We start from the raw sequence: 115,343 nt of genomic DNA on the forward strand, positions 1-115,343 counted from the left end.
CCGGCGCCAGGCGCGGATCGAGCGCCATGAACGAGACGGGGTTGTAGCCCCAGGCGTTGCGCAGCCCCAGGGGCGGCAGATGGCGCTCGTCCATCGTCGCCGTGATCGGCATGAGCTCGACCGCCGACACACCGATTTTGACGAGATGCGCGATAACGGCAGGATGCGCCAGCGCCGCGATTGTCCCACGCAGCGCCTCCGGCACGTCGGGATGGCGCATGGTGAAGCCGCGCGCCGGCACTTCATAGACCAAGCCGCCAGCCCGCAGCAGCGGCGGTGCGACTTGCGCCGGCTCACCCGATACCACGACCGCTTTCGGCATCAGCCCGGCCGTGTCGTGCCCCTCGCCGCGCCGTCCGCCAAGCCGTGCGTCATAGACGTAAGGGCGGTCGATCTCCAGCGCATAGGGATCGATCAGGAGTTTGTCGGGGTCGAACCACAATTCCTGCTCGGGCCGATAAGGCCCGTCGGCGCGAAACCCGTAGCGGGTACCCGGCCGCAGGCCCGGAACCTCCGTCGAGAAGAGCCCCTTGCCGTCCGTCGCCAGCTCGTAGGTGCCGATCTCGGTCTCGCCCTCCCTGTCGAAAACCGAAACCCAGATGCGCTCGGCATGCGCCGACCGCACCGAAAAGCAAACCCCTTTTTCAAGGGCAACCGCGCCGAGTCGCATATGCGCCCCCCGTCAGGTGATCACTGTTGGCTTTTCGCGTCCCGTGTGAACGCGAATGCCGGCAAGCTCCTCCGCCGCGGCAATCAGCTCGGCCAAAGCCGCCTGGGTGGGAATGTCATGCTTGGACGTGTCGGGCTCGTAGCGCTCGATGTAGACCCGCAGTGTCGCGCCCGACGTGCCGGTGCCCGACAGGCGGAAGACGACGCGCGAGCCGCCTTCGAACAGAACGCGCACGCCCTGCTGCTCGCTGACCGAGCCGTCGACCGGATCGTGATAGGCGAAGTCGTCGGCGCTCACCACCTTCATGCCGTTCACGCTGGAGCCGGGCAGCGAGGCCAGCTTGCCGCGCAGTTCCGACATCAGCGCGTTGGCGCGTTCGCTCTCGACCTCCTCATAGTCGTGGCGCGAATAGTAGTTCCGGCCATAGGTCGCCCAATGGTCGGTGACGATCTCTTTGACCGACTGGCCGCGCGCGGCGATCACGTTGAGCCAGAACAGGACTGCCCACAACCCGTCCTTCTCGCGCACATGGTTCGAGCCGGTGCCGAAGCTTTCCTCGCCGCATAGCGTGGCCATGCCGGCATCGAGCAGGTTGCCGAAAAACTTCCAGCCGGTCGGCGTCTCATACATGCCGATGCCGAGCTTTTCGGCCACGCGGTCGGCCGCGCCGCTCGTCGGCATGGAGCGCGCGATGCCGGCCAGCCCCCCGGCATAACCCGGCGCCAACGTCGCGTTGGCGGCCAGAACGGCTAGGCTGTCGGACGGGGTGACGAACAGGCCGTGGCCGACGATCATGTTGCGGTCGCCATCGCCATCGGAAGCCGCACCGAAGTCCGGCCCGCCTTCGGCCATGACGTCTTCATAGAGCTCATGGGCGTGGACGAGGTTCGGATCGGGATGATGCCCGCCGAAATCCTCCAGCGGCACGAAGTTCCTGGCGGTGCCGTCCGGTGCGCCCAGCCGCTTCTCCAATATGTCCTTGCCATAGGGACCGGTGACGGCATGCATGGCATCGAACGACATGCGGAAGCCGCTGGCAAACAGCTTGCGGATCGCTGCGAAGTCGAACAGGCTTTCCATCAGTTCGGCATAGTCGGCAACGGGATCGACGACCTCGATGGTCATGCCGGCCTTTTCGACAGAGCCTATCGTGTCGATGTCGATGTCGCCGACATCGGCGACCAGATAGCGGTCGATGACCTTGCTGCGCGCATAGATGGCATCCGTCATCTTCTCGGGCGCCGGACCGCCATTCGAGGCGTTGTACTTGATGCCGAAATCTTCCTTGGGTCCGCCGGCATTGTGGCTTGCGGACAGGATCAGGCCGCCGAAGGCCTGGCGCTTGCGGATCAGGTTGGACGCCGCCGGCGTCGACAGGATGCCGCCCTGGCCGACGATGACGCCGCCAAAGCCGTTGCCGGCCGCAATCGCTATCGCCTTCTGGATCACCTCGCGGTTGTAGTAGCGGCCGTCGCCGCCGATCACCAGCGTCTTGCCTTCAAAGCCCTCAAGGCTGTCGAAGACGGACTGAATGAAGTTTTCGGCATAGTTTTCCTGCTGGAAAACCGGCACCTTCTTGCGCAGGCCGGAGGTTCCCGGCTTCTGGTCGCCATAGGGTTTCGTCGGGATTGTTCTTGTCGTCATTTCCTCAGGCAACCTTCCTCGAAGCAAGCGAGCGATAGAGCGCGGCATATTTGGCCGCGCTGTTGTTCCAGGACACATCCGCCTTCATGCCCTGGCGTTGCAGCGATGCCCATTTCGGAGAATCGGCATGCAGCATATTGGCCTTTTGTATCGCATACATGAAAGCATCGGCGCTTTCAGCAGCGAAGTGGAAGCCGGTGGCGACGCCTGCCGTCACCGCCGCCTCGTTCGCGTCGATGACGGTGTCGGCAAGCCCGCCGGTGCGCGCCACCAAGGGCACGCAACCGTAGCGCAGGCCATAGAGCTGGGTCAGTCCACACGGCTCGAAACGCGAGGGAATGACGATGGCGTCGCATCCGCCCTGCATGAGATGCGACAGCCCCTCGTCATAGCCGATCACCACGCCGATCCTGCCGCGATGCCGAGAGGCGGCAGCCAGCAGCGCGCCTTCGAGCCCCGCATCGCCGGAACCGAGCACGGCAAGCCGCGCGCCCGTCGCCACGATCCGGTCGACGATGGACGACAACAGGTCCATACCCTTCTGCCAGGTCAGCCGGCTGATGACGCAATAGATCGGACCGTCGTCCTTATCGAGGCCGAAACGGTCCTCCACGGCGCGCTTGTTGACCAGCCGCCCCTTGAGCGACTTCGCCGAATAGCGGGCTGCGAGGCGGTCGTCGGTCTCGGGGTTCCACACGTCGGTATCGATACCGTTGACGATGCCGTGCAGGTCGGTCGCCCGCATGTTGATCAGACCGTCCAGCCCCATGCCGAACAGCGGCGTGCGTATCTCCTGCGCATAGGTCGGACTGACCGTGGTCAGCGCCCAGGCAGCCTGGACGCCGGCCTTGAGGAAACCGACGCCGCCATAATATTCGACGCCGTCCAGGGCCATGGCGCGCGGCGGCAGGCCGAGGCCGGCAAAGACGGCAGCGCCGAACTGCCCCTGGAAGGCGAGGTTGTGGACCGTCAGCACGGACGGAACGCCGACAGCCTCGCCAAAGCGCATATAGGCGAGCGTCATCGCCGCCTGCCAGTCATGCGCATGCACCACGTCGGGCCGGTAGTTTTCGATGGCGCCGGCGGCAAGATCGGCGCCGACCTTCCCGAGCGCTGCGAAGCGCCGCCAATTGTCGGCCCAGTCGACGCCGCCGGCGTCGCCATAGGGGCCGCCGACGCGGTCGAAGAGATGCGGGGCCTCCAGCACCAAAAGGTCGAGGCCGGCGATTGTCGCAGCGTGGACCGCGGCCTTGCCGCCCTGCAATTCGGCGTAGCTGTGGGCGGGCTTTCGCTTGCGGAACGCTTTCATGATCACGGGATAGCCGGGGACCAGCGTTTTGACCTCGATACCCTGCGGCTTGAGCGCGGGCGGCAGCGCTCCCACCACATCGGCAAGACCGCCGGTCTTGACCAGCGGATAGATCTCCGAAGCGACCGCCAGAACCTGCATCAAACCTCCAGCCGGTCGATCATCGGCTGCGTGATCAGGCGAATGCCGCCTTCCGACATGCGGAAGCGCTTGGCGTCCAAAACAGGGTCCTCGCCCACGACCAGCCCCTCGGGGATTTTCACCCCGCGGTCGATGACCACCTTGCTCAGCCGCGCATTGCGACCCACCCAGCAATCGGGCAGCACCACCGCTTCGTCCAATGACGAGAACGAGTTGACGCGCGCGCCGGTGAAAATGAGGCTTCGTTTGAGCGCGGCGCCCGAGATGATGCAATCGCCCGCGACCAGCGACGACACGGCGGAGCCCCGCCGGCCTTCCTCGTCATGCACGAACTTCGCCGGCGGCTTGATCTCGGCATAGGTCCAGATCGGCCATTCGCGGTCGTAGATGTCGAGTTCGGGCGTGATGTCGGTCAGGTCGATATTGGCTTCCCAGTATGCGTCGATGGTGCCCACGTCGCGCCAGTAGGCCTCGCGCTCGAAGGACGAGCGCACGCAGGACTTGGCGAAGCGATGCGCCACCGCCTTCCCGTGCTGGACGATATAGGGAATGATATCCTTGCCGAAATCCCGGCTGGATGCCGGGTCCGCCGCATCCCGGCGCAGTTGTTCCATCAGGAAGGCCGTGCGGAACACATAGATGCCCATCGACGCCAAAGCGAATTCCGGATTGCCGGGAATGCCGGGCGGATCTGCCGGCTTCTCGATGAAGGAGCTGATATTGTCGTTTTCGTCGACATGCATGACGCCGAAGCCGGTCGCCTCCATGCGCGGCACTTCGAGACAGCCCACGGTCACGTCGGCATTGGTGTCGACATGCTCGCGGAGCATGAGTTCGTAGTCCATCTTGTAAATGTGGTCGCCCGCCAGGATGACCATGAACTCAGGCCCATAGGATTCGATGATGTCGATGTTCTGGAACACCGCGTCGGCGGTGCCTTCATACCATTGCGTTTCGGAAACGCGCTGGCTGGCCGGCAGGATGTCGAAGCTCTCGTTGCGTTCCTGGCGGAAGAAGTTCCAGCCTTTCGTCAGGTGCCTGATCAGCGAATGCGCCTTGTATTGCGTCGCCACGCCAATGCGGCGGATGCCGGAATTCAGCGCGTTGGAGAGCGCGAAATCGATGATGCGCACTTTGCCGCCGAAATAGACCGCCGGCTTGGCGCGAAAATCGGTCATTTCCTTGAGCCGGCTGCCCCGACCGCCGGCAAGTACATAGGCCATCGCGTCGCGTGCCAGGGGTTGACTTCTTTTAGTGCTCTCCAATTTTTCCTCCCGAACCCGTTACCCGATAAATTCCAGCATGATCGTCGCCAGCGGCGGCAAGGTGAGGCTTGCCAGCGCCCCCTCGCCGTCAGCGAAATCCGCAACCACCATGCCACCGTTCCCCAGTCCCGAACCGCCATAGACCTCAGCGTCGGTGTTTATTATTTCGCGCCATTTTCCTTGCCGAGGCAATGGCACTTTGTAGTCGTATCGCGGCACCGGCGTGAAATTCGTGATCACCGCAATCGGGTTGCCGTCCAGTGTCTTGCGCAGCCAGGCGAAGACGGAGTTTTCGCTGTCGTCGGCGATCAGCCAGTCAAAGCCGTCCGGCTCGCAATCGCGCTCATGCAGCGCCGACCGCGAGCGGTAGAGATGGTTGAGGTCGCGCACCACCTGCCTGACGCCGGCGTGCGGGGCGGAGTCGAGCAGGTGCCAGTCGAGCGCGCGTTCCTCGCTCCATTCCGCCCGCTGGGCGAATTCCTGCCCCATGAACAGCAGCTTCTTGCCGGGATAGCCCCACATGAAGCCGTAATAGGCACGCAGCGTCGCGAATTTCTGCCAGTCGTCGCCGGCCATCTTGGTCAGCAGCGTGCCTTTGCCGTGCACGACCTCGTCATGCGACAGCGGCAGCACGAAATTTTCGCTGAAGGCGTAGACGAGACCGAAGGTGATCTCGTTGTGATGGTGCTTGCGATAGATCGGCTCGCGCGCCAGATAGGCGAGCGTGTCGTGCATGAACCCCATGTTCCACTTGAAGCCGAATCCCAGGCCGCCCTCATGCACCGGCTGGGATACTTTCGGCCAGGACGTCGATTCCTCGGCGATGGTGATGACGCCGGGATGGGTGCCGTAGACGGCTGTATTCATCTGCTGCAGGAAGCTGACGGCTTCCAGGTTTTCACGGCCGCCGCGCTCGTTGGGGATCCACTCGCCTTCCTTGCGCGAGTAGTCGAGATAGAGCATCGATGCGACCGCATCGACGCGCAGCCCGTCGACATGGAATTTCTCAGCCCAGTAGAGCGCGTTGTTGACCAGGAACGACACCACCTCGCGCCGGCCGAAATTGTAGATCGCGGTGTTCCAGTCGGGGTGAAAACCCTTGCGCGGGTCGGCATGCTCGTAAAGGGCGGTGCCGTCGAACTTCGCCAGCCCATGCTCGTCGACCGGAAAATGCGCAGGCACCCAATCGAGGATCACGCCGAGACCGGCGCGATGCGCGCCCTCGACGAAGCGCGCGAAACCCTCCGGATCGCCAAACCGCGCGGTCGGCGCATACAGCCCCGTGGTCTGGTAGCCCCAGGACGGGTCATAGGGATGCTCGGAGATCGGCAGGAATTCGATATGGGTAAAGCCGGTGTCGACGGTGTATGGGATCAGCCTTTCGGCAAGCTCGTCCCAGCTCAGGAACGTGCCGTCGTCGCGGCGCTGCCATGAACCGGGGTGAACCTCGTAGATGCTGATCGCCTCGCGCCGCTGGTCGGCCTTGCGCCAGTAGCTGCGGTGGGCATCGTCGCCCCATTCATGCTCAAGCGGACCGGCAACGATGGAAGCGGTCGCAGGGCGCAGTTCCGAGCGGAACGCGAAAGGATCGGCCTTGAGCGGCAGCTTGACCCCATCCGGTCCGATCAGCTCGTATTTGTAGGGCTGGCCCTCGCCGACATCGGGCAGGAAGATTTCCCAAATGCCGGTGTCATGGCGGCTGCGCATGGGATGGCGCCGGCCGTCCCAATCGTTGAAGGGGCCGACGACCGAAACGCGCTCGGCATTGGGAGCCCAGACGGCGAAATGCACGCCATCGGCGCCTTCATGCGACAGGACATGTGCGCCCAGCTTGTCGAACAGCCTGAGGTGCGAGCCTTCGGCGATGTAATAGTCGTCCATCGGGCCAAGCACCGGACCGAAGGAATAGGGGTCGGTCAGCCACCACTCACCGGAGGCATTGCTCGCCTTCAGGCGAATCGGCTGGCGTTTGCGGATGGAAAGCCGGCCTTCGAAGAAGCCGGCATCGTCGCGGCGGGTGAGATCGCCGCAGGCCTTGCCCTGAAGGGTGTAGGCAGTGACGGATTCGGCGTGGGGCACGAAGCAGCGGGCGACGAAGACCGCACCGATCTTCTGTACCCCCAGGACGGCAAAGGGATCGCCATGGCGTCCGGCCACGATAGCGCGGACATCACCCTCTGCCGCTCGTTCAGTTTCGCCCAATCGGGCGGTGACGCGCCGCTTTTCTTCCGTCAGGACTTCCTCCCCTTGTATGCTTGTATGGATACGTCTCGGATCGGCGGGTTCCTCACACGGGAACGTTCCAGATCTCCTCTGCATACTGACGGATGGTGCGGTCGGACGAGAACCAGCTCATCCGGGCGACGTTGTGGATCGCCTTGGCGTACCAGAGCGGGCTGTCGCGCCACACCTCGTCGATCTTCCTCTGCGTGTCGGCGTAGGAGTCGAAATCGGCGGCGACCATGAACCAGTCGTGCTGGTAAAGCCCATCGGTGAGTTCGCGGTAGCGATCTGGATCGTCCGGCGAGAACACGCCCGACGAAATGGCCGAAAGCGCCTGCGACAGCTCGGGCGAACCGGCGATGACATCGCGCGGATTGTAGCCATTCGCGCGTCGCTGGGCGACCTCCTCCGTGGTCAGGCCGAAAATGAAGATGTTGTCGTCGCCGACATGCTCTTTCATTTCGACATTGGCGCCGTCGAGCGTGCCGATGGTCAGCGCGCCGTTGAGCGCGAACTTCATGTTGCCGGTGCCCGACGCCTCCATGCCGGCCGTCGAAATCTGTTCCGACAGGTCCGCTGCCGGCATCATGATCTCGGCGAGGCTGACATTGTAGTTCGGGACGAACACGACCTTCAAAAGGCCGCGCACGGACGGGTCGCTGTTGACGACCCGCGCGACATCGTTGGCGAGTTTGATGATCAGCTTGGCGTTGTGGTAGCTGGGTGCCGCCTTGCCGCCGAAGAACTTCACGCGCGGCATCCAGTCCCGTTCGGGATGCGAGCGGATCTGATCGTAGAGTGCGACGGCCTCGATGATGTTGAGCAGCTGCCGCTTGTATTCGTGGATGCGCTTGATCTGGATGTCGAACATCGCCGACGGATCGACACGGATGCCGAGCCGTTCGGAGACCAGCGAAGCCAGCCTCTGCTTGTTGGCGCGCTTGACGGCTGCGAACTTCTCGCGGAAGGCCGCATCGGAAGCCAGCGCATCCAGATCGCTGATCGCGTCGATATCGTCGAGGAAGCGGTCGCCGATGGCTTCGCGGGCAAGGGCGGTCAGGCCGGGATTGCACTGGATCAGCCAGCGGCGTGGCGTGATCCCGTTGGTCTTGTTGTTGATGCGAGTGGGGTAGAGCTTATGCAGGTCGGCAAACACCGTCTCCTTCATCAGCTCGGTATGCAGCGCCGAAACGCCATTGATGCTGTGGGAACCGGCGAAAGCGAGATTGCCCATGCGCACGCGCCGCTCGCCGCCTTCATTGATCAGCGAAATGCTGGAAATCTGCTCGCCCGAGAAATCCCCCTTGGCGCGCGCTTCGATCAGGATCTGCGCATTGATGGCGTAGACGATCTGCATGTGGCGCGGCAAAAGCCGCTCGAACAGCGGCACCGGCCAGCTTTCCAGCGCTTCGGGAAGCAGCGTGTGGTTGGTATAGGCGAAGGTGCGCTTGGTGATGTCCCAGGCATCGTCGAAATCCAGGCCGTGAACATCGAGCAAAAGCCGCATCAGTTCGGCGACCGCCACCGAAGGGTGGGTGTCGTTGAGATGGATGGCCGCTTTGTCGGGCAGCGAATGCAGGTCGCCATACTGGCTGAGATGGCGCTGCAGAATGTCCTGCAGCGAGGCGGTGGAGAAGAAATACTCCTGCCGCAGGCGCAGTTCCTGACCGGCCGGAGTCGCATCGGCGGGATACAAAACGCGCGACAGGGCGTCGGCCTTGTTGCTCTCGCGCAGGGCCCCGATATGGTCGCCGGCGTTGAAGGCGGCGAGCAGGATGGGATCGAGCGACATGCCCGCCCATAGGCGCAGCGTGTTGACGCGCTTGCCGCGCCAGCCGACCACAGGCGTATCGTAGGCCACGGCCAGCACGCGCTCGGTCGGTTTCCAGATATGCCGTTCCAGCCTGCCCTGCGCGTCGGTGACCGATTCCACCGAGCCGCCGAATCCGACTTCGAAGGCGCGCTCGCGGCGCTCGAACTCCCAGGGGTTGCCGTGGTCGAGCCAGTTCTCGGGCAGTTCGACCTGCCATCCGTCGCGGATTTCCTGCCGGAACATGCCGTTCACATAGCGAATGCCGTAGCCATGGACAGGCACGTCGACGGTCGCCATGCTCTCCATGAAGCAGGCCGCCAAGCGGCCGAGACCGCCATTGCCGAGCGCAGCGTCAGGCTCAAGCGCTGCGATCACGTCGAAATCGACACCGAGCGAGGACAGCGCCTCGCGCATCGCATCCATCATGCCGAGATTGGAAAAAGCGTCGCGCATCAGCCTGCCGATGAGGAACTCGAGCGACAGGTAGTAAACGCGCTTGGCGCTCTGGTCGTAGGCTTCCTTGGTGGACGACACCCACCGGTCGATGATGCGGTCGCGCACAACCTTGATCGACGCCGTCAGCCAGTCATGCGGCGTGGCGACGGTGGCGTCCTTGCCGCCCCGATATTTCAGGACGCGCAGAATCTCGTCCGCCAATTCCTTGGGGTCGATATTCTCTGAGGGAAGAAAGGAGGTCTCGGAAATCACAGCGCTCGTCATATGGCCTCTCATTGGGCTCCGGCGCGTGTCCTTAGACCGCCGGCGCAACTTGCACTACTCCTCCCGAGAGCCATGCTAGACGATCCGCAGATATTCACAATACGATCCGCAGATATTCACAAAATGCCCGGAAGCCGTCGGAGCGCTTTTTTCTTCAAGCGCCCCGTACGGAATTCAAGCGGCTATCAGCTCTTCCGGTGGCGTCTTCGCGCCGGTCATGAAGGCCACTGCATCCGACATGGTGTATTGCTTGGGATCGATGACGCACAAGCGACGGCCAAGCCGGTGGATATGGATGCGGTCGGCCACCTCGAAGACATGCGGCATGTTGTGCGAGATCAGCACGATCGGCAGCCCGCGCCGCTTCACATCGAGGATGAGTTCGAGAACGCGGCGCGATTCCTTGACGCCGAGCGCGGCTGTCGGCTCGTCGAGAATGATCATCTTGGAGCCGAAGGCCGCAGCGCGCGCCACCGCCACGCCCTGGCGCTGGCCGCCGGACAGCGTTTCCACTGCCTGGCCGATGTTCTGGATGGTCATCAGGCCGAGTTCGCTCAGCTTGTCGCGAGCGCGCTTTTCCATGGCGGCGCGGTCGAGCATGCGCAGCCACTTTCCCATGAAGCCGGGTTTGCGGATTTCCCGACCCAGAAACATATTGTCGGCGATGGAGAGCGCCGGCGATAGCGCCAGGTTCTGGTAAACGGTCTCGATGCCGGCGGCGCGCGCCTCGATCGGCGAGCGGAACTGCACGGGCTTGCCGTCCAGCCTTATCTCGCCCTCGTCCGGCGTGACGGCACCCGAAATCGCCTTGATGAGCGAGGATTTGCCGGCGCCGTTGTCGCCGATGACGGCGAGGATTTCCCCGGGATAGAGGTCGAAGTCGGCCTGGTTGAGAGCGGTCACGCGACCATAGCGCTTGACCAGTCCGCGGGCGGTGAGCAGCGGTTCGATAGACATCAGCCTGCAACCTTTCTGATCCATTGGTCGACGGCGACCGCGACGATGATGAGGGTGCCGATCAAGAGATAGGTCCACTGCGGGTCTGTGCCGATCAGGCGCAGGCCGAGCGAGAAGACGCCGACGATGAGTGCGCCGAACAGCATGCCGAGGATCGAACCGCGTCCGCCGAAGAGCGAGATGCCGCCGATCACCACGGCAGTGATGGATTCGATGTTGGCGAACTGGCCCGCGGTGGGCGAAACGGAGCCGATGCGGCCGATCAGCAGCCAGCCGCCGAGCGAGCAGATCAGGCCGGCGATGACATAGACCGAAACCAGCGTGTGCTTGACCCGGACGCCGGCGAGTTCCGCCGCGGCGGGGTCATCGCCGATGGCATAGACATGGCGGCCCCAGGCGGTGTGGTTGAGCACGTACCAGAGCAGCAGCACGAGCAGAACCATGGCGATGACGCCATAGGTGAAGACGGCATTGCCCACTTTGAACGTATCGCCGAACAGTTGCAGGATCGGCGCCTGCGCCTCGATATCCTGCGAGCGGATGGTTTCATTGGCGGAATAGAGGAAGTTGGTGGCCAGAATGATCTGCCACATGCCGAGCGTCACGATGAAGGGCGGCAGCTTGACCCGTGCAACCAGCGTACCGTTGATCCAGCCGCACAGCGCTCCGACGCCGAAGCCGCAGAGGATCGAGAGCACCGGCGGCAGGCCGTAGCGGAAGGTGAATTGCCCCATCACCACCGATGACAGCACCATGATGGCACCGACCGACAAGTCGATGCCGGCAGTCAGCACGACCAGCGTCTGGGCGGCTCCGATCACACCGACGATCGCCACCTGCTGGAGGATCAGCGTCATGGAAAAGGCTGAAAAGAATTTGCCGCCGACCAGCACCGCGAACACGACGAGCGAGGCGATCAGCACGATCAGTGGTACGGCAGCCGGGTTGGAATGCAGGAAATGCTGAACTTTTTCGACCGGCGTTCGCGTCTGCGTGTCGAAATTGGCTACCGTCTTGTCGCTGCCCGAGAGAACCGTCTCGAACTCCTGCGGCCGCGCGGCATTGGCCGGTGCGTCTGTCATCGCGATTTCCTCCTGGTTGCTGCTTTTGGAGAAGGCGGCTCAAGCCGCCTTCCCGTATCCCAAAAGTTCGGTCAGCTGCGCTGAAGCGTCAGCCCCAGCACTTTTCCAGACCGGTCTTCACGTCGATGGAGTCGACGCCCTTGGCGGGCTTGTCGGTGACCAGCGAAACGCCGGTGTCGAAGAAGTCCTTGCCTTCTGTCGGCTTCGGCATTTCGCCGGTCTCGCCGAACTTCTTGATCGCCTCGACGCCGAGTGCGGCCATCATCAGCGGATATTGCTGGGAGGTCGCGCCGATCACGCCGCCTTCGACGTTCTTGACGCCGGGACAGCCACCGTCGACCGAGACGATGAGCACGTTCTTTTCCATGCCGACCGCCTTGAGCGCTTCATAGGCGCCAGCCGCGGCCGGCTCGTTGATGGTGTGGACGACGTTGATGCCGGGATCCTTCTGGAGAAGGTTTTCCATGGCCGTGCGGCCGCCCTCTTCATTGCCGTTGGTCACGTCGTGGCCGACGATGCGCGCATCGTCCTCGTCGCCGATGCGGTTGGGGTCCTTCACGTCGATGCCGAAGCCCATCATGAAGCCCTGGTCGCGCAGAACGTCGACGGTGGGCTGAGATGGCGTGAGGTCAAGGAAGGCGATCTTGGCATTTTTAGCTTCGTCGCCCAGCGTAGCGGCTGCCCACTGCCCGATCAGCTTGCCGGCCAGCAGATTGTCGGTGGCGAAGGTCGCGTCGGCCGCATCGGCGGGCTCGAGCGGCGTGTCGAGCGCAATCACCAGAATGCCCGCATCGCGCGCCTTCTTGACCGCGGGAACGATGCCCTTGGTGTCGGAGGCGGTGATCATGATGCCCTTGGCGCCGTCGGCGATGCAGCTTTCGATGGCCGCGACCTGGCTTTCACTGTCGCCGTCTACCTTGCCGGCATAGCTTTTCAGGTTGACGCCGATCTCTTTTGCCTTGGCGGTGGCGCCCTCTTTCATCTTGACGAAGAAGGGGTTGGTGTCGGTCTTGGTGATCAGGCAGGCGCCCACATCGGCCGCCATGGATGGCGCGGCGAACAAGCAAAGCGAAACCGCGGCGCCCGCATAGACGGCCGACTTCAGAAACTTAGAATTCATCAGGTTTTCCTCCCAGAACAAACGACCCGGACGATCCGAAGCCGGTGATGCAGATGTGTCGGCACTCCTCAGCGACGACATCCATGACCAGACACAAATACGATCTCGTCGCCGCTGTCAATAATTAAATCACTCTTATTTATTATTGACAGCATTGCATGGCGGCAGCATTCTTGCCAGAAACACCGCAGTGACGGTGGGGAGGATAATGTGGAGGTAAGCGCTCCGAGATCAGGTGTGACCGAAGCGCCGGAGACGATCGTGCGTCGTGGCACGAACCAGAGCGGCATGCGCGATCTCAACGAGCGGCTCGTGCTGTCGCTGGTGCGCCAGCATGGCAGCCTGGCGAAATCCGACATTGCCCGCATGACCGGTCTTTCCGTACAGACCGTCTCCGTCATCATGCGCGAACTCGAAAGCGAAGGCCTGTTGCTGCGACGGGAGCCGGTGCGCGGCAAGGTCGGCCAACCGCTCGTTCCCATGGCCCTCAACCCGGATGGCGCCTACTTCATCGGCCTCAAGATCGGACGCCGCAGCGCCGAACTGGTGCTGATCGACTTCCTCGGCAATCTCCGCCTGAGCCTGCAGGATTCCTATGCCTATCCCGCGCCGAACGAGACGATCGAGTTCGTCACCGAAGGCATCAGGACAATCCGCAAGCATCTCAAGCCGGCCGAGGCGAAGCGGATCGCCGGACTGGGCATTGCAATGCCCTTCGAGCTGTGGAACTGGGCGGACACGGTCGGTGCGCCGCGCGACGTGATGGACGGCTGGCGGCAGCGCGATCTGCGTGCCGAGATCCAGGCAGAATTCACCTTTCCCGTCTACCTGCAGAACGATGCCACCGCCGCCTGCGGGGCGGAGCTGGTGTTCGGCAAGGTCAGCGGCATCAGCGATTTCCTGTATTTCTACATCGGCGCATTCGCCGGCGGGGGCATTGTGCTCAACGGCAGCGTCTATACCGGCCCCGGCGGAAACGCGGGCGCGCTCGGCTCGATGCCGGTCCCCGGCCCCGATGGCAAGCCACGCCAGCTCATCGATATCGCTTCCATCGCCATTCTCGAAAAAGCGCTTGCCGCACAAGGGGTTGACGCATCGCATCTATGGACCGCGCCTGAGGACTGGGGCGATCTGGGCGGCGAACTCGATGTCTGGATCGAGAACGCCGCCAACGCGCTGGCTTATGCGATCGCCTCCGCTTCGTCCGTCATCGATTTCGAAGCTGTCATTCTCGACGGCTGGATGCCCTATCCGATACGCGCAAGGCTGGTCGCGGCCATCGACCGCGCCCTTTCCGACATAGACGCCGAAGGCCTGGTGCTGCCGACCGTTCGCGAAGGCACCGTCGGCATTCATGCGCGGGCGCTGGGTGCTGCCAGCCTGCCGCTTTCCGAACGCTTCCTGATCGGAGCCACCCATGGCTGAAGGATCTGCTCCATGTTGATCGGCATTCCCGCGATCCTCGGACCGGAGCTTCTTTTCACGCTGCGCTCGATGGGCCATGGCGATGAGATTGCCCTCGTGGACGGGAATTATCCCGCCCACGAGCACGGGCGACGGCTCATCCGCGCGGACGGCATTGAGCTCATTGAAATGCTGGACGCGATCCTGCAGGTCATGCCGGTGGACGATTTCGTTGAGCAAGCCCTGTTTCGCTACGTGGTAAAGGGCGATCCGGCCCATCTGGAGCCGGTTCACCACGAGATGACAGAGGTCTGCGCACGCCGGGTGCCGGGCTTCGACATCGCAGCGCTGGACACAACAGCCTTCTACACCCGCGTTCGCAACGCCCATACCGTTGTTGCCACCAGCGAGCCACGACTTTACGCCAACATCGTCATCCGCAAGGGTGTCGTCCGCCCCAAGGAACAGGAAAGATCATGATCGTCTGCTGCGGAGAGGCCCTCATCGACATGCTGCCGCGCGAAAGCGTCGCCGGCGAACCCGCCTTCGCACCCTATGCAGGCGGCGCGATCTTCAATTCGGCGATTGCGCTGGGACGGCTCGGCGCGCCCGTCGAGTTTTTCTCAGGCCTGTCGTCTGACCTGTTCGGCCAGCAAATCCGCGACGTTCTTGCCGAGAGCAAGGTCGGTTCGCGCTTCGCCGACGTTTCCGCGCGTCCCACCACGCTTGCCTTCGTGCGGCTGCAGGACGGCCATGCGACCTACACCTTCTATGACGAGAACACCGCCGGCCGGATGCTCAACGAAGACGACCTGCCGTCCTTCGAGGAGGATGTCGGCGCGATGCTCTTCGGCGGCATCAGCCTGATCGCCGAACCCTGCGGGTCGACCTACGAGGCACTGATGCGGCGCGAGCATCAGGACCGGTTGATCATGCTGGATCCCAACATTCGCCCCGGCTTCATCACCGACCGCGACAAGCATGCCGAGCGCATCCTGCGCATGATGGCGATGTCGGACATCGTCAAGCTGTCGGACGAGGACCTGGCATGGTTCGGCGAGACCGGCAGCGTCGACGACATCGCAGCCAAGTGGCTGAGGACCGGCCCGAAACTGATCATCGTCACGCAAGGCAGCAAGAGCGTGATCGCCTATTCGGACAGCCAGAAGGTGACCGTGGACCCGCGCAGCGTCGAGGTGGTCGACACCGTTGGTGCGGGCGACACCTTCAACGCCGGCGTTCTGGCCGCGCTGCACGACAAGTCGGCCCTGACGAAAGCCAAGGTGGCGGCGCTCAGCGCCGATGAGCTGCGCGGCGCGCTTGAGCTTGGCGTGAAAGCCGCGGCAGTCACCGTTTCGCGTGCCGGGGCAAACCCGCCCTGGCGGCATGAGCTCGATTGAAACGGGCCTTCGACGCGCTGCGAGGCCGATCACTTTATATTTCACCTGACCGCCTCGCGCCCCCCTGCCCAGGAGCTCGGCTGAATATTCTCGGATTTTCAGCCGACTACCGAAACCAATCGGCCGGCTTCGATTGTAACGCGTACGGATTGTTGGCCCTGACAAGAGTCGGCGCTCCAACCTTTCTCGCCTCCGGCAACTCTGCTATGCGGGCGAAGAAGATTATTGTTTGAGGCAAGCATGCAGTTCATCGATCTCGGCGCACAGCGCGAACGCATTCGTGACAAGCTCAAGGCAGCCATCGACGCCGTCGTCGAAGACGGCCGATACATTCTCGGACCGCAAGTCGCCGAATTCGAGAAAAAGCTGGCCGACTATGTCGGCGTCAAGCACGTCATCGCCTGCGCCAACGGCACCGACGCCCTGCTGCTGCCGCTGCTGGCCGCCGGCGTCGGACCCGGCGATGCCGTGTTCGTGCCGAGCTTCACTTTCGCAGCGACGGCAGAAGTGGTTGCCTTGGCCAAGGCCGAGCCCGTCTTCGTCGACATCGAGCCCGACACCTACAATATCGATGTGAAGAGCCTCGAAGCAGCGATTGCGATGATCAAGGCCGAAGGACGCTTGAAGCCGAAGGCGATCATCCCCGTCGACCTGTTCGGCATCGGCGCCGACTATGCCGAGATCGACGCAATCGCCAAGCGCGAAAACCTCATGGTCATCGAGGATGCCGCGCAATCCATCGGCGGTTCGGCAGGCGGCAAGATGCTGGGTTCCTTCGGATTCGTCGCCTCCACGAGCTTTTACCCGGCCAAGCCGCTGGGCTGCTACGGCGATGGCGGCGCGATGTTCACCAATGACGATGCCTTCGCCGAAAAGCTTCGCTCCTATGCGTTCCACGGCAAGGGCGAGACACAATACGACAACGTCTATGTCGGCCTGAACTCGCGCCTCGACACGATCCAGGCGGCGATCCTATTGGAAAAGCTTGCCATTCTGGAAGACGAGATGGAGGCCCGCGCCCGCGTGGCCCAGCGCTATGCCGATGGTCTTGGCGATGTGATCAAGGCGGCGAAGGCGCCCGCAGGCGATCGTTCGGCCTGGGCTCAATACGCCATCGAGACGGAAAAACGCGATGCGCTGAAAGCCAGGCTGCAGGAAGAAAAAATCCCGTCGGTGATCTACTACGTCAAGCCGTTGCACGAGCAGGTGGCCTATAGGGACTTCCCGCGCGCGCCGGGCGGCCTGCCCGTCTCGGAAACGCTGCCCAAGACCATTCTGTGCCTGCCGATGCATCCCTATCTCAGCGAAGCCGACCAGGACCACGTGATCAGCACGATCCGCAATTTCGTCGGCAAGAACTCCGCGCTTGACGCGGCAGAGTAAGCTCAGGCCGCTGTTTCGACCGGTCGCCCGCGGGAAATGAAGGAGGGGTTGGCGAAGTCCGCCTCCCCGGTCTGGTTGCGCTTACCATAGAGCAATGGCGCACCGTCGACGGTCGTGGTCGAGCCGCCGGCCGCACGCAATACGGCATCGCCGGCTGCGGTGTCCCATTCCATGGTGCGACCGAAGCGCGGGTAAAGGTCGGCCTCGCCCGATGCCACCAGGCAGAATTTCAGCGACGAGCCGACCGACACGATCTCGGCAGCCTGGACCGTGCGGATGAAGGCATCCGTTTCCTCGGTGCGGTGCGAACGGCTGGCGACGATCGTCAGCGGCTCGTAGCCCAGCCGCGCCGTAATATGCTTGCGCGAGGCGATCTGCTTGTCGTCGGTGAGATGCAGCATCTCGGCATAGCCCGGCCGGCCGGCAAAGAACCGCCCGCTGCAGGGCGCATAGACCACGCCGATTTCGGGAATGCCGTTGCGTATCAATGCGATGTTGACGGTGAAATCGGTGTGCTTGTTGACGAATTCCTTGGTGCCGTCGAGCGGATCGATCAGGAAGAAGGTGTCGCCCAGTTCAGCCGGGTAAATCCCCTCTGACGCCTCCTCCTCCGCGACACAGGGAATGTGCGGGAATTCCGCTCGCAGGCCGGCAAGAATGACCCTTTCGCTGGCACGATCGGCTTCCGTAACCGGCGATGCGTCGGCCTTGGCGTCCACCGCGTGATCGGAATGAAAGACCTTCATGACCTCCCGCCCCGCATCGAGCGCCAGAGCTTCCAGTATCTCAAGGATCAAGCGATCGTCAGATACCGCCGCCATCGTCATATTGCCGCTCTGCGATTTCGTCATTGGTTAGCCAGTCCTCAATCGCATCTACCATCTCCTCAGGGGTTTTGCCCACTGTATGGAGGTGAATTTCGGCGTTTTCGGGGGCCTCATATGGCGAATCGAGACCAGTGAAGTTCCGGATCTGGCCTGCGAGCGCGCGGGCATAGAGGCCCTTCGGGTCGCGGCGCACGCATTCCTCGAGCGGCGTGTCGACGAAGACCTCGACGAATTCGTCCTTCGCCATCAGTTCGCGCGCCATCTGCCGTTCGGCGCGGAAGGGCGAGATGAAGGAGACGATGACGATCAGGCCGGCATCGGCCATCAGCTTGGCGACTTCGGCGACGCGGCGGATGTTCTCGACCCGGTCCTGGTCGGTGAAGCCGAGATCCCTGTTCAGCGCATGGCGGATGTTGTCGCCATCCAGCACATAGGTGTGTCGGCCCGCCGCATGCAGCTTGCGCTCCAGCAAATTGGCGATGGTCGACTTGCCCGAGCCGGAGAGGCCGGTGAACCACAGCACGGCGGGCTTCTGATTCTTGAGGTCGGCCCGCGCCTTCTTGCCGATATCGAGCGACTGCCAATGAATGTTGTCGGCCCGCCGCAACGGGTGGATGATCATGCCCGCACCGACCGTATTGTTGCTGATGCGGTCGATCAGGATGAAGGCCCCGGTGGTACGGTTGTCGGCAAAGCTGTCGAAGGCCAACGGCGCCTGCGTCGACAGATTGCAGACCGCCACCTCGTTCATGTCGAGCGAACGTGCCGGCTCCTTGCCGAAATCGTTGATGTCGATCTTGTGTTTCAGCTCGGTGACCGTGGCACTGACCTGGTCGGTTTCGGTGCGAAGGATGTAGGTGCGGCCCGGCAGCAGCGCCTTTTCGTCGAACCAGACGATGTTGGCGGAGAACTGGTCAGCGACATGCGGGCGCGAATCCGGTGTGACGAGCATGTTGCCGCGCGACACCTCGATCTCGTCTTCCAGCACCAGCGTCACCGCCTCGCCGGCGACGGCCTCCGCAAGATCGCCGCCTTGCGCCACGATGCGGCGAATGCGCGAGGGCTTGCCCGACTTGGCCGCCACAACGGCATCGCCCTGCCGGATCGAACCGGAGGCGACGGTGCCCGCAAAGCCCCGGAAATCGAGATTCGGCCGGTTCACATATTGCACCGGGAAGCGGAACGGCTTGTCTGTCTCGGTATCGTCGACGACGACGTTTTCCAGGTGCTCAAGAAGCGTCGGGCCGGAATACCATGCGGTGTTTTCCGACCGCTTGGTGACGTTGTCGCCATAGCGTGCGGACATCGGGATGAAGGCCGTGCTGCGGAAGCCCAATTCGCCGGCAAAGGCTGCGTACTCTGCCGAGATGCGGTCGAACACGGCCTGGTCGAAGCCGACCAGATCGATCTTGTTGATCGCCACGACAATGTGGCGAATGCCGAGCAGCGAGGCAATGATGGAATGGCGGCGCGTCTGGCGCAGGACCCCCTGTCGGGCATCGACCAGCACAATGGCGAGATCGGAGGTCGAGGCGCCCGTCGCCATGTTGCGGGTGTACTGCTCATGGCCGGGCGTGTCGGCAACGATGAACTTGCGCTTGGCCGTCGAAAAGAACCGGTAGGCGACGTCGATGGTGATGCCCTGCTCTCGCTCGGCCTCGAGCCCGTCGACCAGCAGCGCGTAGTCGATCTCGTCACCGGTGGTGCCGTGCTTGCGGGAATCGCTTTCCAGCGCTGCGATCTGGTCTTCGAATATCTGCCTGGTGTCCGACAGCAGCCGGCCGATCAGCGTCGACTTGCCGTCGTCGACCGAACCGCAGGTGAGGAAACGCAGGAACGACTTGCGCTCCTGCTGGGCCAGATAGTCCTGAACCGTTTCGGCTTCATGGTTTGGGTCGAACACGGGTGTTTCAATTCGGGCAAGGCGCATGATTAGAAATATCCCTCGCGCTTCTTCTTCTCCATCGATCCGGCTTCGTCGCGATCGATGAGGCGGCCCTGGCGTTCGGAGGTGCGGGCGGTGAGCATTTCGCCGACGATCTTTTCCAGCGTGTCCGCATCGGAATCGATCGCTCCCGTCAGCGGATAGCAGCCGAGCGTGCGGAACCGTACAAGACGGTTTTCGACGACTTCGCCCGGCCGCAGTTTCATGCGGTCGTCGTCGCGCAGGATCAGCATGCCGTCCCGTTCGACCACAGGGCGGCGCTTGGCAAAATAGAGCGGCACGATGGGGATGTCCTCACGCAAGATATATTGCCAGATGTCCAGCTCGGTCCAGTTGGACAGCGGGAAGACACGGATGGACTCTCCCGGATTGACGCGGGTGTTGAAGATCTTCCACATCTCAGGCCGCTGGTTCTTGGGGTCCCAGCCATGCTGCGCATTGCGGAAGGAGAAGATGCGTTCCTTGGCACGGGATTTTTCCTCGTCGCGCCGCGCGCCGCCAAAGGCAGCGTCGAAGCCATATTTGTCGAGCGCCTGGCGCAGGCCAAGCGTCTTCATGACATGAGTGTGGGTGTTCGAGCCGTGGTCGAACGGATTGATGTTGTCGCGGACGCCGTCCTGGTTGACGTGAACCAGAAGGTCGAAGCCCAGCTTGCGCGCCATGAGGTCGCGGAACTCGATCATCTCCCTGAATTTCCAGGTGGTGTCGACATGCAGGATCGGGAACGGCGGCTTAGCCGGATAAAACGCCTTCATCGCCAGATGCAGGAGGACAGCGGAATCCTTGCCGACGGAATACAGCATCACCGGCTTGGTGAACGTAGCGGCAACCTCACGAAAAATATGGACCGCCTCAGCCTCGAGGCGATCCAGATGAGACAGTCTTGCAAGCATTAGAACACGCCTTCAAAAGCCGCCGGGATGCGTCGAAATACGCGCGCCGGGCTTATGGCGTAAAGCATCGCAGACCACGGGGTATTCTCAAGGAGCGGCGGTTCAAATTTGCCGGTGGCCTTGGTCTGGATTTCTTGAGAGAGCGCAAAGCTAAGAATAAAATTCCGATGTCGGCCGCAGGAGGCCCTCGCGAGACAATTCGTCTGACATCGCGTTGTCTGCAGAGCGTTATGGCGCGCCTTGTGTTTACAGGCTCGACCGGTGAGCTGCGACGGCGCTGCGGAAACCCCGACGTGGCCAGATGGCCAACATTTTCGGGTCAGGTGCTGCCCAGAGAAGCATGCCGGCATAGATGCCGAACTGCAGGCTGGTGACTCCATGGGAGAAGAATGCCTGTGTCAAACCATAAATTCCGTAGGAGACCGGCACCCAGATCATGATCAGCCCGCGCTCGCGGTGCGGCGTGCGACGCAGGGTGTAGATACCGGCGGCCATAGGGACGATCAGCATACCGAGGAAAAGGATCAGCCCCACAAGACCGGTTTCCACGAGGAAGTTGAGAAACTGGTTATGCGCCTGATTGAACACATACAGCTTTTCCGCTTCCGGCGGCGGCGGCTCCATTTGGCGCAGGGACTCCTGGAACATGCCTTGGCCCCTGCCGAGCAGCAAGTTGTCCCCGGATAATTCGATAGAAGCAGTCCAAAGGCGGAAGCGCATGCGCGACGACAAAGACATCGCGGAGCCGCCGTCCTCATTGCCGACCAAGCCCGTGATATCCGTCACGGTTTCAAGACTGCGCTTCTGAATGTTCGGCGACACGACCATCGCAAATCCGGCAACCAATACAAAAGCGGCAATGCTGAGAGGTACCGCATGCCTGATCCGGAGTGCCAGCGCGGCAAGGACAAGAAGCGGCGGCAAGGCGAACAGCGTACCTCGGGTTCCAGTCATCAGGACCGCGAACACCCCGACCAAAAAGAAGGCTGCAAGCACCAAAAGCCGGCGCCACTCCAGCTTTCTGCCGATGCGGCCCGCGAAATAAATGACGCAAATGCCAAATGAGGTCGCAAGCAGTTCGGAATAGGCAATTGCGTTGCCCGACCCGCCGACACGACCTCGAATGCTTTCAAGCGCGTTTCCGGACAGCCCATCGAAGAGCGCAAAAGCGGACAACAGAGCTGTGTTCAGCAGCGCCAGAAGAATGACGAAGCCAAAGAGCGGCGCGCGCCGATAGCGAAACACCGCGAAAAAGAACAAGCCGTTGAGAAGCCCCGCACCGACCCGAATGATGGTGTCGAAATTGCTGAGCTTGCCGTTGCCCAAAAAAAGATGGCCGGCATAAAGCCCAATCATCGCAAGGAAGCAGGCCGCGAAAATCAGCACATTGCGGCCGACCCGCATTCTGCTCCAATCCACCTCGAGCAGCAGGATCGGGATGCCGAGGACCATTGCCAGCATGTAGAACACGCCCGACAGCTTGGTGACGCCCATCAGCATGACGCCGGTGGCGAATGACAGGATGCAGAGATATCCGCATACCGCATTGAAGCGCCAACGCGGCTCCCCGACCAGCAGGAACGACTTCAACCACGGCCAAAGGCTGCCAGGGTTCGAGTTCGTATTGGTTGCAGCCAGCGTGTTAGGCGACATCGATTCTCTTTGTTTCGGTCAAACCGCCTCATTGAGCGGTCGAACACGGTCAGAAGGGTAAGGTCTTCCACAAAATGCGAAGATCAAGGCCGAAAGAGCGGTCACGCACATAGTGCGCGTCGATGGCCGCAAGTCTCTCGGGGTCAGACATATCCACGTTCTGTACCTGCGCCAAGCCTGTGATTCCAGGCCGAACCGATAAAGCGCCCTGTTCGCGGCGCAAACGCACGAGAAGGTCCTGCTCGGGCAGGCAAGGACGCGGACCGACGAGGCTCATCTCGCCCTTGAGAACATTCCACAACTGGGGAAGCTCATCGACCTTGCTGGCGCGAAGATAGCGGCCGACCGTCGTTATCGACGCCACCCCGACCTCGTGGGTTGGGCGAGACGGCGTGCCGACATGCATGCTTCTCAGCTTTCGGCATTTGAAAAGGCGTCCATCGCGCCCGACCCGCACCTGCGCAAAGACCACGGGACCAGGCGAGTTGAGCTTCACGGCAAGGCCGGCGATCCCAAGGATCGGCAAGGCGACCAGCCCGCCCAAAAGGCATGCAGCGATATCGATGACGCGCTTCCAGCGATCATAGGACCGCGCCCCTGTTGCCAAGGCACCGGACTCCGCCGAGCGGCCCTCGGTCATGCTTATTGAATCCGCTCAAAAATTAGCTGCCGCATCTTTTCGGGGCTGCCATCCTTCAAAGCCTCGTCCAGTTCGGACAGCATGCCGGTGATATCCCAGTTATCAAGGCTTTGCCGGCGAGCCTTCTTGATCCGCGGATGATCGGTGAGCGTCACCCCCGACGGATCGTAGAACAGCTCTTCGTTCAGCTTCTCACCCTCGCTGGCGCCGACGATCTCGATCTCGATCTCGCCTTCGGGATTTTTGTCCGACCGCACCGACTGTCCGGCCAGCAGAATCATGTTCTCGGCAAGGTCGCGGATGCGTACCGGCTCGCCCATTTCAAGAACGAGGATATCGCCGCTTTCCGCAAGCGCACTGCCTTGAATGATGAGTTCGGCCGCTTCGCGAATCGACATAAAATAGCGCGTCATATTCTCGTCGGTCAGCGTGACCGGACCGCCATTGGCAATCTGCTCCTTGAACAGGGGGACGACGGAGCCGCTCGATCCGAGAACATTGCCGAAGCGAACGGAAGCGAAGCGGTTGGTCCCGCCGGTCTTTTGTGCATGGATGTCGCCGTAATGCCGAACAATGAGTTCGGACCAGCGCTTGGTCGCGCCCATGATGTTGGTCGGGCGGACCGCCTTATCGGAAGAAATCAGCACGACGTCGGACACTCCGGTCTCAAGCGCCGCCTCCGCGATGGTGCGGGTGCCCAGAATGTTGTTGCGGACCGCCTCCACGATGTTGGCTTCGACCAGGCTGACATGCTTATAGGCTGCGCAATGGTAGACTGTGTCGATGCCATAGTCCTGCATCACGCTCTTGAGCAACCGGAAGTCGCAAACCGACCCAAGAACTGGCACCACCTCACAGAGGTTCAGACGCCTGAGTTCGCGCGAAATCTGGTACATGCCGTGTTCGTTGAGATCGAACAGCACCAGCCGGTTGGGTTTGAAGGCAGCCGCGATCCGCGCGACCTCCGAGCCGATGGAGCCCGCGGCACCGGCGATGAAGATGTTCTTGCCTTCGATTGCGGCATGCAGGAGTTCAGGATTCGGCGGAACGGTCGAGCGGCCCAGAATATCCTCGATCTGGATATCGCGGACCATGTTGACCAGATATTTTCCCGAAGCGAGATCGGTGATCGGCGGGAGCACGCGGATCTTGACCGGGAGGCCGCTGCATTGCTCGATGACGTGGCGCCGGTTTTCGTTGGGCTCCGGCATGGTGATGATGATTTCGCGGATGCCCAGATCGCGCACCAACTTGTCGATATTATCTGGCGGATAGACGCGCGCGCCCATGATATCGAGGCCATGCAGATTGCGGTCGGCGGTCAAGAACCCCGCCACAACATGGTCGGTGGTGCTCAACAGAGCGCTGGCGAGTTGGGTCCCGGCATCGCCTGCGCCATAGATCAGCGTCGGGGTCATCCGCTTCCGGCGATCCGGCCCGGAAGAATACCATTTCAGGCCAAAGCGGCTGCCAACAATGACCACGAAGGCCAGCATCCAGTAGATAACGGCGACCGAGCGCGGCATGCCCTCCAGACCGGTCATGCGGGTCAGGAAGGCCAGGGCCACCCAACCCAGCGCTGCAACCGTCACGGCTTTCCAGATGGTCCAGATCGCCCGATCCGGCAGATACCGAAGGACCGCGCGATACAGCCCGAGCCGCATGAAGATGGGAAAGGCGATGACTGGGGCCGCTACGATCAGCCCGATCTGCTCGGTGTTGGGTACGAAGAAAGTGTTCAGGCGAATGGAAAAGCTGAGCCAGGCAATCGCGATCAATGCCAGAAAATCGAAACTGACGAGAATGGCTTTTTTCACATCGCGAGACAGCATCAGCATACTGTCCCGTACCCTATGACCCACCATCCCTAACGTATCCGCGCAAACCCATCCGAAGCCACACGCACGTTTTCACCAGACGAGCTCGAAAACAAGCTATATCCGGTCACAATTCGTGCCTGAACCGCGGCAGTGCGATACACAGTGGTCATCAGGGGTGATTCTGGAGCATTTCAAGATACTGTGCATAGCGCCTTAGATGGTCCGAGAACAGGACATTCTCTTTTCTGTTGCTCCAGCTAAGCCGTTTGTTTTTGTCGCATAAATGAAATATTGCGAAAATCGACCGAGGAAACCGAACTGGTAACATTCCATTGGAACGGCGACGGAGGGTTAAAGATTGGCAGTTCTCGTGACGGGCGGCGCCGGCTACATCGGCAGCCACATGGTTTGGAAGCTTCTCGACGAGGGTGAGGAGGTTGTCGTCGTCGACAGGCTCAGCACGGGATTCGATTGGGCTTTGCCCGCTGAAGTCGAGCTGGTCGTTGCCGATATCGCCGACCAGGAGGTGATCGAGGAGGTCATCCGCCGCCGCAAGGTCGATGCGATCGTGCATTTCGCCGGCTCGATCATCGTGCCCGAATCCGTTGCCGACCCGCTGTCCTACTATCTCAACAACACCGTCAAATCGCGCAGCCTGATCGAATCGGCGGTGCGCGGCGGCGTGGAAAACTTCATCTTCTCCTCGACCGCCGCCGTCTATGGCAGCGCCGAGCAGAACCCGGTGCCCGAGACCGCACCGCTGCTGCCGGAATCGCCCTACGGCACGTCGAAGCTGATGACCGAACTGATGCTGCGCGACACAGCGGCGGCGCATGATTTCCATTTCACCGCGCTGCGCTACTTCAACGTGTCGGGCGCCGACCCGAAAATGCGGACCGGCCAATCGACGAAGGGAGCAACCCATCTGATCAAGGTCGCCTCCGAGACGGCCACCGGCAAGCGGCCCTATATGGAGGTCTATGGGACGGACTATCCGACGCCGGACGGCACCTGCGTGCGCGACTACATCCATGTCTGGGATCTGGCCGGAGCCCATCATTTGGCGCTGAAACGCCTGCGGCAGGGTGGTGAAAACCTCATTGCCAATTGCGGCTATGGAATAGGATACTCCGTCAACGAGGTGATCGAGGCTGTGAAACGCGTGGTCGGCCACGACTTCGAAGTGAGGGTTGGCGGGCGCCGTGCCGGCGATGCCGTGTCGATCGTCGCCAATTCCGACCGTGCAAAAAGTGAACTTGGCTGGGTCCCGGAACTGGACAATCTGGACAAGATCGTTTCCCATGCCCTGGAATGGGAAGAAATTCTCAAGCGGAAGAACAACTGAGTACTGTCTTCTCGACGCAATAGAGGGCCGCGACCCCCCAAAAGGCAGCGGATACGTGACCATTTTTCGAACCAACACAAGCTCGAAAACTTCGTTGGACGCCGGTGTCTGGCAGACCGCCGGAACAGGCAACATGAAGATCGCCTCGGCCTCGAACGACCCAGACGCCGCCCAGCATGCACCGACCGACACGGTCGCAATCATGCTGGGCACGTTCGATGGCGGCCGGTTTCTCGAGAAGCAGTTGCGGACCTTGGCGGAACAAAGCCATCGTTCCATCGACCTGTGGGTCTCCGATGACGGTTCGACGGACGGTTCGATCGAAATCCTGAGCCGATTCGAAAAGCACTGGGACCGAGGCGTTTTTCATCTGCTGAACGGTCCCGCTCTGGGGTTCGCGGAAAACTATCGCTTTCTCATTACGAATCCCGACATCGACGCGACCTATTACGCGTTCTGCGATCAGGACGACATCTGGGACCCGGACAAGCTCGAAGTGGCAGTAGCCTGGCTGTCCTCGCAGGATCCCGCCGTGCCGGCGCTTTATTGCTCCCGCACCCGCACGATCGACGAAGAAGACCACGACATCGGCTATTCCTCGTTGTTCGAGAACAATCCAAATTTTCGCAACGCCATCGTGCAGAGCATCGCCGGCGGCAACACCATGGTTATGAACCGCGCCGCACGCGATATTGTCGCTGAAGCTTCCCGGCGCACGAGCTTCGTCAGCCATGACTGGTGGAGCTACATGATCGTCAGCGGCGTCGGCGGCACCGTGCATTACTCGGCCACGCCGCATATCGGCTATCGCCAGCATCAGGACAATATCGCCGGCGCCAACACCTCGCTCAGCGCGCGGCTGCAGCGATATTCCTTTCTGATCCAAGGCGGCTTCTCCCAATGGACGGAAACCAATCTCGCCGGGCTGAACCTGTGCCGGGATTTGCTGACGCCGGATGCCCGCGACGTGCTCCGGGAGGTGGAACTGGCGCGTAGCCGCAGCATCCTCACCCGCCTGACCCATCTTCGGCGCTCGGGCGCCTACCGGCAATCCGCCGGCGGCCATCTCGGCCTGTATCTTGCCTGCCTTCTCGGCAAGCTCTAGGACCAATCGACATCAGGGATCGGGCAGGAGTCGGCGCAATCGGGTGCCTGAGAAGGGATGGAACGGATGGACTTCAACATGACTTTCGAGCCCGAATACGGACGCCCTGTAAAGGTTGCCGAAGGCGTGCACCGCATCACCGCCAACAACCCGAGCCCGTTCACCTTCCACGGCACGAATTCCTATCTGATCGGCCAGGATACGGTCGCAATCCTCGATCCGGGACCGGAGAATGACGAGCATCTCGATGCCTTGCTGAAAGCCATCGATGGCAGGCCGGTCAGCCACATCTTCGTCAGCCATACCCATCGCGATCACTCTCCGCTGTCGCGGCGGCTGAAACACGCCACCGGCGCTCCGCTGCTGGCGCAGGGACCCGACCGGCCGCGCTTTGGCGGTGTCGACATGCCGGGCGCTCTCGATGCGAGCGGCGATCCGGACTTCGTCCCCGACGTCGTTCTGGCTGACGGCGAGGTGGTCGACGGCGATGGCTGGTCGATCCGTACCGTGTTGACGCCCGGCCACGCCTCCAATCATGCCGCCTTTGCCCTTGAAGGAACCGGCGCGCTGTTTTCGGCCGATCATGTGATGGCCTGGTCGACATCGGTCGTCGCCCCTCCGGACGGGTCGATGACCGATTACATGGCATCGCTGGACAAGCTGATCGAGCGCGACGACACGCTGCTGCTGCCAGGGCATGGCGGCGCGGTGGCCAATCCGCGCGCCTTCATGCGCGGGCTGAAGTCGCACCGCAAGATGCGCGAACGGGCAATCATCGAGCGGCTGCGCACGGGGGATCGGCTTATCCCCGAGATCGTCAAGGCGATTTATCGCGAGACCGACCCGAAGCTGCATGGCGCAGCGGCGCTCTCAGTGCTGGCGCATATCGAGGATCTGGTGAATCGAGGCATCGTCGTCCATGAGGGCAGACTCTGGCTCGACGGCGTTTTCTCGCTGGCCTGAGCCGCGGGCAAAGGCAGTCAGAGGCCTGGCAGCATGGACTTGAAACTCAATCCTGAGGATCGGCGGTCCCGGTTTTAACCGCGACATCCTGGTCAAGGTCAGCCAGAAACGACGCGATGCGCGCCGCATTGTCGCCGAGGTCGTGACGGCCGTAGCGCGAGGCGGAGCGCATATCGACATAAGTCGCCTCGCCGTCATCTGTGACGCGGACGGAAACATCGGCAAGCAGCGCCAGAATCAGGGTTCTGGCCGTGGCTTCGAGCGTGACCGGCTGGCCGGGCACCGCCGCAGGCACACGCGACCTCGCCCTCCAACCCTTCTTCCTGATCAGTCCGTCGACCAGTTCCAGCGTCTTTTCCATCGGCAGTTCATAACGCCTTCCCGTCATGTCGGGATAGGCATTGAGTTGAAGCAGCGCCGTGCCAAGCGTCGGCTCCGTGACGCGGCTCATCGCGCCGGTTCGGTCACCAGCCGCCAACGGCATCAGCGGCGGGCTTTCAAGGTCGGTCGTCACATTGGTCAGCATCGGCAAGGTCAGGAAATAGTAGCCGGCCATGCCATAGGGCGTCAGCACGATTGCGCCGAGCAGGAGTGCGGCGAGCACGGACCGTCCGCCCTCCCCGCCCAGCCGCCATATCAGCGAAAAGGCGAGGCCTGCCAGCAGGATAGCGAGCGCGGCCAAGAGCGGCACCAAGCCCAGGACCCACAGGAACGCTTCCGTCTCAAGCGAAAACCAGCGATGCGCGACGACAGCCGTGATGCCGAGCACGAGAGCGAAAAACGCGGTCGCACGCGCCAGCGCTGCCGAAAAAGGCGGCTTGGGTTCCACAAAGGTGCGCTGTGCAACTGCCATTCAGTCCGGCTTCTCCAGCACGGTTTTCGGATCCGCGACCTTCGGGAACGTCCGATGTCCACGATGCCACCGTTAAACCGGATTCGACGGCGGGAAGAAAGAGCGCGATGCGTCTTCGTCCCGCCGAAACAGATGCCGGAGGCGGATATGGCTAATGACATGCGAACGGCCTTGGCCGCGGGAACATTCACCCCGCAGCCAAGGCCCGCCAAGCGGGGACGCACATCAGACCACGATGAAGTCCTGGTAGGTCACGGCGGCCTTGTTATCGAGAACGGCAAACAACACCGGCGCATAGGTCGAGCCCGAGCCGTCGCGGTCGAAATACAGTTCGCCCGTGTCCGTCTCGTAAATGATGCGGTCCGACGCATCGCCGGCCAGGCCGGTCGTGTTCGACCGGAACGCTGCCGAGGACAGCCCGCCCGTCGAAAGGCCGATGAAAACTGCGTTTTCCAGACGGATCGTATCGTCCACCGCGGAAAAATCGCTGATATGATCGACATTCGACGCGCCCAGCAACTGGTCGAACACGAAGGTGTCCGCGCCGCCCTTGCCCGCCAGCGTATCGTTGCCGAGCATGCCGTTCAGGACGTTGTTGCCATTGTTGCCGTCGAGCAGGTTGGCTGTCTTGTTGCCGGTGGCGTTGGTGTTGTCGGTTCCGACCAGATCGAGCGTTTCGACATAACGACCGGCGAGCGTGTAGCTGACGGTCGATATGACCTTGTCGGTGCCTTCGCCGTTCGCTTCCACGACATTATCGCCGGCATTGTCGACATAGTAGGTGTCGTTGCCGGCATGGCCGGCCAGCGTATCCGCGCCGGCCTTGCCGTCCAAGGTGTTGTTGCCCGCATTGCCGTTGATGACGTTGACCAGCGCGTTGCCGGTGCCCTTGAGGCTGGACGAACCGGTCAGTGTCAGGTTCTCGTGGTAGCCACCGAGCACATAAGAAACCGAGGCGCGGACAAGGTCGACGCCGTCGTCGTAATAGTCCCACTGAAAGCTGTCGCCCACGCCGAAGACATAGGTGTCGTTGCCGCCGCTGGAACAGCGGTAGATTTCGGCACCTGAGCCGCCATCGAACAGGTCGTCGCCTTCGCCGCCGAACAGGAAGTCATCGCCGGTGCCACCATAGAGACGGTCGTTGCCGACATAACCGGTCAGCTTGTCATTGCCGCCCTCGCCGTAGAGGACATCGTCGCCGTCCCCCTCGGCGGTGGCATAATAACCGCCGCCGTCCATGGTGTCGTCACCGTCGCCACCTTTCAGGACGTCGCTGCCATTGCCACCGTCCATATCGTCGGCACCGCCGCCGCCGAAAAGCTGGTCTGCGTCCTCGCCTCCGTCCAGCGTATCGGCACCGTTGCTGCCATAGAGGCGGTCGTCGCCGGCGCCGCCGAACAGCGTGTTCCCGGTGGTCTCGGCCAGGGTGTTGTTCTCCAGGCCGGCCCAGAGCACATCCTTGCCGGTGCCGCCGCGCAACGTGTCGGAGCCGATGCCGCCGACGAGAAGATCGTCGTCCGACCCGCCGTCGAGAATGTCGTTGCCGGCCTGTCCGTAGAGGCGGTCGTTGCCGGCCTCGCCATACAGCGTATCGGAGCCGCCGTCCCCGCTGGTTTCCCAGTTCGGATCGTCGGTCCCGGCATCGCCATAGATGAAGTCGTTGCCGGCGCCGCCATAGGCCTGGTCGCCCTCGGCGTAATCGACGCCATCATAATAGATGTCGCCGAAAATGATGTCGTTTCCGCCATGTCCGCGCAGCGCGCCCTGAAAATTCGCCGTATCGACATCCGCTGAATTGTCGTAGCTGCCGTCACCGAGCACGATCGCCGTGCCCCATAGCGTATCGTTACCGGAACCGCCGGTTATATTGCCATTGGGATTTCTCGCCATCTTTCCTCATCCTCGCGAAGAAGGTCGTTCGGCCCAACGATCATTCGGCACAGCCAAAAGCTGTCCCGGCCCTGAAGGCACGGCACGGTACATCAACGCCCGATCCGAAGTCCAGACGGGCGCCAGCCTATGCGAACCAGGGGCGCCGGGATGTCAGGCCCGCCCCTCCGTCGGCAGGCGATAATCCTCGAACTGCTTTCTCAAAGCGGTCTTCAGGATTTTTCCGGTCGCGGTGTGGGGAATTTCCTCAACGAAAACGACATCGTCTGGCATCCACCATTTCGCGACCTTGCCGGTCATGAAGCCCAGAACGTCGGCTTTCTCCACCGTGCGGTCCGGCTTCCTGACCACGACCAGAAGCGGCCGTTCGTCCCATTTTTCGTGGTGAACGCCGATGACAGCGGCTTCCTGAACATCCGGGTGGCCGACAGCGAGGTTTTCGAGCTCGATGGTCGATATCCATTCGCCGCCGGACTTGATCACATCCTTGGAACGGTCGGTGACCTGCATGTAGCCCTGCTCGTCGATATGGGCGACATCGCCGGTGTCGAACCATCCCTCGGCGTCGAACTGTTCGCTGCCGGCGCCGCCGTAATAGCTGCTGGCAACGGCAGGCCCGCGCACCTTGAGCCGGCCGAAGGTCTTGCCGTCCCAAGGCAGCTCCCGCTCATTGTCGTCGGCGATCTTCATCTCGACGCCGAAAGGCGTAAAGCCTTGCTTCTGGCGGACGTCCAGGCGCGTTTCGTCGTCCAGGCCGTCATGTTCCGGCTTGAGTGTGCACAATGTGCCGAGCGGCGACATCTCTGTCATGCCCCAGGCATGGATGACGTCGACCTCGTAGTTCCGCTCGAATTTCTCGATCACCGCACGCGGACACGCCGCGCCGCCGATCACCACCTTTTTGAGATAGGGCAACTTCTTGCCGGTCTCTTCCAGATATTGCAACAGCATCAGCCAGACCGTCGGCACGGCTGCGCTAAAGGTGACCTTTTCGGTATCGAGCAGTTCGTAGATGGAGGCCCCATCCATTTTCGGGCCGGGCATCACCAGTTTTGCGCCGATCATCGGCGCGCTCTGGGCAAGGCCCCAGGCATTGGCGTGGAACATCGGAACCACCGGCAGGATGGTGTCGCGCACCGAAAGCCCCATCGAATCGGGCATCACCGCAATCATCGCATGCAGCACATTGGAGCGGTGGCTGTAGAGAACGCCCTTCGGGTCGCCCGTCGTACCGGAGGTGTAGCACATGCCGGCAGCGTCATCCTCGGACATGTCCAGCCAGGTGAAATCGCCATCGGCCTCAGAGATCCAGTCCTCATAGGCGACGACGCCCGGCAGCGACATCTGCGGCAGATGCGCTGCGTCGGTCAGAACGACAATGCGCTTGAGGCTGGGAACCAGAGGCGCAAGCTTTTCGACAAGCGGCAGGAAGGTCAGGTCGGTGAACAGCAGCCGGTCCTCGGCGTGGTTCATGATCCAGGCGATCTGATCGGGGAACAGGCGCGGGTTGAGGGTGTGATAGACGCCGCCCATGCCCATGATGCCGTACCAGCATTCCATGTGCCTGGCGCTGTTCCAGGCGAGCGTCGCGATCCTGTCCCCCGGCTTGAAACCGTCGCGCTGAAGCTTTTGGGCGACCTTGCGGGCGCGAAGATGGATGTCGGCATAAGTGGTGCGGACGATCGGCCCTTCGACCGAGCGCGAGACGATCTCGCGGTGGGGATGCTGGGTTTTGGCGTGGTCCAGAATTTTATGGCACAGCAGCGGCCATTTCTGCATCAGTCCGAGCATCGCGTTTCCTCCCTTAAACGTTTCTGTCTCCTGGAGTTTTGGGTTTCGCAACGGGATTGTCCAGTGCCGCCATAAGCCCGTCCACCTTTACGCTGGGGAATGGAAGCCATAATGCAGCCATTGTCGCCGTTAACCATTGTTAACGGCGCAGGCGACGCCGAGAGAGGCTCACATGCAGAACGACGATATTGAGACGAGCATGGACGAGAAGCGGACAGACGAGACCGCAGAGGCATCGGACGACCTGCTTTTGGTGGAAGACCTGGCTTTGTCGGTCGAGGAAGCCATTGCGGCGCAGGACGAGGCCAGCGCCCGCCTTGTCGACGAGGAGGAATTCAAGGCGCTGGTAAACGAAGCGCTGGAAGGCGTGGGCGGACGTTTTCTGTTCAAGATGAAGCTCGAGCAGGACGATGAGACGTGTCACGTCGCGGCTGGTGTCGTCGGCAATGGCGAGAACAGCCAGTTCCTGCTGCTGACCTTGCCGGAAACCGGCGGCAAGCTGAAGGTCGAAACCGCGACCGCCAGCAAAAACCCGATCGCCCGCATCACCGAGGCCTATGCCGGCGTCATGGAGGCCTTCAAGGCCGCCGCCTGACGGATCGGGTTGCCGTCAATGTTTCAGTCCTGTCAGCGCTTTGCGCTGCCCGGTGTGCCCGCCTGAGGGTGGAAGGCAGGCACTTGTTTCTGTGAACTGGAAGGGATTTCAGGCCCCCTTACCCGGCCTCCGCTCCGCTCGGCCACCCTCTCCCCGCTGGGGAGAGGAGAGCGTTCGGTGCAGCGCCAGTCCCTTCTCCCCAACGGGGAGAAGGTGGCCCGAAGGGCCGGATGAGGGGGCTTGAAATCAAATACGACTGCCCTGCCAGTTACAGGAGAACAGGGCGAATGCGATGCCCGCGGTAAGCTTGCAACGCAGCGTTGGAGCAAGCCGGCTCCCGCTTCATGCTCCCGCTGAAATCGCGGCCTGGGCGGCGGCAAGGCGCGCAATCGGCACGCGGAAGGGCGAGCAGGACACATAGTCCAGGCCGATGCTTTCGCAGAAGGCGATGGAAGCGGGATCGCCGCCATGCTCGCCGCAGATGCCGAGCTTGATGTCGGGGCGGGTCGCCCTGCCCTTTTCAGCGCCGATGCGGACGAGTTCGCCGACACCGTCGATATCCAGCGAAACGAACGGGTCCTGCTCGATGATGCCTTTCTGGCGGTAGGTTTCCAAAAAGCTCGCCGCATCGTCGCGCGAAATGCCAAAGGTCGTCTGGGTCAGGTCGTTGGTGCCGAAGGAGAAGAATTCGGCGGATTCGGCGATGACATGCGCGCGGATCGCTGCACGCGGCAGTTCGATCATCGTGCCGGTCAAATAGTCGATGGTGACGCCGCTTTCGGTCATGACCTGCTTGGCCACCGCATCGATGCGAGCCTTGACGAAGTCGAGTTCCTTCTTGAGGCCGACCAGCGGCACCATGATCTCGGGCACCACCGGGCTTCCGGTCTTCTTGCCGGCTTCGACGGCGGCCTCGAAGATGGCGCGAGCCTGCATCTCGGCAATTTCGGGATAGGACACGGCCAGGCGGCAACCGCGATGGCCCAGCATGGGGTTGAACTCATGCAGCGCCTCGGTGCGGTGGCGCAGCTTTTCCTCCGGTACGTTCATGGCAGCGGCGACTTCGGCCACTTCCTCATCCGTCTTGGGCAGGAATTCGTGCAGCGGCGGATCGAGCAAGCGGATCGTCACCGGCAGGCCGGCCATGATCTCGAACAGTTCGACGAAATCGGAACGCTGCATCGGCAGAAGCTTGTCGAGGGCCGCGCGGCGATCCTTTTCGGTGTCGGCGAGAATCATCTCGCGCATGGCGACGATGCGGGCACCGTCGAAGAACATATGCTCGGTGCGGCAGAGCCCGATGCCTTCGGCGCCGAAGGAACGCGCCATGCGGGCATCCGTCGGAGTCTCGGCATTGGTGCGCACCTTCAGCCGGCGCGAACCGTCGGCCCATTCCATGATCGCGGCGAAATCGCCGGACAGTTCGGGCTGCAGCATGGGAACCGCCCCCTTGAGCACCTGGCCGTTGGCGCCGTCGATGGTGATGATATCGCCCTTCTTAAAGGTCTGGCCCATGGCGGTCATCGTACCCGCGCGGTAATCGACGCGGAGCTGACCCGCACCCGAAACGCAGGGCTTGCCCATTCCGCGCGCCACCACCGCCGCATGGCTGGTCATGCCGCCTCGGGTGGTCAGGATGCCTTCGGAGGCATGCATGCCGTGGATGTCCTCGGGGCTGGTCTCGACACGGACGAGGATGACCTTGCGGCCGGCTGATCTCATCTCCTCAGCCTCGTCGGAGGAGAAGACGATCTCGCCGGTCGCCGCACCGGGCGATGCAGGCAACCCCATAGCGACGACGTTGCGCTCGGCCTTGGGATCGATGGTGGGGTGCAGCAACTGGTCGAGCGAGGTCGGATCGATGCGCTTGACCGCTTCGTTCCTGGTGATCAGGCCTTCGGCGGCCATTTCGACGGCAATCTTCAGCGCAGCCTTGGCGGTGCGCTTGCCCGAGCGGGTCTGCAGCATCCAGAGCTTGCCGCGCTCGATGGTGAATTCGAGATCCTGCATGTCGCGGTAGTGTTTTTCGAGCTGGTTCGAAATCTCGACGAAAGACTGGAACGCCTCCGGCATCAGCTTCTGCAGCGACGGCTTGTCGGAGCCAGCCGCGATGCGGGCGGCTTCGGTGATGTTTTGCGGGGTGCGGATGCCGGCCACGACATCCTCGCCCTGGGCGTTCACGAGGAATTCGCCATAGAGCAGTTTTTCGCCGGTCGACGGGTTGCGCGTGAAGGCAACGCCGGTGGCCGAGGTCTCGCCCATATTGCCGAACACCATTGCCTGGACATTGACCGCCGTGCCCCAGCTTTCGGGGATGTCGTGCAGGCGGCGATAGGTGATGGCGCGGTGGTTCATCCAGCTGGAGAAGACAGCGCCGATGGCGCCCCAGAGCTGTTCCTGCGGGTCCTGCGGGAACGGCTTGCCAAGCTCCTCCTCGATCTTCTGCTTGTAGAGCGCGATGACGCCTTGCCACTGCGAAGCCGTGAACTCGGTGTCGAGTTCGTAGCCCTGACGGGCCTTTTCCTCTTCGAGAATCTCCTCGAAAACATCATGATCGAGATCGAGCACGACGTTGGAATACATCTGGATGAAGCGGCGATAGCTGTCATAGGCAAAACGCGCATCGCCCGAGGCATCCGCCAAGGCCTTCACGGTCACGTCGTTGAGGCCGAGATTGAGCACCGTGTCCATCATGCCGGGCATGGAAGCGCGGGCACCGGAGCGAACGGAGACGAGCAGCAGCCTGGACGGGTCGCCGAAGCGGCCGCCGGTGATCGCGCCGATATGATCGAGCGCTGACTTGACGTCGTTTTCGAGCCCGTCCGGATAGGTCTGGCCGTTGGCGTAGTACCAGTTGCAGGCAGCGGTGGTGATGGTGAAGCCGGGCGGGACCGGCAGCCCTAGGCTGCACATCTCAGCAAGGTTGGCCCCCTTGCCACCGAGAAGATTGCGATCGCCCGCGCGCCCTTCGGCAGCGCCGTCACCGAAGGTGTACACCCACTTGGTCATTCCCGCTCCTCGCCAATCGAGTTCCCAATCGTGCTTCCTGAACGGAAGCTTAGAAACGCGATATGATGCTGCGCTGCGAAAGGCAATATGCCGAGACCGACCGGTCAAAACTACAATCGATTAAGCTGGATTCGGGGCGCATCGTGGCGTCGGAGACGCTGCGGCAAGGCTGCGCACTCGTTGGCAAAACTGGACGGGCAGCGGTCGCCAAGCGAGCGTACGCCTGAAGAAAACACTTTTTATTTCAAAATGATAGCTATTGCCAGGAGCGCTGCCCGGACATTTTGTCGGTGCGGTTTCCCAACACCTTCGGTCACGCCCGTATCATCGGATCGAGCGCGACCCAAGGAGACCGAGATGGCTGCCACCCCGAACCTGAAAATGCCCTATATCCTGCCTTCGCAGGCGCAGAAACACGTTACCCATAACGAAGCGCTGCAGGCCCTCGATGCGGTGGTGCAGCTGACCGTCACCGCCAAAACAGCGACGCCGCCCGGCGCGCCGGAGCATGGCGAGCGTCATCTGGTCGACACCGGGGCGACCGGGCCGTTCGCCGGCAGGGACGGTCAGATCGCGGCGTGGCAGGATGGCGTCTGGGTCTTCTACCAGCCCCTGCAAGGCTGGCTGGCCTTCGTCATCGAGACGTTGACCCTGCTGTTTTTCGACGGCTCAGCCTGGCAGCCTTTGGCCCAGACGCTGAATGCGCTGCAGAATCTCACCTTTTTCGGCGTGGGGACGGCAGCAGATACGGCAAATCCTTTCTCGGCCAAGCTCAATAAGGCGCTGTGGACGGCAAAGACAACAGCCGAAGGCGGCGACGGCGACCTGCGCTATACGCTGAACAAGGAAAATGCGGCGCGGACGCTGTCGCTTCTGATGCAGTCGAACTGGTCGGGCCGGGCCGAAGTCGGGCTGAGTGGCAGCGACGATCTGTCGGTGAAAGTGTCGCCCAACGGCAGCACCTGGAACACCGCTCTGCAGATCGACCGGACGAATGCCACGATCAAACTCGTCCAGGGTTCGGCAGCCGCACCCGCCATAAAGCTCGGCGACGACGACACGGGGCTTTTTTCCAACGGCGCCGACAGCATCGGGTTTTCCACAGGTGGGACGGCGCAGGCCTATTTCGATGCGGCGGGGCGCTATCTCATCGGCCATTCGGCAGCGCAGTCCACCATGGCGGGCGGCGGCGACAACACCACCGTGACGCCGAAAAGCCAGGTGATTTCTACCGGATCTGACGCGTCGTTTTTGATGGCACGCGTGGACAGCGGCACCAATGGCGCGCGCATCTTTTTCACGAAATCCCGCGGCAGCTATGGCGCTCCGGCTTCGGTGGGAGCGAGCGACGAGCTTGGTACCTTCCATTTCGCCGGCCATACCGGCACGCGCATGGGGGCGGCGGCCTATATCTCCGCTTACGCGGCCGGCGCGCCCGGAACCAACTACACGCCCGGGCGGCTGCGGTTTTTCACCTCGGATGGGACGGCCTCGCCGGCCGAAAGGCTGCGGATAGAGTCCGACGGCTCGCTAGCCATGGGCGGCGGGAACACCGTCATCAATGCCGCGCGGCATCCCGTACTGCGGTCCTACACCATCGCAACATTACCCGCAGCTTCGCCCGCGGCTCAATTGATTTATGTATCCGATGGCAGCGCCAACCGACGCATCGCCGTGTCCGACGGCACGAATTGGCGCTTTGCCGATGGCAACATCGCGACATAGAGCGTGAACAACAACAGTATCGGCGATAGCTTGCTTTCTGCGAGGTCTATGATACGAGCCGCTTTCGATAGCAAAGGACTGAAATGATCAAGGCCATCGGAGACGCATTTTCCGATATCCGTTCGGGCTTTCGGTTGCGAAGAGTGTGGCTTGCACTCGCGCGCGAGGATATTGACGACCAGCACCGGCGTACCCGGCTCGGCCCGCTATGGCTGCTGGTCAACTATCTCGCATTCGCCTCCATCTTCATCTTCCTGTTTCACCGTGGGGACAGCAGCCAGGAAAGCTACGCCGCTTATGCTGCAACGGGGCTGCTCGTCTGGCTGTTCATCAGCGAAATCCTGACCCAGGCGAATACGCTTTTCCTTCGGGAAGAGAACTTCATCAAGGGCACCACGCTGCCGATTTCCGTCTATGTGTTGCGCCTGACCATGCAGTCCGTGATCCGCGCCGCCTATGCGGTGGCTGGATGCGCGGTAATCCTGCTTCTTAGCGGTGCCGTACCCACCCCCGTCTGGCTGTTTTCAGCACTTGCCCTTTTGCTGATCCTGGTGGCCGCGCCAGCGACCATCATCATCTTCGCGTTCCTGGGGGCTTATTTTCCCGACAGCCAATTCATCGTCACCAATGTGATGCGGCTGGGCATGTTCCTGACGCCAGTGTTCTGGGTGTATAGCGGACAGGGCGGCTTCCGCATGGCTTTTTACCACTGGAATCCCTTCACCTATTTCCTGGAGATCTTCAGGATTCCCATCACAGACAATACGGTTCCAACGCAGTCGTTCCTGATCTGCGGCACCGTGGTCCTGACGCTTTGGCTTCTGGCTCTGGTGCTTTTGGGCCGCTATCGCAAGCAAGTGGTGTTCGTGCTCTGATGGTCAGCATCAACGTTGAAAACGTCGGACTGGTCTACAGGCTTCGCCAGAAAATCTCGCTGGCGCGCAAGACGCCCGCCGTGCAGCATACCGGCGGCCGCGTTTCGGAGGCAGGCGGGCGGAAAACGGTGATCGCGCTGGAAGACCTCAGCTTCTCGCTCGAAGCCGGCGACCGACTCGGACTGGTCGGCTCGAACGGCGCCGGCAAGACGACGCTGCTGAAAGTGCTCTACGGCATCTATGAGCCGACCATGGGCAAGGTGGAAATGAAGGGACGCGTCGACGCCCTGTTCAACATCAGCCTGGGTTTCCGCAAAGAAGCGACGGGCCGCCGCAACATCGTGCTGCGCGGGCTGATCAACGGCTGGAGCCTCGATCAGATCAACGACCGGATGGACGCGATCATCGAGTTCAGCGAACTCGGCGATTTCATAGACCTGCCATTCAAGACCTATAGTCAGGGCATGGCGGCGCGTCTGGCTTTTTCCGTCGCCACCAGCCTGGAGCCGGAAATCCTGCTGATGGACGAATGGATCGGGGCGGGGGATGCCCGGTTTCAAGAAAAAGCCAAGAGGCGGATGGAGGAAATTGCGGAGAAGGCCGGTATCATTGTATTGGCAAGCCACAATCATGGACTTCTAAAGCGGACCTGCAATAAAATACTGGAGCTGGACAAGGGTAGACTTAAGGCATTCCTGCCCGTGGACAGCTGGGAGGAAACAGGTTGAAAGCGTAGGGTCATTAAAAAAACCCTCAGGCGGCACAGAGCCGTTTCACTGAATCACTATGCAATCACGCTGACTTGTTTTCAAAGAAGGGACTAATAGGTGCGAGTTACGATTTTCGGAACAGGCTATGTAGGGCTTGTGCAGGCAGCCGTGCTTGCGGATGTCGGCTATGACGTCGTTTGTGTCGATGTCGACCCGACGAAAGTGGAACGCCTGAAGCGCGGCGAAGTACCGATCTATGAGCCCGGCCTGGAACGCCTGGTTCAGGAAAACTACGCCGCCAAGCGCCTGCATTTCACCACCGACGCCAAGCATGGCGTCGACCATGGCGACGTCCAGTTCATCGCGGTCGGCACACCGCCGGATGAAGACGGCTCGGCCGATCTCAAATATGTTCTGGCTGTTGCCGATACCATTGCCGAACATATGGAAGAACACCGCGTCGTCATCGTGAAGTCGACCGTTCCGGTCGGCACGAGCGACAAGGTCCGCGCGCAGCTGGAAAAACGGCTGAAGACGCGCGAGCGGAAGGACCTCACCTTCGACGTCGCGTCCAACCCGGAATTCCTCAAGGAAGGATCGGCGGTCGCCGACTGCACCAAGCCGGACCGCATCATCATCGGCGTCGCATCGCCGGAGACCGAACAGGTGCTGCGCGAGCTTTATGCGCCGTTCAACCGCAACCACGAAAAAATCATCGCGATGGACATCCGCAGCGCCGAGCTGACCAAATATGCGGCGAACTGCATGCTGGCGACCAAGATCAGCTTCATGAACGAGATCGCCAACCTGGCCGACATTCTGGGCGCCGACATCGAGCGCGTCCGCCACGGCATCGGCTCGGACCCGCGCATCGGCTACCAGTTCATCTATCCCGGCGTCGGCTATGGCGGTTCGTGCTTCCCCAAGGACGTGCAGGCGCTGATCCGTACCGCCGACGAGATCAAGTTCGACGCCACGGTCCTGAAGTCGGTGGAAAAGCGCAACAACGAGCAGAAGCGCTTCCTCGTCGACAAGGTGATGAAGCACTTCAACGGCGACATCTCGGGCAAGACCTTCGCCGTCTGGGGCCTGGCATTCAAGCCGAACACCGACGACATGCGCGAAGCCCCTGCCCGCGTGGTGATGGAAGCGCTGTGGAAAGCGGGCGCCAAGGTGCGCGCCTTCGATCCGAAGGCGATGGAAGAATGCCACCGCATCTATGGCGACCGCGACGACCTGGTCTTGTGCGAAGAGCAGGATGACACGCTGGAAGGCGCCGACGCGCTGATCGTCATCACCGAGTGGAAGAACTTCCAGGCGCCGGATTATCGGGACCTGAAGGCAAAGCTGAAAGAGCCGGTGATCTTCGACGGCCGCAACATCTACGACCCCAAGGTCGTACAGCGCTACGGCATGACGGTGTATGGCGTCGGCCGCCGCTCCGCAGCCTGATCGCCCCGCATAGAAAACGCCGCGCCGAACGATCGGCGCGGCGTTTTTGCTGGGATAGACGGTTTAGCTCGCGGCCTTGACCTTCTTTTCAAGGTCCTTCCACTGCTTGGAAATCTTGTTCCAGGAGCCCCGCGCTGCGATGTATGCCGGCTTAAGCTGGCTGAGCTCCTTGCTCAAAGTGTCGGCCTTGAGCGTATCGTTAGCCGCCTTGGCAGCATCGCGCTCCTTGACCTTGGCGCGGTAGGGATCGCGGACCGCAATCCAGGCGGCGCGCTGCCGGTCGTATTCCGGCTTCAACTCGGTCTGCTGTTTTTTCAGATCGCCCAACTGGTTCGCCGGAATCGATGCGACCTGATCCGGTGCGGAGGCTGGCGTTTCGACGGAAGGCGTTGCCTTGGATTCCGTAACCTGCTTGGGTGATTCCTCGCTGCAGGCCGCGACGAGCACGCTCAACGACAGAGCCAGAATGGATGGCAAAAGCTTCATATGAACCCCTTTCACGATTTCGGATTTCCGTGTTGTCGGCGACGAGCGTGACGAAACTGTGAAGTCTATCGGGCGCAAACAGAAAGTTTATCGCACTGCACACAAAATAAGCATGTTCGCCTTCCTTACAGCCTATAAAAGGAACGCGAATTTTCTTCTTATGGTCCGCCCGGCAAAATTTTGTTACAATCGGGCTGTAGAAGTGACCGCTCGCAGCGATCGAAGATGGCCTTGCAAATGGCATGAGCCTTGCAACGTAGGCCTTAGCTAAGGTATGGGACGGGCCGGCACTGCCGCTCTCCCAATATCCGGAAGGAAAATATGCTTAACAAGCTCAAGACTTTCGTCAAGCAGCTGCTTGCCATCGTTTGGGTGCGACGCCTCTATGAAGGCGTGGTCCGTTTTCTCCTGGAGATTCTGGCGGCCAATCGCATCACGTCGCTGGTCTACAGCATTCTCAGCATTCCGACCTTCAATCGGGAACAGTTCGCCGTCTTGCGCGGTCGCCGCGATTACTATCGAAATCTTTCGAAGGAGCGAGCGACACGCACCGAGTTGCGCCGCAACATCCACCGGCTCGAAAAGGGCATCATCATGCAGCCGCGCCGCAAGGTGTTTGCGCTGGATTACCTGATCGAGACGATCGAATATTACGAGAAGGCGATCAAGGACTATGCCGCAGGTTGCGCAGCCGACGAAGGCGAGCTGATCTGGGCGCATGGCGTGCTGAACGACTACTTCTCCATCGTCGACCCGGAAAACGTCGTCGTTGCCGGCGCGCGCAACCGCTTTTCGGCCACGACGTCCTCGTTCAATCCCGAAGACATCCGCCGCATTCCCTACAAGCGCTCCGACACCAAGATGAGCAACGTCGCCTATGAAGACCTGCTCGCCCTGTCGCAGCAGCGCCGTTCGGTTCGCTGGTTCCAGCAGAAGCCGGTGCCGCGCGACCTCATCGACAAGGCCTTGCTGGTCGGGCGTCAATCGCCCACCGCCTGCAACCGCATGCCGTATGAATTCCGCATCTTCGACGATCCGATGATGGTCAAGAAGGTCGCCGGCATTCCGTTCGGCGCGGGCGGCTATGGCCACCAGATCCCAACGGTCGCCGTGGTCATCGGCCGGCTCAACCACTATTTCAGCCCGCGCGACCGCCATGTCATCTATGTCGACGCGTCGCTGGCGGCGATGCCGTTCATGCTGGGCCTGGAGACGCTGGGGCTGTCTTCGAGCGTCATCAACTGGCCGGACTTCGAGCCGCTGGAAGGCAAGATGCAGAAGGCGCTGAACCTCGACTATGACGAGCGCGTCATCATGCTGATCGCCATCGGCTATGCCGATCCGGACGGGCTGATCCCGTTCTCGGAGAAGAAGTCGCTCGACGTCATCCGCCGCTACAACGATCTGGGCGTGAGGGCAGCAGCCCCCGCCGAGGTTCCGGCGGCGCAAGGGGAACCGAAGCTGGCGTAACGCCGACGGCATTGAGCCGACGAGATGGAAGAGCCCTCCCCGCGCGGAGGGCTTTTTTGTGGGCGGCAAGTGGGCTTGCCTGATGTTCGAGAAAACAAACGCCCAGTACCGCCGCCCTGGAGGGTGCAGAGAACAAGCGCAACGCCACCGGTTCGTCTTGCGGGCTGGAGTGCCGGCCGCATCTGTCGATCGAGGCCAGCCATGAGCAGTGCAACTAACGAAGCCCTGTAGAACGCGTCAGCGGTCGCGCTTGCAACCGTACGTGTCGGGACAACAGCAAACAAAAACGGCGGCCCGTAAGGCCGCCGTCTGGTCGAAGTAGGTGCTGCAAGTGAAACGTCAGATGACTTCGCTGGCTTCCGCTTCCTGAACCACCTGCGCGGCCTGTGCATCGGGCCGCTCCCAGAACAGGCAAGGGGCGACGAGGATCAGTTCCGCGACGAAGTAGAGGACGCGGTTGATCGAAGCGAGCAGGATCGCGACCTCGCTGGGAATGAACGGCACCAGCGCGAAGGTGAGGATGACCTCACGCACGCCAAGGCCGGCCGGCGCGAAGGGCACCAGAAAACCCGCGACATATGCCAGGCAGTAGACCCCCACGGCATAATACCAGGGGATGGGCGCCGACGAGAACGGCGCCAGGGTGACCCAATAGGACATGCCCATCAGCACCCAGGTCAGAGCGAGCACCACAAGAGCGGGACCGGACGGCTTGAGCTTCCACAGCCAAGGCAGGAGCCGATTGCGGAAGACGGCCGCGACGCCGAGGATGACGACGGCGACAAGACCGAGCAAGGCCCAGAGCCAATGCGCTTCGGAGAAGCCGACATTGTTGCTGAGTTCGAGGAAGAACATCGGCTTGGCGATGAAGATCAACGCCACCGCCATGATGCTCGCGGTAGAGACCACCCAGGCATGCTCGGACAGGATCGCGTCGCGAATGGCGGAAACGGCAGCGCCCCGCCTTTTGAGAATGACCACGCGCCCGACGAGCTGCCAGATCGAACCCGGCACATATTTCGCCAGCTGGGTCATGTTGTAGATCCAGTAAGCTTCCTTGAATGTCAGCGGCACCCCTGCCCCAACGGCTGCGGTGCGCATAGTCATGGTCAGGCCGAGCTTTGCCAGAATGATGCAGATCGTCGCCAAAACCAGCATCTCGATGCTGAGCAACGACATCGTCTTGACGATCATCTCCCATCGCGTGACGCAGAACCAGACGACGATCGCCAGGATGGCAAGGGTCCATCCCCATTTGGCGATGGTCTTGAGACGGTCGATCATGCGCGGCGTCCCTTGACCAGCTTCGCGGAATATTCGATCTGGCGCATGGACAGCGCCTGCACGGCGGGGAACGACGCCGTGATGGTCGCCTTGCGGCTGGCCTTTTCGGCAACGAGCTGCTCGATGCGGCCGACGACGACACCGATCTCGCCACGCTTATAGTCGAGCACCATGTCCTCCTGCTGGAAGCGCTGCATGACTTCGAGATATTTGTGGCTCCAGCCGATAACCATCACCGGAGTGCCTGCCGCCAGCGCACCGACCATGGCATGGAAACGCGACACAGCCACGACATCCGACGCCTCGATGATCTGGTGGATCTGGGCGATGTTCAGCGAGCCGGAGAAGGAGACGCAGTATTTCCTGGTCTCCGCGTCGAGGCCTTCATAGATCTCCAGCAACAGCGGCAGGTCGTTGTTGTGGGTCTTGTCCATATCCTCGCCGCGCGTGGCGTTGGGGAACAGGGCGACCGCATAGCCCTTGGCAACCAGACCGGACAGCAGATCGCGCATCAGCGCGGCATAATCCCAGCCAGAAGCCTTGGCGCGCAGCGCGACCACGATGCTGGGGCACACGCCGACGATGGTGCGGCCCGCAGCCCGATGCTGATCGAGCGTCGCAAGACCATCGAGGCCACCCGGCGCAGGCGCGCTGATGCAGAAGCTCTTTTCGAACAGGAAGGCGCAATCGTCCGCCCGCTCGTAGAAGGTCTTGTTCGGGAAAACCTCCTTCATGTGCGCTTGCGTCTTCTCGCCGCGCGTGAAGACATGGTTGCACCACGGCAGGAAAATCTTGGCAGCGAGACGGTTGAGCGGCTCGTTGAACGGCCCCAACGCCTGGGCGAACTTCACCACCGGCACGCCCAGCACCATCGCCGGTAGGATGGTGGCGATGTTGAAGGGGATGAACTTGGTACGTCCGCCGACGAAGGACACGCCGGCAAGGCAGACAAGCATGCTGGAGGCGGCAAGAGCCTGAACCGATTTAGGCAGCATGCGCTGCAGCGGCCGCAGGCGGAAGAAGCCGAGAAAGCGGTAAAGCAGCGCAAAAGGGAACAGGACAGCAACCAGATAGGCCGGCGTCGAAGAGTACATCGACACGCGCTGATCGGCGACCAGTTCGCGGTCACGCTCGGGATAATAAGTGAAGACGTTGAAGGTTAGGTCCTCGCCGGCGTGGCGGCGCAACATGCCTATGGTGGTGCTCAACATCCCTTCGGCGCCGCGATTGCCATAAAAGGTCGCGGCGATGATCGACACTGACGTCATGAGGAAACGGTTCCTGAATTGAGGCGTAAAGAAAACGGCTGCCTATTCGGCAGCCAGTGTCTCAGCGGTTGTCGACGGAGGCGCAGCCGATATGTCCTTGCGGGTGCTGTAACGGATTTCCTCGAGCAGTTTGCGGTTCGCCGCCAGAAGGTCGGCCACGAAAGCGATGAGGAAGGTCTGGAAGCCCATGGTCAGGAGCAGGCTGGCCAGGATGAGCGACTGGATGCGGCCCGCGCCCTCGCCCATGAAGTAATATACCAGGAACCGCAGGCCGACGAGCAGGCCGAGAACGAACAGCGTCAAGCCGATCGATGCGAAGAAACGGAACGGCCGGTAGATGATGAAGATGCGGATGATCGTGATGACCGACCGCTGGATGTAGGACGGGATGCTCTTGAAAAGACGCGACGGACGCAGGTCGCCGTTGACGCGGATCGGCACCGAGGTCATGGCCATGTTCTTCTGGCCAGCCTGGATGATGGTTTCCAGCGTATAGGTGTAGTCGCTGAAGACCATCATGTGCTGGGCAGCGTTGCGCGACCAGGCGCGGAAGCCGCTCGGCGCATCGGGAATGTCGGACTTCGAGGCGACGCGCACGACCCAGCTGCCGAGTTTCTGCAGCGCCTTCTTGAGCGGCGAGAAATGCTCGATGGTGGCAATCGGCCGCGCGCCGATGACGATATCGGCCTCGCCCTTGACGATTGGGTTCGTCAGGGCCGGGATATCGCCGGCGTTGTACTGGTTGTCAGCGTCGGTGTTGACAATGACGTCGGCGCCAGCCGCCAAGCTGGCTTCGAGACCGGTCATGAAGGCCTTTGCAAGGCCCTGGTTGCGCGTGTGACGGACGATATGGTCGACGCCATTGGCCTTGGCCACGCCGACGGTATCGTCCACGCTGCCATCGTCGATGATCAGCCATTCGACGGTATCGAAGCCCGGCACCTGACGTGGCAACTCGGCCAAGGTGATGGCAAGCGTACCCGCCTCGTTGTAGCAGGGAATTTGGATTATCAACTTCATGAGATCAGCGTCTTTCGAATTTAAATCGTTTCAATGGGTCACAATCAGCCAGCACGTTCAAGCACATCGATGTAGGTATCCACGTGATGCCGTACGCTGTATTTCTCACGAACCATCTCGAAAGCATTTTGCCTCAGCTTTTCGCGAAGCTCAGAATTCTCGATCAGTTCCGTCAATGCGGCAGTCCATTCCGCAGTCGAATTGTTGACCACCAAGGAGTTGACGCCATTTCTCGCAACATCGCGGTAGGTGTAGACATTCGAAACGATGTTCGGCAAACGAAGCGCTGCATACTCCAGAAATTTGAGATTGCTTTTGCATCGATTGAAATCATCGTCAACGAGCGGAGTGATACCGATATCCCAATCCACCACTTTGAACAACCAGTCCACAAACGGTGCATAATTGTTATTTCTCGGCAAGCCGATGCGTTTCCCAAAAAATGGAGTCTGAGTCTGGAAGGCACCGACCACCTCGACCTCAACGCGCTTCCCGTACTTTGCCTGTATTTTCGAGATCGCGTCACTGACAACGTGCATGTCCACGCTATGTGACGGCGTGCCGATGTAGCCGATTTTGATTACATCGCTCGTCTTCGGCTTAGTCGGCGATGTATCTTCGCCCAGCTTCCACATCTGGTAGTTGAGATAGTTCGGAATAACCCGCACATTTTTGTTCAAAAGGTCGAACCGCTCTTTCAACGGTTGGGTCGATACGGTGATAAGATCAGCGCTCTTGGCGAGGCTCGTCACCCTCTCCTTCAATTTGCCGATGTCCTTGTTATAGCCTCTGGATTTCAGCCCTTCGGCATTCAACAGGTCATCATCGATCTCATAGACAATGCGCTTAGCTTGAGAACGCATCCTGTCAGCCCACGCAGAGATCTCGTCTGCCGTCAAAGTTGGGAGATCTCGCTCCACGATGATGGTCGAGGCCTCAGTTTCATGTGGAAGAGTCTGACTGTCACCGACACTGACGTCCCACTGTTTTCTCACCCCGGCCTGCATATACGGATGGATCAACCGTACGTAGGCGCTACCGGTGGGCGAACCATCCTTCTGACCGGACGGAATGATGAGCGCCTTTGGCCTGACGCCCTTTCGAACGCTTTTAGCGCGTAAACGCAGCGCTTCATGAAACACCGTCAATTCGCTGACTGACGCCAGATGAACGCTGTAGCGAGCCGCGGTCCTGATCGCCGCCTGCTTGCATTCGATCAGAGCGTCCGGATCATCAAGAAGTTTACAGACGCGATCAAAAACAGCATCTTCGTCCTTGGTGTCGACGACGATGGAATTGTAACCGTCGACAGCATACTCGTCCGCTCCGCCGACGACCGGCAGTACTGGCACGCAGCCGCAAGCCATTCCCTCCAGTCCGGTCCTGCCAAACGCCTGATAATCGGAAAGGTCAAGAAACACGTCCGAGGTACCAAGAATCTCGGCCACCTGCTGCCGCTTTATGATGTCGTGGTTTATGTACGGGAACCCACGCTCAAGTTCCTCGAAGATCGGATCGAACTCCTCGCAGCCAAAGATATGAATCTTGATCTTCTCGCCAAATCTCTGATGCAGGCGTGAGAGAACCCGCATGGTTCTGGCAGCGCCGCGTCGCGGCGTACGCGGACGGATCATTGCCGAGACGATCAACTCATCGCCACGAGGTTCGGTCGACGGCTTATAAACCTCATGGTCGATGCTAGGTTCTACCTTACGCACTTCCACATTGTGCTCGGCAAACACCTTTTCCGTAAGCCACCGGGTCTTGGCGAAGCAGAGTGCCTGAGGCACGAGTTCGTAAGATTCCTTTGCTTGTATCCATTGAGGTTTTGTCGGCTTCCAGAAAAGCGGCTCATAATCCTGAATATAATAGGCTGGAAGAACCTCTGGATTTTTATCGCTGATCTTCTTGAGGAGAACAACAGAGGTGAAGATCGTTGATACAACCACGTCATACGACGCCGCTATATCAGCGAGATCGTCACCGTCGAACCCCAAGAACAACTGCCGGACGTCGGCTATGTCGTTGTATTGCGACCAATAATACTCGATATCCTCGTTTCTGACAGCGACAGCTGCATTGGCGCCAATACGGCGCATGCCCATGACTTCCTGCACGACGGAATGAACACCACCGCCGCCGCCGCGAACCGGAAGCAGAAACAGCACGGACAGATCATTGGCATTTCGGAGCCGCTGACGCTGCTGTTTCCGAACCGCCAATGCATCCACAACGCGCTTTCGGATCGAATCCATAAGGTCGGTGACTTTGACCGATTCGATCAAGGCTTCGACGCGTTCGACACCGTGTTTGGCGCGCAAGGCAGCGGCGCCGTCCCGCCCGAGTTTTTTGCGTTTGCCGTGGCCGAAGCTTTTCGATTTGGCATGGAAAACATAGGCGTCATCGGCGTAGGCAAGTTGGAAGCCCGCATCCGCAGCGCGTATACAATAGTCGTTTTCTTCGCCGTAACCGATGGGAAAGCTGATTGGGTCCATGAAACCCACCGCATCCACCACCGAACGCCTGATCATGTAGCAAAAACCGTTGACGAATGGCGTTCGCGGATAGATGCGAGCGCTCGCCTGCGCGACCAACGCAGCCATCTCGTCCGCATTCAGACCATCAGGGATGTCGTTGATGGCGAAACTTCCGTCGTCGGCGTAGAGATGCGGCACGTTTTGCCACGTCGCAGCATTGGAAAGCGGCCCACATATGCCGATACGTTCATCTGAAAGCATGCAGCGGATCATGCCGGCAAGCCATCCATTGGTGACGACCGTGTCGCTGTTGAGTGTGATGACGTACTCTGCAGTCGAAGCCATCAAGCCTGTATTGACGGCATTCGTATAACCCTTGTTGACTTCATGCTCTTTCAGCACGAAGTCGGGTTTGTCGGCACAGAATTCGCGCAGCCACTGTGTGGTTTCGGCATCCGACCCGTCATTGACCACGAAGCTTCGAACCCGCAGGCCATCGTTATGGCGCTGGATGGATGCCAGGCAATCCTTGGTGAAATCCAAGGCGTTGTAGACTGGAATGACGACATCGACGTCGTACTGGACGATATCCACGTTACGCCCGTCGAGCGAAATATTACCTGCTGAGGCGCCCGCCACACCTGGAATGTGCGCATGGTTGCGAGCCTCGATATCGGCATATGCAGCGGCATAATCCTCTGCCATGGCGGCACAGTCGCGAGAAGCGCCGAGGCCTTTCTGCCAGCGGTCCACAGCACCAATGGCCTCGATCAGCATCGTCGGCGTGCTGCGAATCGCATCGAGCGTCTTAAGCACCGCGTCAGCCGTCATCTCTGGAATCGCCCAGCCTGCTTGGCTGTCCTTGATGCGTTGGCCGACAGCCCCAATATCGAAGCCGATGACCGGCAGGCCGCACGACCACAATTCGGTCAGCGTATGGCAGAAAGTTTCCGGCCAGATCGACAAAACCGCGCCGATATGCGGCTTGATGCGGGCGACCAGCATTCCGAACGCATCGCGCTCGTAAGGTCCGTGCAGCACAACGCCTTCAAGGGTTTCTCCACCAGGTCCGGCCTGAACGAGGCTGCCTTGCGCCGAGCCAATGATGTGAAACTCGAAGCCGTGTTGGCGGGCGAATGCCGACAGCGCAAAGACAATCTCAGAGCCCTTGGGGGCATCGATGTTACCCGGGAGGAGAATGCGTAGTTTCTCGCCAGGCTCCAGAGGCGCAGCGAGAAGGCTGAATTTGTCAAAGTCGCGCCCATGCGGGATGATTTCAAACGGCTTGTCGGCAAGATTGGGGTAATTTTCGAGGACGATCTCCCTCGCGGAGCTGTCAGTGGTGATGAAGCCGTCGCATTGTGACAGCATCTCGCCAAACATCGCCTTCCAATGGTCAATGCCGTCTTCGGGAAGCGCGAGGAAATCCCTGACGTCCCAAAGCTCCTTCTTGCATTCGGCATGCGAGGGACTGCACTTGCCCGCATTGTACCGGTTATCGTTTTCGAGCAGCTTTACACTTGGGCAGACCGAGTAAAAATCATGGAAGGAGAAAATGACCGGGATGTTCAGCGTCTTGGCCTCTTTTACGAGTCCGAGTCCGTGCCAGGCAATATGGCGGATGTGGACCAGATCGATGGCATAGCGCGTCATCCATAGTGAGACGATGTCGTCATATTCTCTGCTGGTGTGAGGAAACGCATGGATACTCGCGCCAAGCATCGCGCGCTCGATCTCGGTGTATACGCCATTCTGGAACAGGAAGAGTTTGATCGTGCTTGAGTTACAGCGCAGGACAAACGTCTCATACCGCCCATCTATCGCGCCCATGAGGTCCTGGTTTGTTTGGGGGGTACCGCCGGTTTTCGTCGACAGCACATACATGATACGCGGCTTAACCGCGGCCTGACGGCTTTCCAGCGCCTTCAGCGTCTCGGACACTCTTTCACGAACGAGCTTCAGCGGTTCTGCGCGGACGAACTCGCGCACCTGGCTCGTGTATTCGGGATAGCGCGCATCGACGACGCTGCGCCCCTGCTGCATCAGTCCGTCCTTTTCAGAGCCGAAACTCGCGGAACGAACGTGATAGATGAACGTCGCGTCATCGATGATATGGCGCCAGCCCTTGCGGCCGGCGCGCATGCAGAAATCGTTTTCCTCGCCATAGCCGCGCGGGAAGGCCGCGGCATCGAGCGTGCCGACCTCATCGATGCAATCTCGCCGGACATAGAGGCAAAAACCGTTGCCGGTGGGTGCTGTCGGATAAAGCCTCAGCGAGGTCTGTGCGATGGCGCGCGCATAGTCATCCAGCGACAAATGAGCCGGCATCTCGTTGGTGCCGCTTTGCGGGACGGAAAACGCGCCCGCATTGTTGGAAACGGCCGTGACGGTTCCCGTCTTCTCCGTGGAGTAGGCTGCGAACCGCAGCTTGTCCAACCAGTTGGGCGTTACGAGCGTATCGGAATTCAGGAAGACGACATCGGAACGGCCGGCCAGTTCGATGCCGCGATTGATGGTGCCGGAGAAGCCGAGATTCTTCTCGTTGCGATGAATCTCGACCTGGTCGATGCCACGATATTTTGCCAGCGTGGTCTGAACGCTCGCATCGGGGCTGCAGTCGTCGACGACGATCAAACGATAGTTAAGCCTCGTATTGCGAAGAATGGATTGAATACAGGCGTCGGTTTCCTCCGCAGCGTTGTAGACCGGGACGATGATGGCCGGCATTTCCGTAGCTTGGCGGAGACGCTCATTGACCCCGGAGAGATTGGCATAACCATCAGCTTGCAAACGGCTTCCCGACAGCGCTCTGTCGCGCAAGGGCTGCCGAAAAGCGCGCCACCACACGTCGAAGTCGACGCTAGGATAAGGATCATGTCCATTCTGATAGCCATGGCGAAGATAGTTGATCAGCGGATTATCGTGGATCATCTCGTCGCGATAGCGGGAGAGATACCATTTGGTGTTGAAGGCGGGACCTGGATCCCGGCCTTCGCGAGCGCCATGTCGCAGGAAATGCCGCACGGGATCGCCACCGCCACGGGCAACATCAGGGTATTCCGACCGGTACCATTCCGGATCGAACAACCCCGCCCTCACGATCAATTTGTGATCGTCCAAGTTGGACAGTTTCGAAAAGGAAGCTGCGATGGCCCCTTCCGCCACACCATTCGCGACATGGCTTTTGTGCTGAGACGCGATATCTTTTTTCGGCTCCTGAAAGGCAACGATGATGGGTTTTTCCGCAGGCGCCGATCCATTGACGGCGACCGGCTTTTGTCCTGCTTTTTCTCCCAGCGAAAGGAAATGAAAAAGCGGATTGATCCCGGTACGTGCGATATCGGGATTGGTTTCGAGGTACTGCCTGGTATTGAACCCTGGGTTGGGATTTCGTCGCAGAAGCGCGCCAAACGTCAGGAAATGCTCCAAAGGGTCCATGCCCAATGCGGCAACGTCCGGATATTGCGCCAAGTACCAGTTGCGGTCGAAGAGGCCCGATGCCTCGATAACGCCGCGTTCGCGATCCACATTCTTCATGACACGCCTTTGTCCCATCACCGCGAGTATCGGTGGTAGCCGCGGCCCCTCCGCACGCGCCACCGTTACCGGTCAAGATTTTCAAGTCTACATCAGAGTTCGGTCGCCTCATCCGCCTTGCGAATTCAGATGCCTAGACAATTACTCCGGATCCAGGTCCCCGCTTCGGGAGCAGCTTACAGGAACCGGTAAAAGTCCGACGCCGCATACTCTAAGACCGCACTATACTATACCTCAGCTTCGGCAGAGCGTTATCCGCCCGCTTCTTCATTTGCGTATACCTTGCGGCATTTCTTCCCGATTATTGGTCGCCTCTGGCTTTTGCCAGTATCGAGTTGGGCTCTCGCCCTTCCTTGGCGCCGAATACCACATAATGCAGCAGTGGATCTATCCCCGCCCGCGCCACGTCTTCATAGTGACTGAGATACCACTCCGCATCAAACAACCCGGATTTTCGGACCAGTTCCATTTGCCGCTTGAGGCGCATTCTACCTGGCATGAAACGCCACTGTCCGCCATTGAGAAGTGACGCGACAGCATTTCCCATCTCTTTTGCTGCAACGACCTGCAAATGTTTCAGCTTTGCTGCGCTCTGGCGGGTTTGGGCCTCCAGCCGCGCGACCGTACGGCGGCTCTCGGACTGGTTGTCCGAAATCATTCGTGTCAGCGTCGCAATCTCTTCGAAACGTTCCTTGAGCTTGGCCTCCAGCCGATCATTCTCGGCTGCCGCCTTTTCCTTCGCCTCGCGAAGTCCCGAAGCAACCGACCGCGTTTCCTCAATCTCGCCCTTCAACGCATCTATCTGATCGAGTTGCGCCTGGAGTTTCATCGCCATGTCTTTGTGGGCTGCTTCGTCAGCCGCAGTTTTTGCCTGCTTGCTTTTCAGATCGGCAAAGAGGACCTCGACATGTTCTTTCAAACCGTCGGCCACTTTCCTGCTCTCGTCCTGCAGGGCAGTCATCCGCTTGATTTCATTCCGCGCTTCCGATAACTCGGCCGCGGTCTGTTCGGTCTCGAGCTGGCGTTGGGCGAGAGCACTTTCGGTGTGCGACAGCTTATCCCGCAAGAGGACAAGTTCCCTCGAGCTGACGCCGAGACGCTGATTTTCCTCTTCCAGCCGGGCAATGTCCTGCCGTAACGCCTGCGCCTCATCCTGCAACTTGCGGAACGCCTGCTCGTGGTCGGCAAGTTTGACTTCGATTGCCTGTCGCTCATCGCGCGCCGCTTCGAGCTCGTTGGACAGCCGCTCGACGCTGATCTGCTCATGATGCAGCAGCGTTTCCAGTTCGCCGCGTCGCCATTCCGCATTCGAACGTTCCTGACGGGCCATCATCAGCTCTTGCCGGATGGATTCGACATACTCCCGTTCTTGTCCGAGAAGCGATTCCAGTTCTCCCCGGCGCCACTCGGTATCGGCATATGTTTTATGAAGCTTGCCGAGCTCTTCCTGCTTTCGGGCGATTTTTTCCTGGTGCTCCGCCGAGACGGCTTCGAGCTCTGCCTGAACCTTCGTCAGCTTGTCTTGAATCGCCTTCCTCTGACGTTGAACCTCGGTAAGCTCGTGGGTCAGCCTGGAGAGATCGGCTTCTCTCTCGCCGAGCTGAAACTTGGTCTGTTCTAGTTCAAGCGTGCGCTTTTCCAACGCGTCCGAACGCTCCATCAGTTCAGCAGATCGGGCCGTATTGTCGCTGAGCGATTGCTGAAGTTCGCCCTCAACCTTGGTCAGCTTGTCCTGGATCGCCTTCCTCAAGCGACGAACCTCTTGATGTTCCTCGCTCAGCCTGGAGAGGCTGGCATCTCTTTCTTCAAGCGCCGATTTGGTCTTCTGGAGCTCGGCATTTCGCTCGTCCAGTTCGCGCAGACGTTCGGCAAGCTCGGCTGACTGGCTTGTGACGTTGTTCTGCGCCGCCAGCAACTCGCCCTCGACCTTGGTCAGCTTGTCCTGGATCGCCGTCTTGCGGCGCCGAACCTCGTTATATTCGCCGTTCAGTTTGGAGAAGGCGGCGTCTTTCTCTGTCAGAGAGGATTTGGCCTGCGCGAGTTCGGCAGACTGGGCCGCAAAATTGCTCTGTAACGACAACAGGTCGGTTTCGACCTCTTTCAGCTTTTCCCTGATTTCCGTCTTCTGCCGGGAGACCTCTTTGTACTCCTCGTTCAGCTTGGACAGACGTTCGTCACGCTCCAAGACCTCGTCGCGGGCGCTTTGCAGCTCGGCTTCGCGCAGGCGCCCCTCATTCAGCCGCTCCAGGCGTTCAGCCTTATACTGAACTTCGCCGGCCGCTGCCTTGCGCAATTCAGCCTCGGCCTTGGTCAACTGCTCCTGAAGGGAAGCATTCTGCCTGCGGTTTTCGTCATATTCTTCGCTCAATTTTGCCAGTTGGGCATCGCGTTGATCGAGCTTGAGCTTGACGTCTTCAAGCTCCACGGAGCCAGCGGACCGCACGGCTTCAAGTTCAGCCTCTAGCGTCGCAAGGCGATCCTGAATGGCCGCTTTCTTCTGCAGAGTGGCCTGATGTTCGGCGTTCAGCAGTTGAAACGATGACTCTTTTTCTTGAAGCGAGAAGTTCAAATCGTTGATTTGGTGCGTCCGCTCGTCAATGAGAGCCTGAAGGTCAGCGGCCTCGTCGCGGATAACGGCTTTGTCTTTCCGCTCAGCCGCTAAGTCGTCATCCAAATTTTTCAAAGCTTCATCGCGTTGCGCGATCTCTTTTTTCAGCTCATCCAGTCTTTTTTCTGAATTTTCCGCTTCAAAAGCATCGGCGCAGGATCGGCCCAGACGCACAAAAATATCGCGGACCATTCGCCGGTCGGCATCGTTGGCCCCGATGGTGAAGAGTTCTCTCAAACGAGCCGTCTGGTTTGTGCCGACACCGAGCACCCCCAGCCCATGACCGTGGACGAATTCGAAATTCGGATATTTGGTCCGCAACTGCTCGAAAAGACGGAAAACGCCAAAATCCTTCTCGCGAACATTCGTGTCATGCATCATCACGACGGCGCGTTTGGAGAGTTTCGGAAGCCAGGCTTCAAAGTCGTGCTCCACCGCCTCGAAGGTGTGCAGCCCGTCAATATGGAGAAGATCAATCATTCCATCAGAAAAGTGCTTGAGCGCGTCGTCGAATGTGCTTTTCACCAGCCGCGAGAATCCGGAATAATATTTGTCGTTGTGGCTTCGAACCTGCTCAAAGACATCTTCGTCATAGAAGCCCGCGTGGACGTCACCCTTCCAGGTATCGACGCCAAAGCAGCGCGCATCGATTTCGAGACGCTCAACCGCCTGGCACATGGAAAAATAGGACACGCCTGTGTGGACGCCCAATTCCACGACGACATCGGGCTGAAGGGCCTCAATCATCCAAAATGCAAATGGTACATGCTCTTGCCAGGCCGAGCGAGCCATATAGCGCGGCCGCATGAAGGCGATACGCGACATCACATTTGCAAGGACTGCATCATGGGCGGCGCGGGAAGCAGCCATCCCATCCTGGTCTGCTGGGGGTGTATTCAGTGAGGATCTCGTTGCCATCAGTTTGCTACCATCGCCACAGGCCCACCAACTCTTATACGGCCCAGCGATACATCAAAGCAAAATTTGCTGCACTGCGGCAAGACCCTCAACCCTTTTAAAACCGCGGAAATGTTTTTAATCCACCCCGGGCGGCCAGTTCGCCAAAGCTCTGGCGCAAAATTCTTCAATACCGGCGTCAGCGTGGCGCTTTTCCGACAAAAATTAGCTAGTCGATACAGGAAACCGAATTGTGTCATCTCAATAAATCTTTGTAACTTTGGAGAAACAATTAATATCAGGGAAGCAATTGCGGCGGCAAAACAGCGGTCGCCGCGTTGACCAGTGTAAATCCTCCATCTGGCGAACTCACCGTGAGTTGCGGGTTGGATTGCACGTCATAGGAGAGTCTATCCAATGGGATCGAAATCAAAAGGCCGCTGTCATTTTCAACGCTGGGAAATTGTCTGGAGACGTCACCGCGTGAAAAACGTTCTACGAGAAAGCCCTCGATCGAGTTCCCGCCAAGAGCTACGGCAAAGGACTGCGGGGCTTCGCCACGCGGCTTGAGCGCCCATCCTCTCAACTTCAACATGCCGTCCTCGATCGCGATGCTCTCCAGCCGCCCCTGCCCCTCTCCCTTCTTTAAGACAGGACGTAGAGGGGCAAGAGGTTCCAAGTTCTCATCGAGATGGACCAGCCGCTTAGGACAGCCGGCTTCCAGCAGCCTGCTGCGTAGGCCGCTCATCTCCTGTCGTGTCGCTTTAACCAGCCACGAAGGCGCAGGATCGTAGACATCGTTGAGGTCGTGTGCTGAATAAAAACGATCATCGCGCACGGCTTTGGACGTCGTGGCCCGTCCCCTCGGTTGTTTTTTGTGGTCGAACTCCGCCTTGGATTTCACCACATAATGATTCAGCCGCAACTGGGACCAGTGAACGGTCTGGCTAAGCCCGGCGCCGTGGCGGGGATGGCTGAGAACCGGTGCGCCATTCCCATGACGCATGTCGAAGTCCTGCTTCAATCTAAAGACGTGCGGATTGTCTCCGGTGTCCAACACTGCCGTTGTCCTGACGATACTCTTATAGTGATGATTGATCGCGTGGCGTTCTTTCGCACGACGAACAAACCGCTCAATAACCATTCCCGTTCCGGGGACATCTCGAAATGAGGAGCCATAGGTAGCCCAGTTGAGTGCGATCGCACCAATATGCTCATCGACGATGCCGAGAAAATCCGGAATAGAATTGCAATCCGCAGATGGAAAGATAAACTCATCCGCGTCGATGAAGGCCAGCCAATCCGCCGACTCTTTGTATCGTCCAAGTATCTCGGAATAGGCGGAAAGTTGGGGCGGGCTCCCCGCTGTTCCTTGATAAGGCATAAACGTCACGATGCCCAGATTTTGCAACGCCGAAAGAAGTTCCAGCGACCCGTCGGAACTTCCATTTTCTGCGATAATGAAATTCTCGACACCCATCGCCCGATGGAAGGCCAGCCATTCGAGAATGTATGGACCTTCATTCTTGAAGATGGCGGCAATGGCAATTTTCGATTTCTTCGGTGAACCGATCATGAAAGCGACCTGTTCTTTCGTATGCGGAAAAACGCGCCTTGTTCACCACAAGACGTTGATCGAGAACATCTTTCAGGCAGTACTCGGACCGATGCCATATCGATCATCGACCAGCGTCCATAGTCGTGGGCCAGACCCGCTTTCTCACTGCTGACAATGAAAAATCCTCGCGGTCCAGCGTCAAGCTTGGGGAGTAGTACGGATCGTTGGCCAGAGACCATCGGCCAAGCATAAAGTCGGCTTCGGCGTTGAACCGGTCTTGCTTCTCGAAATTGTCTTCCGCGCCGCGACTTTCGCTTTCCAGATGATAAAGCTCGGCAAAAGGCGTCCAGACGTTGAGATATCCCGCTTCCCTCACCTTCAGGCAGAAATCGACATCGTTGAAGGCAATGGCGAGCCTGGCTTCCTCCAGCCCGCCGACCTGCTCATAAATCGCCTTGCGGACGACAAGGCAGGCGCCGGTTACCGCAGACAGGTTCTGCACCATACGAAGGCGGGAAAAATAGCCTTCGTGGTAGCGCGGGAAGGATTTGTGCGAATGGCCTGCGACACCGCCGATGCCAAGGATCACCCCCGCATGCTGGATGGTATCATTGGCGTAATAGAGCTTCGCACCCACACAACCGATATCGGGTTGTTGCGCCCACGACACCATTTCGGTGAGCCAATCCGGCGAAATGACCTCGATGTCGTTATTGACAAGCGCCACGATGGAGCCGTTCGCCTGTGACACGGCGGAGTTGTTGATCGCCGAAAAGTTGAACGCACCGCGATAGGGAAGCACACGCACTTTGGGATCAGTGACGACCGCGCCCAAATAGGCCTTCGTCTCCGGCTCCACGGAATCATTATCGACGATCAGAATTTCATAGCGGGAGTAGCTCGTCTTCTGCTGGATCGAGTCCACGCAGTTCCGCAAGAGCTCCCACCGGTCCCGCGTCGGGATGATGATGCTGACCAGCGGCGGCGGTTCTGAAACGGCATGCAGGGTCCGGTAGACGGCCGCGCCCGGAACGGCTTCGACCTTTGCATCGATCTTCAATCGGGCGAGATGTTCTTCCAAAGCCCGCTTGCCCGCTTCACGCGCATAGCTTTTCTCCGCCCCATCCAGCGCCGTCGACCCGTCAAGGGCGCGCCAATGGTAGAGGATTTTCGGGATGTGATGGATGTTTGCGGGATCGACGCGCTCGAAGATGCGGAGGTTTAAGTCGAAATCCTGGCTGCCTTCGAACCCTGGGCGCCACGCACCAACGGCCCGCAGCGTTTCTGTGCGATAGACAGTGAGATGGTTGAAATAATTCTGCGACCGCAGCATTTCGCGGGAGAATTCCGGCTTGAAATAGGGCTCGTAGCGCACGCCGTTGCCGGCGATCTTGTCCTCGTCGGAATAAATGATCTCGGCATCCGGATGCTGCCCGACGAGCAAGGCCACCTCGGCAAGCGCGGTGGGCGCCAACAGATCGTCATGGTCAAACAGTGCCGTCCATTCGCCCGAGACGAGTTCCAGTGCGGAGTTGCTGGCCTTGGCAATACGACCGTTTTCAGCCCGAAGAGCCAGCTTGATGCGCGGTTCGCCGCCCGCCAGTTCCGCCAGAAGCGGCCGCACATGCGGCATGCTGGAGCAGTCGTCGGCGATGCAGAGTTCCCAGTTTTCGTAAGCCTGGGCGACCACGCTGTCCACGGCGGCGCGCAACACGTCCTCCGGCGTGTTGTAGACCGGCATGACGATGGAGATCAGCGGCTTGCTTGCCAGTCCCGCGAGACGGCGCTTCATCAATTCCTGCTCGGCCGGCCCGAAGGTGTCGTTGCGCTCGATCCAACGCTGATAGTCGACGGCAGCGAATTGCCCTCCCTGATCTATCCGGCGCAGATCGGCGGCGAGTTTGCGCAATCCACCATGTCGCAAGGTTCTCACTACCAGCGAAAGGCTGCTCGCGATCGGCTGATTGCCGGTTTGGCGTGCAACCAACGCGCCGAGCGCCAGCCGCATGTAATATTCCGGCCGCGTCAACCTGCGCAGAGCAGCGGAGCGGTAGGAGAAAACCGCATCCTTGCTACCGGGATCGAGCAGAACACGTCGCGCGCCGGAAGTCAGCAGCAGGTTCACAGCGGCGGTCGTTGTGCTGAAAGCGGACCGGCGCAGGGCTGAAACGCCGGAACTGCGCACTCCGGTATCGACCCAGGCGGAAGGTGCGGTGCTGTCGCGCAGCCCTTTGAGCCCGCGTAGCTTAAGGCGGTAATGGCCAGACCGCAGCCAGGACTGCGCCGTCCACGACACTTCGAAATAGGCGTCTTCATCGACCACGCGCCAGGAGCGCGCTTCCTGGCCGACCTGTTCAAGCCCGGCCATCGGCTTGAGCACACAGGTGTAGCCGACATAACTCCGCAGCCGCGATGCAAAGCGCGCCATACCCGACCGCTGCGGTGTTGCAGCGGATGTCGCTCGGTCACGCGGCTGCGCCCTGTTCGGTTCAAGAGGTTTAATCTGCGCATCCGGTGGGAAGGACATTATCTTCCCCTCTGAAGTTTCTAACATCACCTGCCTCGACAAGTGCAGGCAGTTTCAAGCTCAGACCCTCACCAAGCGCTCGACAACATAGTCCGCAGATATCCGCCAGTCGGGAGCGCGCCAGCCATAGGTGTCGAACAATTTGTCGGTCGAAAGGCAGGAATTGGCCGGCCGCTGCGCCTTGGTCGGGTAATCCGACGTCGCAATGTCGCGAACATCGGCCGTCGGGCCGCCCAACCGGCCGCTGGTTTCCAGAACGTGGCGGGCAAATCCGCTCCAGTTGGTCTTTCCGGTTCCAACGAGATGGAACACGCCAAAACCGTCCGTTCCTTTGGTCAAGCGATCTGATCTGGCAATGTGAAGGACGGCATCGGCGATGTCCAAGGCAGAGGTCGGGTTGCCCCACTGGTCGCCGACGACCGTCAGTTCGTCGCGATCCGCCGCAAGACGCAGCATGGTCTTGACGAAGTTCTTGCCAAACGGGCTGTAGACCCAGGCCGTGCGCAGGATGACATGGCGCGCATTGGCTTCAGCAACGGCTCTCTCACCTTCAAGCTTGGTGCGCCCATAGACGCCGATCGGGCCTGTCGGGTCGCTTTCGAGATACTCACCGTCCTTGTTGCCGGCAAAGACATAATCGGTGGACAGATGGATGATGGGGATATCCGCTTTTGCTGCCGCGCGCGCAACGGCGCCTGCCCCTTCGGCATTCACCGCATGGGCGAGATCGCGCTCATCCTCCGCAAGGTCGACGGCGGTGTAAGCCGCAGCCGACACGACGATGTCGGGACTGATGTCAGCGATAACCCGTTCGACGCTCGCCGGATCGGCAAGGTCGAACTCTGGACGGCCGACGGTGACCACCTCGACGCCGTCGAGTGTTCCTGCACGCTCGATCAGGCTGGTGACGACCTGTCCTTCACGGCCGGTGACCAGGATTTTCATGCGACGTCCTTCGTCACGGTGCCAAGGCGCTCGCCGGAATATTTTTCACGGCGCAGCGGACCCCACCACCATTCGTTGGCGAGATACCAGTCGATGGTCCGTTCCAGGCCGGTCTCGAATGTCTCCTGCGGCTTCCAGCCGAGTTCGCGCTCGATCTTGGAGGCGTCGATGGCATAACGCCGGTCATGGCCTGGACGATCGTTCACATAGGTGATGAGATCAGCGTAGCTGCCGGTTCGAAGAGGACGCTTCTTGTCGAGAATGGCGCAGATGCTGCGCACCACATCGAGATTGGTACGCTCGGAACGGCCGCCGACATTGTAGCTCTCGCCGTTCTTGCCGGTGGTAGCGATGAGGGCAAGCGCGCGGGCGTGATCTTCGACAAACAGCCAGTCGCGCACATTCGCCCCCTTGCCGTAGATCGGCAGCGATTTGCCATCCAGGGCATTGAGGATGACCAACGGGATGAGCTTTTCGGGGAAATGGAACGGCCCGTAATTGTTCGAGCAATTCGAAATCACGACGGGCAGTCCATAAGTCTCGTGCCAGGCGCGAACGAGATGGTCGGATGCCGCCTTCGACGCCGAATAGGGCGAGGACGGCGCGTAAGGCGTCTCCTCGGTGAAGATGCCGCTGTCGAAGGGCAGGTCGCCAAAAACCTCGTCGGTTGAGATGTGATGAAAGCGGAAGCGCGATTTCGCGGGCTCAGCCAGAGCGCGCCAATAGGTCAGCGCTGCATCGAGCAGGCGGAAGGTTCCCACCACATTGGTCTCGATGAATTCGCCCGGGCCGTCGATGGAACGGTCGACATGGCTTTCGGCGGCCAGGTGCATGACCACGTCGATCTCGTTGTTCCGCAGCGTCTCGAGAATCGTCGGGGTGTCGCCGATATCCGCCTGGACGAACCGGTAGTTCGGATAATTCTCGATCTGGCGCAGCGAAGCCGGGTTGCCGGCATAGGTCAGCTTGTCGACATTGACGACGGTGTTTGCGGGATCGGAACAAAGATGGCGGCATACTGCCGATCCGATAAATCCTGCACCGCCGGTAACAAGAAAATTCATGTGCATCCGTCCTTGCGATCACTCAAAGGTTTCGGCGGCGGCAAGGAACGGCGCGGCGCTGTCCTTTGCCGACAATTGCAGTTCCGAAGCAGGCAGCGGCCATTCGATGCCGATCTGAGGATCGTCGAACCTAATCGACCTGTCATGCGCAGGCGAATAAAGTTCTGTTACCTTGTAGATCACTTCGGTATCCGGCACGAGCGTGACGAAGCCATGGGCAAAGCCCTTGGGGACCAGAATCTGGTTCCATTTCTCCGCCGAGACCTCAAGCGAAATCCATTGTCCATAGGTCGGCGAACTCTTGCGGATGTCGACCGCGACATCGAGGATCGCACCCTTAATGACGCGAACGAGCTTGTCCTGCGCCATATCCGGCAATTGATAGTGCAGACCGCGCAACACGCCCTTAGCGGCTGAATAAGAGTGGTTGTCCTGCACGAAGGTCAGGTCGATACCGGCTTCCTTCAGGATCTTGCTGTTGTAGGTCTCGGAAAAGAACCCGCGATCGTCGCCGAACTTCTTGGGGACGATCTCGAAGACGCCATTCAGGCCCAGGCTTCTGATTTCGGTCATGAAAATTCCTATGCCAGTTCGCGAACGCGGCGGCGCAGATACATCGCGTACTCGTTCTTGCCCAATTGCTGGGCTCTCGCCAGCACCTGATCGCCGCTCAACCAACCCAGTTCAAGTCCGATCTCCTCGGGACAGGCGATCTTGACGCCCTGACGATGCTCGATCGTGCGCACGAAGGACGATGCCTCGTGCAGGCTGTCGACCGTACCGGTATCGAGCCAGGCATACCCGCGCCCAAGCTGATGGACATGCAGGGCGCCGCGTTCGAGATAGACATTGTTGATAGCGGTGATTTCAAGCTCGCCACGCTCGGACGGCTCGATCGATGCTGCGATATCGACGACCTCGTTGTCGTAAAAATACAGGCCGGTCACCGCCCAGTTGGACTTGGGCTCGGTCGGCTTTTCCTCGATGCTCAAGGCCTTGCCGGTATCCTTCTCGAAGCTGACCACGCCGTAACGTTGCGGATCCTCGACGTGGTAGGCAAACACCGACGCCCCCGATGTGCGGGCGGCCGCAGACTTGCAGATGGTGGAAAGCCCTTCGCCGAAATAGATGTTGTCGCCCAGAATCATCGCGACATTGCCGTCGCCAATGAACTCGCGCCCGATGATGAACGCTTCGGCCAAGCCGTTCGGCTTGGGCTGTTCGGCATAGGTCAGAGAAATGCCGAAGTCGCTGCCGTCGCCGAGAAGTCCTTTGAAGACGGGCAGATCGCGTGGCGTTGAGATGATGAGGATCTCGCGAATGCCGGTCAGCATCAGCACGCTGAGCGGATAGTAGATCATCGGCTTGTCGTAAACGGGGAGCGCCTGCTTCGAAACCGCAATGGTGAGGGGGTAAAGCCGGGTGCCGCTACCACCCGCCAGGATAATGCCTTTCATTCGCAACCTCGCATTGCGCATCTGAGCCTCGGGAGCAAAGATGCGGATTTTGTCTCGATCATTATGCCGACTATCGGCCTGGTGACGGCAGTTCAGTCACCACATTTATGTAACCCACTGATGTCATTGCAGGCGAAAGCGTTTCAGAACTTGGCGCCACCAGCATTCCACATGCCAAAATGCGTACAGCCCAATCCAACGCGTTTCCTGACGGGATCGACAAGGGCGATATCCGCCAATTCGACTGTGGAACAGAGCGGTGAATCGAGCAGTATCTTATAGCCTTTGTCGTTGGCCCTGACCGACACCTGCGTTCCGGTCGGCAGGCTCTTCGGCAACTGCGAGGCCAACTTGCGGTCCAGCGCCTTCAGGGGAACAAGCTTGCTACCGGCAACTTTCGTCACCGCCGCAGCGTCTTTCTTTTGCATGGCGATAACGGCATCGCGCACCTTAACGAGATAATCGCGCGCCACCTGCACTTGGGGTTCCTGTTCGGCGTAAGCCGTCGTGACATAGCTGTTGCGCGCGATCTGCTGCCCGTTAAACGATACGGATGCAATACCCGAAGCGGTGAGGCCGTAGAGAATCACGATCGTCGCGAGCGCGCCCAAAGCCAACCCGATCAAAACAGACTGGTTGAAGCGCGGCTTGGAGGCCGCTGGCGTGCCGGACAGTTGAGGGGTGGCATACGTGACCGGTTCGGTCTCGTTGTATTCGCCTGCATCGTGGGCCAGTGCTTCATCGGCGACCGTGGACTGATGGAGTTCGTCTATCGGATCGGGTTCGGCTGTCGAATTGGTGCCGGTGTCGTATCGAGCTTCATTTTCCGCAATGGTTTCCGATAAAGCCCGGCGGAGGAGTTCAACGTAATCGTCTCCGAAAGAATCCCTGTTCTTGGAGATCATATCCTCATTGGCTTTTTGAAGCTTCGCGTAGATGACCTGACGGACATCGCCAGCGGAAACGTCGGCATCCTGTGATAGCCTCTGGATATAGTTACGGTACTTCTCTTTTTGTTTTTCGAGCATCAATCAGTAAAACCCCTAAACCCACCCTAGTTGGCGTTCCCCCTCCTCCCAACAGGACTGCTCTTAAAAAATGCAGCTTCTTCGAGAGCCTTAAGAATGCTCATAAGGCGAAAAGGCCGAACAGCCAAGGGGAGAAAATGCACCCAAGCGCGCTCAGGGGTAAAACATCTAAACGTTTCAATTAAATGTCGGTGGGCAAAGTTTGTTTGAGATCGACCGATTTGCTCATCCGTGACAGCGTTTTCCACAGGCACAAAGCGCGCCTATAATATTGTGCTTTGGGTGCAAGCTGCCTATAAGGGCCGCGGTCGACTCAATGGGGCGTCGCCAAGCGGTAAGGCACCGGTTTTTGGTACCGGCATTCCCAGGTTCGAATCCTGGCGCCCCAGCCAATCTCAATTACTGAATCAAATCCGTCATACCAGCGTGAACAAGGCGTAACGCCGGCGCATTCTCGGCGAATCAAACGAAAACCGCCACCTTTGGGCAGCGGTTTCAGTTTGTTCGGTGCGTCGTGCGTTAGCTATGGCTGCCGTGCGGCGTGGCTTGCGCCATCAGGTCAGCATTCGGCGCCTCGGCATGAACCTTCAGTTCCTTGCGCGAAATCAGGCTGTAGAACATCGGCACGACCAAAAGCGTGAACATCGTTCCGATGAGGATGCCCGAGAAGATGACCAGACCCATCGAATAGCGTGCCGCAGCACCCGCGCCCGCTGCCGTGATAAGCGGCACCACGCCCAGCGCCATGGCGGCGGTGGTCATCAGGATCGGGCGCAGCCGAACCTTTGCCGAGGCGACGATGGCTTCCATGCGGCCGAGCCCTTGCTCCTCGCGGAGCTGGTTGGCGAACTCGACCAATAGAATGCCGTGCTTGGTGATCAGTCCTATCAGTGTGATCAACCCCACCTGGGTGTAGATATTCAACGTTCCCAAGCCGAGATTGAGCGGCACAATCGCGCCGAAGATCGACAGCGGCACCGACATCATGATGATGAGCGGATCGCGGAAGCTTTCGAACTGTGCCGCCAGGACCAGGTAAATCACAACCACGGCAGCGGCAAACGCGATGATGATCGTGCTGCCCTGCTCCTTTTCAAGACGGGACTGGCCGGAATAGTCGACGAAGAAGCCGGTCGGCAGCAAAGGTGCCGCAACCTCTTCAAGGGCCGCCAGACCGTCGCCGGTCGTAACGCCCGGCAAGGGAAGCGCCGAGACGGTTGCGGAATTAAGCTGGTTGAACTGCTCGATCGCAGCCGGCGAAGCGTTGGTGGAGACCGAAACGACCGCCGACAGCGGCACCATTTCGTTGTTGATGCTGCGGATATAGAACTGGCCGAGCTTTTCGGGATTGTTCCGGAACTCCTGCGGCACCTGCATGATGATGTCGTAGCTGTTGGAGTCGCGGTCGAACTGCGCGATCTGGTTGCCGCCGACCAGCAGGCTCAGCGTAGCCCCGATCTCCGAAACAGGCAGGTTCAGAGCGGCGGCGCGGTCGCGGTCGATGCTGACCGTCACCTGCGGAGCGTCGAAGGCCAGCGAGTTCTGCACCACGATGAAGCGGCCGGAGGCCTGGGCCTTCTGCCTGATTTCCTCCGCGACTTCGTAGACTTGGCTGGCTTCGCCGGTCGACTGGATCACCATCGAGATCGGCAGGCCGCCGCCGGCACCCGGCAGCGAAGGCGGTGCGAAGACAAGCGCCTGCACGCCGGCAACAGGGGCAAGCCGCGCCTGAATGTCGGTCTGCAACTGCTTTTGCGAGCGCGTACGATCCGCCCAATCCTTGAAGGCGAAGACGGAAAACCCGCTATTGGTGCCGCCGTCGGCCCCGACAATCGAGAAATTGGCCTTCATCTCGGGCAGATCCTTGGTCAGTTCATAGATCTGGTCCGTGTAGAGCGAGGTGTAGTCGGAGGTCGCATAGCGCGGTCCGGTAACCAGCGAGAACAACGCACCCTGGTCTTCCTCGGGGGCAAGCTCGCTCGAGGTGTTGAGGAACATGAAGCCGGTTACCCCGACCAGCGCGATGACGACCATTAGCGTGACTGGCCGATATTTCAAGGTGCCTGTCAATGTCCGCTCATAGCGATTGGCAAGGCGGTCGAAGGTGCGGTCGACGAAAGCCGCAAATCGGCTTGGATTGCCCGATTTGAGCAAACGCGCGGACATCATCGGCGTGATGGTGATAGCAATGAAGCCCGAGAGTACCACAGCACCTGCCAGAGTGAGCGCGAACTCCCTGAACAGCGAACCGGTCAGTCCGCCCGTGAACGCCAAAGGCGCGAAGACGGCGGCAAGGGTGATCGTCATAGCAACGATCGGCCCGAAGATTTCGCGCATCCCTTTGAACGCCGCCTGCATCGGGGAGAGCCCCTCCTCGATGTGGCGATGGATGTTTTCGACCACCACGATGGCGTCGTCGACCACAAGGCCGATGGCGAGGACCATCGCCAACAGGGACAGAAGATTGATCGAATAGCCCAGCAACCACAGCATGAAGCACACGCCGATGAGCGACAGCGGGATGGTGACGATCGGCATCAGGACGGATCGGAACGAACCGAGGAAGAGCAGGATGACGACCACGACGATGGCGACGGCTTCGGCAATCGTCTTGAACACCTCCTCGATTGAGGCGCTGATCGTCTCGGTGGAGTCGTAGACCATGGTTACGGTCATGCCTTCCGGCAGACTGGACTGAAGCGCCGGCAGTTCTGCGATGACGGCCGCTGCGGTTGTCAGCGGGTTGGCCGACGGCGTTGGGAAAATGCCGATGAACGTACCCGGCTCGCCGTTGAAATTGACCCGCGTGTCGGTGCTTTCCGCAGCCAATTCGACGTGAGCGATATCGCGCAGTCTGACGACGTTGCCGTCATTGGACTTTAGAGGCAACTCGGCAAACGCTTCCGGCGTCTGCAGCGTCGACTGCATGGTGATCGACTGAGCGACATATTCGTTTTGTGTCTTGCCGGGGGCGGCCAGGAAATTCGATGACCTGATGGCCGTCAGAACCTCGGAGGCGGTGATATTGCGGGAGGCAAGCTTGATCGGATCGATCCAGACGCGCATCGAATAGTTGGCGGCACCGAGCACCTGAACCTCGGCAACGCCTTCGATGGTCGACATGCGCGGGCGGATAACGCGTTCGATATATTCGGTCAGCTCTTCCGACGACATGTTCGGATTCTGCATCGCCAGATACATGATGGCGAATTGCTGGCCCGTTCCCTTGACGATGGTCGGGTCCTCGGCGTCGCTCGGCAATTGGCTGCGAACCTGCTGCACCTTGGCGAGAACCTCGGTCAGTGCCACGTCCGGATTCGAGCCAAGCTTCATCTGGACGGTCACGATGCTGGCCGACGGTCGGCTTTGCGAGCTGACGTAGTCGATATTCTCCGTCGTCGCGACGGCGCGCGTGATCTGCGAGGTGATGAAGCCCTGGATGAGATCAGCGCTGGCGCCGGGATAGGTGGTGGTGACGGTGATGACCGTCTCGTCGACCTTGGGATACTGGCGTACGGCCAGATTGAACATGCCCTGGAAGCCCAGGAGCAGGATCATCAGGCCGAGCACGACCGACAGGACCGGCCGGCGAATGAAGATGTCGGAGAAATTCATTTGGATGCTTCTCCCGACTGCGACAGCTTGGACGGATCGATGGTGTTGTCGATCTTCACCGGACCGCCGTTGGACAGGCGGTTTTGACCGGCGGTCACGACATCGTCGCCCGCTTTCACACCTTCAAGGATTTCCACCAGGCCCAATGAGCGGCGGCCGGTCTTGACGAATACCTGCACGCCCTCGAGCGCGGGCGTGGCATCCGGCTGGGATGACGCCGCCTGTGCCGGTTCAGCTTTGTCGGCAGGAGTTGCCGCATCCGAGGTCGCGGGCTGCGCAGGCGTTTGAGCCGCGGGCTTCTGGCCTGCGGGACGAACGGCATAGATATAGTCGCCGTAAAGGCTGCTGATGATCGCCGTCTGCGGCAAGGCGATGACATCCTGCTCTTCCGGCAGTTCGACGCGCACCTGAACGAACTGGCCGGGGCTGAGTTGGCCGTCGGGATTGGAAATCTCGGCGCGCACGGATACGAGCCGGCTCGACGGATCGACCTTGGGGTCGATACCGGTGATCTTGCCGGTGTAGCGCAGGTCGCCGACCGTCGTGCCGAACTGGACGGACTGACCGATCTTCAGTTCCGACAGGCGTTGTTCGGGAACGGTGAAGTCCGCGCGCATCGTCTCGAGATTTTGAAGCGTCGCCACGATCGTTCCAGGCTGGAGATACTGACCGTTGTCGATTTGGGGGATGCCGATGGTGCCCGAGAACGGCGCACGCAACTGCTTCTGGTCGAGCACCGCCTTTAGGCTCTCGACCTGCGAAGCGGACGCCGACGCCGTCGCGCGAGCCTGGTCGAGGGTCGATTCAGAACCAACACCGCGCCGCTGAAGCTCGACCGCCCGATCAAGCGAAACCTTGTCGAGCGACGCCTGGGTCTGCTGGGCAGCCAGATTGGCCTTTTGCACGGCATCGTCCATTTGGACCAGGACGTCGCCCTGCTGGACATTCTGGTTCGCGGTGAACAGGATTTCCTTGGCGATGCCCGTCGTTTCGACCGTGAGGTCGACACCGCGCGACGCTGCGACCGTGCCGATGGTCTCAATACCGGGCTTCCAGTCCTGCGGGGCGACCTTGATGGTCGAAACCGTCACCGCCGGCGGCTTCATGGTGGCAAAGAACTGGTTGATCGCCTGGCTCCTGAACATGTTGAAACCAACGATGCCGCCGCAGACGATGACGAGAAGAATGAAAGCGATGATAAAGCGCTTAATCACATGGACCCCCAGGAAACCGATGTCCAATTGTAGGCACATCGGCCGGATAATAGCTTAAAATTGGCAATGAGCGAGATACCAGCTTTACTGTACCGTCTGGACGGTATTGTCAATCAGCCTTAGGTGCTGTAATTACCGGTCGATTGCCAATGTTGGCGCAGATCGGTAGGAATGTGACAGCCCGGCGAACAAATTCGCGTGAGAAAATTCTGGCGGCTGCCGCGGAGGTCTCCAGGGAGTCTGGGGCCGGAAATCTCTCTCTCGACGCTGTCGCCCAGCGAGCTGGCGTCTCCAAAGGCGGACTGCTCTACAATTTTCCCACCAAGGCCAAATTGATGCAGGCGCTCGTCCAGTACTATCTGGACGACTATGAAGTCTCCATGGCGCGCGAGACCGACCCTAACAGCGCCATGCCCAAAACGGCGCTTCAGGCACATATCGAATTTTCGCGGGAATTCTGTGAAAAACCGCCAGGCGCTGCCTCCGGCATATTGGCGGCGATGGCCGACGATCCGCACTTCCTCGATCCGCTGTGCCAGTTCAAGCGTCGGCTTCTCGATCGCCTGAAATCCGAAGCTCGCGACCCGCTTCGCGCCCTGATGTGCTTTCTGGTGCTGGAGGGCATGACCAGCCTCGACCTGTTCGAGATGGATGTTCTTTCCAACGAGGAGCGCGAGCTCGTGCTTGTGCGGCTCGCGGAAGAAGCCGAGGCGGACAAGAACCACGCTGCCGCTTCAGCCTGAAGCCTCAACTCGCTTCGCGAATACTTTCGGCCGTCTGCAAATCCACCGAGACCAGTTGGCTGACCCCCTGCTCGGCCATGGTGACGCCGAACAACCTGTTCATGCGCGCCATGGTGATCGGGTTGTGGGTGATGATGACGAAGCGCGTTTCCGTGCTTAACGCCATCTCATCCATCAGATTGCAGAAGCGCTCGACATTATGATCGTCGAGCGGCGCATCGACCTCATCGAGCACGCAGATCGGCGCAGGATTGGTCAGGAACACCGCAAAGATAAGCGCCATGGCCGTCAGCGCCTGCTCGCCACCTGACAATAACGTCATCGTCTGCGGCTTCTTGCCGGGCGGGCGCGCGAGAATTTCAAGCCCGGCTTCCAGCGGGTCGTCGGACTCGATCAATTGCAGTTCGGCCGTGCCGCCACCGAACAGATGCGCAAACAACCGCTGAAAGTGGACGTTGACGGCATCGAAGGCTGCAAGCAGACGCTCCCGCCCTTCCTTGTTCAGGCCCTGGATCGCGTGGCGCAGTTTTCGGATCGCTTCGACCACATCGTCGCGCTCGGACACCAGCGTGTTCAACCGCTCCGTCAATTCCCGCTGCTCATCCTCGGCCCGAAGGTTCACCGCACCCAACCGCTCGCGCTCGATCTTGAGCCGTTCGAGGTGTTTTTCGATCTCGGCTGGGTCAGGCATGCCATCGTCGAGATTGAGCCCGGCATTCCGCGCGACCATATGGGGCGGCGTGTTGAGAGCCTCCTGAATGCGCGTCTCGGCCTCGCGTCGGCGGTCGTCGGCAGCGGTCAGCCGCTCTTCGGCGCGAGCCCGCAACTCGCGCGCCTCGGCCAGCGCCTGGATGGTCGATGTCGCCGCTTTGTCGAGAGCCTGCTGGCGGGTCTCCGCTTCCTGCAGCCGGTCGGCGACATCCTTCCGTGCCGCGTCCGCCTTGGAAAGTTTCGACAGCAGGTCCCGCCGCCGCAGGTCGATTTCGTCCGGGGCGTCGGCCAATTCCTCGCGCTCGGCCAAGGCCTCCGACCGCCGATCCCGCAGCGCTTCGACATGCTGCGCGGCACTTTCGGCACGCTGCAGCCAATTCGCCCGCTCAGTTGCAATGGCTGCGAGTCGACGACGCCGCGCTTCCGCCTCGCGGCTGAGACCCTCGAAGGCCGCGCGTGCATCGGCAAGCGCGCCGCGCTCGCGCGACACCCTGACCGTCAGCGCATCCAGCCGATACTGAATATCGCCGATATCGGGTGCGGACGCCAATTGCTCTTCCGCCTCGACCAGCCGGGCGGAAGCTTCCTCGTGATCCCCGGCGATGCGAGACAAAGACTCTTCAATCGCGTCGCGGCGGCTGATCAATTCGCCGGCCGCCTTTTCAGCCTGGGCAAGGGCCGAGCGCGCGGCATCGAGGCGATGCTGCGCATCGCGCCAATTCTGGCGCGCCTGCCGCTCGGTTTCGATGCCGAGACGGACAGAAGATTCAGCTTCGGCCAGAGTTGCCTCGGCATCCGACAGACGCGACCGTGCTTCCACCGCTTCGTCGTCCAACTCGGCAAGCCGGTTCTTCTGGGCAAGCCGCATGGCCGCCGCCGTGGGTGCTTCCGCGCTCGCCGTCAGCCCATCCCAGCGCCAAAGGTCACCCTCGCGGCTGACCAGCCGCTGACCGGTGGCAAGCAGGGGCTGCAGTTTTGCGCCCTCGTCTTGCGCGACGATGCCGATCTGCGACAGGCGCCGCGACAGCTGCGCCGGCGCCTTGACCACCTGCGACAACGCTTTCGCACCAGCAGGAAGGGCAGCATCGGACCCTTCGGCGTCGATCGTCCGCCAGTGGACGGGCGCAGACATATCCAGCGGCACCTCCAGATCGTCGCCAAGCGCGGCACCCAATGCCGTCTCATAGCCGCGCTCGACGCTGATCTGTTCGAGCACGGCAGGAAAACCATCGCTGCTGCCGGCACTCAGGATTTTGGCAAGCGTGCGCGCCTCGGTCTCGATTCCGGCCAAGGCAGCGCGCGCCTCCTGCAGCGGCAGACGGGCTGCCGCTTCCGCCTGCCGTGCGTTGGCCACGGCGGCATCGGCATCGAACGCGGCCGTTTCGGCCTCGTCGAGAAACATCTGCGCTTCTTCTGCCAAAGCGCGTTTTTCCGAGGGGTCGGCAAGGGCTGCGATCCGGCTTCTGATCTCACCGGCTTCGCGATCCACCTCAGCCAATTGTCGGGCAAAACGGTCGCGCCGCTCCGCAGCCTCGCGCAAAGCCCGTTCGCCCTGGGTGCGGGCAGCGGCCACCTCGGCGCGTTCGGCGGTCAGCGCGGCAAGCGCTTTCTCGCTTTCGGCGAGTATGGCGGCGGCATCGTCCATCGCCTCGCGGGTGGCCGTTTCACGCTCGTCGCCGCTTGCATCGACCTCGAAGAGCTCGGCCTCTTCTTCGGCCAGTCGTTCGAGGATACCGGCATTCTCACCGACCAGCCGCTCCTCGCGCGCAATATCGGCGTCGAACTGTTCGAGCCGGCGGTCGAGTTCGCGCTGGCGCGCAGCGATGCGGTTGGCTTCTTCCTCGATCTGCGCCTTGGCAATGGACAGCCGCTGGAACGCCGCGGCGGCGGCGGCTTCCGCCTCGCGCAGTTCGGGCAGCTTGTGGGCGGCGATTGCCTGTTCCTTGGCAGCGTTCATCTGGCTGGCGGCCCGTTCGCCGACAAGGGATGTCGCCACGGCCAGCGCGGATTTCGCCTCGGCTTCCTGAGCTGTGGCGAGCGTCCAGCGCAGGTGCAAAAGCGTGGCTTCCGCCTTGCGGATATCGGCCGACAGGTTCTTGAACCGCGATGCCTGGCGTGCCTGGCGCTTCAGGCTCTCTATCTGGCCTTCAAGCTCCCTGACGACATCATCGAGACGTTCGAGATTTTGTTCGGTGGCGCGCAGCCTCAGTTCCGCCTCGTGGCGGCGGCTGTGCAAGCCGGAAATGCCGGCGGCTTCCTCCAGAAGCGCGCGCCGCGCCTGCGGCTTGGCCTGGATCAACTCGCCGATCCGGCCCTGCCCCACCATGGACGGCGAGCGGGCGCCGGTGGACTGGTCGGCGAACAGGAGCTGCACATCCTTGGCGCGCGCTTCCTTGCCGTTGATGCGGTAGACCGACCCCGCCTCGCGCTCGATGCGGCGCGAAACCTGCAATTCGTCGGCGTCGTTGAACGAGGCCGGCGCGGTGCGGTCCGAATTGTCGAGGAACAACGTGACTTCGGCGGTGTTGCGCGCCGGCCTGTTGCCGGAGCCCGAGAAGATCACGTCGTCCATGCCGGACGCACGCATGTTCTTGTAGGAATTCTCGCCCATCACCCAGCGCAGGGCTTCGACGAGGTTGGACTTGCCGCACCCATTCGGCCCGACGATGCCCGTCAGGCCGCGCTCGATGACGAATTCGCCGGGTTCGACGAAGGACTTGAAGCCGAGGAGGCGGAGCCGCGAGAACTTCATTCCGCACCGCCCGCACGGAAGGGCGCGCCGAAGCCGGATCGCTTCAGCGCCGAGTGACTATCAGAGCATGCCGTCGATGATCGCCGACATTTCGTCAACCGTCAGTGCCCCTTTGTAAACATTGCCATTGATGAAGAAGGTCGGCGTGGAATCCACCTTGAATTCCTTGGCGCCGCGATCGCGCACTGCCCTCACATCATCCAGAAGCTTCTGGTTCGTCAAGCAAGCCTCGAAGGTCTGCTGTGAAAAACCGGCCATCTTGGAAAGCTGGAACAGCGCATCCTGCGCGTTCTGGGCGGCTGCCCAGTTCTGCTGCTGCTTGAACAGCACATCGATCATCGGGAAATAGTTGTCCTCGGCGCAGCGCGCCAGCATGAAGCCAGCTTCGGCGCGCGGGTCGAACGGAAATTCGCGCATGATCAGCCGCGCCTTGCCCGTATCGATGTATTTGGTCTTGATCGTCGGCAGCGTGGTCTCGTGGAAATGCGCGCAGTGCGGGCAAGTCATCGAGGCGTATTCGACGATTGTGACCGGCGCATCGTCCTTGCCGAGGACTTTTTCCGGCAGCGAGCCGGGCTGCAGAACCTTGGCCATATCGACGGTGCCTGCCGCGTCCGGAGCGGCGGCCGCAGAAGCGGCGGGGGTTGCCGGCGTGGAGGGAGCAGGCGTCTGGGCATTGGCGGTGTCGCCGCTGGAGTCGCTGCACGCGGAAAGCATGACCGCTGCCGGAAGAGCAGCGAGCCCGTAAAGTGCGGTCCGGCGCGAGATGGAACGAAGCATGCGAATCACCCGAATAGTGTTGAATAGTGCCTTGGGATATAGCTGGAATGCGAGAGTTGCCGCGAATTAAGGCATCTCTATCCCCAAACCAATCCCGTTTTTCTTCCCAACGATCACGAATCCGCGATAGTTAGCGTCATTTCTGTTTCTTCTCGCCCAAAACGGCGGTTCCGAGTTTCTCCAAGGCGGCTTTGAGGCCTTCGTCCTCAATGCCGCTGACCACACCCGACAGTCTGGATTTCTCCGCTTCCGTGAGCACGCGCAGCCTCGGCTTGACCTGCTCGCCGTGCCTGACCACCGGCTTCTGCACGATTTTTATGCGGCCGATGGCATTGAAGCCGAGAAAGGCGTTGACGCGGGAAATCACCTCACCTGTCTCGTGCTGCAAATGAAGTGCGGCCGAGCCCTCGCAGGCGATGATGAGCGTGGCGGGCTCGAACGGGTCGTTCTCGCGCAGGCGGCGGGGCCAGACGATCTTTTCCGGCCGTGTGCGTTCCGCCAGACGGGCGCCGGCTATCTCTTCCCAGGACTGCACCAGCCCGAGCGAGATTCCTGCCCGCTTGCGCAGCAGCGGGTCGAGGATCGACTCCGAGATTTCGGATATCTGCCGGGGGTACTTCATGATTTCTTTTTGGCACCTGCCTGCCGGAACATGCCTGTTGGTTTTTGGCGCCGGTGCGCTTACTTGCACCGGGACCATTTCAAAGCCAAGGCACAAACCGATCACATGAGCCTAGCAACCATCGCCACGTCGGAAAAGCTGCTTGCGTGGTACGACGTTCATCACCGCGAATTGCCCTGGCGGATGCCGCCTCGCGACATCGCCAAGGGCATGCTGCCCGACCCCTATCATGTCTGGCTGTCTGAGGTGATGCTGCAGCAGACCACAGTGGAGGCGGTGAAGCCCTACTTCCGCAAGTTCCTCGACACCTGGCCCACCGTGACAGCCCTTGCCGCCGCCGACCGGGAAGACGTCATGAAGGCATGGGCGGGTCTCGGCTACTACTCCCGCGCGCGCAATCTCAAGGCCTGTGCCGATACGGTCGCGGCCCTGCCGGAAGCACGCTTTCCGGCGTCGGAAGCGGGACTGCGCGCCCTGCCCGGCATCGGCGCCTATACGTCTGCGGCGATTGCCGCCATTGCCTTCAACGAGCCCGCCGCGGTGGTGGACGGCAATATCGAGCGCGTGATCTCGCGCCTCTTCCGCATCGACACGCCGCTGCCCGAAGCCAAGCCCGAAATCAAGCTGCGCGTCGAGGAGATCATGCCGCGCAGCCGCCCGGGCGACTTCGCCCAGGCGATGATGGACCTGGGCGCAACGATCTGTACGCCGCGCCGGCCGCGCTGCATGCTCTGCCCGTTGCGGGACGACTGTGAGGCGCTTTCCAAGGGCGATCCCGAGTTCTATCCGGTCAAACCCACCAAGAGCGACAAGCCGACACGGAGCGGAGCGGCCTTCGTGGCGGTGCGGCCGGACGGCGCGATCCTGCTGCGCAAGCGTGTGGACAAGGGCCTCTTGGGCGGCATGACCGAGGTGCCGACGTCGGCCTGGACGGCGCGCATAGACGGCATCGATACGGTCGAGGCCGCACCCTTCCCCGCCGCCTGGCAAAAGGCAGGCGTGATCGAGCATGTCTTTACCCATTTTCGCCTGCAGCTCACCGTCTTCCGTGCCGAAGTGCCCGACCGTGCGCCCGAGCCGGGCAGTTTCTGGTCGCGCGAAATCCTGACGGAGGCCTTGCCGACGGTGATGAAAAAGGTCATCGAATCCGCATTGCCAGGTTCGACCAAACGCCTGAAGTGAAGGAGAAGCCAGCGCCATGACCGAAATCCGTCACATCGTCTTCGACATCGGCAAGGTGCTGATCCATTACGATCCCGAACTGCCTTATCGCCGGCTCATCCCCGACGAGATCGAACGCCGCTTGTTTCTCGACACCGTCTGCACCGGCGACTGGAACGTCGAGCAGGATCGCGGCCGGACGTGGGAGGAAGCCGAGGCGCTTCTCATTGCCGATCATTCCTCGCATGAAGCCAATATTCGCGGCTTCCGGCAGAATTGGCACGAAATGGTGCCGCATCACTACGAGGGGTCTGTGGCTATCCTCAACGGTCTCATCGACGCCGGCCACGACGTCACCATGCTGACCAACTTCGCCTCAGACACGTTTCGCGAGGCGCAGCAGCGGTTCGATTTCCTCAATCGGCCGCGCGGCGTCACGGTCTCGGGCGACATCGGCCTGATCAAACCCGACCCGGCGATCTACGACCATCATGTCGCGAGCTTCGGCCTTGAGCCGTCGGCTACGCTGTTCATCGACGACAGTCCTAAGAACGTCGAAGGCGCCAAGGCAGCCGGCTGGCAGGCCGTACTGTTCACGGATGCGAAAACGCTCGAGGCAGACCTCGAGCGTTTCGGGATCGGACGCGGCTGGTAATCGCCCGATCAGCTTTGACTAAGATCAGGCGCCGGCGCGTTCGATGCCGAGCCGCGCGATGCGGCGCAGTTCGTCGATCAGGTTGAGGCCGCCATTGCGCTCATAGTGCCAGAAGGTCCAGCCGTTGCAGGTGTCGAAACCTTGCAGAAGCGCGCCAACGCGATGGATCGAACCGGCAAAATCGCCCGAAACGATGGTGCCGTCGGCGCGCACCTTGGCCTTATAGCGCTTCTTGGCATCGTAGAGCACAGTGCCGGGCGCCAGAAGGTTCATGTCGAGCAGGCTGACAAAGGCCACACGCGCCTCCGCACGCTTGCCGGTCAGAACCGTCAGGTCAGCGCGTTCCAGCGGACGGATCGCCTCGATGCGCTCGACGGCTGCATCGATGTAGGTTTGCTCGCGCTCGATACCGACGAAATGGCGGCCAAGTCGCTTGGCGACCGCACCCGTCGTGCCCGATCCAAAGAACGGGTCGAGAATGACATCGCCCGGCTTGGTCGACGACATGATGATGCGCGCCAGCAGCGCTTCCGGCTTCTGGGTTGGGTGCAACTTGTTGCCCTGGTCGTCCTTCAGCCGCTCGCCGCCGGTGCAGATCGGAAACAGCCAGTCGGAGCGCATCTGCACGTCGTCATTCGACGCCTTGAGCGCTTCGTAGTTGAAGGTATAGGCCTTGGCCTTGCTTTCGCGCGAAGCCCAGATCAACGTCTCGTGCGCGTTCTGAAAACGGCGACCGCGGAAGTTGGGCATCGGGTTGGTTTTGCGCCAGACAATATCGTTGAGGATCCAGAAGCCGAGATCCTGGATCATCGAGCCGACGCGGAAGATGTTGTGGTAGGAACCGATGACCCAGATCGTACCGTTCGGCTTCAGCACGCGCCGCGCTGCGAGCAGCCAGGCGCGGGTGAAGGCGTCATAGGCGGCAAAGCTGTCGAACTGATCCCAATGGTCGTCCACCGCGTCGACCTTGGATTGGTCGGGGCGGTGCAGGTCGCCGGCAAGCTGCAGATTGTAGGGCGGGTCGGCGAAGATGACGTCGACGGAATTGGCGGGCAGTTTTTCCAAGGCTGCGACGCAGTCTCCCTTGAGGATGGTGTCGAGCCATTCCGATGGCTGCGAAGCCTGGGAGAGCTGGCTTAGAAGACGCACTGCAGACATTCTGGTACCCGGATACGCGTTACACACTTAACTGCCTGTTATGGTTACCGATCAGCGTAAATATTTGGTGAAGCGCGAGGCGCTGTTTGCGGTTCGGGCGGCAATGGTGTACTCGCGGCGGCTTGAACTTCGGGCCGCAAGGGCGGCTCACTCCATCCAGCCAAAGCGGATTGCCATGGACCAGCTTGATCTTGTCATCTTCGATTGCGACGGCGTGCTCGTCGATTCCGAAATCATCGCAGCGCGCATCGAAGCCGATCTGCTGACAGAAGCGGGCTTTCCGATTACCGCCGGAGAAATTGCCGAAACCTATGCCGGCTTAACCTTCAAGGACATCATGCTGCGCATCGAGGAACTGTCCTCCATCCCGTTCCAGGCGTCGCTGATCGAGCAGGCTGAGACGCAGGTCGACCGCAAGCTGCGCAACGAAGTGCGGGCCATTGACGGCGTGCATCAGGCGGTGGCGTCGGTGAAGGTGCCCTATTGCATCTGCTCGAATTCGCGCGTCGACCGCATCGAACTCATGCTCGACCGCAACAATCTGCTGCCGCTGTTCAAAGGGCGTATCAACTCGGCGCTCGAAGTCGGCTCGCGCAAGCCCAAGCCCGCGCCGGATGTCTTTCTCCACGCCGCTGAGGTGATGAAGGCCGACCCGAGACGCACCTTCGTCATCGAGGATTCCATCCACGGCGTTGCCGGCGCCAAGGCAGCAGGCATGCGCGTCATCGGCTTCACAGGCGGTTCGCACACCTATCCCGGCCATGCCGACGCGCTCACCGAAGCGGGCGCGGAAACGGTCATCCATCGCTGGGTGGATTTCAAGGCAACGATCGACGCGCTGTCGGCCTGGTCGGAAGACGCCTGAGACGCGCCTTAACGGCGTCGCCTAAACCGATGAAGCCCGGCGCTATTTCTTCGCCGGACCTTCGTCATAGCCGACAAAAATCTGGATATCGCGCGCCGTCGGCGTCGGTATGTTGATGTTGTTGACGGTGAATACAAACTGCGTCGCGCCGACCGTGTTGGTGACCTGAACCTGATGACGGTGAAGCTGGGAGTAGAGAACCTCTGTCCCGCGAACCACGACGACACGGATGGGCATGTTGATATTGCCCGGTGCGCCGAGCGGACCGGTGACGATCTTGCCGGCGGCGCCGACCGTAATCGTCATTGTGCCTTCGGAACGGGTGCAGCTGCGCGTCGTGTCGGTGATCGCTGCCTGATAGATCAGCTTGCTCGGATCGCCATCGCCGCCGCGTGCATAGGTGTTGAAGAACGCCGTGCCGTCGCGCAGCGTGATGCCGGGGCAATAGGCCAACAATTCGCTGGCAAGGATTTTTCCCTCGGCTTCGGCCACGGCGGCGGGATCCGAAGGCTTGGGAGCACCGATCCCGAAGGCACCGCCACCTGATTGGCATCCCGCCAGCGCAAGCATCGAGCCGGACACAGCAAAAGCCGCCAGAAAGCGGCGGTCAATCAAACGAAACACCATAGACAGCACTTCCCTCTCGCAAAGCAGATGCTCTATAGCAACCGCGCGGCAAAAATGCGACTGACGACATGCAGTTTTCCCAAGGCAACCGCAACGACGCCTCGGGTCAGGGCTCGAACGGACGGATTGACATGCACTACATAAGCACACGCGGGGAAGCGCCCGGCCTCGGCTTCTCGGATGCTGTTCTTGCCGGCCTGGCGCGCGATGGCGGTCTCTACCTCCCCGTGGAGTGGCCGCATTTCAGCGCAGCCGAGATTCGCGCCATGCGCGGCCTGTCTTATCCCGATCTTGCCGTGCGGCTGCTGACCCCGTTTCTCGGCGACGAAATATCGCCACCCGTCTTCGAGCGCATCGTCAGGGAAGCCTATGCGACCTTCCGGCACGAGGCCATCTGCCCGCTGGTGCAAACCGGCCAGAACAGCTTCGTGCTCGAACTTTTCCACGGTCCGACGCTGGCCTTCAAGGATGTCGCCATGCAGTTGCTGGCGCGGCTGATGGATCACGTTCTGGCCGAACGCGGTCAGCGCGCGACCATCGTCGGGGCCACCTCAGGCGACACGGGCGGGGCGGCGATCGATGCCTTTGCCGGCCGCGACCGCACCGACATCTTCATCCTGTTTCCGCATGGCCGCGTCTCGCCCGTGCAGCAGCGCCAGATGACGTCGTCGCTTGCCGCCAATGTCCATGCGCTGGCGGTCGAAGGCAATTTCGACGATTGCCAGGGCCTGGTAAAGGACATGTTCAACGACCACGCCTTCCGCGACCGGGTCGGCCTATCGGGTGTCAACTCGATCAACTGGGCGCGCATCATGGCGCAGATCGTCTATTATTTCTCGTCGGCGCTTTCGCTCGGCGCGCCTGACCGGGCGGTTTCCTTCACCGTGCCGACCGGCAATTTCGGCGACATCTTCGCCGGCTATGCCGCCAAGAAAATGGGACTGCCGATCAATCGGCTGGTGATTGCCACCAACGACAACGACATCCTCGCGCGCACGCTCTCGACCGGCGAATACCGGACGCTGGGCGTGGTGCCCACCACATCGCCGTCGATGGATATCCAGGTCTCATCCAATTTCGAACGCCTGCTGTTCGAGGCTGCCGGGCGCGACGCCGGAACGGTGCGGCGCTATATGGCGGGTCTCAAGCAATCCGGCTCCTTCACGATTGAGGCAGCGCAGCTTGAACGAATCCGCTCGGAGTTCGATTCCGGCCGCTCGAGCGCGACAGAAACGGCGGAGACCATTCGCAACACGCTGGAGAAGAGCGGCTACCTGCTCGATCCGCACACTGCAACCGCGGTCCGCGTCGCATCCAAACGTGCTGCCTCGGAGACGCCGATGGTGATCCTCGGCACCGCGCATCCGGCGAAATTTCCCGATGCTGTCCGCGATGCCTGCGGTGTTACACCGGGCCTTCCGGCCTGGCTGGCGGGAATGATGGACCTTGAGGAAAAATATACGGTACTTCCCTCGGACCTAAAAATGGTGGAAGATTACGTAAGCAGCCGGTCACGGGCAGCGGGTTAGGGAGTAGCGCTACATGGGTGTTGAGGTAAGCCGTCTGTCGAACGGCCTGACAGTGGCAACCGAAAACATGCCGAGCGTCGAGACCGTTGCACTTGGTGTATGGGTCAAGTCGGGTGCTCGCAACGAGCGCGACGACGAGCATGGCATGGCCCATCTGCTCGAACACATGGCCTTCAAAGGCACAAAGCGTCGCAGCGCGTTCGAGATCGCGTCGGAGATCGAGAATGTCGGTGGCGAGATCAATGCCGCGACCAGCGTCGAAACCACCTCGTTCTATGCCCGCGTGCTGCGCGACGACGTTCCGCTCGCCGTGGATATCCTGGCCGACATTCTGCAAAATTCGGAGTTTGATCCCCAAGAGCTTGAACGCGAGCAGCATGTGATCCTGCAGGAAATCGGCGCCGCACACGACACGCCCGATGACATCGTCTTCGACCGTTTCACCGAAACCGCCTTTCGCAACCAGACACTCGGCCGCTCGATCCTCGGCACGCCGGAGACTGTGAAATCCTTCACCTCCAAGCAGGTCCACGATTTCATCACCCGCCAATATGGGGCGGATCGCATGGTGGTGGTGGCCGCCGGCGACGTAAGGCACGACGAGTTCGTGCGTGAAGTCGAAAGACGCCTCGGTAGCTTCCGGCCCAATGCCGACAGCGCCCTGCCCCAGCATGCGCAATATATCGGCGGCGATTTCCGCGAAAACCGCGACCTGATGGATGCGCAAATTCTGCTGGGCTTCGAGGGCCGCGCTTATCATGTGCGTGACTTCTACGCGTCGCAGGTGCTGTCGATGATCCTAGGCGGTGGCATGTCATCGCGACTGTTCCAGGAGGTGCGCGAAAAACGCGGTCTCTGTTATTCGGTCTATGCCTTCCACTGGGGCTTTTCGGACACCGGCGTTTTCGGCGTTCATGCCGCGACCGGCCAGAGCGACATCGCAGAGCTGGTTCCGGTGATCATCGACGAACTGTCGAAGGCCGGCGACAAGATCAACCAGGACGAGCTCGACCGCGCCCGTGCGCAGTATCGTGCCGGCCTCATCATGTCGGCTGAAAGCTCGTCCAGCCGGGCATCGCAGATCGCGCGGCAGCTCCTGCTATTCGGCCGTCCCATCGCCAAGGAAGAGCTGATGGAGCGCCTGGGCGCACTGACCATCGTGCGCCTTACCGACCTCTCCGCACGTTTGTTTTCCGGCAAGCCGACCTTGACGGCCATTGGGCCTGTCAGCACCCTCGCCCCCTATGAAGGCGTCCTAAACCTGCTTCCCGGCGATCGCATGGCGCCCCGGAAGCTCGCCGTTTAATAGCGGGCATTGTGTTCGCGCTTCCCTTCATCCGCCGTGACGCGCCGGAACTGAGGGGCGAACGCATCAATCTGCGCATGCCTGAACCCGGCGATTATCGCGAATGGTCGCTTCTGCGCCAGGAAAGCCGCGCCTTTCTCGAACCATGGGAGCCGCGCTGGGCAAACGACGAGCTTTCACGCGCTTCCTGGCGTGCCCGCATGGGGCGCTACCGCGAGGATTATGCACAAGGCAGCGCGGTCGCCTTTTTCATCTTCGACGGAAAGTCCGGCCGGCTTCTCGGCGGTATCACGCTCGGCAATATCCGCTATGGCGTCTCGCAAACCGGTCATATCGGCTACTGGATGGGCTCGCGCCACGCCGGCAAGGGGCATATGACCGAAGCCGTCGGGCTGGTTACGCAGTTCTCCTTCGAAAGGCTAAGGTTGCACCGTATCGAGGCAGCCTGTATCCCCGACAACGCGCGGTCCATTCGTGTGCTTGAAAAAGCCGGATTTCGGCGCGAAGGGCTGCTTCGATCCTATCTCAAGATCAACGGCGCATGGCAGGATCACTATCTCTACGCCCTGATAGCCGGCGAAACGCAGTGCGTGACCGAAAAGGTTTGAACTTGGCGAAACACTTCACGCTGGCAAAACTGCTCGCTTTGCTTTTCTTGGCAGTTGCCAGTCTGGCAGGAACCGCTCCGGCGCGCGCCATCGAGCCCATCGCGATTTCGCGCGACGATGTCGCGCTCGACCTCTCCGGGGCCGTCGAAATCTACCGGAACCAGGGCGAGAACTTCCAGGTTTCGACTGCTCCCGGTCCGGACGGCATCGTGCGTCGCATCGAGGTCGAATCGAAGGACAAGAAGTCGGCGGGCGACTGGGCGGTGTTCGCATTGGCCAACACCACAGACCAACAGCTCGACAGGCTGATCGTCGTACCGCATTTCCGCCTCGTCGATTCCGGCTTTTTCTGGCCGGATCTGGGCTCGAGCCGCATGGCTGCGATCACCCCCAGCGAAGGGTTCGCGCTCGACAGGCAGGCGAACCAGGACGCCGACGTTTTCCTCGTGACGCTGAACCCCGGGACGGTGGTCACCTTCATCGCCGAACTGTCGTCGCCCAAATTGCCCCAGGTCTATCTGTGGGAACCGGAGGCCTACAAGGACTCGGTCAACTCCTACACACTGTTCCGCGGCATCGTCATCGGCATTGCCGGCCTGCTGGCGCTGTTCCTGACCGTGCTGTTCGTCGTCAAGGGAACCTCGATGTTCCCGGCCACCGCAGCGCTCGCCTGGGCTGTCCTGGCCTATATCAGCGTCGATTTCGGCTTCCTCAACAAGGTCATCCAGATCTCGCCGGGCAACGAGCAGATATGGCGCGCGGGGACGGAGGTGGGGCTTGCTGCGACCTTCGTGGTTTTCCTCTTCGCCTATCTCAACCTCAATCGTTGGCACGGCCATTTCAGCTATGGCGCGTTTGCGTGGATTCTGGGCCTCATCGCCATTGCCGGCGTGGCTATCATCGATCCGGCGGTGGCGGCGGGCATTGCCCGCGTATCCTTCGCCGCGACCGCCGTCACCGGCATTGGCCTGATCGTCTATCTCGGCTTCCGTGGCTATGACCGCGCCATCATGCTCGTGCCGAGCTGGGTGATGGTGCTGATCTGGATGACGGGCTCGTGGATGGCGATTACCGGCCTCCTGGACAACGATATCGTCCAGCCGGCGCTTGGCGCGGGCCTCATCCTCATCATCCTGCTGATCGGCTTTACGGTGATGCAGCACGCCTTCGCCGGCGGCGCCATCCACCAGGGCTTGTTCAGCGACATGGAGCGCCAGGCGCTCGCCGTTGCCGGCTCCGGCGATATCGTCTGGGACTGGGACGTGTTGCGCGACCGCGTTACCACCCGGCCCGACATTTCCCTGCAGCTCGGCATGGCGCCCAACAGCCTCGGCGGCCCTGCGCGAAACTGGCTGCCGGTGTTGCACAGCGACGACCGCGACATGTTCCGCACCACGCTCGACGTGGTGCTGGAGCACCGGCGCGGCCGGGTCATGCAGAACTTCCGCCTGCGTGGCGCCGACGGCCACTACCACTGGTTCCTGCTCAAGGCGCGACCGGTGATCGGCTCCGACGGAGAGGTGCTGCGCTGCGTCGGCACGCTGGTGGAAATCACCGAGCAGAAAAAGGCCGAGGAACGGCTGCTGCACGATGCCGTGCACGACAATCTGACCGGCCTTCCCAACCGCGAATTGTTCATGAACCGGCTCGAGGCGATCATTTCCATCGCCAAGACCGAGGACAACATCCGCCCCACCGTCTTCGTTGTCGACATCGACCGTTTCAAGCAGGTCAATGACGGGCTCGGCATCTCCGCCGGCGACACCATCCTTTTGAACATTGCACGCCGGCTGCACCGGCTTTTGAGGCAAAACGATTCGCTTTGCCGTCTCGCCGGCGACCAGTTCGGGTTGATGCTGCTATCCGAACAGGATCCCGCACGTATCGCCGGCGTGGCGGAAGCCATCAAGAACGCGATCAAGTCGCCTATCACCTTCGCCAAGCGCGAGATCATCCTGACCGGCTCGGTCGGCTTGATCACCTGGACGACGGCGCAAGTATCGGCAGAAGACATGGTCAAAGACGCCGAGCTTGCGATGCATCAGGCCAAGCGCTTCGGCGGCGACAGGATCGAGCCGTTCCGCCCGGCTTTCCGCACCGTGGGCACCGACCGGCTGCAGCTCGAATCCGACCTGCGCCGCGCCGTCGAGCGGCAGGAATTCACCCTGGCCTACCAACCCATCGTGCGGCTGGAAGACGGGTCCGTCGCGGGCTTCGAAGCGCTGCTGCGCTGGGAGCATCCGCGCCGGGGCACCATTCCGCCGGGCGACTTCATCCCTGTCGCGGAAAGCTGCGGCCTGATCGTACAGCTCGGCCTGTTTGCCATGCAGCGCGCCGCCGAGGATCTCGTTTCATGGCAGAAGCAGGTTGGAGACATGCCGTTATCGGTGTCGGTCAACCTGTCGAGCCGGCAGCTCATCCGCCGCGATCTCGTCGGCGACGTCCGCTCGACGCTGCTGCGCGCCGGGCTCAAACCGCGCTGCTTCCGTCTGGAACTGACCGAATCGCTGGTGATGGACAATCCCGAGCAGACCAACCATGTGCTGAACAAGCTCAAGCAGCTCGGCATCGGCCTGTCGCTGGACGATTTCGGCACCGGCTACTCGTCGCTGTCCTACCTTACGCGCTTCCCGTTCGACACGATCAAGATCGACAAGAGCTTCGTCGATGACCACACGCCGAAGCGCACCGTGCTGATCCGATCCATGGTCAACATGGCGCACGAGCTTGGCCTGTCGGTCGTGGCGGAAGGCATTTCGGATGAAAGCGATGCGCTCGAACTGCGTCAGATGGGTTGCGAATATGTGCAGAGCTTCATGTTCGGACCGCCAGTGGCAAACGATTCCGTCATCAAGCTGCTGAAGGAGCAGTACCCGCTCGCTCAGGCGTGACCCGAGGCGGTGCTCAGATGCGCCAGGTCAATGCCGAGCGAGGCCATGACCCGGTCGTATTTGCGGTCGATGTCGGTGTCGAACAAAAGCTCTTTCGTCGCCCGGCAGGTCAACCAGCCATTTTCGGCGATTTCGCTCTCCAGCTGGCCGGCACCCCAGCCGGCATAGCCAAGCGCCATCAGCGCATGGCGCGGTCCCTTGCCCGCTGAAATCGCGCGCAGAATATCCACGGTGGCCGTGAGGCAGACCTGATCCGACACCGGCAGCGAGGATTCGACCTTGTAGTCGTCGGAATGCAGGACGAAGCCACGGCTGCGGTCGACCGGGCCGCCGTTGCGGACCGGGAACCCCTTTGCCTTGTCCGGCAAACGTATGGCTTCCTGTTCCTTGAGGATTCCCAATTGTACCAGCAGATCGGGAAACAGCATCGATTGGGTCTGGTTGATGATAAGACCCATGGCGCCTTCATCGCTGTGCGCACAGATGTAGATCACAGCGCGTGCGAACCGATCGTCCTTCATGCCTGGCATGGCGATGAGGAACTGGTCGTCGAGAAATCCAGGCTTTTCAGCCGGTCGTTTGCGCTTGAGTAGGTCCATTCCACGAATCTAACGCGTTTGCCCAAGCGTTTAAAGGGAGTACGCCCCCTGCTTTGGGCCACAATTTATGTCGTCCTCACACGAAAATGATCTTTTCTCCTGGGCTGCTAACTTGCAGGCAACACATTCAGGCATCAAATCGGCGCCATGAACCGCTTGCTCTCCCTTTTCGCGATCTTGCTTCTCGCCAGTGCACCGTCGGTCGCGCACTCTGCATCGTCGGCATGGGCCGATGCGCAAGGCACCCGCATAAGGATCGTTACGGCCGGAGCGCCGAACGCGGAAGGCGTTGTGCGCGGCGCGCTTGAAATCGATCTCAGGCCGGGTTGGAAAACCTACTGGCGCGATCCTGGCGCCTCGGGCGTGCCACCCCAGATCGATATTGCCGGCAGCGTTAATGTCTCGGCTGTCGAGATGGATTTCCCCGCCCCCGCCTGGCACGATGACGGCTTCTCCAAATGGGCTGGATACGACAAGCCAGTCGCTTTCCCCGTGACATTCAGGCTTGCCGACGCCAAGGCTCCGGCGCGGATCGATGCATCGGTCTTCCTCGGCGTCTGCGAGACCATCTGCATTCCCGTTCAGGCCAAGCTGGAACTGGTTCCCGAGGCCGGCAGGGATAGCTCGGAAGACAGCCGGATCGTAGCACTTGCCTGGGAGAAACTGCCGGCCAAGGCAACGCCGGACTTCGGGCTGAAATGGGGACGCTCACAGGATGCGGCCAAATTGCAGCTGGAAGCCGTAACGCCTTCACCCGGCAAGGCGAGCATCTTCGTCGCCAGCACGGAGGGCTATGAGTTGGGCTTGCCGAAACGCCAAGGCGCCGACAGCAACGTCTTTTCGATCAAGCTGGTAGCCCGCCCCAAGGACAAACCGGCCGGCGCCGGATTGCCCTATACGATGGTGACCGATCGGGGCGTCGTCAGCGGCTATCTGCCTTACCCTTGACGCTTGAGAAACGCGCCGAGAACCCGCTATGGTGATCGCGGTCCGCCGCGTATCGTCACCGCCGGTGACGGCCAGGCCGACACGAAATCCACAACCTAACGAGGCATTTCATGACCATTGAGATCGGCGACACCCTTCCGTCCGTAAGCTTCAAGACGATGACGCCGGATGGCTCGAAGGTGCTGTCCACGGCCGACATCTTCTCCGGAAAGAAGGTTGTGCTGTTCGGCGTTCCCGGCGCCTTCACACCGACCTGCAGCAACAACCACCTGCCGGGCTATCTGGAAAACCACGACGCCTTTCTGGCGCGCGGCGTCGACACCATCGCAGTCGTTGCCGTCAACGACCAGTTCGTCATGCAGGCCTGGGCACGCTTCACCGGCGGCGAAGGCAAGATTCTGTTCCTCGCGGATGGCAGCGCTGAATTCGCAAAGGCGACCGGGCTGGATTTGGATGCCACTGCCGGCGGCATGGGCATCCGCTCCAAGCGCTTTTCGATGATCGTCGACGACGGCAAGGTTACCGCATTGAACATCGAAGAGGCGCCCGGCCAGGCAGTCACTTCCGGTGCGGCAACGCTTCTCGAGCAGCTTTAGGAAGAAGCCCGCGCGTTTTCACACCTGCTCGGGGCGCGCGGGCGTCTTCGTTTTCTTGAAGGGAGCCATGCCTTCACGCGCGAGTTCGTCTGCGCGTTCGTTCTCAGGGTGGCCGGCATGGCCCTTGACCCAGTTCCAGGTGACCTTGTGACGGCGGCGCGCTTCGTCCAGCGCCTGCCACAGCTCGGCGTTCTTCACCGGCTTCTTGGCCGCTGTTTTCCAACCATTGCGCTTCCAGCCCTCGATCCAGCCGCCGATGCCGTCCTTGACGTAATTGCTGTCGGTATAGAGATCGACCTCGCACGGCTCCTTGAGCGCGTTCAGGGCCGAGATGGCGCCCAGAAGCTCCATCCGATTGTTGGTGGTGTCGGCCTCGCCGCCCGAAAGCTCCTTGGTCTTGCCGTTGAAGCGCAAAATGGCGCCCCAACCGCCCGGCCCCGGATTGCCCGAGCAGGCTCCGTCGGTGAAGATTTCGATGCGTTTCATTGCAGTCCGTATTCCCTGGGGGAGGTGATCGCGCGGTGGAAGCGGATGCGGCGAATATACTCCGTCGGATCGCGTTTGATAACGAGGCCACCGTCGGGAATGGTCAGCCAGTCATAAAGGCGCGTCAGCATGAAACGAAGCGCCGAACCATGCGCCAGAACCGGCAGCGCCGCCTTTTCCTCGTCGGTCAGTGGCCGCACACTCTGATAACCCGCCAGAAGCGCTGTGCCCTTGGTCAAGTTGAAGGCGAAATCCTTCTCGAAGCACCAGGCGTTGAGGCAGGTCGCCAGATCGTAGGCGAACATGTCGTTGCAGGCGAAATAGAAATCGATCAGCCCCGATAGCTTGTTGCCGAGAAAGAAAACATTGTCGGGAAACAGATCGGCATGGATGATGCCGGAAGGCAGGTCGGTGGGCCAGTTCTTCTGCAGCAGGACGAAGTCGGCATCGACCTCAGCGGCCAACCCCTTCTCGACCTCGTCGGCGCGGGCGCGGGCTCCTTCCCAGAGCTCGCGCCAGCCGGCGATGGCGAGCGCATTGGGCCGCGTCATCTTGAAATCCATGCCCGCCAGATGCAGTTCGGCAAGGGCCTTGCCGACTTCGCGGCAATGCGCAGCCTGCGGCCTGCGCAGCCACATCCCTTCCAGGAAGGTGATCAACACGGCGGGACGGCCTGCCAAGGTGCCGATGATGGTGCCGTCCCTGCCGTCCACCGGCAGCGGACAGGAGATGCCCTTCCGCGCCAGATGCTGCATCAGGCCGAGAAAGAACGGCAGGTCCGACTTGTCCACGCGCTTTTCATAAAGCGTCAGAATGAACGACCCTTCGGTCGTGTGCAGCAGGAAATTGGAGTTTTCCGTGCCTTCCGCAATGCCCTTGTAGGACAGGAGATCGCCCACGGGATAATTGCGGAGGAAGGCTTCCAACTCCGCCTCATTGACATCGGTGTAGACGGCCATCAGGCAGGTCCGTTGACGAAGGCCATGTCCGCGGCGGTCAGCTCGACATCGCGCAGGACACGCATGACCGGGAAATTCTCGGTCTCGGTGGCGGTGACGGCGATGTCGATCTTGACGTCGAAGCGCGCGCGGAACGCGTCGATGATCTCGTCGACGATGATCTCCGGTGCGGATGCGCCCGCCGACAGGCCCAGCGTCTCGATCTCGCCGATATCGTCCCACGGTATTTCGGACGCCCTCTGCACCAGCAGCGACATCTTTGAGCCTGCGCGCTCGGCCACCTCGACGAGGCGGCGCGAATTGGACGAGTTCGGCGCGCCCACGATCAGATAAAGGTCGGTGCCGAGGGCCGTATCCTTCACCGCTTCCTGGCGGTTGGTGGTGGCGTAGCAGATCGATTCGGCCGCCGGCGCCTGAAGCTCGGGAAACTTTCTCTGCAGCGCTTTCAGGATACCGGCCGTGTCTTCGACCGACAGCGTGGTCTGCGTGACGAAGCCGAGTTGCGAAGCGTCTTGGGGCGTAAAATTCGCCACATCGGCCTCAGTCTCGATCAGCGTCACCGCGCCGTCCGGCAATTGCCCCATGGTGCCGATCACCTCGGGATGGCCGGCATGGCCAATGAGCAAGACGTGGCGCCCCTGGCGCTGATGGCGCATCGCTTGCTTATGAACTTTGGACACCAGGGGGCATGTCGCATCGAGATAGAACAAATTGCGTGCAACCGCATCCGCCGGCACGGACTTCGGCACGCCATGCGCTGAAAACACCACCGGGCTTTCGCGATGCTCGGCGGGTATCTCGCTGAGTTCTTCGATGAAAACAGCACCGAGATTTTGAAGCCCCTCGACGACATAGCGGTTGTGGACGATCTCGTGCCGGACGTAGACCGGTGCGCCATACTTCTTCAGCGCCAGCACCACGATCTGGATAGCGCGGTCCACGCCGGCGCAGAAGCCGCGCGGCTGGCAAAGCCTGATGGTCAGCGGGGGCTTGGTGGTGGTCTGAAGCATAATGAAGGGCTCTTCGTTCAGTGCCGACATGAGGTCTAGGCTCTCCCCTGTCAAGGGCGAAGGCCGGTCAATTGCTCCCGCGTCGGCCCCGCCACAGCCACACCGCCATGACGCCGACAAGCGCCAAGGCCAGACCGTACCAGGTGCCGGCATATTGAAGGTGGCTGTTGGGCAGATCGATGATGGTCACGCCGCCAACCGGCAGTCCTCCGGGATTTGGCGTGGCGTCGGCATCGAGAAAGAAAGGCAGAACCCGGGTTCCCCCCGGCAGCGATGCGGTCGCGGCCATTGCGGCGCGGTCCTTCCAGTAGAAGACGTTCTTCGCCGGGTCGTTTTCGGGCACCAGGAATGACGGCTTTTGCGCTAGTGGATTGCGCGCCAGTCCGACGACCGTCACATCGCCGACAACCTGTCCCGCCTGGCGCTTTGCGGCATCCTTGAGGTCGTAGGGCACGAAGCCCCGATTGACGAGCAAAGCCCGGCCGTCAGAGAGCATCAGGGGCGTGTAGACGAAAAAGCCAGACTGTCCGTTGAAAGTGGCGAAGAAGTGCCGTTCGCCCTGATGTAGAAACCGACCGCTGGCCGTCATCCGCTGATAGTCGACATCTCCGCTACGGCCGAAGGTGGCCTCCACCTCGGACAGGGACACCGGGCGGGATGTGCTGCGCTGCTCGATGGAGGCCAGCAGTGCCTCTTTCCAATGGAGACGCTGCACCTGCCAGGTGCCGAGTGCGATCAGAATGGCGAAGGCGATGGTGCCCGCCACCAAAGCCGCCCAGCGGCCGTAAGCGGACCGCGATTTCTGCTTGCTCGACACGCTGTCCATCACGGACGATCCAGACGCCCTTCGGCTGCCTTGTTGCGATACTGCAAGGTGATCAGAACCCCCTTGATCAGCCTCAGCGCGGTGAGGCTCAGCGTGACGGTCAACGGTATCCACAACAGAAAATGGACCCAGAGCGGCGGACTGATCGTCGTTTCCATCCAAAGCGCAAGGCCGACGACGATGAACCCGATGATGAGAATGACGAAGACCGAGGGTCCATCGCCCGCATCTGCAAAGGAATAGTCCAGCCCGCAGACACCGCAGCCCTTGCCGACCGTCAGGAATCCCGAGAACAGCCGTCCCTCGCCGCAGCGCGGGCAATGGCCTTTCAGCCCTGCCTGGACCGGATCCACCGGGGGCCACATCGCCTGATCTTCGTTCATGGCATGTCCTCCGGACCGCGCTGCTTGCCGCACTCCCTGCCACGATCCCCGCTTGCATTGCAAGCCAGCCAATCGTCACGTTCGATTTGGCGTCATCGCCCAAAAGAAAAAGGCGACTGCGTTGCCGCAGCCGCCTCTCTCAAACCGGGATTTGGTCTCAGTGGCCTTCGGCGATGGTGGCGCCGAACGAGGCCCAGACATAGATCGAGGCGAAGAGGAACAGCCAGACCACGTCGACGAAGTGCCAGTACCAGGCGGCCGCTTCGAAGCCGAAGTGATGCCTGGGGCTGAAATCTCCGCCCATCGCACGGAACAGGCAGACCAGCAGGAAGATGGTGCCGACGATGACGTGGAAGCCGTGGAAGCCGGTCGACATGAAGAAGGTCGCGCCATAGATCGAGTCGTGGAAGGTGAACGGCGCGTGCATGTACTCATAGGCCTGCACGAAGCTGAACAGCACGCCGAGACCGACGGTGAGCGCCAGGCCGTTGATCAGGCCCTTGCGGTCGCCATGCAGCAGCGCATGGTGTGCCCAGGTCACGGTCGTGCCCGAGAGCAACAGGATGACTGTGTTGTAGAGCGGCAGATGCCAGGGATCGAGAACCTCGATGCCCTTGGGCGGCCAAACGCCGCCGGTGAACTCGGCGCGGGCGACCTGTTGTACTTCGCCGGGGAACAGGCTGGCATCGAAGAAAGCCCAGAACCAGGCCACGAAGAACATCACCTCGGAGGCGATGAACATGATCATGCCGTAGCGCAGGTGCAGCGACACCACCGGGGTGTGGTGGCCTTCCTTGCCCTCCTTGATGGTGTCCGACCACCACGCGTACATGACATAGAGGATGATCACCATGCCGATGGCGAAGATCCAGAAATTCGCGCTGGCGAAATCCAGTCCGAACAGGTTCAGCGAACCGCCCTTGAGCGCCTGCATCCAGGCGACACCGCCAATGGCCAGTATCAGCGCGCCCAGCGAGGCCAGCGCCGGCCACGGGCTCGGGGCGATGATGTGGTAGTCATGTTGTGGTTTAGCGTGTGCGTCTGCCATATCAGCCCCCGATGTTTCCCTCGGAATTACCATTTGTTGTGCTGCCGTCAACCTTCGGCGCGGCCGCGAGCGGCTTGTCGCCTTCGAGCGGGAAGAAGGTATAGGACAAGGTGATCGTCTTGATGTTCTTCAGTTCCGGAACATCGACGATATCCGGATCGACGAAGAAGACCACCGGCATGTCGAGCGTCTCGCCCGGCTTCAGGGTGGTGTCGGTAAAGCAGAAGCACTCGACCTTGTTGAAATAGGCGCCGGCCAGTTCGGGCGTGACGTTGAATGTCGCGCGGCCCGCGGTCGGCGTGGAGAACATGTTCTGCGCCTTGTACTGCGCCTGAACCGTCTCGCCGATCTTGATCGTCATCTCGCGCGCTTCGGGCTGGAAATCCCAGGGCAGCGCGCCGGACGTGTTGGCGTCGAAACGGATGGTGATGTCGCGGTCCAGCATGCGGTCGGAATATTGCTCGACGCGCTGCGTCGTGCCTCCATAACCGGTGATCTGACAGAACATGGCGTAGAGCGGCACCGCCGCATAGGCCATGCCCAGCATACTGCCAAAAAACGCCACGCAGGATGCCGCGACGATGCGGTTTCTGCGGTTGTTGTCCCGGCTGAGCCTGTCCTCCGTCATCGCATCCTCCTCACATCGGCCGGTTCAGGATCGCAGGCCCGAACTTGACGATGGTGGCGACGTAGAAGATCACCACGAGGGCCGCGAGCGCAAAACCTATCGCCTTGGAACGGCTGCGGCGCGCCTTCTTCTGCGTTTCAGTCAGGCTGACCATGTCCTGGTCCTTCATCAAATGCCCCCTGCCGTCAGGAAGCGTTCGACCACGGCGTCGACAAGGTACAGCGAGAAAATGGTGGCGAGATAGACGAGCGAATAGCCGAACAGCGCCTTGGCCGGTTTCATGACCCGGTCGCTGTCGGGCATACGGTAGACCTTCCAGGCATACCAGACGAAGCCCGCGCCCAGCAAAAGGGCGGCAATGCCGTAAAAGGCGCTGGTGTAGCCGAGAACCCAGGGCAGAACGCCGACAGGCGCGACGATCAGCGAGTAGACGAAAATCTGCAGCCGCGTGGACGCTTCCCCCGCGACATTCGGCATCATCGGGATGCCCGCGCGCTGGTAGTCGTCGGACTTGAACAGAGCCAGCGCCCAGAAATGCGGCGGCGTCCACAGGAAGATGATGGCAAACAGGATGACGCTTTCCAGGCTGATCGATCCGGTGGCCGCGGCCCAGCCGATCATCGGAGGGAACGAGCCAGCAGCACCGCCGATGACGATATTCTGCGGCGTCCAGCGCTTCAGCCACATCGTGTAGATGACGGCATAAAAGAAGATGGTGAAGGCCAGCAGCGCAGCCGACAGCCAGTTGACCAGCACGCCGAGCGTCATCACCGAAAGTACGGATAGGACCAGGCCGAAGCTCAGGGCTTCGCCCGGCTGTACGCGGCCCGAAGGCACCGGCCGCTTGGCGGTCCGCTTCATGATGGCGTCGATGTCGGCATCGTACCACATGTTGAGCGCGCCCGAGGCGCCGGCACCGATGGCGATGCATAGGATGGCGATGGCGCCAATCAGCGGATTCATGCTGCCGGGCGCAGCCGCAAGACCGACGATGGCCGTGAACACGACCAGCGACATGACGCGCGGCTTCAGCAGGGCGAAGAAATCGCCCGCTGTCGCTTCCGACATGCGGAAGGCCTGATCGTCAAGCCTGTTTTCGTCGACAAGGGCCATGCGTACTTACGTCCACGTTCCGTTTGGCCAAAACCGCCGGCCAGGCCGGCGGTTTTGTTGGGTTGGTATGCTTACTTGATCTTCGGGAGCTGTTCCCACTGGTGGTAAGGCGGAGGCGAAGACAGCTGCCATTCCAGCGTGGTCGCACCCTCACCCCAGGGGTTGGCGCCGGCGATGCGCTTCTTGGAGAAGGCTTCAAAGACACCGAACAGGAAGATCAGCACGCCGAAGGCAGAGATGTAGGAGCCGTAGGACGACACCATGTTCCAGCCGGCGAACGCGTCGGGATAGTCGATATAGCGGCGCGGCATACCGGCGAGGCCGAGGAAGTGCTGCGGGAAGAAGACCAGGTTGACACCCACGAAGGTGACCCAGAAGTGGGCACGCGCGATGAGCGACGAGTACATGTAGCCGGTCATCTTCGGGAACCAGTAGTACCAGGCCGCGAAGATCGCGAACACGGCGCCCAGCGACAGCACGTAGTGGAAGTGGGCGACCACGTAGTAGGTGTCGTGCAGGGCGCGGTCGAGACCGGCATTGGCGAGCTGGACGCCCGTCACGCCGCCGACGGTGAACAGGAAGATGAAGCCGATCGCCCACAGCATCGGCGTGCGCATCGAGATCGACCCGCCCCACATGGTGGCGATCCAGGAGAAGATCTTCACGCCCGTCGGCACCGCGATGACCATGGTGGCGAAGACAAAGTAGCGCTGCGTGTTGAGCGACAGACCGGTGGTGTACATATGGTGCGCCCACACGACGAAGCCGACGGCGCCGATCGCGACCATGGCGTAGGCCATGCCGAGATAACCGAAGACGGGCTTGCGCGAGAAGGTCGACACGATGTGGCTGACGATGCCGAAGCCCGGCAGGATCAGGATGTACACTTCGGGGTGACCGAAGAACCAGAACAGGTGCTGGAACAGGATCGGGTCGCCGCCGCCTTCAGGTGCGAAGAAGGTGGTGCCGAAGTTGCGGTCGGTGAGCAGCATGGTGATGCCACCGGCGAGAACCGGGAGCGACAGCAAGAGCAGGAAGGCGGTGATCAGCACCGACCAGGCGAACAGCGGCATCTTGTGCAGCGTCATGCCGGGAGCACGCATGTTGAATATGGTTGTGATGAAGTTGATCGCACCCAGGATCGAGGACGCACCGGCGATGTGCAGCGACAGGATCGCAAGATCCATAGCCGGGCCAGGCTGGCCCGATGTCGACATCGGCGGATAGATCGTCCAGCCGCCGCCGACGCCATGGGCGCCCGGAGCGGACGGCACGAAGGCCGACAGGATCAGCAGGATGAAGGCCGGCGGAAGCAGCCAGAAGGAGATGTTGTTCATGCGCGGGAACGCCATGTCCGGCGCGCCGATCATGATCGGCACCATCCAGTTGGCGAAGCCGCCGATCAAAGCGGGCATGACCATGAAGAAGATCATCACCAGGCCGTGCGCGGTGGTGAAGGCATTGAACATGCTTTTGCCGGCGTCGATCGCCGCATCGCCGTCAACGCCATAGACCATCGAGGCGAGGCCATGGAAAATCTGGATACCGGGCTCCGCGAGTTCCCAGCGCATCATGACGGACAGGAAGCCGCCCAGGATGCCCGCGATGATCGCGAAGATCAGGTAAAGTGTGCCGATATCCTTGTGGTTGGTGGAGTACACCCAGCGGACCCAGCCCTTCGGCTTGTGGTCGTCGTGGTCGTGGACTGCAGCGCCTGCCATTTTCCGCTCCGTTCCCTAATTCTCGTGGCCGCGGCTCAGTTGCCGGCGACCGCAACCTTCGTGTTGTTGTCGATCGCGGCCATGAGGGCCCTGTTGGCACCCGGCAGGTCGGTCTTGGCGGCAGCAAGCCACGTCGTGTACTGGCCCTCGTTCACCACGCGGATCGCGATGGGCATGTAGGCGTGATCCTTGCCGCACAGTTCGGAACACTGGCCATAGTAAAGGCCTTCCTTCTCAGCCTTGAACCAGGTTTCGTTGATGCGGCCGGGCACGGCATCGACCTTCACGCCGAAGGCCGGCATCGCGAAGGCGTGGATGACGTCGCTGGCGGTAACCAGCACGCGGACCGTCTCGCCGACGGGAACAACCACCTCGTTGTCCACGGCGAGAAGACGCGGATAGACTGCGCGATCTTCCTTGCCGGCGCCGGCGCGGTCAGCATCCGTCAGCATCGCAGCGTTGAAGGATAGCGGATCCTCGATCTGGTATTCGTAATCCCAGTTCCACTGGTTTCCGGTCGCCTTGATCGTCAGGCCCGGCTCATCGACCGGCGTGTATTGAGCGGTCAGCAGTTGGAAGGACGGAACGGCCAGGAACAGCAGGATGACGACCGGACCGATAGTCCAGATCACCTCGATGATGGTGTTGTGGCTGGTGCGCGACGGCGTCGGGTTGGCGCTCTCGCGGAAGCGGAAGATGCAATAGGCGAGCAGCACCAGCACCAGCAGCGTGATGGGGACGATGAACCACAGCGTATAGTGCTCGAACCAGGTGATCATTTCCATGATGCCGGTAGCGGCCGGCTGGAATGTCATCTGCCAAGGCTCCGGCTGAGCCGCCTGGGCTGCCGATAGTCCGGCAAAAGAAGCTGTCGCCGCAATGGCGCCCGCAAAGAATTTTCTCATCGCCCTCTTTGTCTCCCAGTCCTCCGGACAATGCCGCGAGGATATCCGTCCCGCTCCGGAAGGGGAATCCCGGAGATGTCCGCTGGTTCAAACCATACTCTCATTCCAACCGCAAGAAAGCAGAGCCGTGAGCCATGCGGCATTTTTGCGCGCAGGTAGCCCCGCCCAGCTATCGTCGCAATCGTGCTGTGGAGATGGATGCTACGGTCCCGGAGGCTTGTCAGAGACCTCGAAAGGCCGCAATTCGGGCAAAATTGCCGCCGAAGTTCGGGAAAACTCGCCGAAGACAGGGTGGCAAAAGCGAATTCCTGTTATTTAAGATGTATCGAGTACGCTTTCGCGCGTCATGATTCGCAATGGAGTCACCATGAAGACCGGGCTTGCAAAGACCCTGGCGACGGCCGCCATCCTCGCAGCGACCTGCCTCACGGCGCCGCTTTCCGCCGTAGCCCAGCAGAGCGGAACGGTGAAGTCCACGCATGGAGCATGGTCGGTCGTCTGCGACACCCCGGCAGGTGCCTCCACTGAGCAATGCGTGCTGATGCAGAACGTCATTGCCGAGGACCGGCCCGAGATGGGCCTTTCGGTGGTCGTGCTGCGCACCGCCGACAACAAAGCGGAAATCCTGCGCGTTCTGGCGCCGCTCGGCGTGCTGCTGCCCAACGGGCTGGGCCTCAATGTCGACCAGAAGGACATCGGTCGCGCCTATTTCGTACGCTGCTTCCAGGACGGCTGTTACGCCGAGGTCATTCTCGAGAAGCCGCTGGTCGATACGCTGAGAACCGGCAAGGCAGCCACCTTCATCGTCTTCCAGACGCCTGAGGAAGGCATCGGCATTCCGGTCGACCTCAACGGCTTCGGCGAAGGTTTCGACGCGCTGCCCTGAGCGCTAATGCGCGTTCGCGCATTGCCGAACGGACGCGCAATGCCTAAATCGGGACGGATCACATATCCTCCGTCACGAAAGCCCGCCAGTAATGACCACCAGCCTGCTCAGCCAGTTCGACATTTCCGAAGAGCGGCTGCGCCGCATCGTGGCGGACACCATCGAAGGCGCGGACGACGGCGAACTCTTCCTGGAATACCGGGAAGGCGAAGCGCTGATGTTCGACAATGGCCGGCTGAAGACGGCCAATTTCAACACCGATCAGGGTTTTGGGCTGCGCGCGGTCGCCGGCGAGGCGAGCGGCTATGCGCATGCCAGCGAATTGTCGGAAGCGGCCCTGCTGCGCGCCGCAGATGCGGTGTCCGCCGTCAAGGGCGGCTATTCCGGCGTGATGGCGGCGGCCCCTGCCCGCACCAACCGCCACCTTTACAGCGACGAGAACCCGATCTCGTCACCCTCCTTCGAGGAAAAAGCCAAACTCCTGCAGGACATCGACGCATGGCTGCGCGCCAAGGACCCGCGCGTCCGCCAGGTGACCGCGTCCGTCGCCTCGTCCTGGCAGCATGTCGAAATCCTGCGCGCCGACGGCCATCTGGTTCGCGACATCCGCCCGCTGGTCCGCATGAACGTCTCCGTCGTCGTCGGTTCTGGCGACCGCCAGGAAAGCGGCTCCTACGGCATGGGCGGCCGCAAGGGTTTTGGCGAGTTCCTGGCCGAGGACAGTTGGCATTTCGCAGCTGAAGAGGCGCTGCGCCAGGCGCTGGTCAATCTCGAAGCCATCCCAGCTCCTGCCGGCACGTTCGACATCGTGCTGTCGTCGGGTTGGCCGGGCGTGATGCTGCACGAGGCGGTCGGGCACGGCCTCGAGGGCGATTTCAACCGCAAGAAGACCTCCGCCTTTGCCGGGCTTCTCGGCCAGCAGGTCGCAGCCAAGGGCGTGACCGTGGTCGATGACGGCACCATAGCCGAGCGGCGCGGCTCACTGACAGTTGACGACGAAGGCACGCCCTCGGCTCGCAATGTCCTGATCGACGACGGCAAGCTGGTGGGCTACATGCAGGACCGCCAGAATGCGCGGCTGATGGGCATGAACGCGACCGGTAATGGCCGCCGCGAATCCTATGCCCACCAGCCCATGCCGCGCATGACCAACACCTACATGACCGCCGGGGACAAGACGCCCGAGGAGATCATCGCCTCGGTCAAGAAGGGCATCTACGCCGTCTCGTTCGGCGGCGGACAGGTCGACATCACATCAGGCAAATTCGTCTTTGGCTGTACCGAGGCCTACATGATCGAGGACGGCAAGGTGACCCAGCCGATCAAGGGCGCGATGCTGATCGGCAACGGCCCGGACGCCATGCACCGCGTGACGATGGTCGGCAACGACATGAAGCTCGACACCGGTATCGGCATGTGCGGCAAGGCCGGCCAGGGCGTCCCTGTCGGCGTCGGCCAACCGCATCTGCGGATGAACCAGATGACGGTCGGCGGCACACAGGTATGAAGCAGGCCATGGTCCTCGTGGAAGGATTATAGTTCAGCGCAAAAACGAAAACCGTCCGCGCACTGCGGCAGAACCGCGCTATTTGGTGAGGCATGAAATACCCCTCCTCCATCGTCATCCTCACCGGCGCAGGCATTTCCGCCGAATCGGGCATTTCGACTTTCCGCGACCCGGACGGCATCTGGTCGAAGATCGACTATCGCGAGGTCGCCACGCCGCAGGGTTTTGCTGCCAATCCGTTGCGGGTGCATGAGTTCTACAACTGGCGGCGGCGCAACGTTGCTACCGTCGAGCCGAACGCAGCGCATTTCGCCCTTGGCAGGCTTGAGCAGGAGTTTAGAGGCGAGTTCCTTCTGGTCACCCAGAATGTCGACAGCCTGCACGAACGTGCTGGCTCGAAAAGGTTGATCCACATGCATGGCCAGCACGACAAGGCGCTCTGCACCGCCTGCGAGCAACGCTGCGCCTGGCATGGCGAAATGTCGCTGTCTTCGCAATGCCCGCATTGCGGGTCCGTCGGTTACATGCGCCCCGATGTCGTATGGTTCGGCGAAATGCCCTATGAAATGGACCGCATCTACACAGCGCTCACCGCTTGCGACCTGTTCATATCCATTGGAACCAGCGGAAACGTCTATCCCGCCGCAGGCTTCGTGCGCGAAGCAAGGAAGGCCGGCGCCCGCACTGTCGAACTCAATCTCGAGCCGTCCGAAGGGGCGGCCCATTTCAACGAAGCAGAGCATGGACCTGCGACCAGCATCGTGCCCGCCTATGTCGAGCGGATGCTGAGAACCTAAAAGTCAGCGGCGCTTTTTCGGCTTTTCGAGCAACGCCACCGCCTCGACATGCGGCGACCACAGAAACTGGTCGATGGGCGTCACGCTTTTCAGGCGATAGCCGCCATCGATCAGGATTTTCAGATCCCTCGCCAGCGTGGTCGGATTGCACGAGACCGCAGCCACCAAAGGCACATCCGAACGGGCAAGCTGCTTGCACTGGTCTTCCGCACCGGCGCGCGGCGGATCGAAACATACGCCGTCAAACGCGTTGAGCTCCTTGAAGGTCAGCGGCCGGCGTTCGAGGTCGCGGCGCTCCATGGTCACGCGCTTGAGGCCGGAGGCGAAGCGAAAGCCACGATCCAGCGCTGCGAGAGCCGGGCCGTCGCCTTCCACCGCGTGCACTTCGGAATTGGCGGCCAGCCGGAGCGCGAAGGTGCCGCTGCCAGAATAGAGGTCGGCCACCTTCTTCGCTTTTTTCAGATGCCCGCAAACGATGGATGCCATGGTCTGTTCTGCGGCTTGGACCGCCTGGACGAAACCGCCGGCAGGTGGGTGCACGACCGCCGTTCCGAAGGTCAGCGTCGGTTTGTTGCGCTCCAAAATGATTTCGCCGTCGATGGACAGCCGCGCGAAATCGCTTTGCATCATGAAAGCGGTTGCCTCCCTGCGCAGCCGTTCCGTCGGCTTGCCGCAATCGGCGACGGCGATATCGAGGCCGGTTTCCGTCGCCGTCACCAGCATGCGAAAGGCGCCGGGCGTGTTGGCCACGATGACCGCGAGCCGCTTGAGCTCGGGCTTCGCCGCGACGATCTCCGGCAGCAGAATCGGGCATTCCTCGATGTCGATGATGACATTGGAGAGCGCGCGGTTGTAGCCCAAAAGCATGCCTGTATCGGTGCGGCGCGCAGTGAAGGCCGCGCGGCGGCGGCTGTGCGGCGCGCAAGGCACGATCTCGGAGACTTCGGCCTCGATACCCCAGCCGTTGAGCGGATGGACCAACAACTCGCGTTTCCATGCGCGATAGGCGGGGTCCTCAAGATGCTGGATGGCACAGCCGCCGCATTCGGTGAAATGACGGCAGGCCGGCGCCACACGTTGCGGCGACGATTGCAGCACGGCCAGCAGCGTTGCACGATCCCGTTCGCGCGCGGCTGTCACCACCTCGCCGGGCAGCGCAAAGGGGATGTAGACAGAGCCGCCCGGCGCATCGGCGATGCCGTCGCCATGCGCGCCCAGTCGGGCGATTTCGAAACGCGTACTCATCGGTCTTTGGCTCCTGCCAGAAGAAACTCGCGGTTGCCGTCGCCGCCTTCGATTGGCGACGGGCAGAGGCCGATCGCACGCCAGCCCGGATGTCGGTCAAGCCATCGCCGCAGCGATTCGGCCACTGCCTCGGCCATTTCCGGATCCTTGAGCAGGCCACCCTTGCCGATGGCGTCTTTGCCGGCCTCGAACTGGGGCTTCACCAGGAAAATTCCGCTCGCGCCCGGCAGCGCCAGTTCCAACGCCGGCGGCAAGGCAAGCTTCAGCGAAATGAAACTGACATCCGAAACCAGAAAATCGGGTGCCGTTCCGCCGATAGCGTCAAGCGTCAGATGCCGCGCATTGATACCTTCGAGGGTGCTCACCCGCGCATCCCCGCGCAGGCTGTCATGCATCTGGCCATGGCCGACATCGACGGCGACCACATGGCTCGCGCCGCGCTCCAGCAGCACCTGCGTGAAACCGCCGGTCGAGGCGCCGACATCGAGCGCATGGCATCCATTGGGGTCGAGGGCGAAACGGTCGAGCCCGGCAATCAGCTTGAGCGCCGCGCGCGAAACGTAATTCGCGGCAGGGTCCTCCACCTGGATTTCAACGTCGAGAGCCACCGTCTGGCCGGGCTTGGCGGCTGGCAAACCGCCAACGCGGACGGCGCCCCGCAACACGGCGTCACGGGCGCGCGAGCGGCTGGCGAAATAGCCGCGCTCGACCAACAGTTCGTCGAGCCGGCCTCTTGCGCTGGCTGGTGTTTCGGAAGTCATCGGCGTTCATCGGCGAAAGCGCTGCGGAAGGCAAGCCTTCCCATCCGTCATGCGCGGACTGCCTGCTCCAACCGGCCGAGCGCGGCGAAGACCGTACGCACGATGCCGGCCGAATCCAGTCCCGCATCGGCATACATCTTTTCGGGCTTGGCATGGTCGGTGAATTCGTCGGGCAAGATCAACGTCCGCACCTTCAGACCATGGTCGAGCAAGCCGTCGCGCGCCAGGAAATCCAGCACATGGGCCGCGAAGCCGCCGATTGCGCCCTCCTCCACGGTCACCAGAACCTCGTGCGACCGCGCCAGCCGGCGCAGCAGATCCTGATCCAGCGGCTTGGCGAATCGCGCATCGGCAACCGTGGTCGACAGGCCGGCCGCACCCAGTTCCTCGGCCGCGAGCAGGCAATCCTGCAAGCGTGTGCCGAAGGACACGAGGGCCACCTTGCTGCCCTCGCGCACCACCCTGCCCTTTCCGATTTCCAGAACCGAGCCACGTTCCGGCAGGTCGACACCGACGCCGTTGCCGCGCGGATAGCGGAAGGCAATCGGGCCTTCGTCATAGACAGCCGCCGTGCGCACCATATGGCGCAATTCAGCCTCGTCGGCGGCTGCCATCACAACGAAACCGGGCAGCGATGCGAGATAGGTGGTGTCGAAGGCGCCGCAATGGGTCGCGCCGTCGGCACCGACGAAGCCGGCGCGGTCGATGGGAAAGCGCACCGGCAGCTTCTGGATCGCCACATCGTGCACGACCTGGTCATAGGCGCGCTGCAGGAAGGTCGAGTAGATCGCCACGAACGGCTTGTAGCCTTCCGTCGCCATGCCAGCGGCGAATGTCACCGCATGCTGCTCGGCGATGCCGACATCGAAGGTGCGTTTCGGAAACGCCTGTCCGAACAGGTCGAGGCCGGTGCCCGACGGCATCGCCGCCGTCACCGCCACGATCTTCTCGTCCTCGCGCGCCTCGGCCATCAGGCTGTCGGCGAAAACCTTTGTGTAGGCCGGCGCATTAGCGGGCGCCTTGGCCTGCGCGCCGGTGATCACATCGAACTTGTTGACGCCGTGATATTTGTCGGCGGCTGCCTCCGCCGGCGCGTAGCCTTTGCCCTTCTGGGTGACGACGTGGATCAGCACCGGCCCGGTGCCGTTGTCGCGAACATTGCGCAGGATGGGCACGAGATGCTCGAGATTGTGCCCGTCGATGGGACCGATGTGGTAAAAACCCATCTCCTCGAACAGGGTGCCGCCCGTCACATAGCCGCGCGCGTGCTCAACGGCCCGGGTGATGGCGCGGTCGACCCGGGTGCCGAGATAGGAGGTCAGCTTCTTGCCGATGTCGCGCAGGCCCTGATAGGCGCGGCCTGAGGCAAGACGCGCCAGATAGCCGCTCATCGCGCCCGCTGGCGGAGCAATCGACATGTCGTTGTCGTTGAGGATGACGATCAGCCGGGCGTCGAGCGCGCCCGCATTGTTCATCGCTTCATAGGCCATGCCGGCCGACATAGCCCCGTCGCCGATGACGGAAATGACATTGTTGCGCCCGCCGGCGAGATCGCGCGCCACCGCCATGCCAAGACCCGCCGAAATCGAGGTCGAGGAATGCGCGGCGCCGAACGGGTCGTAGTCGCTTTCGCTGCGTTTGGTGAAGCCGGACAGCCCGCCTTCCTGGCGCAGCGTGCGCATGCGATCCCTGCGTCCGGTCAGGATCTTGTGCGGATAGGCCTGGTGGCCGACGTCCCAGATGATCCGGTCGTCGGGGGTGTCGAAGACATAGTGCAGCGCCACCGTCAGCTCCACCACACCAAGGCCGGCGCCGAGATGCCCACCGGTCTGCGAGACGATGTCGATCAGGTCGCTGCGCAACTCACTGGCGAGCTGCGGCAGCTGTGTTTCGTCGAGCGCGCGGAGGTCTGCCGGCACCTTTACCGTGTCGAGCAGGGGCGTTTGCAGTCTTGCCGTCATGCTAGAGCCTTTTGCTGTCCAAAGGCTGGCAATAAGCTGCCATTGTGGCGATGTAAACGCCGACCCGAGAAAGCATCAGCCCGCCGGCAGGGGAACGAACTCTTCCTCGTCGCCCGGCACGATGTCGAAACGACCGGTGCGCCATTCTTCCTTGGCCTGCTCGATGCGCTCCTTGGAGGACGACACGAAGTTCCACCAGATATAGCGTTTCGACCCCAGCGAGGCGCCGCCGAACAGCATGAAATGCGCGCCGGTGGCGCTGGAAACGACGATCTCGTCGCCGGGACGGAAGACCAGTAGCCGCTCGGGCGGAAACCGGTCGCCGAGAATGTCGACCTCGCCGGCAAGCGTGTAGATGGCGCGCTCCTCGGCGGCTGCGGGAATGCTGATTTTTGCCCCGGCCGCCAATGCAAGATCGACATAAAGCGTCTCGGACGCGGTGGCCACCGGCGCGCGCATGCCATGGAAATCGCCGAGAATGACACGGCCCTTGATGCCTTCGGCATCGAAAACCGGCAGAGACGCGCGCGAGGTGTTCTCGAACAGCGGCGCAACCTCCTCCTTGCCGTCGGGAAGCGCCAACCACGTCTGCAGCCCCGACACCGACATGGGGGCGCCGCGCAGTTCTTCCGGCGTGCGCTCGGAATGCACGATGCCGCGACCCGCGGTCATCAGGTTCACGTCACCGGGTTCGATGACCATCTCGGTTCCCAGCGAATCGCGATGCCTGATCTTGCCGTCGAACAGATAGGTGACGGTGGAAAGACCGATATGAGGATGCGGACGAACGTCCAACGCCTGTCCGCCACGCAGGATCGCAGGCCCCATGCGGTCGAAGAAGATGAATGGGCCGACGAGGCGTCGTTTCGCGGTCGGCAGCGCCCTGCGGACGCTGAAACCATCGATATCCCTGGCGTTCGGCACGACCATCAGTTCGATCTGGTCGCAGGCGAAGGCATCGCCGGGTTCGGGGTCATTGGCTGGGAAAAAGCTCATCTCTTCTCCAACATCCGCCTTCAAGGCCAGGTGAGAATGGCGGCATCATAGCGTGAAAGGCGCTGATCGTAAGTCACGAACTGCATACCTTCAACGATGGACTGCGCCAGCATCAGCCGGTCGAACGGATCCTGATGGATCGGAGGCAGACGTTCGACGAAGGCGGCATGCGTGGCTTTGATATCGAGAAGTGAGAATCCCGCAGTCTCGAAGTGAGCGATCGCTGCGCTGCCGGAAAATGGCGGGCTGTCTGCACGCCCGAGCCTGAACTTGAATGCAGTTTCCCATATGGAAACGACCGACACGTAAACGGAGTTGTCTGGATCGGCGATCGGGTCGAAAATCTCCGCTGGAATTCTTGAGGGTTCCGTCAGCAGCCAGATCGCGACATGCGTGTCGAGCAGAAATCTCACGTCTCTTTCGACCCAAGAAGGAACGTCGCCTCGATCTCTGCATCCATTGCCTGAAAAGCCTCGAAATCCATCGGCGGATACTTCCCTGCCAACAATCCCAACCGGCGTTTTTTTCGGGGAGGGACATCAATCGGCACGAGCTTGGCTGCCGGCTTACCGTTGCGGGCAATGACGATTTCAGACTCGCTGCCGTTTTCCACTGCATCGACAAGTTTCGAGAGGGACGTCTTGGCATCCAGCATATTGACTGTAAGCATCATAACCTCCTTAGCCAAGTCTGGCTAAGATAAGATGGACTACAGTGAGAGGCAACAGGCTACTCCGGATCGAGCGGCTCGGTTCCGGCCGGCTTGCCGTCGCGCGACAGGCGAATCTTTTCCACCTTGTCCTCCGCAGCCTTCAGCAAGCGGTCGCAATGCGCCTTCAGCGCTTCGCCGCGCTCGTAGATCTTGATCGACTGATCGAGCGCGACGTCGCCGCGCTCAAGATCGTCGACGATCCGCTCCAGAGCCTGCAAAGCCTGCTCGAAGCTCATCGCTGGGATATCGTCGTTGGGCTGTTCGGCCATGGCTGTCATCCTTTCATCAGACGGGAGACATGCGCTGCCACCGAAAACGCGAGACCCTCCAGGTCGTAGCCGCCCTCCAGAAGGCTCACCAGCCTGTTGGAGGAGAATCGGTCGGCGCGCTCCAGAAGCTTTCCCGTCGCCCAGTCGAAATCGTCTTCGGACAGATTGATCTCGGCGAGCGGATCGCGATGATGGGCATCGAAACCGGCAGAGATGATGATCAGGTCCGGTGCGAAATTATCCAGAGCCGGCAGCACGCGCGACTTGAACGCCTCGCGGAAATGATCGCTTCCGGTCTGCGGCGACAGCGGCGCGTTGACGATGTTCCCGACACCTGTCTCACCCTTCGCACCCGTGCCGGGATAGAGCGGCATCTGGTGGGTGGAGCAGTAGAGCACACTCGGATCGTCCCAGAAGATGTCCTGCGTGCCGTTGCCGTGATGCACGTCCCAATCGACGATGGCGACCCTCTCGGCGCCGTAATGCCTCTGCGCATAGCGCGCGGCAATGGCCGCGTTGTTGAACAGGCAGAAACCCATCGCCTTGTTCTTTTCGGCGTGATGGCCGGGCGGGCGCGAGGCGACGAAGACGTTGGATGCACGGCCAAAAAACACATCGTCCACGGCGGCATTGGCTGCGCCGATAGCCGTCACCGCCGCTTGCCAGCTCTTGGGGCTGGCCGTGGTGTCGTCATCGATGCGCACGATGCCCGTCTCCGGAATCTGCGAGCGGACGTGTTTCACGAAGCTCGACGGATGCGCGTAGAGGATCGTTTCCTCATCGCCTTCCGGCGCCTCGACCCGGTCGAGACGTTCGAATTCCTGCTCTTCCAGGGCGCGCTCGATAGCGCGCACCCTGTCCGGCCGCTCGGGATGGCCGGGGGGCGTGATGTGTTCCACGAAGATGGGATGCGTGTAGAGCCTTGTGACCATTCTACCGATATAGGCGGTCATATCGGCTTTGACCACCGCGCGCAGTCAGCCGGTTGCGGTGTTCAACAGGGTTTAGAGAATCTCGGTGCGGGCGATGCGAATGCCGAAGCCTTCGAGACCGACATAGTGGCGTTCGCGGGAGGCAATCAGGTTGATCGAGCTGATGCCGAGGTCCTTGAGGATTTGCGCGCCAAGCCCGATCTGGCGCCATTCCTCCTCGCGGCGGCGAGCTTCCTCGTGCTCTTCGCGGTCCGGCATGCGGCGGTTGCGCACCTCGCTGGCCACGCCCACCGAGCCTTCGCGCAGATAGACGATAACCCCGCGCTGGCGCTCGCCCAGCATCTGCATCACACTGTCCAGCTTGTGGCTGCGGCCGAACACATCGGCCACGACGTTTTCGGTATGCAGCCGCACCGGCACATCCTCGCCGTCTCGGATATCGCCGAAGACGATGGCGAGGTGGTGCATGTTTTCCCACGGCAGCATGTAGGTGATGGCCTGCGCCTTACCGCCGGGCGTGTCGATCTCGAAGGTCTCGATGCGCTCGATCAACGTTTCCTTGCGCTGGCGGTAGGCGATCAGGTCGGCCACCGACACCTGCTTCAGCCCATGCGTTTCGGCGAAGGCGGTCACCTGCGGCCCGCGCATCACGCTGCCATTGTCGTTGACCAGTTCGCAGATCACCCCAACCGGCGGCAGGCCGGCGAGCTTGCACAGATCGACCGCCGCTTCGGTATGACCGGAGCGCATCAGCACCCCGCCCTCGCGGGCGATCAGCGGGAAGATATGGCCGGGACGGACGAAATCCGCGGCACCGACATTGCCGTTGGCGAGATTGCGCACGGTCAGCGTACGATCCTCGGCCGAAATACCGGTTGTGGTACCGTGCTTGAAGTCGACGCTGACGGTAAAGGCCGTGGTATGAGCCGAGTCGTTGTCGGCCACCATCGGCGTCAGGTGGAGCCGGCGGGACTCGTCCTTGGTCATCGGCGCACAGACGATGCCGGAGGTGTGGCGCACGATGAAGGCCATCTTTTCCGGCGTGCAATGAACCGCCGCCACGATCAGGTCACCCTCGTTCTCGCGGCCGTCATCGTCCATGACGACAACGATCTCGCCGCGCTCGAAGGCGCGGAGGGCTTCGACGATTTTCTTCTGATCGTATGCCATTGGGTCGCTCTCTGTTTGAGAGCGAATAGCGAGTAGGGAGTAGCGAATAGGGAAAAGGCCGCTATTTGCTATTCGCTACTCCCTATTCGCTCATTTCCCCGTCTGTCCGCGATGACGCAAATAATGATCGGCAATCGCACAAGCCACCATCGCCTCGCCGATGGGAACGGCGCGGATGCCCACGCAGGGGTCGTGACGACCCTTGGTCATGACATCGACATCTCTGCCGTCCTTGTCGATCGACCTGCGCGGCGTCAGGATCGAAGAGGTCGGCTTGACGGCAAAGCGCGCCACGACCGGCTGTCCCGTCGAAATCCCGCCAAGAATACCGCCGGCATTGTTCGACAGGAAGACCGGATTGCCATCATTGCCCATGCGCATTTCGTCGGCGTTCTGCTCGCCGGTCATCCCGGCGGCTTCGAAGCCATTGCCGATCTCGACGCCCTTGACGGCGTTGATCGACATCAGGTTCGACGCGAGATCCTGGTCCAGCTTTGCATAGAGCGGCGCACCGAGACCCGCCGGCACCCCATCCGCGACAATCTCGATCAGCGCGCCGACCGAGGAGCCCGACTTGCGGATGCCGTCGAGATAATCGCTGAACACCTCAACCGATTCCGGATCTGGCGTGAAGAACGGATTTTCCGCATCGTCGACAAAATTCCAGTTCCAGTTGGCGCGGTCGATCTTCTTGTCGCCCATGGCGACCAGCGCACCACGCACCACGAGACCGGGCACGACTTTCCGCGCGATTGCGCCGGCGGCCACGCGGGTCGCGGTTTCGCGCGCGGAGGAGCGTCCGCCGCCGCGATAGTCGCGGATGCCGTATTTGACGTCATAGGCGTAGTCGGCATGGCCGGGACGATACTGCCGGGCAATCTCGCCATAATCCTTCGACCGCTGGTCGGTGTTTTCGATCACCATAGAGATCGGCGTTCCGGTGGAGATCATCGTCACGCCGTCTTCGTCGAATACGAAGCCGGACAGCACCTTGACCTCGTCCAGCTCGCGGCGCTGCGTGACGAAACGCGACTTTCCGGGACGACGGCGGTCGAGGTCGGCCTGGATCTCCGCAAGCGTGAAGCGGATGCCGGGCGGGCAGCCATCGACCACGCAGCCTATCGCGGCGCCATGGCTCTCGCCCCAGGTGGTGACACGGAAAAGATGTCCGAAAGTGTTATGCGACATATGCCCGGTCCAGCGCCTTGAATTGCTGCTGCCTTCTATTGGCGTTTTCCGGAATGGTCAAACGGCATGAAACGCAACGTGATAACAGCCTTTTAAGTTTTGACACATTCGGCTGCTTTCTGCTTTGGTCATCCGATTCAAAAAGCCGCAAGGACAGTGCGGCGATTACAAAACAGAGAGGTCGACGATGCGTAGGATTTTTGGCGCGGTCATAGCCATTCTTGCCGTGTCGGGCATTGCGTTCGCCGCCGAAGCCGAAGGCAAGATCAAGTCCATCGACAAGGACAAGATGGTCATCACCCTCAACGATGGCAAAGCCTACAAACTACCCGGAGAGTTCGACGTGGACGGCCTTTCGACCGGCATGGAGATCCTGCTCGCCTACGACACCGTCAATGGCGAGAACATGATCACCGACATGCAGGTTTTCGAATAGCTTAGGCGGTATTGCGGGACGTCGGCTTGAGCCATTCGAGCCGGCCGTTCTCGAAACGCAGGATGGTATCCTGCGGCGTATCCATGGTCGATGCTTCTTCGTCGTCCAACCCCCCGGCAATACGGAAGATCGCACGGATGACGCCGCCATGGGTGACGCAGACCATGTCGGTCCGCACCTCGGCGAGCCAGGGCGCGATGCGCTGCGTCAGCATGCGGTAGCTCTCGGCACCCTCGCCCGGCGGCACGAAACCCCATTTGTCCTTCATCCGGCGCGCATTGGCGCCGGGATCGCCGACTTCGAGTTCGGCCATGGTGTAGCCCTGCCAGTCGCCGAAGCTCAGTTCGCGCAAACGGTCGTCGGTTCGGTAGGCTTTCGGGTCCAGCCCCATCTCCGTGCGCACGATCTCCATCGTCTGGCGCGTGCGGCGCATCGGGCTCGCCACGAAATCGAAGGCCGACGCATCGGGAATCAGGGTGGCGAGGAAGCGGCCATTGGCAGCCGCCTGTTGCTTGCCGACTTCATTGATGTCGACATCCGACTGACCCTGCAACCGCGCTTCCGCGTTCCATGCCGTTTGCCCGTGGCGCACGAAATAGACGAGCGGCATGATCTGCGGTCCTTGAGCTCAGTGTATCTGGGGTTCAGGATATCCGGACCAGTCCGAGCGCTGCGCGCAGCGCCCGGCCAGCAACCAGAGCGGCCTATTCCTTGACGGTCGAGATATCGGGGGCGTCCACCGCCTTCATGCCAACGACATGATAGCCGGAATCGACATGGTGGATTTCACCGGTTACGCCGCGCGACAGATCCGACAGGAAGTAAAGACCGGAATCGCCGACTTCCTCAGGTGTGACCGTACGCTTGAGCGGTGCATTATACTCGTTCCACTTCAGGATATAGCGGAAATCGCCGATGCCGGAAGCAGCCAGCGTCTTGATCGGGCCAGCCGATATGGCGTTGACGCGGATGTTCTTCGAGCCCAAATCGACGGCGAGATAGCGCACGCTCGCCTCGAGCGCGGCCTTGGCAACGCCCATGACGTTGTAGTGCGGCATCACTTTTTCGGCGCCATAATAGGTCAGCGTCAGGAGCGAACCGCCGTCGGGCATCAGCTCTTCCGCGCGCTTGGCGATGGTGGTGAAGGAGAACACCGAGATGTCCATGGTGCGCAGGAAATTGCCGTGGGTGGTGTCAATATAACGGCCGTCCAACTCGTCCTTGTCCGAGAAGGCAATGGCATGAACGACGAAGTCGATCTTGCCCCACTGCTTCTTGATCTCGTCGAACACCGCATCCAGGCTGGCCGGATCGGTCACGTCGCAATGGCCGGCGATATGCGCGCCAAGTTCCTTGGCGAGCGGCTCGACTCGCTTGCGGAAGGCCTCGCCCTGATAGGTCAGCGAGATTTCCGCGCCCTGCTCGGCGCAAGCCTTGGCGATGCCCCAGGCTATCGACCGGTTGTTGGCCACGCCCAGGATAAGCCCACGCTTGCCGGCCATCAGGCCCTGTCCAACTGCCATATCAGCGCTCTCCGAAGTGTCTTTCTGGCTGTGCCTATCGCATAGGCACCGAACAGCTTCAAGCTCTGGATGTGGACCGACCGGCGAAGCGCGCACGCTGTCGCCGGCGCAGCGTCATCCCTTGGCCTTGCGCATCAGCGATTCGAGCTCCGCATCAGGCTCCGGCAGCATGATGCGGACATGCACGAACAGATCGCCATGGCCGCCATGCTTTTCAGGCAATCCCTTGCCCTTCAAACGCAGCACCTTGTCTGAGCTCGACCAGGCCGGCACGTTGACGGCGAGACGGCCGGTCGGCGTCTCCACCGCCACCTTCGCTCCGAGCACCGCATCGCGCAAAGGCACGGGTTGATCGACATGCAGGTCGCGTCCCTCCAGACGGTAGCGCGGATGCGAGCGGATGCGAATCTTCACCAGCGCATCGCCGGTGCCGCCCGGCCCCTGTTCGCCCTGGCCTTTCAGCCGGATGACCTGGCCGTCCTCGACGAAGTCCGGAAGCTTGACCGCTATCTTACGTCCGTCCGGGAACATCGCCGCGACCTTCGCAGCCGTCGCGACCTCCTCGATGCTTACGGCGAGCGCCACCTCGACATCGCCGCCCTTGGGCGGGACGCGCTGGCCGCCGCCCATGCCGGGGCCGCCGCGCTGCTGGCTGCCGAAAGCACCGCCGAAGAGCTGGCTGAAAATATCGTCACCCAGGCCTTCCGCACCTGGCCCGCCTGGCCCCGAAGAGCGGAATTCATATCGTGTGCCGCCCGGCCCGCCCGCCGACTGGCGGCGGAAACCGGCGAAGGGATCGCCACCCGCGGCACCTTCGAAGCCCTGGAATCTCGGCTTGCCGTCAGCATCGATCTCGCCGCGATCGAAGGACGCCCTGGACTTCTCGTCGCCGAGAATTTCATAGGCCTGGTTGGCGGCGGCAAAGCGGTCGTTCGCCGAAGGATCGTCCGGATTCTGGTCCGGGTGATACTTCTTGGCGAGCTTCCGAAACGCAGATTTTATGTCTTTTGCCGAGGCGTCCTTGGCGACGCCCAGCACCTGATAAGGGTCGCGCATGCTGTGTTCCATGAAAGAGATGTCTGTCTGCCCGTATATGCGTGTGGTTAGGAAGAAATTCCAGCCCTAAAGGCAGCTTATCCTCACAGCCCGTTGAATGCCACCATGCGCCAGACGCCAGCGCCCGCGGTACAGACATCACCTTTGTAGAGGCCGACGCCGTCGAAGCTTTCGCGCGAGGCGGTGAAGCTTCGGCAGAGCAGGCCATCCTCCTGCTTTCGCTCGTTCATGGCGGTGATGACGCCGCGCGAGCCGGTCTCGGCATTCGCCCAAGGCACCGGCTTTCCTTTGACCTGGGCAATGTCGGACGAGGAAACAGCGTTGCGGATGGTGGTCTCGTCCGAAAGCCGCTCGGCATCCTTGGCGGACGGCGGCGCCGGCACGTTGCTTGTCAGGATGGTTTCGTCGACCTCGGCTTTTTCCAGGCTGAAACCGCCTCCGCCGCAGGCCGTAAGGGCCACACAGGCCGTTAAAACCGCCGATGACATTGCAAAGCGGCACCAACCGTCGGCAAACCCGGCTGTCAATGCTTGCACTGCGCCTTGCAATAAGCAATCTCCTGACTGGATTTTAAACTTCGGGTAAGAACTATGAGCAGCACCGAGTTAACAAGCCGTGACTTTACCGAGGCTGGAGAACCGTTCCGGCTGTTTGCGGAATGGCTCGGCGACGCCACCAAAAACGAGCTGAACGACCCCAACGCGGTGGCGCTCGCGACCGTCGACACCGACGGCCTGCCGGACGTTCGCATGGTGCTGCTCAAGGGGCTCGACGAGCGGGGCTTCGTCTTCTACACGAATTTCGAGAGCGCCAAGGGTACTGAAATCCTGGCAACGATGAAGGCGGCGATGTGCTTTCACTGGAAGTCGCTGCGACGCCAGGTGCGGGTGCGCGGGCCTGTGGAAATCGTCACCAATGAGGAAGCCGACGTCTATTTCGCATCGCGCCCGCGCGGCAGCCGAATCGGCGCCTGGGCTTCGAAGCAGTCGCGCCCTCTGGAAAGCCGCTTCGCGCTGGAAAAGGCTGTGGCCGAATACACCGCCCGGCACCCCATCGGCGATATCCCCCGTCCGTCCTACTGGTCGGGGTTCCGGATCGTGCCGACGCATGTCGAGTTCTGGCACGACCGGCCCTTCCGCCTGCACGACCGGGTGACATTTACCCGAAATGCAGATGGCGGATGGGACAAGTCCCGGCTCTATCCGTAGAGTGAACTAGGCCTTCTTCCGCGACATGAACGCCGTCAGCGCGGCGAGCGCTTCCTCGGACTTCAGCCGCTCACGGAAAAGGCGACCTTCTTCCCGAATGCGCGCCATTAACGGCTCGCGGTCGCCGCGCATGAGGTCGCGGGCAAGCATCAGCGCTTCCGGCGGCTTGGCGGCAATACCTTCCGCCGCCCGCAACACATGTTCCTCAAGCGCGTCTTCGGAAACCACCTCGTAGATCAGGCCCGCCGCCTTGGCGCGCTCGGCCGAAAAACCCTCACCCAGCCCGAGCAGCGCAAACGCACCTTGAAGCCCCAGCACCTGGGGCGCGAGCAGGCTGGAGCCGGCTTCCGGCACAAGCCCCAGGTCGACGAAAGGCGTGCGGAAGACCGTACGCGCGGTGGCGAATGTCATGTCGCAATGCAGGTTCAGCGTCGTGCCTATGCCGACGGCGATGCCATCGACCCCCGAGACCATCGGCTTGCGCGAGCCGGCAAGCGCCAGGAGAAAATCCCAGACCTCCGTGCCGCCCTCACCGCCGGTGGCAATGGTCATGAAGTCGTTCAGGTCGTTGCCGGCGGAGAACGCCCCCGGCACGCCGAGAAAGACATGCACCCGCACCGCTGGGTCCGCATCACCATTGGCCAACGCTTTCGACATCGCCGCATACATGGCGCGGGTCAGCGCGTTCTTCTTGTCAGCACGATTCATGCGGATGATCTGCACCGCACCCTGCCGCTCGACGACGATGTGTTCGCTCATAAAGACCTCCTCAAAACTAGACGGCCTGCAGGCTCTTAGCCGCTTCGGCCAGGCTTTCCGCGCCCTCTTCGACCCGCGCCTTCATGGCAGCCGCCTCGCTCAGAAGGTTTTCAGCATAGAACCGGCACAGCCCGACACGTCCGGTATCGGCCAGGGCTGCGCGGGCGAGATAGGCGCCGCCGGCCGCAAGCGACAATTGCCGCAGATAAGGCGTGGCGCCCGCAAGCGCATCATCCTGCCGTCCCTGCGCCATCCATGTCTGGAGCAGCCGCGTCGTTTCCGCCACACCGTCCAGCGCATCGCGAAGCTTCTCGGCGGTGCGGCCGAAGCCGGAATTGTCCGCGGCTTCGACGCGGGCAATCACCTCCGACAGTTCTGCGATATAGTCATGGACAGCGTCTCCGCCGCCGAGAGGCAGCTTGCGCGCCACGAGGTCGATGGCCTGGATACCGTTTGTGCCCTCGTAGATCGAGGCGATGCGCGCGTCACGATAATATGCCGCCGCGCCGGTCTCCTCGATGAAGCCCATGCCGCCATGGACCTGAATGCCAATCGAGGCGACCTCTATGCCGATATCGGTGGAGAATGCCTTTGCCAGCGGCGTCAGCAAGCCGGCGCGATGGCTCCAAC

The 115,343-nt window shown here is 61.2% G+C and carries 95 protein-coding genes and 1 tRNA gene (2 of these 96 running past the window's edge); 29 read left to right on the forward strand and 67 right to left on the reverse strand.

The features are described from left to right. The 9 genes from glgX to ICI42_RS15010 all read right to left on the reverse strand — a co-directional run. A protein-coding gene (glgX, locus tag ICI42_RS14970; RefSeq protein ID WP_188165380.1) for a glycogen debranching protein GlgX crosses the window boundary here: on the reverse strand, window positions 1-670 show its start. It extends 1,322 nt beyond the left edge of the window; 670 of the gene's 1,992 nt are visible here — the first part of the coding sequence; it begins with the start codon at window positions 668-670; its stop codon lies off the left edge, out of view. Between the two features lie 12 nt (window positions 671-682). Then, window positions 683-2,314, reverse strand: a complete 1,632-nt coding sequence (locus ICI42_RS14975) for an alpha-D-glucose phosphate-specific phosphoglucomutase (protein WP_188165381.1) — start codon at window positions 2,312-2,314, stop codon at window positions 683-685. Window positions 2,315-2,318: 4 nt separating this feature from the next. Further along, window positions 2,319-3,764, reverse strand: a complete 1,446-nt coding sequence (gene glgA / locus ICI42_RS14980; protein ID WP_188165382.1) for a glycogen synthase GlgA — start codon at window positions 3,762-3,764, stop codon at window positions 2,319-2,321. After that, window positions 3,764-4,987, reverse strand: coding sequence for a glucose-1-phosphate adenylyltransferase (glgC, locus tag ICI42_RS14985; protein WP_230980394.1), 1,224 nt, complete (start codon window positions 4,985-4,987; stop codon window positions 3,764-3,766). Before glgC ends, glgA begins: the two co-directional genes overlap by 1 nt. 60 nt (window positions 4,988-5,047) lie before the next feature. Next, a complete protein-coding gene (gene glgB / locus ICI42_RS14990) occupies window positions 5,048-7,231 on the reverse strand; it encodes a 1,4-alpha-glucan branching protein GlgB (protein ID WP_230980370.1) in 2,184 nt (727 codons plus the stop codon). Between the two features lie 85 nt (window positions 7,232-7,316). Beyond that, a complete protein-coding gene (locus ICI42_RS14995) occupies window positions 7,317-9,785 on the reverse strand; it encodes a glycogen/starch/alpha-glucan phosphorylase (RefSeq protein ID WP_188165385.1) in 2,469 nt (822 codons plus the stop codon). Between the two features lie 174 nt (window positions 9,786-9,959). After that, window positions 9,960-10,742, reverse strand: a complete 783-nt coding sequence (locus tag ICI42_RS15000) for an ATP-binding cassette domain-containing protein (protein ID WP_188165386.1) — start codon at window positions 10,740-10,742, stop codon at window positions 9,960-9,962. After that, window positions 10,742-11,824, reverse strand: a complete 1,083-nt coding sequence (locus ICI42_RS15005) for an ABC transporter permease (protein ID WP_188165387.1) — start codon at window positions 11,822-11,824, stop codon at window positions 10,742-10,744. Before ICI42_RS15005 ends, ICI42_RS15000 begins: the two co-directional genes overlap by 1 nt. 88 nt (window positions 11,825-11,912) lie before the next feature. Further along, complete coding sequence (locus tag ICI42_RS15010) at window positions 11,913-12,944, reverse strand: sugar ABC transporter substrate-binding protein (protein WP_188165388.1); 1,032 nt, start codon at window positions 12,942-12,944, stop codon at window positions 11,913-11,915. A 288-nt stretch (window positions 12,945-13,232) separates the two neighbouring features. Between ICI42_RS15010 and ICI42_RS15015 the strand changes: the two genes are divergently transcribed. The 4 genes from ICI42_RS15015 to ICI42_RS15030 all read left to right on the forward strand — a co-directional run bounded on the left by ICI42_RS15015 (window position 13,233) and on the right by ICI42_RS15030 (window position 17,131). Next, window positions 13,233-14,369: an ROK family transcriptional regulator gene (locus ICI42_RS15015; RefSeq protein ID WP_188165558.1), complete on the forward strand. Its 1,137-nt coding sequence runs from the start codon at window positions 13,233-13,235 to the stop codon at window positions 14,367-14,369. Between the two features lie 12 nt (window positions 14,370-14,381). Then, window positions 14,382-14,828: an RbsD/FucU family protein gene (locus ICI42_RS15020; RefSeq protein ID WP_188165389.1), complete on the forward strand. Its 447-nt coding sequence runs from the start codon at window positions 14,382-14,384 to the stop codon at window positions 14,826-14,828. Next, a complete protein-coding gene (locus tag ICI42_RS15025) occupies window positions 14,825-15,748 on the forward strand; it encodes a carbohydrate kinase family protein (protein ID WP_188165390.1) in 924 nt (307 codons plus the stop codon). Before ICI42_RS15020 ends, ICI42_RS15025 begins: the two co-directional genes overlap by 4 nt. Before the next feature lie 240 nt (window positions 15,749-15,988). Continuing rightward, window positions 15,989-17,131 carry a DegT/DnrJ/EryC1/StrS family aminotransferase gene (locus ICI42_RS15030; RefSeq protein ID WP_188165391.1) on the forward strand — a complete coding sequence of 381 codons (1,143 nt, stop codon included), beginning with the start codon at window positions 15,989-15,991 and terminating at the stop codon, window positions 17,129-17,131. A gap of 2 nt (window positions 17,132-17,133) precedes the next feature. On the opposite strand, the gene cysQ is transcribed toward ICI42_RS15030, so the two are convergent. From cysQ to ICI42_RS15060, 6 genes are all read right to left on the reverse strand, one after another. After that, window positions 17,134-17,982, reverse strand: coding sequence for a 3'(2'),5'-bisphosphate nucleotidase CysQ (gene cysQ, locus ICI42_RS15035; protein WP_230980371.1), 849 nt, complete (start codon window positions 17,980-17,982; stop codon window positions 17,134-17,136). After that, window positions 17,936-19,888: a sulfate adenylyltransferase subunit CysN gene (gene cysN / locus ICI42_RS15040; protein ID WP_188165392.1), complete on the reverse strand. Its 1,953-nt coding sequence runs from the start codon at window positions 19,886-19,888 to the stop codon at window positions 17,936-17,938. The genes cysQ and cysN overlap by 47 nt, the downstream gene beginning before the upstream one ends. A gap of 2 nt (window positions 19,889-19,890) precedes the next feature. Next, window positions 19,891-20,796, reverse strand: coding sequence for a sulfate adenylyltransferase subunit CysD (cysD, locus tag ICI42_RS15045; RefSeq protein ID WP_188165393.1), 906 nt, complete (start codon window positions 20,794-20,796; stop codon window positions 19,891-19,893). Between the two features lie 246 nt (window positions 20,797-21,042). Then, complete coding sequence (locus tag ICI42_RS15050; RefSeq protein WP_188165394.1) at window positions 21,043-22,449, reverse strand: O-antigen ligase family protein; 1,407 nt, start codon at window positions 22,447-22,449, stop codon at window positions 21,043-21,045. A gap of 49 nt (window positions 22,450-22,498) precedes the next feature. Further along, on the reverse strand, window positions 22,499-23,089 hold the full coding sequence (locus tag ICI42_RS15055) for a sugar transferase (protein WP_188165395.1): 591 nt from the start codon (window positions 23,087-23,089) through the stop codon (window positions 22,499-22,501). A gap of 2 nt (window positions 23,090-23,091) precedes the next feature. Further along, a complete protein-coding gene (locus tag ICI42_RS15060) occupies window positions 23,092-24,927 on the reverse strand; it encodes a polysaccharide biosynthesis protein (RefSeq protein ID WP_188165396.1) in 1,836 nt (611 codons plus the stop codon). A 340-nt stretch (window positions 24,928-25,267) separates the two neighbouring features. On the opposite strand from ICI42_RS15060, the gene galE reads away from it, so the two are divergent. The 3 genes from galE (at window position 25,268) to ICI42_RS15075 (ending at window position 28,322) form a co-directional block, all read left to right on the forward strand. After that, a complete protein-coding gene (gene galE, locus ICI42_RS15065) occupies window positions 25,268-26,254 on the forward strand; it encodes a UDP-glucose 4-epimerase GalE (RefSeq protein WP_188165397.1) in 987 nt (328 codons plus the stop codon). Window positions 26,255-26,387: 133 nt separating this feature from the next. Next, the gene (locus ICI42_RS15070) at window positions 26,388-27,359 is read left to right on the forward strand and encodes a glycosyltransferase family 2 protein (protein WP_188165398.1); all 972 of its coding nucleotides are present in this window, start codon (window positions 26,388-26,390) and stop codon (window positions 27,357-27,359) included. A 66-nt stretch (window positions 27,360-27,425) separates the two neighbouring features. Then, window positions 27,426-28,322, forward strand: coding sequence for an MBL fold metallo-hydrolase (locus ICI42_RS15075; RefSeq protein WP_188165399.1), 897 nt, complete (start codon window positions 27,426-27,428; stop codon window positions 28,320-28,322). 46 nt (window positions 28,323-28,368) lie between these two features. Here ICI42_RS15075 and ICI42_RS15080 read toward each other — a convergent pair whose 3' ends face one another. The 3 genes from ICI42_RS15080 to ICI42_RS15105 form a co-directional block, all read right to left on the reverse strand. Continuing rightward, on the reverse strand, window positions 28,369-29,175 hold the full coding sequence (locus ICI42_RS15080; RefSeq protein WP_188165400.1) for a DUF1499 domain-containing protein: 807 nt from the start codon (window positions 29,173-29,175) through the stop codon (window positions 28,369-28,371). Between the two features lie 225 nt (window positions 29,176-29,400). Next, window positions 29,401-31,065 carry a calcium-binding protein gene (locus tag ICI42_RS24140; protein ID WP_210317250.1) on the reverse strand — a complete coding sequence of 555 codons (1,665 nt, stop codon included), beginning with the start codon at window positions 31,063-31,065 and terminating at the stop codon, window positions 29,401-29,403. Window positions 31,066-31,218: 153 nt separating this feature from the next. After that, complete coding sequence (locus tag ICI42_RS15105) at window positions 31,219-32,856, reverse strand: fatty-acid--CoA ligase (RefSeq protein WP_188165401.1); 1,638 nt, start codon at window positions 32,854-32,856, stop codon at window positions 31,219-31,221. Between the two features lie 172 nt (window positions 32,857-33,028). Between ICI42_RS15105 and ICI42_RS15110 the strand changes: the two genes are divergently transcribed. Beyond that, window positions 33,029-33,451, forward strand: a complete 423-nt coding sequence (locus tag ICI42_RS15110; protein ID WP_230980373.1) for a hypothetical protein — start codon at window positions 33,029-33,031, stop codon at window positions 33,449-33,451. 342 nt (window positions 33,452-33,793) lie between these two features. On the opposite strand, the gene ppdK is transcribed toward ICI42_RS15110, so the two are convergent. Next, window positions 33,794-36,460: a pyruvate, phosphate dikinase gene (gene ppdK, locus ICI42_RS15115; protein WP_188165402.1), complete on the reverse strand. Its 2,667-nt coding sequence runs from the start codon at window positions 36,458-36,460 to the stop codon at window positions 33,794-33,796. 357 nt (window positions 36,461-36,817) lie between these two features. Between ppdK and ICI42_RS15120 the strand changes: the two genes are divergently transcribed. The 4 genes from ICI42_RS15120 (at window position 36,818) to ICI42_RS15135 (ending at window position 41,222) form a co-directional block, all read left to right on the forward strand. Beyond that, window positions 36,818-38,185 carry a DUF2793 domain-containing protein gene (locus ICI42_RS15120; protein WP_188165403.1) on the forward strand — a complete coding sequence of 456 codons (1,368 nt, stop codon included), beginning with the start codon at window positions 36,818-36,820 and terminating at the stop codon, window positions 38,183-38,185. 83 nt (window positions 38,186-38,268) lie between these two features. Next, the gene (locus ICI42_RS15125; protein WP_188165404.1) at window positions 38,269-39,060 is read left to right on the forward strand and encodes an ABC transporter permease; all 792 of its coding nucleotides are present in this window, start codon (window positions 38,269-38,271) and stop codon (window positions 39,058-39,060) included. A gap of 128 nt (window positions 39,061-39,188) precedes the next feature. Continuing rightward, complete coding sequence (locus ICI42_RS15130) at window positions 39,189-39,788, forward strand: ABC transporter ATP-binding protein (protein ID WP_330999182.1); 600 nt, start codon at window positions 39,189-39,191, stop codon at window positions 39,786-39,788. A 99-nt stretch (window positions 39,789-39,887) separates the two neighbouring features. Continuing rightward, on the forward strand, window positions 39,888-41,222 hold the full coding sequence (locus ICI42_RS15135) for a UDP-glucose dehydrogenase family protein (protein WP_188165406.1): 1,335 nt from the start codon (window positions 39,888-39,890) through the stop codon (window positions 41,220-41,222). 63 nt (window positions 41,223-41,285) lie between these two features. Here the strand turns inward: ICI42_RS15135 and ICI42_RS15140 are convergent, their stop codons facing one another. After that, a complete protein-coding gene (locus ICI42_RS15140; protein WP_188165407.1) occupies window positions 41,286-41,708 on the reverse strand; it encodes a hypothetical protein in 423 nt (140 codons plus the stop codon). Between the two features lie 321 nt (window positions 41,709-42,029). Here ICI42_RS15140 and ICI42_RS15145 point away from each other — a divergent pair, with 321 nt between their 5' ends. Continuing rightward, entirely contained in the window at window positions 42,030-43,178 is a 1,149-nt protein-coding gene (locus tag ICI42_RS15145; RefSeq protein WP_188165408.1) for a nitroreductase family protein, read from the forward strand. Between the two features lie 339 nt (window positions 43,179-43,517). Here the strand turns inward: ICI42_RS15145 and ICI42_RS15150 are convergent, their stop codons facing one another. The 12 genes from ICI42_RS15150 to ICI42_RS15205 form a co-directional block, all read right to left on the reverse strand. Then, window positions 43,518-44,462, reverse strand: a complete 945-nt coding sequence (locus ICI42_RS15150) for a lysylphosphatidylglycerol synthase domain-containing protein (protein WP_188165409.1) — start codon at window positions 44,460-44,462, stop codon at window positions 43,518-43,520. Further along, window positions 44,459-45,730, reverse strand: coding sequence for a polysaccharide pyruvyl transferase family protein (locus ICI42_RS15155; RefSeq protein ID WP_188165410.1), 1,272 nt, complete (start codon window positions 45,728-45,730; stop codon window positions 44,459-44,461). The genes ICI42_RS15150 and ICI42_RS15155 overlap by 4 nt, the downstream gene beginning before the upstream one ends. Window positions 45,731-45,772: 42 nt before the next feature. After that, on the reverse strand, window positions 45,773-46,750 hold the full coding sequence (locus ICI42_RS15160; protein ID WP_188165411.1) for a glycosyltransferase family 2 protein: 978 nt from the start codon (window positions 46,748-46,750) through the stop codon (window positions 45,773-45,775). A 44-nt stretch (window positions 46,751-46,794) separates the two neighbouring features. Continuing rightward, window positions 46,795-52,764: a glycosyltransferase gene (locus ICI42_RS15165; RefSeq protein ID WP_188165412.1), complete on the reverse strand. Its 5,970-nt coding sequence runs from the start codon at window positions 52,762-52,764 to the stop codon at window positions 46,795-46,797. Window positions 52,765-53,065: 301 nt separating this feature from the next. Continuing rightward, complete coding sequence (locus tag ICI42_RS23465; protein ID WP_210317251.1) at window positions 53,066-56,242, reverse strand: class I SAM-dependent methyltransferase; 3,177 nt, start codon at window positions 56,240-56,242, stop codon at window positions 53,066-53,068. A 325-nt stretch (window positions 56,243-56,567) separates the two neighbouring features. After that, complete coding sequence (locus tag ICI42_RS15175) at window positions 56,568-57,845, reverse strand: glycosyltransferase family 2 protein (RefSeq protein ID WP_188165413.1); 1,278 nt, start codon at window positions 57,843-57,845, stop codon at window positions 56,568-56,570. A 103-nt stretch (window positions 57,846-57,948) separates the two neighbouring features. After that, a complete protein-coding gene (locus ICI42_RS15180; RefSeq protein WP_210317253.1) occupies window positions 57,949-60,255 on the reverse strand; it encodes a glycosyltransferase family 2 protein in 2,307 nt (768 codons plus the stop codon). Window positions 60,256-60,414: 159 nt separating this feature from the next. Beyond that, the gene (rfbD, locus tag ICI42_RS15185) at window positions 60,415-61,299 is read right to left on the reverse strand and encodes a dTDP-4-dehydrorhamnose reductase (protein WP_188165414.1); all 885 of its coding nucleotides are present in this window, start codon (window positions 61,297-61,299) and stop codon (window positions 60,415-60,417) included. Further along, the gene (rfbB, locus tag ICI42_RS15190) at window positions 61,296-62,363 is read right to left on the reverse strand and encodes a dTDP-glucose 4,6-dehydratase (protein ID WP_188165415.1); all 1,068 of its coding nucleotides are present in this window, start codon (window positions 62,361-62,363) and stop codon (window positions 61,296-61,298) included. Before rfbB ends, rfbD begins: the two co-directional genes overlap by 4 nt. 18 nt (window positions 62,364-62,381) lie before the next feature. Further along, on the reverse strand, window positions 62,382-62,936 hold the full coding sequence (gene rfbC / locus ICI42_RS15195) for a dTDP-4-dehydrorhamnose 3,5-epimerase (RefSeq protein ID WP_188165416.1): 555 nt from the start codon (window positions 62,934-62,936) through the stop codon (window positions 62,382-62,384). 8 nt (window positions 62,937-62,944) lie between these two features. After that, on the reverse strand, window positions 62,945-63,820 hold the full coding sequence (rfbA, locus tag ICI42_RS15200; RefSeq protein ID WP_188165417.1) for a glucose-1-phosphate thymidylyltransferase RfbA: 876 nt from the start codon (window positions 63,818-63,820) through the stop codon (window positions 62,945-62,947). Between the two features lie 143 nt (window positions 63,821-63,963). Then, window positions 63,964-64,851, reverse strand: coding sequence for a hypothetical protein (locus ICI42_RS15205; RefSeq protein WP_188165418.1), 888 nt, complete (start codon window positions 64,849-64,851; stop codon window positions 63,964-63,966). Between the two features lie 314 nt (window positions 64,852-65,165). On the opposite strand from ICI42_RS15205, the gene ICI42_RS15210 reads away from it, so the two are divergent. Next, window positions 65,166-65,240: transfer RNA gene (locus ICI42_RS15210), tRNA-Gln, on the forward strand. 127 nt (window positions 65,241-65,367) lie between these two features. Here the strand turns inward: ICI42_RS15210 and ICI42_RS15215 are convergent. Continuing rightward, window positions 65,368-68,463, reverse strand: a complete 3,096-nt coding sequence (locus tag ICI42_RS15215; RefSeq protein ID WP_188165419.1) for an efflux RND transporter permease subunit — start codon at window positions 68,461-68,463, stop codon at window positions 65,368-65,370. Then, window positions 68,460-69,677: an efflux RND transporter periplasmic adaptor subunit gene (locus tag ICI42_RS15220; RefSeq protein WP_456238705.1), complete on the reverse strand. Its 1,218-nt coding sequence runs from the start codon at window positions 69,675-69,677 to the stop codon at window positions 68,460-68,462. Before ICI42_RS15220 ends, ICI42_RS15215 begins: the two co-directional genes overlap by 4 nt. A 173-nt stretch (window positions 69,678-69,850) precedes the next feature. On the opposite strand from ICI42_RS15220, the gene ICI42_RS15225 reads away from it, so the two are divergent. Further along, complete coding sequence (locus tag ICI42_RS15225; RefSeq protein ID WP_188165420.1) at window positions 69,851-70,420, forward strand: TetR/AcrR family transcriptional regulator; 570 nt, start codon at window positions 69,851-69,853, stop codon at window positions 70,418-70,420. A 4-nt stretch (window positions 70,421-70,424) separates the two neighbouring features. Here ICI42_RS15225 and smc read toward each other — a convergent pair whose 3' ends face one another. The 3 genes from smc to ICI42_RS15240 form a co-directional block, all read right to left on the reverse strand. Then, window positions 70,425-73,883, reverse strand: a complete 3,459-nt coding sequence (gene smc, locus ICI42_RS15230) for a chromosome segregation protein SMC (protein WP_188165421.1) — start codon at window positions 73,881-73,883, stop codon at window positions 70,425-70,427. Between the two features lie 60 nt (window positions 73,884-73,943). Next, complete coding sequence (locus tag ICI42_RS15235) at window positions 73,944-74,663, reverse strand: DsbA family protein (RefSeq protein WP_188165422.1); 720 nt, start codon at window positions 74,661-74,663, stop codon at window positions 73,944-73,946. A gap of 136 nt (window positions 74,664-74,799) precedes the next feature. Next, on the reverse strand, window positions 74,800-75,285 hold the full coding sequence (locus ICI42_RS15240; protein WP_188165423.1) for a DUF721 domain-containing protein: 486 nt from the start codon (window positions 75,283-75,285) through the stop codon (window positions 74,800-74,802). A gap of 105 nt (window positions 75,286-75,390) precedes the next feature. Here ICI42_RS15240 and mutY point away from each other — a divergent pair, with 105 nt between their 5' ends. Together mutY and ICI42_RS15250 are read left to right on the forward strand one after the other, a co-directional pair. Continuing rightward, a complete protein-coding gene (gene mutY, locus ICI42_RS15245; RefSeq protein WP_230980374.1) occupies window positions 75,391-76,467 on the forward strand; it encodes an A/G-specific adenine glycosylase in 1,077 nt (358 codons plus the stop codon). Window positions 76,468-76,483: 16 nt separating this feature from the next. Further along, the gene (locus ICI42_RS15250; RefSeq protein WP_188165425.1) at window positions 76,484-77,101 is read left to right on the forward strand and encodes an HAD family hydrolase; all 618 of its coding nucleotides are present in this window, start codon (window positions 76,484-76,486) and stop codon (window positions 77,099-77,101) included. A gap of 24 nt (window positions 77,102-77,125) precedes the next feature. Here the strand turns inward: ICI42_RS15250 and ICI42_RS15255 are convergent, their stop codons facing one another. Next, window positions 77,126-78,259 carry a site-specific DNA-methyltransferase gene (locus tag ICI42_RS15255; protein WP_188165426.1) on the reverse strand — a complete coding sequence of 378 codons (1,134 nt, stop codon included), beginning with the start codon at window positions 78,257-78,259 and terminating at the stop codon, window positions 77,126-77,128. Between the two features lie 175 nt (window positions 78,260-78,434). On the opposite strand from ICI42_RS15255, the gene ICI42_RS15260 reads away from it, so the two are divergent. After that, a complete protein-coding gene (locus ICI42_RS15260) occupies window positions 78,435-79,124 on the forward strand; it encodes an HAD family hydrolase (protein ID WP_188165427.1) in 690 nt (229 codons plus the stop codon). 42 nt (window positions 79,125-79,166) lie between these two features. Here ICI42_RS15260 and ICI42_RS15265 read toward each other — a convergent pair whose 3' ends face one another. After that, window positions 79,167-79,751 carry a hypothetical protein gene (locus tag ICI42_RS15265; protein ID WP_188165428.1) on the reverse strand — a complete coding sequence of 195 codons (585 nt, stop codon included), beginning with the start codon at window positions 79,749-79,751 and terminating at the stop codon, window positions 79,167-79,169. A 131-nt stretch (window positions 79,752-79,882) separates the two neighbouring features. Here ICI42_RS15265 and thrC point away from each other — a divergent pair, with 131 nt between their 5' ends. Genes thrC through ICI42_RS15285 form a run of 4 tightly spaced genes read left to right on the forward strand, consistent with a single transcriptional unit; the run spans window position 79,883 to window position 86,085 of the window. After that, window positions 79,883-81,280, forward strand: a complete 1,398-nt coding sequence (gene thrC, locus ICI42_RS15270) for a threonine synthase (protein ID WP_188165429.1) — start codon at window positions 79,883-79,885, stop codon at window positions 81,278-81,280. A 13-nt stretch (window positions 81,281-81,293) separates the two neighbouring features. Further along, window positions 81,294-82,586: a M16 family metallopeptidase gene (locus tag ICI42_RS15275; RefSeq protein WP_188165430.1), complete on the forward strand. Its 1,293-nt coding sequence runs from the start codon at window positions 81,294-81,296 to the stop codon at window positions 82,584-82,586. 11 nt (window positions 82,587-82,597) lie between these two features. Beyond that, a complete protein-coding gene (locus ICI42_RS15280; protein WP_188165431.1) occupies window positions 82,598-83,194 on the forward strand; it encodes a GNAT family N-acetyltransferase in 597 nt (198 codons plus the stop codon). A 2-nt stretch (window positions 83,195-83,196) separates the two neighbouring features. Further along, the gene (locus ICI42_RS15285) at window positions 83,197-86,085 is read left to right on the forward strand and encodes an EAL domain-containing protein (RefSeq protein WP_407945167.1); all 2,889 of its coding nucleotides are present in this window, start codon (window positions 83,197-83,199) and stop codon (window positions 86,083-86,085) included. Here the strand turns inward: ICI42_RS15285 and ICI42_RS15290 are convergent. Continuing rightward, on the reverse strand, window positions 86,076-86,684 hold the full coding sequence (locus ICI42_RS15290; protein ID WP_188165433.1) for a YqgE/AlgH family protein: 609 nt from the start codon (window positions 86,682-86,684) through the stop codon (window positions 86,076-86,078). The genes ICI42_RS15285 and ICI42_RS15290 overlap by 10 nt on opposite strands. Before the next feature lie 147 nt (window positions 86,685-86,831). Between ICI42_RS15290 and ICI42_RS15295 the strand changes: the two genes are divergently transcribed. Both ICI42_RS15295 and ICI42_RS15300 read left to right on the forward strand, forming a co-directional pair. After that, on the forward strand, window positions 86,832-87,632 hold the full coding sequence (locus ICI42_RS15295) for a protein-disulfide reductase DsbD domain-containing protein (protein WP_188165434.1): 801 nt from the start codon (window positions 86,832-86,834) through the stop codon (window positions 87,630-87,632). Between the two features lie 110 nt (window positions 87,633-87,742). Beyond that, window positions 87,743-88,228 carry a peroxiredoxin gene (locus ICI42_RS15300; protein WP_188165435.1) on the forward strand — a complete coding sequence of 162 codons (486 nt, stop codon included), beginning with the start codon at window positions 87,743-87,745 and terminating at the stop codon, window positions 88,226-88,228. An 18-nt stretch (window positions 88,229-88,246) separates the two neighbouring features. On the opposite strand, the gene rnhA is transcribed toward ICI42_RS15300, so the two are convergent. The 11 genes from rnhA to coxB all read right to left on the reverse strand — a co-directional run bounded on the left by rnhA (window position 88,247) and on the right by coxB (window position 97,307). Next, window positions 88,247-88,714, reverse strand: a complete 468-nt coding sequence (rnhA, locus tag ICI42_RS15305) for a ribonuclease HI (protein WP_188165436.1) — start codon at window positions 88,712-88,714, stop codon at window positions 88,247-88,249. Beyond that, the gene (locus tag ICI42_RS15310; RefSeq protein WP_188165437.1) at window positions 88,711-89,673 is read right to left on the reverse strand and encodes a homoserine kinase; all 963 of its coding nucleotides are present in this window, start codon (window positions 89,671-89,673) and stop codon (window positions 88,711-88,713) included. The genes rnhA and ICI42_RS15310 overlap by 4 nt, the downstream gene beginning before the upstream one ends. Further along, complete coding sequence (ispH, locus tag ICI42_RS15315; RefSeq protein ID WP_188165564.1) at window positions 89,673-90,683, reverse strand: 4-hydroxy-3-methylbut-2-enyl diphosphate reductase; 1,011 nt, start codon at window positions 90,681-90,683, stop codon at window positions 89,673-89,675. Before ispH ends, ICI42_RS15310 begins: the two co-directional genes overlap by 1 nt. A 67-nt stretch (window positions 90,684-90,750) precedes the next feature. After that, window positions 90,751-91,509: an SURF1 family protein gene (locus tag ICI42_RS15320; protein ID WP_188165438.1), complete on the reverse strand. Its 759-nt coding sequence runs from the start codon at window positions 91,507-91,509 to the stop codon at window positions 90,751-90,753. Then, complete coding sequence (locus tag ICI42_RS15325) at window positions 91,509-91,892, reverse strand: DUF983 domain-containing protein (RefSeq protein ID WP_188165439.1); 384 nt, start codon at window positions 91,890-91,892, stop codon at window positions 91,509-91,511. Before ICI42_RS15325 ends, ICI42_RS15320 begins: the two co-directional genes overlap by 1 nt. Window positions 91,893-92,049: 157 nt before the next feature. Then, window positions 92,050-92,940 carry a cytochrome c oxidase subunit 3 gene (locus ICI42_RS15330; RefSeq protein ID WP_188165440.1) on the reverse strand — a complete coding sequence of 297 codons (891 nt, stop codon included), beginning with the start codon at window positions 92,938-92,940 and terminating at the stop codon, window positions 92,050-92,052. Window position 92,941: 1 nt separating this feature from the next. After that, the gene (locus tag ICI42_RS15335; RefSeq protein WP_188165441.1) at window positions 92,942-93,568 is read right to left on the reverse strand and encodes a cytochrome c oxidase assembly protein; all 627 of its coding nucleotides are present in this window, start codon (window positions 93,566-93,568) and stop codon (window positions 92,942-92,944) included. Window positions 93,569-93,578: 10 nt separating this feature from the next. Next, complete coding sequence (locus ICI42_RS15340) at window positions 93,579-93,737, reverse strand: hypothetical protein (RefSeq protein ID WP_188165442.1); 159 nt, start codon at window positions 93,735-93,737, stop codon at window positions 93,579-93,581. Beyond that, a complete protein-coding gene (locus tag ICI42_RS15345) occupies window positions 93,737-94,681 on the reverse strand; it encodes a heme o synthase (RefSeq protein WP_188165443.1) in 945 nt (314 codons plus the stop codon). The genes ICI42_RS15340 and ICI42_RS15345 overlap by 1 nt, the downstream gene beginning before the upstream one ends. A gap of 71 nt (window positions 94,682-94,752) precedes the next feature. After that, a complete protein-coding gene (gene ctaD, locus ICI42_RS15350; RefSeq protein WP_188165444.1) occupies window positions 94,753-96,402 on the reverse strand; it encodes a cytochrome c oxidase subunit I in 1,650 nt (549 codons plus the stop codon). Window positions 96,403-96,437: 35 nt separating this feature from the next. After that, window positions 96,438-97,307: a cytochrome c oxidase subunit II gene (gene coxB / locus ICI42_RS15355; RefSeq protein ID WP_188165445.1), complete on the reverse strand. Its 870-nt coding sequence runs from the start codon at window positions 97,305-97,307 to the stop codon at window positions 96,438-96,440. A 367-nt stretch (window positions 97,308-97,674) separates the two neighbouring features. Here coxB and ICI42_RS15360 point away from each other — a divergent pair, with 367 nt between their 5' ends. From ICI42_RS15360 to ICI42_RS15370, 3 genes are all read left to right on the forward strand, one after another. Beyond that, entirely contained in the window at window positions 97,675-98,193 is a 519-nt protein-coding gene (locus ICI42_RS15360) for an invasion associated locus B family protein (protein WP_230980375.1), read from the forward strand. Between the two features lie 91 nt (window positions 98,194-98,284). Beyond that, window positions 98,285-99,700, forward strand: coding sequence for a metalloprotease TldD (gene tldD / locus ICI42_RS15365; protein ID WP_188165447.1), 1,416 nt, complete (start codon window positions 98,285-98,287; stop codon window positions 99,698-99,700). 92 nt (window positions 99,701-99,792) lie between these two features. Next, the gene (locus ICI42_RS15370) at window positions 99,793-100,497 is read left to right on the forward strand and encodes an NAD-dependent deacylase (RefSeq protein ID WP_188165448.1); all 705 of its coding nucleotides are present in this window, start codon (window positions 99,793-99,795) and stop codon (window positions 100,495-100,497) included. A gap of 3 nt (window positions 100,498-100,500) precedes the next feature. Here the strand turns inward: ICI42_RS15370 and ICI42_RS15375 are convergent, their stop codons facing one another. The 10 genes from ICI42_RS15375 to aroC form a co-directional block, all read right to left on the reverse strand. Then, complete coding sequence (locus ICI42_RS15375) at window positions 100,501-101,742, reverse strand: class I SAM-dependent RNA methyltransferase (RefSeq protein ID WP_188165449.1); 1,242 nt, start codon at window positions 101,740-101,742, stop codon at window positions 100,501-100,503. Continuing rightward, window positions 101,739-102,503, reverse strand: a complete 765-nt coding sequence (locus ICI42_RS15380) for a TlyA family RNA methyltransferase (RefSeq protein WP_188165450.1) — start codon at window positions 102,501-102,503, stop codon at window positions 101,739-101,741. The genes ICI42_RS15375 and ICI42_RS15380 overlap by 4 nt, the downstream gene beginning before the upstream one ends. A 47-nt stretch (window positions 102,504-102,550) precedes the next feature. Beyond that, window positions 102,551-104,464: a 1-deoxy-D-xylulose-5-phosphate synthase gene (gene dxs / locus ICI42_RS15385; protein WP_188165451.1), complete on the reverse strand. Its 1,914-nt coding sequence runs from the start codon at window positions 104,462-104,464 to the stop codon at window positions 102,551-102,553. A 75-nt stretch (window positions 104,465-104,539) separates the two neighbouring features. After that, window positions 104,540-105,460: a pirin family protein gene (locus ICI42_RS15390; protein WP_188165452.1), complete on the reverse strand. Its 921-nt coding sequence runs from the start codon at window positions 105,458-105,460 to the stop codon at window positions 104,540-104,542. 20 nt (window positions 105,461-105,480) lie between these two features. Then, a complete protein-coding gene (locus ICI42_RS15395; RefSeq protein ID WP_188165453.1) occupies window positions 105,481-105,873 on the reverse strand; it encodes a type II toxin-antitoxin system VapC family toxin in 393 nt (130 codons plus the stop codon). Next, window positions 105,870-106,130 carry a type II toxin-antitoxin system Phd/YefM family antitoxin gene (locus ICI42_RS15400; protein WP_188165454.1) on the reverse strand — a complete coding sequence of 87 codons (261 nt, stop codon included), beginning with the start codon at window positions 106,128-106,130 and terminating at the stop codon, window positions 105,870-105,872. The genes ICI42_RS15395 and ICI42_RS15400 overlap by 4 nt, the downstream gene beginning before the upstream one ends. A gap of 59 nt (window positions 106,131-106,189) precedes the next feature. Further along, complete coding sequence (locus ICI42_RS15405) at window positions 106,190-106,441, reverse strand: exodeoxyribonuclease VII small subunit (protein ID WP_188165455.1); 252 nt, start codon at window positions 106,439-106,441, stop codon at window positions 106,190-106,192. 5 nt (window positions 106,442-106,446) lie between these two features. Then, window positions 106,447-107,373, reverse strand: coding sequence for a histone deacetylase family protein (locus tag ICI42_RS15410; RefSeq protein WP_188165565.1), 927 nt, complete (start codon window positions 107,371-107,373; stop codon window positions 106,447-106,449). Window positions 107,374-107,445: 72 nt separating this feature from the next. Further along, the gene (gene ribB, locus ICI42_RS15415; protein ID WP_188165456.1) at window positions 107,446-108,543 is read right to left on the reverse strand and encodes a 3,4-dihydroxy-2-butanone-4-phosphate synthase; all 1,098 of its coding nucleotides are present in this window, start codon (window positions 108,541-108,543) and stop codon (window positions 107,446-107,448) included. 90 nt (window positions 108,544-108,633) lie between these two features. Continuing rightward, the gene (gene aroC, locus ICI42_RS15420) at window positions 108,634-109,731 is read right to left on the reverse strand and encodes a chorismate synthase (protein ID WP_188165457.1); all 1,098 of its coding nucleotides are present in this window, start codon (window positions 109,729-109,731) and stop codon (window positions 108,634-108,636) included. A gap of 187 nt (window positions 109,732-109,918) precedes the next feature. On the opposite strand from aroC, the gene ICI42_RS15425 reads away from it, so the two are divergent. Further along, window positions 109,919-110,167, forward strand: a complete 249-nt coding sequence (locus ICI42_RS15425; protein WP_188165458.1) for a DUF1344 domain-containing protein — start codon at window positions 109,919-109,921, stop codon at window positions 110,165-110,167. A gap of 1 nt (window position 110,168) precedes the next feature. On the opposite strand, the gene ICI42_RS15430 is transcribed toward ICI42_RS15425, so the two are convergent. The 4 genes from ICI42_RS15430 to ICI42_RS15445 form a co-directional block, all read right to left on the reverse strand. After that, window positions 110,169-110,780 carry a histidine phosphatase family protein gene (locus tag ICI42_RS15430; RefSeq protein WP_188165566.1) on the reverse strand — a complete coding sequence of 204 codons (612 nt, stop codon included), beginning with the start codon at window positions 110,778-110,780 and terminating at the stop codon, window positions 110,169-110,171. Between the two features lie 91 nt (window positions 110,781-110,871). Next, the gene (gene fabI, locus ICI42_RS15435; RefSeq protein ID WP_188165459.1) at window positions 110,872-111,690 is read right to left on the reverse strand and encodes an enoyl-ACP reductase FabI; all 819 of its coding nucleotides are present in this window, start codon (window positions 111,688-111,690) and stop codon (window positions 110,872-110,874) included. 114 nt (window positions 111,691-111,804) lie between these two features. Next, entirely contained in the window at window positions 111,805-112,746 is a 942-nt protein-coding gene (locus ICI42_RS15440; protein ID WP_188165460.1) for a DnaJ C-terminal domain-containing protein, read from the reverse strand. Between the two features lie 83 nt (window positions 112,747-112,829). After that, window positions 112,830-113,294: an RT0821/Lpp0805 family surface protein gene (locus ICI42_RS15445; RefSeq protein ID WP_230980376.1), complete on the reverse strand. Its 465-nt coding sequence runs from the start codon at window positions 113,292-113,294 to the stop codon at window positions 112,830-112,832. Window positions 113,295-113,336: 42 nt separating this feature from the next. Here ICI42_RS15445 and pdxH point away from each other — a divergent pair, with 42 nt between their 5' ends. After that, entirely contained in the window at window positions 113,337-113,954 is a 618-nt protein-coding gene (gene pdxH, locus ICI42_RS15450) for a pyridoxamine 5'-phosphate oxidase (protein ID WP_188165461.1), read from the forward strand. 6 nt (window positions 113,955-113,960) lie between these two features. Here the strand turns inward: pdxH and ICI42_RS15455 are convergent, their stop codons facing one another. Then, complete coding sequence (locus ICI42_RS15455) at window positions 113,961-114,713, reverse strand: crotonase/enoyl-CoA hydratase family protein (protein WP_188165462.1); 753 nt, start codon at window positions 114,711-114,713, stop codon at window positions 113,961-113,963. 16 nt (window positions 114,714-114,729) lie between these two features. Then, window positions 114,730-115,343, reverse strand: the end of a protein-coding gene (locus ICI42_RS15460; protein ID WP_188165463.1) for an acyl-CoA dehydrogenase. Its footprint extends 1,159 nt past the window's final position; the window shows 614 of its 1,773 coding nt (coding positions 1,160-1,773); its start codon lies beyond the right edge, outside the window; the stop codon is at window positions 114,730-114,732.

This window comes from Oryzicola mucosus (genome assembly GCF_014534685.1).
GTDB lineage: Bacteria > Pseudomonadota > Alphaproteobacteria > Rhizobiales > Rhizobiaceae > Oryzicola > Oryzicola mucosus.

What these genes read in the sequence shown, in the direction of transcription:
- smc (WP_188165421.1), bottom strand. Translation starts at nt 73,883, where the DNA reads ATGAAGTTCTCGCGGCTCCGCCTCCTCGGCTTCAAGTCCTTCGTCGAA.
- ICI42_RS15290 (WP_188165433.1), bottom strand. Translation starts at nt 86,684, where the DNA reads ATGGACCTACTCAAGCGCAAACGACCGGCTGAAAAGCCTGGATTTCTC.
- ICI42_RS15070 (WP_188165398.1), top strand. Translation starts at nt 26,388, where the DNA reads ATGAAGATCGCCTCGGCCTCGAACGACCCAGACGCCGCCCAGCATGCA.
- ICI42_RS15265 (WP_188165428.1), bottom strand. Translation starts at nt 79,751, where the DNA reads ATGGTGTTTCGTTTGATTGACCGCCGCTTTCTGGCGGCTTTTGCTGTG.
- ICI42_RS15340 (WP_188165442.1), bottom strand. Translation starts at nt 93,737, where the DNA reads ATGAAGGACCAGGACATGGTCAGCCTGACTGAAACGCAGAAGAAGGCG.
- ICI42_RS24140 (WP_210317250.1), bottom strand. Translation starts at nt 31,065, where the DNA reads ATGGCGAGAAATCCCAATGGCAATATAACCGGCGGTTCCGGTAACGAT.
- ICI42_RS15310 (WP_188165437.1), bottom strand. Translation starts at nt 89,673, where the DNA reads ATGGCCGTCTACACCGATGTCAATGAGGCGGAGTTGGAAGCCTTCCTC.
- ICI42_RS15400 (WP_188165454.1), bottom strand. Translation starts at nt 106,130, where the DNA reads ATGCTTACAGTCAATATGCTGGATGCCAAGACGTCCCTCTCGAAACTT.
- ICI42_RS15010 (WP_188165388.1), bottom strand. Translation starts at nt 12,944, where the DNA reads ATGAATTCTAAGTTTCTGAAGTCGGCCGTCTATGCGGGCGCCGCGGTT.
- ICI42_RS15050 (WP_188165394.1), bottom strand. Translation starts at nt 22,449, where the DNA reads ATGTCGCCTAACACGCTGGCTGCAACCAATACGAACTCGAACCCTGGC.
- ICI42_RS15260 (WP_188165427.1), top strand. Translation starts at nt 78,435, where the DNA reads ATGGACCAGCTTGATCTTGTCATCTTCGATTGCGACGGCGTGCTCGTC.
- glgC (WP_230980394.1), bottom strand. Translation starts at nt 4,987, where the DNA reads ATGGCCTATGTACTTGCCGGCGGTCGGGGCAGCCGGCTCAAGGAAATG.
- dxs (WP_188165451.1), bottom strand. Translation starts at nt 104,464, where the DNA reads ATGACGGCAAGACTGCAAACGCCCCTGCTCGACACGGTAAAGGTGCCG.
- ICI42_RS15425 (WP_188165458.1), top strand. Translation starts at nt 109,919, where the DNA reads ATGCGTAGGATTTTTGGCGCGGTCATAGCCATTCTTGCCGTGTCGGGC.
- ICI42_RS15055 (WP_188165395.1), bottom strand. Translation starts at nt 23,089, where the DNA reads ATGACCGAGGGCCGCTCGGCGGAGTCCGGTGCCTTGGCAACAGGGGCG.
- cysD (WP_188165393.1), bottom strand. Translation starts at nt 20,796, where the DNA reads ATGCTTGCAAGACTGTCTCATCTGGATCGCCTCGAGGCTGAGGCGGTC.
- ICI42_RS15335 (WP_188165441.1), bottom strand. Translation starts at nt 93,568, where the DNA reads ATGACGGAGGACAGGCTCAGCCGGGACAACAACCGCAGAAACCGCATC.
- aroC (WP_188165457.1), bottom strand. Translation starts at nt 109,731, where the DNA reads ATGTCGCATAACACTTTCGGACATCTTTTCCGTGTCACCACCTGGGGC.
- ICI42_RS15030 (WP_188165391.1), top strand. Translation starts at nt 15,989, where the DNA reads ATGCAGTTCATCGATCTCGGCGCACAGCGCGAACGCATTCGTGACAAG.
- ICI42_RS15105 (WP_188165401.1), bottom strand. Translation starts at nt 32,856, where the DNA reads ATGCTCGGACTGATGCAGAAATGGCCGCTGCTGTGCCATAAAATTCTG.
- ICI42_RS15175 (WP_188165413.1), bottom strand. Translation starts at nt 57,845, where the DNA reads ATGATCGGTTCACCGAAGAAATCGAAAATTGCCATTGCCGCCATCTTC.
- ICI42_RS15005 (WP_188165387.1), bottom strand. Translation starts at nt 11,824, where the DNA reads ATGACAGACGCACCGGCCAATGCCGCGCGGCCGCAGGAGTTCGAGACG.
- ICI42_RS15275 (WP_188165430.1), top strand. Translation starts at nt 81,294, where the DNA reads ATGGGTGTTGAGGTAAGCCGTCTGTCGAACGGCCTGACAGTGGCAACC.
- cysN (WP_188165392.1), bottom strand. Translation starts at nt 19,888, where the DNA reads ATGCGCCTTGCCCGAATTGAAACACCCGTGTTCGACCCAAACCATGAA.
- ICI42_RS15370 (WP_188165448.1), top strand. Translation starts at nt 99,793, where the DNA reads ATGAAATACCCCTCCTCCATCGTCATCCTCACCGGCGCAGGCATTTCC.
- ICI42_RS15180 (WP_210317253.1), bottom strand. Translation starts at nt 60,255, where the DNA reads ATGGCGCGCTTTGCATCGCGGCTGCGGAGTTATGTCGGCTACACCTGT.
- ICI42_RS15110 (WP_230980373.1), top strand. Translation starts at nt 33,029, where the DNA reads ATGCAGAACGACGATATTGAGACGAGCATGGACGAGAAGCGGACAGAC.
- ppdK (WP_188165402.1), bottom strand. Translation starts at nt 36,460, where the DNA reads ATGACCAAGTGGGTGTACACCTTCGGTGACGGCGCTGCCGAAGGGCGC.
- ICI42_RS23465 (WP_210317251.1), bottom strand. Translation starts at nt 56,242, where the DNA reads ATGGCTGCTTCCCGCGCCGCCCATGATGCAGTCCTTGCAAATGTGATG.
- coxB (WP_188165445.1), bottom strand. Translation starts at nt 97,307, where the DNA reads ATGAGAAAATTCTTTGCGGGCGCCATTGCGGCGACAGCTTCTTTTGCC.
- ICI42_RS15155 (WP_188165410.1), bottom strand. Translation starts at nt 45,730, where the DNA reads ATGACGTCAGTGTCGATCATCGCCGCGACCTTTTATGGCAATCGCGGC.
- ICI42_RS15240 (WP_188165423.1), bottom strand. Translation starts at nt 75,285, where the DNA reads ATGAAGTACCCCCGGCAGATATCCGAAATCTCGGAGTCGATCCTCGAC.
- ICI42_RS15380 (WP_188165450.1), bottom strand. Translation starts at nt 102,503, where the DNA reads ATGACTTCCGAAACACCAGCCAGCGCAAGAGGCCGGCTCGACGAACTG.
- cysQ (WP_230980371.1), bottom strand. Translation starts at nt 17,982, where the DNA reads ATGACGAAATCGCAGAGCGGCAATATGACGATGGCGGCGGTATCTGAC.
- ICI42_RS15080 (WP_188165400.1), bottom strand. Translation starts at nt 29,175, where the DNA reads ATGGCAGTTGCACAGCGCACCTTTGTGGAACCCAAGCCGCCTTTTTCG.
- ICI42_RS15150 (WP_188165409.1), bottom strand. Translation starts at nt 44,462, where the DNA reads ATGATCGACCGTCTCAAGACCATCGCCAAATGGGGATGGACCCTTGCC.
- ICI42_RS15455 (WP_188165462.1), bottom strand. Translation starts at nt 114,713, where the DNA reads ATGAGCGAACACATCGTCGTCGAGCGGCAGGGTGCGGTGCAGATCATC.
- ICI42_RS15345 (WP_188165443.1), bottom strand. Translation starts at nt 94,681, where the DNA reads ATGGCCCTTGTCGACGAAAACAGGCTTGACGATCAGGCCTTCCGCATG.
- ICI42_RS15325 (WP_188165439.1), bottom strand. Translation starts at nt 91,892, where the DNA reads ATGAACGAAGATCAGGCGATGTGGCCCCCGGTGGATCCGGTCCAGGCA.
- pdxH (WP_188165461.1), top strand. Translation starts at nt 113,337, where the DNA reads ATGAGCAGCACCGAGTTAACAAGCCGTGACTTTACCGAGGCTGGAGAA.
- ICI42_RS15075 (WP_188165399.1), top strand. Translation starts at nt 27,426, where the DNA reads ATGGACTTCAACATGACTTTCGAGCCCGAATACGGACGCCCTGTAAAG.
- rfbB (WP_188165415.1), bottom strand. Translation starts at nt 62,363, where the DNA reads ATGAATTTTCTTGTTACCGGCGGTGCAGGATTTATCGGATCGGCAGTA.
- mutY (WP_230980374.1), top strand. Translation starts at nt 75,391, where the DNA reads ATGAGCCTAGCAACCATCGCCACGTCGGAAAAGCTGCTTGCGTGGTAC.
- rfbA (WP_188165417.1), bottom strand. Translation starts at nt 63,820, where the DNA reads ATGAAAGGCATTATCCTGGCGGGTGGTAGCGGCACCCGGCTTTACCCC.
- tldD (WP_188165447.1), top strand. Translation starts at nt 98,285, where the DNA reads ATGACCACCAGCCTGCTCAGCCAGTTCGACATTTCCGAAGAGCGGCTG.
- ICI42_RS14995 (WP_188165385.1), bottom strand. Translation starts at nt 9,785, where the DNA reads ATGACGAGCGCTGTGATTTCCGAGACCTCCTTTCTTCCCTCAGAGAAT.
- fabI (WP_188165459.1), bottom strand. Translation starts at nt 111,690, where the DNA reads ATGGCAGTTGGACAGGGCCTGATGGCCGGCAAGCGTGGGCTTATCCTG.
- ICI42_RS15060 (WP_188165396.1), bottom strand. Translation starts at nt 24,927, where the DNA reads ATGCTGATGCTGTCTCGCGATGTGAAAAAAGCCATTCTCGTCAGTTTC.
- ICI42_RS15255 (WP_188165426.1), bottom strand. Translation starts at nt 78,259, where the DNA reads ATGTCTGCAGTGCGTCTTCTAAGCCAGCTCTCCCAGGCTTCGCAGCCA.
- ICI42_RS14975 (WP_188165381.1), bottom strand. Translation starts at nt 2,314, where the DNA reads ATGACGACAAGAACAATCCCGACGAAACCCTATGGCGACCAGAAGCCG.
- ICI42_RS15025 (WP_188165390.1), top strand. Translation starts at nt 14,825, where the DNA reads ATGATCGTCTGCTGCGGAGAGGCCCTCATCGACATGCTGCCGCGCGAA.
- ctaD (WP_188165444.1), bottom strand. Translation starts at nt 96,402, where the DNA reads ATGGCAGGCGCTGCAGTCCACGACCACGACGACCACAAGCCGAAGGGC.
- ICI42_RS15390 (WP_188165452.1), bottom strand. Translation starts at nt 105,460, where the DNA reads ATGAGCTTTTTCCCAGCCAATGACCCCGAACCCGGCGATGCCTTCGCC.
- ICI42_RS15250 (WP_188165425.1), top strand. Translation starts at nt 76,484, where the DNA reads ATGACCGAAATCCGTCACATCGTCTTCGACATCGGCAAGGTGCTGATC.
- ICI42_RS15140 (WP_188165407.1), bottom strand. Translation starts at nt 41,708, where the DNA reads ATGAAGCTTTTGCCATCCATTCTGGCTCTGTCGTTGAGCGTGCTCGTC.
- ICI42_RS15375 (WP_188165449.1), bottom strand. Translation starts at nt 101,742, where the DNA reads ATGAGTACGCGTTTCGAAATCGCCCGACTGGGCGCGCATGGCGACGGC.
- ICI42_RS15020 (WP_188165389.1), top strand. Translation starts at nt 14,382, where the DNA reads ATGTTGATCGGCATTCCCGCGATCCTCGGACCGGAGCTTCTTTTCACG.
- ICI42_RS15360 (WP_230980375.1), top strand. Translation starts at nt 97,675, where the DNA reads ATGAAGACCGGGCTTGCAAAGACCCTGGCGACGGCCGCCATCCTCGCA.
- ICI42_RS15145 (WP_188165408.1), top strand. Translation starts at nt 42,030, where the DNA reads ATGCTTAACAAGCTCAAGACTTTCGTCAAGCAGCTGCTTGCCATCGTT.
- ICI42_RS15015 (WP_188165558.1), top strand. Translation starts at nt 13,233, where the DNA reads ATGCGCGATCTCAACGAGCGGCTCGTGCTGTCGCTGGTGCGCCAGCAT.
- ICI42_RS15440 (WP_188165460.1), bottom strand. Translation starts at nt 112,746, where the DNA reads ATGCGCGACCCTTATCAGGTGCTGGGCGTCGCCAAGGACGCCTCGGCA.
- ICI42_RS15405 (WP_188165455.1), bottom strand. Translation starts at nt 106,441, where the DNA reads ATGGCCGAACAGCCCAACGACGATATCCCAGCGATGAGCTTCGAGCAG.
- ICI42_RS15295 (WP_188165434.1), top strand. Translation starts at nt 86,832, where the DNA reads ATGAACCGCTTGCTCTCCCTTTTCGCGATCTTGCTTCTCGCCAGTGCA.
- glgA (WP_188165382.1), bottom strand. Translation starts at nt 3,764, where the DNA reads ATGCAGGTTCTGGCGGTCGCTTCGGAGATCTATCCGCTGGTCAAGACC.
- ICI42_RS15000 (WP_188165386.1), bottom strand. Translation starts at nt 10,742, where the DNA reads ATGTCTATCGAACCGCTGCTCACCGCCCGCGGACTGGTCAAGCGCTAT.
- ICI42_RS15215 (WP_188165419.1), bottom strand. Translation starts at nt 68,463, where the DNA reads ATGAATTTCTCCGACATCTTCATTCGCCGGCCGGTCCTGTCGGTCGTG.
- ICI42_RS15125 (WP_188165404.1), top strand. Translation starts at nt 38,269, where the DNA reads ATGATCAAGGCCATCGGAGACGCATTTTCCGATATCCGTTCGGGCTTT.
- ICI42_RS15300 (WP_188165435.1), top strand. Translation starts at nt 87,743, where the DNA reads ATGACCATTGAGATCGGCGACACCCTTCCGTCCGTAAGCTTCAAGACG.
- rfbC (WP_188165416.1), bottom strand. Translation starts at nt 62,936, where the DNA reads ATGACCGAAATCAGAAGCCTGGGCCTGAATGGCGTCTTCGAGATCGTC.
- ICI42_RS15320 (WP_188165438.1), bottom strand. Translation starts at nt 91,509, where the DNA reads ATGGACAGCGTGTCGAGCAAGCAGAAATCGCGGTCCGCTTACGGCCGC.
- rnhA (WP_188165436.1), bottom strand. Translation starts at nt 88,714, where the DNA reads ATGAAACGCATCGAAATCTTCACCGACGGAGCCTGCTCGGGCAATCCG.
- rfbD (WP_188165414.1), bottom strand. Translation starts at nt 61,299, where the DNA reads ATGAAAATCCTGGTCACCGGCCGTGAAGGACAGGTCGTCACCAGCCTG.
- ICI42_RS15410 (WP_188165565.1), bottom strand. Translation starts at nt 107,373, where the DNA reads ATGGTCACAAGGCTCTACACGCATCCCATCTTCGTGGAACACATCACG.
- ribB (WP_188165456.1), bottom strand. Translation starts at nt 108,543, where the DNA reads ATGGCATACGATCAGAAGAAAATCGTCGAAGCCCTCCGCGCCTTCGAG.
- thrC (WP_188165429.1), top strand. Translation starts at nt 79,883, where the DNA reads ATGCACTACATAAGCACACGCGGGGAAGCGCCCGGCCTCGGCTTCTCG.
- ICI42_RS15165 (WP_188165412.1), bottom strand. Translation starts at nt 52,764, where the DNA reads ATGAAGAATGTGGATCGCGAACGCGGCGTTATCGAGGCATCGGGCCTC.
- ICI42_RS15120 (WP_188165403.1), top strand. Translation starts at nt 36,818, where the DNA reads ATGGCTGCCACCCCGAACCTGAAAATGCCCTATATCCTGCCTTCGCAG.
- ICI42_RS15160 (WP_188165411.1), bottom strand. Translation starts at nt 46,750, where the DNA reads ATGAAGTTGATAATCCAAATTCCCTGCTACAACGAGGCGGGTACGCTT.
- ispH (WP_188165564.1), bottom strand. Translation starts at nt 90,683, where the DNA reads ATGCTTCAGACCACCACCAAGCCCCCGCTGACCATCAGGCTTTGCCAG.
- ICI42_RS15235 (WP_188165422.1), bottom strand. Translation starts at nt 74,663, where the DNA reads ATGCTTCGTTCCATCTCGCGCCGGACCGCACTTTACGGGCTCGCTGCT.
- ICI42_RS15330 (WP_188165440.1), bottom strand. Translation starts at nt 92,940, where the DNA reads ATGGCAGACGCACACGCTAAACCACAACATGACTACCACATCATCGCC.